Below are 114,213 nucleotides of genomic sequence, written 5' to 3'. Positions count from 1 at the left end.
AACTTCGACACGCTCACCAGCATCGCCTACACCATCACCCCGCAGCCCCCGCTCCCCACCGCCGCCACCGTCGCCGGGACCATCCAGCTCGCCGGGGGCGCCGGGCACACCGACCCGCTCGGCCTCGCGGACGGTCAGTACAAGATCAGCTGGATCGTGGGCACCCCCGCCGCCCTGAAGGAGAAGGTCTTCCGCGTCAACTGCAAGGACGGGCGCCACGAGGGCGAGCACGGCCCGGGCGGGCAGATCTCCGACGGTCAGCACAACGACTCCGACGGCCGGCACGACGGCGACGCCTCCTGGGGCAAGGACGACCAGAACGGCCCCAGGGGCGGGGTGCACGCGGGCGGCGGCGGTCTCATCGACAGGGCCGCCGCCTACTCCCCGGTGGCCGCCGCGGGTGCCGTGGGTCTGATCGCCGTCTGCGCTGTCGTGTACATCCGGCTGATCCGCCGGCGGCCCCATGGCGCCGCGTAGGTACCGGCGCAGGCCCTGGTACCGCACCCGCGCCTACCGCCTCGCCAGGACGGCCCTGCTGGTGTTCGTCCTGGTGACGGTGGGGTCGCGCTGCGGGTCGGGCGGCGGAGCGGCCGGAACCGGCCCGCACGCCGTGGCGGCCGGTACGGACTCCGCCCACGTCGAGCCGACCGCCCCTCCGGCGCCGCCGCCCCGCCCGCTGCCCCGGTCCCGGCCGACGACCTTCCGCGTCCCCTCGCTGGGCATCGACGCCCCGATCACCCCGCTCCGCCTCGACCGGAACCGGGAGCTGGAGACACCGCCCGTCGACAGACCGCGGCTGGTCGGCTGGTACCAGGGCGGCCCCACGCCCGGCGAGGCCGGCACCGCCGTCGCCGTCGGCCACCGCGACACCCGCACCGGACCCGCCGTCTTCGCCGGCCTCGCTCAGGTCCGGCCCGGCAAGCCGGTGGAGGTCCGGCGGGCGGACGGCCGCGTCGCCGTCTACTCCGTCGACAGGGTGAAGGTCTACGACAAGGCCGGCTTCCCCGACAAGGAGGTCTACGGCCCGACCGGGCGCCCGGAACTGCGCGTGCTCACCTGTGGCGGCCTGTTCAGCCGGCGGACCGGCTACACCAGCAACGTGGTGGTCTTCGCCCATCTGACCGCGACCAGGTGACCGGTGGACCGGCCGGTGCGGACATCGCGCCCGCACCGGCCGGTCCCTTCGCGATGATGTCCGGAAGCGTCCGCTGACCGGGAACGTCTGGCGCAGGAAAACTATCATCGCTAGTTTGTGTGCCGGACGACGCGGACCCGCCGGGAGGACACAGCAATGAAGGCACACGACGGCCTCTACATCGACGGCGCCTGGCGCCCCGCCGGGAGCGGGGACGAGATCGAGGTCGTGAACCCCGCCGACGAGCAGGTCATCGCCCGGGTCCCGGCCGGTTCGGCCCTGGACGTCGACACCGCCGTACGCGCCGCGCGGGCCGCGCTCCCCGCCTGGGCCGCCACGCCCCCGGCCGAACGCGCCGCGCGCCTGGCCGCTCTCCGGGACGCGCTCGTGACCCGCAAGGACGAGATCGCCGCGACGGTCACCGCGGAACTCGGCTCGCCCCTGCCGTTCTCCCAGGCCGTGCACGCGGCCGTGCCGATCGCGGTGGCGGGCTCCTACGCCGAACTGGCCGCCGGCCACTCCTTCGAGGAGAAGGTCGGCAACTCGACGGTCCTGCACGAGCCGATCGGCGTGGTCGGCGCCATCACCCCCTGGAACTACCCCCTCCACCAGATCGTCGCCAAGGTCGCCCCGGCCCTCGCCGCCGGCTGCACGATCGTCGTCAAGCCCGCCGAGGACACCCCGCTCACCGCCCAGCTGTTCGCCGAGGCGGTGCACGAGGCGGGCGTGCCCGCGGGCGTGTTCAACCTGGTCACCGGTCTCGGCCCGGTCGCCGGGCAGGCGCTCGCCGAGCACCCGGGCGTCGACCTGGTCTCCTTCACCGGCTCCACGGCGGTCGGCCGGCGGATCGGCGCGGTGGCCGGCGCGGCCGTGAAGAAGGTCGCCCTGGAACTCGGCGGCAAGTCCGCCAACGTCATCCTGCCGAGCGCCGACCTCGCCAGGGCGGTCAACGTCGGTGTCGCCAACGTGATGTCCAACTCCGGCCAGACGTGCAGCGCCTGGACCCGCATGCTGGTCCACCGCGACCGCTACGCCGAGGCCGTCGAACTCGCCGCGACCGCCGCCGCCAAGTACGGCGACCGCATCGGACCGCTGGTCAGCGCCAAGCAGCGGGACCGGGTGCGCGGTTACATCGAGAAGGGTGTCGCCGAGGGCGCCCGCCTCGTCGCGGGCGGCCCCGAATCCCCGCGCGAGCGCGGCTGGTTCGTCAGCCCTACGGTCTTCGCGGACGTCACCCCCGACATGACGATCGCCCAGGAGGAGATCTTCGGCCCGGTCCTGTCGATCCTGCGGTACGACGACGAGGACGACGCCCTGCGCATCGCCAACGGCACGGTGTACGGCCTCGCGGGCGCCGTCTGGGCCGCCGAGGAGGCCGAGGCGGTGGCCTTCGCGCGCCGCATGGACACCGGCCAGGTCGACATCAACGGCGGCCGGTTCAACCCGCTCGCGCCCTTCGGCGGTTACAAGCAGTCCGGCGTCGGCCGGGAACTCGGGGCGCACGGACTCGCCGAGTACCTCCAGACCAAGTCCCTCCAGTTCTGAGGAGTTCCGTCACCCATGGCCGTACGAGCCGCCGTCCTGCCCGCCATCGGCGCCCCGCTGGAGATCACCGGCATCGAGCTGCCCGACCCGGGCCCCGGACAGGTCCGGGTCCGCCTCGCCGCCGCCGGCGTCTGCCACTCCGACCTGTCCCTGTCCGACGGCACCATGCGGGTGCCGGTTCCGGCCGTCCTCGGCCACGAGGGCGCGGGCACGGTCGTCGCCGTCGGGGAGGGCGTCACCCATGTCTCACCCGGGTCCCCGGTCGTCCTCAACTGGGCACCGTCCTGCGGAAGGTGCCACGCCTGCGCGCTGGGCGAGGTCTGGCTGTGCGCCAACGCCCTGAACGGCGCGGCCGACGTGCACGCCCGCACCGCCGACGGCGCCGACCTGCACCCCGGACTGAACGTGGCCGCGTTCGCCGAGGAGACGGTGGTCGCCGCGTCCTGCGTGCTGCCGCTGCCGGACGGGGTGCCGCTGGTGGACGCCGCCCTGCTGGGCTGCGCCGTCCTCACCGGCTACGGCGCGGTGCACCACTCGGCGCGGGTCCGGGCCGGTGAGACGGTCGCCGTGTTCGGCGTCGGCGGAGTCGGCCTCGCCACGCTGCAAGCGGCCCGCATCGCGGGGGCGTCCCGGATCGTCGCCGTCGACGTCTCCCCCGGGAAGGAGGAGCTGGCCCGCGCCGCCGGCGCCACGGACTACGTCCTCGCCTCCGAGAACACCCCCCGCGAGATCCGCGGCCTCACCGGCAAGCAGGGCGTCGACGTCTCCGTGGAGTGCGTGGGCCGCGCGGTCTCCATCCGGGCGGCCTGGGAGTCCACGCGCCGGGGCGGCCGTACGACGGTCGTCGGCATCGGCGGCAAGGACCAGCAGGTCACCTTCAACGCCCTGGAGCTCTTCCACTGGGGCCGCACCCTCTCGGGCTGCGTCTACGGCAACAGCGACCCGTCCCGTGACGTACCGCTCCTCGCCGAGCACGTGAGGCAGGGCCGCCTGGACCTCTCCGCCCTGGTCACCGACCGGATCACCCTGGAGGACATCCCGGCGGCCTTCGCGAACATGCTGGCGGGGAAGGGGGGACGCGCGCTGGTGGTGTTCTGACGGCGGTCGCCCCGAAGGGGGCGGGGGGCCCCGCCCCCTCAGCCGGTCTCCAGCCAGGGCCGCCCGGAGATGCCGAGCAGGTCGGAGAACACCCGCTCCCCCGACGCGGTCACCGCGACCGCCCGCCCCGACCCCACGCGCACGCACCATCCCGCCTCCAGCGCCCGACGGCACAACGCCGCCCCCGCCGCCCCGGCCAGATGCGGTCGCCGTTCCGTCCAGTCGAGGCACGCGCGGGCCAGCGGGCGCCGGCCTCCGGGGTCCAGGGGCACACCCGCCGTACCGAACCACTCCATCCCCGCGTCCGTCAGCGCGAACCCGGTGTCCTGCCGCAGCAGCCCGCGCCGGGTCAGCGCGTCGGTGAGCACGACCCCGAGCCGCCCGGCGAGATGGTCGTAACAGGTCCGCCCCCGGGCCATGGCGGCACCGGCACTCGCCTCCCGCAGGGTGCGCGGAGGGCGCCGTACCACCGCCGCGGGCACCTGCGCGGCGAGGTCCTCGACCAGTTGCGCCACCCGCGCGTCGGCCAGCCGCACATACCGGTGCCGGCCCTGCCGTTCCTCCGTGAGCAGCCCGCCGGCCACCAGCTTGCCGAGGTGCTCGCTCAGGGTGGAGGCCGCGACCCCGGCGTGCCGGGCCAGCTCACCGGCCGTCCACGCCCGCCCGTCCAGCAGCGCCAGCAGACACGCGGCCCGGGTCCGGTCGGCGATCAGCCCGGCCAGCGCCGCCAGCGCCGCCGCCTGGTGGTTCTCGGTGCTCATGTCCCCAGCATGCGGGACCGTCGGTTCGGCGGTGGCCGAAGCGTCCTCACACCCGGACCTGCCGGTACTGCTGCGCCAGCCCGTCCAGCAGCGCGGCGAGCCCCGCCTCGAAGGCCCGCTCGTCGATCTTCTCCTGCTGTTCGGCGAGCAGATGGGCCTGCCCGAGGTGGGGGTAGTCGGCGGGGTCGTAGGCGCTCGCGTCGTCCACGAAGCCGCCGGCGAAGGAACCGAGCGCCGAGCCCATGATGAAGTACCGCATCAGCGCGCCGATGGAGGTGGCCTGCGCCGGCGGCCAGCCCGCGTCGACCATCGCGCCGTAGACCGCGTCGGCCAGCCGGAGCGCGGCCGGGCGTCGGCCGGGGCCCCGGGCGAGGACGGGGACGATGTTCGGGTGGTCGCGCAGGGCGGCCCGGTAGGAGACGGCCCAGTCGTGCAGCGCGGTCCGCCAGTCCCGGCCGTCCTCGAACATCGACAGGTCGACCTGGGCGCTCACCGAGTCCGCCACCGCCTCCAGGATCTCGTCCTTGGTGCGGAAGTGGTTGTAGAGCGAGGGCCCGCTCACTCCCAGCTCGGCGGCGAGCCGGCGCGTGGAGACGGCCGCCAGACCCTCCCGGTCCACGAGGTCCCGGGCCGTCTCGACGATCCGGTCGGTGCTGAGGAGGGGCTTGCGCGGTCGGGCCATGGCGCACATAGTAGGGCTGCGACTGGAAACTAGCAGTGCTAATTTAAATGTCCGGCTTTCAAGATCCATCGGTGACAGAGGTGATCTCATGGTGAGCCTGGGGCTCAGCGAGGAGCAGACGGCCGTACGACGGCTCGCCCGGGACTTCGTGGAGCGCGAGATCGCCCCGCACGTGGTCGCCTGGGACCGCGCGGAGGAGGTCGACCGGGGCATCGTGAAGAAGCTCGGCGAGGTCGGCTTCCTCGGCCTGACCGTGCCCGAGGAGTACGGCGGCTGCGGCGGCGACCACCTCTCCTACTGCCTGGTCACCGAGGAACTGGGGCGCGGCGACTCCTCGGTCCGCGGGATCGTCTCCGTCTCCCTGGGGCTCGTCGCCAAGACGATCGCCGCCTGGGGGAGCGAGGAGCAGAAGCGGCGCTGGCTGCCGGGCCTGACCGCGGGCGAGTACGTCGGCTGCTTCGGCCTCACCGAGCCCGGCACCGGCTCCGACGCCGGCAACCTCACCACCCGGGCCGTGCGCGACGGCGACGACTACGTCGTGAACGGCACCAAGATGTTCATCACCAACGGCACCTGGGCCGACGTCGTCCTGCTCTTCGCCCGCTCCACCGACGCCCCCGGCCACAAGGGCGTGTCCGCCTTCCTCGTGCCCGCCGACACACCCGGCCTGACCCGCCGTACCGTCCACGGCAAGCTCGGCCTGCGCGGCCAGGCCACCGCCGAACTCGTCCTCCAGGACGTGCGCGTGCCCGCCTCGGCGATGCTCGGCGCGGAGGGCAAGGGCTTCTCCGTCGCCATGTCCGCGCTCGCCAAGGGGCGGATGTCGGTGGCCGCCGGCTGTGTCGGGATAGCCCAGGCCGCGCTGGACGCGGCCGTGAAGTACGCCGGTGAGCGGGAGCAGTTCGGCAAGCCGATCGCCCGCCACCAACTGGTGCAGGAGCTGATCAGCGACATCGCCGTCGACGTGGACGCGGCCCGGCTGCTGACCTGGCGGGTCGCCGACCTCATCGACCGCGGCGAGCCCTTCGCCGTGGAGTCCTCCAAGGCCAAGCTGTTCGCCTCCGAGGCCGCGGTGCGCGCCGCCAACAACGCCCTGCAGGTCTTCGGCGGCTACGGCTACATCGACGAGTACCCCGCCGGCAAGCTCCTGCGCGACGCCCGCGTGATGACCCTCTACGAGGGCACCAGCCAGATCCAGAAGCTGCTCATCGGCCGCTCCCTGACCGGGGTCTCGGCCTTCTGAGTACCTGCCGCACCCGGTTCTGAGTATCCCGGCGGATGTGGCGCGGGCCACGTCCGCCGATGCTGGGGCCCATGAGTGACACACCGGTCAAGCAGCAGAGCACGGCCGCGTTCTACGGGCAGGCCGTCGCCTCCTTCGCGGTCGCCATGGCGGCCACCGCCATCGGCATCGCCCGGCTCGACGCCAGCGCCTGGGTCCGCGGCTTCCTGGCGATCGCCGTCCTGTACCTCGTCACCACCGCCTTCACCCTCGCCAAGGTGATCCGGGACCGGCAGGAGGCCGGGCGGATCGTCAGCCGGGTCGACCAGGCCCGGCTGGAGAAGCTGCTCGCCGAGCACGACCCCTTCGAAAAGCTCTGAGCGGCTCCGCTAAGCGCCCGCTCACCGTCGGCGGTATGGTGGTGCTCCTGTCACCGAGAGGGGCGAGCGAGCGATGAGTACGGCGCAGGAGACGACCGGCGGCGAAGTGGAGCCGTGGGAAGAGGTCACCCCTGACGCGGCCCGGCGGCTGCTCGTCGCGGCCGTGGAGGCCTTCGCCGAGCGTGGCTACCACGCGACGACGACCCGTGACATCGCGGGCCGCGCCGGCATGAGCCCGGCCGCGCTCTACATCCACTACAAGACCAAGGAAGAGCTGCTCCACCGGATCAGCCGCATCGGCCACGACAAGGCCCTCGACATCCTGCGCACCGCGGCCCGGCGGGAGGGCACCGCGGCCGAGCGGCTGGCCGACGCGGTCAGCTCCTTCGTCCGCTGGCACGCGGGCCGGCGCACCACCGCGCGGGTCGTGCAGTACGAACTCGACGCCCTCGGACCGGAGGCCCGCGCGGAGATCGTCGAGCTGCGCCGCCAGGTGGACGCGGAGGTGCGCGGGATCATCGAGGACGGCGTGGCCTCCGGCGAGTTCGACGTGCTGGACGTCCAGGGCACCACGCTCGCCGTGCTGTCGCTGTGCATCGACGTGGCCCGCTGGTTCAACGTGAACGGCCCGCGCACCCCCGAGGAGGTCGGCGCGCTCTACGCCGACCTCGTGCTGCGCATGGTCGGGGCCGGGTAGCCGCCTGGCCTACAGGTAGTACCGGGACACCGACTCGGCGACGCACACCGGCTTGTCGCCGCCCTCGCGCTCCACGGTGAACGCGACCGTCACCTGCACACCGCCGGTGACGTCCTCGACGCCGGTGATCCTTCCGGTGGCGCGCAGCCGGGAGCCGACGGGGACCGGGGCGGGGAAGCGCACCTTGTTCGTGCCGTAGTTGACGCCCATCTTCACGCCCTCGACCTGGATGAGCCGCGGCCCGAACAGCGGGAGCAGGGACAGGGTGAGGTAGCCGTGGGCGATGGTGGTCCCGAACGGTCCGGCGGCGGCCTTCTCCGGGTCCACGTGGATCCACTGGTGGTCCCCGGTCGCCTCGGCGAACAGGTCGATCCGCTTCTGGTCGATCTCCACCCAGTCGGTGGGTCCCAGCTCCTCGCCCACGGCCGCCCGCAGCTCGTCGGGGGAGGTGAAGGTCCTCGGTTCTGCCATGTTCCCGGCCTCTCGCTCGCGTCTCTAAGCAACTGCTTAGCATGGTCGGGTGGGGAGTCGATGTCAACGGACCACGGACCGGCGGGGTGGGTAATCTCTGGGGAGTGCCCCAGATTCCCGAGAAGATCCACGAGCTGACCGTCGGCCAGTTGTCCGCCCGCAGCGGAGCCGCGGTGTCCGCCCTGCACTTCTACGAGTCCAAGGGACTGATCACCAGCCGGCGGACCCCCGGCAACCAGCGCCGCTACAGCCGGGACACCCTGCGCCGGGTCGCCTTCGTCCGCGCGGCCCAGCGGGTGGGCATACCGCTCGCCACGATCCGGGAGGCCCTGGCCGAACTGCCGGAGGAACGGACACCGACCAGGGAGGACTGGGCGCGCCTGTCCGAGAAGTGGCGCTCGGAACTGGACGAGCGCATCCAGCAGCTGAACCGCCTGCGCGACCACCTCACCGACTGCATCGGATGCGGCTGCCTGTCGATGGAGACGTGCGTGCTGTCCAACCCGGACGACGTGTTCGGCGCACAGCTGACCGGATCACGGCTGATGGCGGAGCGGCGCTGAGGGGGCGAGGGCCCGCCGGTGGCCTGCTCGTGCCCGGCGGTGCGCCCGTCAGACCGCGTCGGCCGCCGCGGCCAGGATCCGGGCCAGCTCGGCGGGCCGGGAGACCATGGGCCAGTGGCCCGCGTCGATGTCGGCGAAGTCGACGTGCTTGGCCCGGGCGAGCTCCGGGACGTCACCGCCGGCGATCCACTCCCGCGCCTGCGCGGGCGTGAACTCCGGGCACACGACCACGACCGGGACGTCGAAACGCCGTTCGTCCGCCAGCCGCACCACGCCCTTGGTCACGGCAGCGGGCACGGGGAGCGCCGCGGCCGCCAGTTCGCGCCTGGCCTCGTCGTCGAGATCCGCGATCTCCGGCCCTTCGAAGGGGCCCCAGCCCGGGAAGGGCACGACGCCGTCGCGCACCTCGAAGAAGTCGGCGTACGTGTGGCCGTCGGAGAACGGGAAGCCGCCGATCAGGGCGACCCCGGCCAGCCGCTCCGGCCGCCGGTCGGCGGCCAGCCAGGCCAGTGTGCAGGCGGCGGAATGCCCCACCACCACGGGCTTGTCCGGCGCCGCGTCCACCGCGGCCAGCACCGCCGCCACCTGGTCCTCCAGTGTGGCCGACGCCGAGCCGTCCCCCTGGCCCGGCAGGGTGAGCGGCACCGGCCGATGGCCGAGCGACTCCAGCGTGGACGCCACGCGGCCCCACACCGATCCGTCCAGCCACAGGCCGCCGATGAGCAGGATGTCCATGGTCGGTTCCCCTTCTCCCAGGTCGTGGAGGCCACCGTAGGAGGGGTTCCGGACGATCCACTGCCGGTTCGTCGCGCGACCACCGTGACCCGGGCGGAGCGGACTAGCCTGCACGGGTGCCGAACGATCTCAGCCCCACCGCGCGAGCGCTGCGCGCCCTGGAGATCCTCCAGGCCCGCCCCGGTACGACGGCCGGCGAACTCGCCGTACGGCTGGGCGTCACGGAGCGGGCCGCGCGCCGGTACGTCGGCATCCTCCGCGAGGCCGGCATCCCCGTGGAGTCGGCCCGAGGGCCGTACGGCGGGTACCGGCTGGGGCGCGGGACACGGCTGCCGCCCGTGCACTTCACGCAGTCCGAGGCCCTCGGACTGGTGATGGCGGTCCTCGCCGGGCGGCCGGCCGCGGCCGGTGCCGACGACCTGGTCGGCACCGCCCTGGGGAAGGTCGTCAAGGCGCTGCCGGAGAGCGTCGGCCGGCAGGCGGCCCTGCTGCGGGAGTACGCGGCGGCCGCACCGGACCCCTACGCGGTGCGCCCTGACCCGGCCGTCACCAGCGAGCTCGTCGCCGCCGTCGCGGCCCGGCGCCGGGTGTCGGTCGCCTACCGCGCCGAGGCCGGTGACGAGTGGGAGGCGGAGGTGGATCCCTGGTCCGTCGTCGTCCGCCACGGACGCTGGTACCTGCTGTGCCACTCCCACCGCGCGGGGGCGATCCGCACCTACCGGGTCGACCGGGTCCGCGCGGTCCGGCCGACCGCGCAGCGGTTCGCACCGCCCGAGGACCTCGACCCGGTGGCGGTGCTGGAGGAGAACCTGGGCCTGGGATGGGTGTTCCCCACCCGCGTGGTGTTCGCCGCACCCCTCACCGAGGTGGCCCCCTGGATCCAGCCGCCCATGGGGCGGCTCGAACCCTCGGGGGACGGCTGTGTGCTGGTCGGCAGCACGCGCAACCCGGCCGCGTACGCGCAGGAGTGGCTGGCGCGTGTGCCGTTCGCCTTCCGTGTCGAGGGCGGGGAGGAACTGCGCGCCGCGGTCGCGGAGCTGGGGGCGCGCTTCACCGCGGCCGCCTCGGACCAGCCCTGACCGGGCCGGGGCGGTGCCCGGTGCCGTAGCTCACGACGGGGACGAACTCCCTTGCCGCGCCTCGCGGTTGCCGTCGTCCTCAGGCACACCCGCACCGTCTTCGACCGCCCCGTGCCGTGCCCGCGCCTCCGCCACCAACCGGGCGTTGGACACGGCCCGTCGCCCGTCCGGAAGGAGCAGGGTGTCCTCCAGGCCGATCCGGGTGGCGAGGCCCAGCCGGCCCGCCAGCCGGAGCACCGGCCAGGTCCCGCCCTCCTCGCCGTGCAGCAGCACCGGACGGCCGTGCGCCGTGCCCAGCTCGGCCAGCAGCGCCCGCGCCGACGCCTCGGCGGTCGCCGGGTCCGGGTCGGTCACCTCGGCCAGCACCCGCAGCACCCTCGGCCCGAGCGGCGAGGCCGCGAACCGGCGCACGCCCTCGGTGCCGGACCAGACGCCCGCCTCCACGGCCACGCCCATCGACAGGAGTGCGTCGGCGACCTCCTCGGCGCCCGGCTCGTGCCAGTTGACCGACGCGAAGTCGGGCAGCACCGACCAGGAGCGCACCCGGGCGAGCCGCGCGGACGGATCCGGCTCCGCCCAGGCGCCGGTGGTCACCCCGACCGGCACCCGCACCCGCGCCCGGATCGCCTCCAGGGCCGGGGCCAGGACGCGCGGGGAGAGACTGTCGTGGCCGCACGGCGTCTTCGGGTGGACGTGGACCGAGGTGGCCCCGGCCGCCACCGCCTCGGCGGCGGAACGCGCCAGATCCTGAGGGGACATCGGCACGGCGACACCGTCGGCGGCCGTACGACGCCCGTTGAGACACACCTGCACCATGCCTCGATGGTGCCGCACACCCGCGGCAGAGGGCGCGGCATCCCCTGCGCGCCCCCCGTCAGCACGCCCCTGGGAACGCCATCGGCTCAGGCCGACATCAGCACGCGTCCCCGACGGGCGTACTCAAGAGCCCGCGGGTCGAGGACCGGACGCGGCACCAGGATGCCGCAGTCCGTGCAGACCGGGCCGGACGACGGCTCGTGGTCCAGGCCGTACTTCCACACCAGGCGCTCGCCGCCGCACACCGGGCACGACGAGCCCGGTTCCCGCTCCAGCGCGGCGATCAGCCGGCGCAGCACCACCGCCAGCGGCTCGTCGGGGTGCACCCGCGGGTCGTCGCACCAGGCGACCCCGAAGCCGCCCCAGGTCAGCCGGTGCCAGTCGTCCACGCTGCCCGGCCGGCGCAGCCCGTCGTGCTTCTCCTTCCTGCGGCGTTCGGTGAAGTCGGTCTCGTAGGCCAGCCAGACGTCACGGGCCTCCTCCAGCTCCTCCAGCGCGGCCACGAGCCGCGCCGGATCGGGGGAGCGGTCCTCGGGGCCGAACCCCGCCCGGGAGCACAGATGGTCCCAGGTCGCCCGATGTCCGTAAGGGGCGAACTTCTCCAGGCACTTGCGCAGCGAGTACCGCCGCAGCGCCAGATCACAGCCCGGATCGCGTACCTGTCTCGCCAGACTCCGGAAACCTGCCATCGCCCTGCACCTCCGTCACACCTGCACCTGTACTCCGGTCACTTCGGCGTCGTCGCACGGACGTCGTCGAATAGACGTATCGACAGGCGATTCGGCTCCATCTCTTCTCGGGATCTGTCTCCAGACTCCAGAAAGTGACGCATGTTCATCTTTAAAGCTGGGGATACCGGCGGTAACGTTCGGCCACCTCTGTCGCTAGGAGCTGCCATGCCACGGCGAACCCCACGTACCGCCCTTGACAGACTGAGAACGTCCCGCCGACTCTCCGGGTTCCTGAAGACCGCGTCCGTATGCGTCCTCGTCGCCGGTCTTCTCACCCCCCTCACCCAGGCGGCGGTGGCGGCGGCCGACGCCACGGTCGCCAACGACTACTGCGGCGGCCGGTGTTCGGACATCCTGCCGCCCGGCGAGAACGGCAACGCGACGCTCGCCCAGATCCTGCTCAACCAGGCCTTCGGCACCCAGCCCGCGCACGCCGAGGACCAGCTCGGCCCGTACGCCGACCTCGCCACCGGCTACAAGGGCCTGACCGACACCACCATCAACAGCTTCTTCAACGACGCCTCGTTCGGTGTCCCCGCCGACCAGGTCGCCTCCACCGAGAAGCCGGCCGGCCGCGGTGACGTGACCATCGTCCGCGACAAGAAGACCGGTGTGCCGCACATCACGGGCACCACCCGCTACGGCACCGAGTTCGGCGCCGGATACGCGGCGGCCCAGGACCGGCTGTGGCTCATGGACGTCTTCCGGCACGTGGGCCGCGGCCAGCTGACCTCCTTCGCCGGCGGCGCACCCGCCAACCAGGGTCTTGAGCAGCAGTTCTACCGCAACGCGCCCTACACCGAGGCCGACCTCCAGGCGCAGATCGACAACGCGGTCGCGAAGAACGGCGCCCGCGGCCAGCAGGCCCTCGCCGACGTCAAGGCGTATCTCGACGGCGTCAACGCCTACATCGACGCCTCCGACAGCGGCCGTTACTTCCCCGGCGAGTACGTCCTGACCGGCCACAAGGACTCGATCACCAACGCCGGCACCATAGAGCACTTCAAGGTCACCGACCTCGTGGCGCTCGCCTCCGTCATCGGCTCACTGTTCGGCTCCGGCGGTGGCGGCGAGGTCGACAACGCCATTTCCCTGCTCGCCGCCCAGGCCAAGTACGGCGTCGAGGAGGGCACCAAGGTCTGGGAGTCCTTCCGCGAACGCAACGACCCCGAGGCCGTCCTCACCGTCCACGACGGCCAGAGCTTCCCCTACGGCGCCAAGCCCGCCGACGCCCAGGGCGAGGCCCTGCCGGACGCCGGCTCGGTGACCCAGGAACCGCTGGTCCACGACCGTACCGGCAGCGCGTCCACCGCCGGCGCCACCGGCGCCTCGGCCTCCGCCGCGAAGACCGTCCTCGGCTCCGCCCGGCGTGGCATGTCCAACGCGCTCGTGGTCAGCGGCAAGTACACCGCCAGCGGCCACCCCGTCGCCGTCTTCGGGCCGCAGACCGGCTACTTCGCCCCGCAGCTGCTCATGCTCCAGGAGATCCAGGGCCCGGGCATCAGCGCCCGCGGCGCCTCCTTCGCGGGCCTGAGCATGTACGTCGAACTCGGCCGTGGCCAGGACTACTCCTGGAGCGCCACCACCTCCGGCCAGGACATCATCGACACCTACGCGGTCGAGCTGTGCCAGGACGACTACCACTACCTGTACCACGGCACCTGCACGGCCATGGAGAAGATCGAGCAGAAGAACGCCTGGAAGCCGACCACCGCCGACGGCACGGCCGCGGGGTCGTACACCATGCGCGCGTGGCGGACCGAGTACGGTCCGGTGGAGTACCGGGCGACCATCGGCGGCAAGAAGGTCGCGTACACCACCCTGCGCTCCTCCTACCTGCACGAGGCCGACTCGATCATCGGCTTCCAGATGCTCAACGACCCCGACTACGTCAAGGGGCCGAAGGACTTCCAGAGCGCGGCGCAGCACATCAACTTCACCTTCAACTGGTTCTACGCCGACTCCCAGCACACCGCCTACTACAACAGCGGCGACAACCCCGTCCGGGCGAGCGGTGTCGACAGCGAGTTCCCGGTGTGGGCGCGGCCGGCGTACGAGTGGCGGAACTGGGACCCGGCCACCAACACCGCCGACTACACCCCGCCCTCCGCGCACCCCAACTCCGTCGACCAGGACTACTACATCTCCTGGAACAACAAGCAGGCCGAGGACTACGCGGCCGCGCCCTGGGGCGACGGCTCCGTGCACCGCGGCAACCTGCTGGACGACCGGGTGAGGAAACTGGTCGCGGCCGGCGGGGTCACCCGGACCAAGCTGGTGCAGGCCATGGCGGACGCGGGCCTCGCCGACCTGCGCGCCGAGGACGTGCTGCCCGAGCTGCTGAAGGTGGTCACCTCCTCACCGGTGACCGACTCCACGGCCGCCGCGGCGGTGAGCAAGCTCCAGGCGTGGGTGACCGCCGGCGCCAAGCGCACCGAGACGTCGGCCGGTTCCAGGAAGTACGCCGACGCCGACGCGATCCGCATCCTGGACGCCTGGTGGCCGCTGCTGGTCAAGGCCGAGTTCGAGCCCGGTCTCGGCAGCGACCTCTACACCGCGGTCACCGGCAACCTGCCGGTCGACGAGGCACCCTCCGCCGGTCACGGCCCGACCGGCTCGCACGCCGGCAGCTCCTTCCAGTACGGCTGGTGGTCCTACGTCGACAAGGACATCCGGGCGGTGCTCGGGGAGTCCGTGCGCGGCGGCCTGGCCCGGACGTACTGCGGCGGGGGCAGCCTCACCGCCTGCCGGGACACCCTGATCGGCACCCTGAAGCAGGCCGCCGGCCTGACCGCCGCCCAGGTCTACCCGGGCGACGACCAGTGCTCCGCGGGCGACCAGTGGTGTGCCGACTCGATCGTCCAGCGCACCCTGGGCGGCATCAAGCACGGCCGGATCAGCTGGCAGAACCGGCCGACCTTCCAGCAGGTCGTGGAGTACACCTCGCACCGCTGAGGTGCCACGGGCGGCGGGTCAGGCGATGCGGCCCGCCGCCAGTACCACCCGTGCCAGTTCGGGGTGCACGATGTCGCTGTGCGCCCCGGACGGCGGGCCCCCGCGCCGGACCACGGCCGCCGCGTCCACGTTCACGCACCCCGACGCGGGCAGCCGGCCGGCGAGAGCCGCCGCCAGGTCGAGCCGTGCGGTACCCGGGACCGCCTGCACCCCGTCGTGCCCCAGGGCGCCCCAGCGCGGTCCCAGCACCGCCGCGATCTCGTTGCCCACGCAGGCGCGGTCGTCCCCGGAGAGCCGGGAGGCCAGCGGGTAGAAGGTGCCGAGGGCCGCGTCGAAGTGCGAGTAGCAGCACACCAACGGGCCGTCGACGCGCCCGTGGAGGCCCTTGAGCGCACCCGACCGGTCCGGCGCGTGCGGCAGCCGGGCCGCGAACGCGTAGTGCGAGAAGGCACCCTGGAGCAGGGTCACCGACTTCACCGTGCGCACGCCGCCGGGCAGCCCGCGCAGCGCGAACGCCACCAGCCGGCCGCCGAAGCTGTGCCCGACCAGATGCACCCGCACCCCGGGCGCCGCCCCCGCCAACCGCCCCAGCAGCGGGCCGAGTCCCCGCTCACCGACCGTCCCGGCCCGCCGTTTCATCTGGTGGTACGTCGCCTGCCGCAGCAACTCCTTCGCGCCGTCCCACGGGTTCGGAAGGGTGAACCGGGCGGCGGCGCCGGACCCGTCGAGCGCCGCCAGGGCCTCGGCGAACTGCTCGCACGCGGTCACCGGGTCGCCACCGAACACCGCCGGTTCGCCGTCCTCGTCCGTGTCGGCCACCACCCCCTGCCCGTCGTCGTCCAGCAGCAGCCGCACCAGCCGCCCGAACTCGGTCAGCCCCTCGGTGCCGCCCGGCCGGTCGTCCAGCATCCGGGCCACCTCGTCCAGCACGGTCGTCCGGCCCGGAAACGCCGCCGGCAGGGCGCGCCGGGTGTCCTTGTCCAGCGCCGGGCGCGGTGCCGCCTCCGCCTCCACGGCCGCCACGGACCTCGGGAAGTCCGGGATCGGCTCGTCACTGAACCGCATCGACGGCCAGATCACGCCGACGTACCCCAGCCGGGCCTTCGCAGCCAGCCGCGGGACCGGCGCGAAGAAGCGGCGGTACAGCGCGGTCGCGCCCGAGCGGTCGTTGTTCCAGCCGTGTGAGAAGACGATCAGGTCGCGGACGCCGTGGTCCGTGACCTGCGTCAGCAGCCGGTCGCGTTCGGCGCCGTCGGCATCCCCGCCGGCGTCGAAGGTCAACTCCCAGTAGGGAGTCACACCCGTCCCAGGATCCGCCATGCCAGACCCCCACATCCCCGTGAGGAGGAGCGCTACTTGTACAGGAGATACCCCTTCCGGACCCGCCGGAACGCGGCCAGCTCCTCCTGCCACGCGCCCGTCACCTCGTCGGTGCCGGCGCCCGCGTCGATCAGCGTGCGGACCTGGGCGGAACCGGTGAGCTTGTCGATCCAGTTGTCGGACCGCCAGGCGAAACCGCCCCACGCCTTCCTGGCGGTCACCAGCAGCGCGATCCCGGTGCGTACGGGGTCGTAGGCGGCCCGGTCGGTCACATGGATCTGCAGCCCGCCGACGGTCTTGCCCTGGAACTTGGAGAACGTGGGCGTGAAGTACGCCTCCCGGAACCGCACGCCCGGCAGGCCCGCCTCGTTCGCCGCGGCGGCCCAGCGGCCGTCGAGGCCCTCGGCGCCGAGCAGTTCGAAGGGCCGGGTCGTCCCGCGCCCCTCGGAGAGGTTGGTGCCCTCGAACATGCAGGTCCCGGAGTACACCAACGCGGTGTCCGGCGTCGGCATGTTGGGGCTCGGCGGCACCCAGGGCAGACCGGAGGCGTCGTAGAACGCGGAGCGCTTCCAGCCCGACATGCGCACGGTCTCCAGCGGGACGGGCGTGGCCAGGAACTCCCCGTTGAACAGGCGGGCCAGCTCCGCCACCGTCATGCCGTGCGCCTGCGCGACCGGCTGGCGGCCGACGAAGGTGGCGAACTCCTTGTGCAGCACCGGGCCCTCGGCCTCACGTCCGGTCACCGGGTTCGGGCGGTCCAGCACGACGAACCGCTTGCCGGCGAGCTGGGCCGCCTCCATGCAGTCGTAGAGGGTCCAGATGTACGTGTAGAAGCGGGCGCCGACGTCCTGGATGTCGAAGACGACCGTGTCGACGCCGGAGGCGGTGAAGACGTCGGCGAGCGGGCGGCCGCTCTTCAGGTACGTGTCGTACACCGGGAGGCCGGTCGCGGGGTCGTCGTAGCGGCCCTCGGAGCCGCCCGCCTGCGCGGTGCCCCGGAAGCCGTGCTCGGGGCCGAAGACCGCCGTCAGCCTGACGCGGGGGTCCCGGTGCATGACGTCGACGATGTGCTGTGCGTCCCTGGTGACGCCGGTGGGGTTGGTGACGACGCCTACTTTCTGGCCGGACAGGAGTGAGTAACCGTCGGCCGCCAGTCTTTCGAAGCCGGTGCGGAGTTGTTCGTGGTGCGGGGGCGCCGGTGGAGTCGCCGACAGCGCGGCCGAGGCGAGCAGGTTTCTTCTGGAGAGGTGCATGGGGTCCTCCGGTGAGTGGGCACGTGCAGGCCGTCCTTGCTTGCTCGCGCAGTTCCCCGCGCCCCTAGAGGTTGGTGCAGTCACCCTTTCTTTTACACATACCGACCGGTTAGTCTGGCGACCGCTGAGCCGAGTCGCACCGTGTCGAAGGAGACCGATGGTGGAAGCCGTGCAGGATGCGGGAGTGATCGTCACCGGAGCCGGCGGGGGGATCGGGGCGGCGCTGGCCCGGCGGTTCGCCGCCGAGGGGGCGCGGGTCGTGGTGAACGACCTGGACGCCGGGAAGGCCAAGGCGGTGGCCGAGGAGATCGGCGGGACCGCCGTGCCCGGTGACGCCTCCGCGATCGTCGCCGAGGCCCGCGACGCGCTCGGCGGCACGGTGGACGTCTACTGCGCCAACGCGGGCGTCGCCTTCGAGGACGGCGACCTCGACGCCACCCTCGACGAGAAGACCTGGGCCACGTCGTGGGACGTGAACCTGATGGCCCACGTCCGGGCCGCGCACGCCCTGCTGCCCGACTGGCTGGAGCGGGGCGGCGGGCGGTTCGTCTCCACCGTCTCCGCCGCCGGGCTGCTCACCATGATCGGCGCGCCCTCCTACAGCGTGACCAAGCACGGCGCCTACGCCTTCGCCGAGTGGCTGTCGCTGACGTACCGGCACCGGGGGATCAAGGTCCACGCGATCTGCCCGCAGGGCGTCCGCACCGACATGCTGGCCGCCACCGGCAGCGCGGGCGACCTGGTGCTCCAGCCGACCGCGATCGCCCCCGAGGCCGTCGCCGACGCCCTGTTCCAGGGCATCGCGCAGGACCGCTTCCTGATCCTGCCGCACCCCGAGGTCGCCGGCTTCTACCAGGCGCGGGCCGGCGAGCCCGACCGCTGGCTCACGAACATGAACCACCTCCAGCAGAAGTGGGAGGCCGCCCGGTGACCGCCTCCCCGTACGCGGCCCGGCCCTGGCTCGCCCTGCTGACCGAGGCCCAGCGCGCCCCGGTCGACCCCGCCGACTCCCTCGTGCACGCCCTGCGCGATGCCGTCGCCCAGGCCCCCGACCGCACCTTCCTCGCCTACTTCGGCGCCCGGATCGGCTACCGGGAGGCCGACGAGCTGAGCGACGCCGTCGCCGCCCACCTCGTCGCGCGCGGCCTGGAGCGCGGCGACCGGGTGGCCGTCCTGCTGCAGAACTCCCCGCACTTCGTGCTCGCCGTGCTCGGCGCCTGGAAGGCGGGCGCGACCGTCGTCCCGGTCAACCCCATGTACAAGTCGGGGGAGGTGGCGCACGTCCTGCGGGACGGCGAGGTGGCCGCGCTGATCTGCTCCGACCGGGCCTGGGAGGCGTACCTGAGGGAGACGGCCGCCGGCTCGCCGGTGCGGATCGTGCTCACCGCCTGCGAACGGGACTTCCAGACCCGCGACGACCCGCGCGTGCTGGGCTTCGAGCGGCTGCCCCAGGCCCCGGACGCCGACGATCTGGTGGCCGTCGCCCGGCAGGGCGGCCGGGCCCCCGAGGGCCGCTCGCCGCGCCCGGACGACATCGCGCTGATCAGCTACACCTCGGGCACCAGCGGCACGCCCAAGGGCGCCACGAACACGCACGCGAACGTCATGCACAACGTCGAGCGGCAGGTCACCGGGCTCGGCCTGCCCGAGGCGCCCGTCTACTACGCGCTCGCGCCGCTGTTCCACATCACCGGCATGGTCTGCCAGTTCGGCGCCTGCCTGGCCGCCGCCGGCACCCTCGTGCTCACCTACCGCTTCGAGGCCGGCGTCGTCCTGGACGCCTTCGCCGAGCACCGCCCGCACTACACCGTCGGCCCCTCCACCGCCTACATGGCGCTCGCCGCCCGCCCCGAGGCCACCCGCGAGCACTTCGCCTCGTTCGTGAACCTGTCGTCGGGCGGCGCCCCCGTGCCGCCGGCCCTGGTGGAGGCGTTCCGGGAGCGCTTCGGGCCGTACATCCGCGTCGGCTACGGCCTCACCGAGTGCACCGCCCCCTGCGCCTCCGTCCCGCCCCACCTGGAAGCTCCCGTGGACCCGGTCTCGGGGACGCTCTCCGTGGGCCTGCCCGGCGCCGACACGGTCGTGCGCATCCTGGACGAGCACGGCGCGGAGGTGCCCCTCGGGCAGCCTGGCGAGATCGTCGTCCGGGGGCCGCAGGTGGTGCCCGGGTACTGGCGGCGGCCGGACGCCACCGCCGAGACCTTCCCGGACGGCGAGCTGCGCACCGGCGACATCGGGTTCATGGACGAGCAGGGGTGGCTGTACGTCGTGGACCGCAAGAAGGACATGATCAACGCGTCCGGATTCAAGGTGTGGCCGCGCGAGGTCGAGGACGTCCTCTACACCCACCCGGCGGTGCGCGAGGCGGCCGTCGTCGGGGTCCCCGACGGGTACCGTGGCGAGACCGTCAAGGCCTACGTCAGCCTCCGTCCGGGGGCCGAGGCGGACCCGGATGAACTCGCGGTGTACTGCAAGGAGAGACTGGCCGCCTACAAGTACCCGCGGCAGGTGGAGGTCCTGCCCGACTTGCCCAAGACGGCGAGTGGGAAGATCCTCCGGCGGGAACTGCGTTCCCGCTAGCAGCGAGTGACCTCACGGAAAGGCAGGTGGCGGCAGTGCCCAGGACGACGGACGGAGACGGGACGCCCGTCCCGCAGCGGCTGCTGGCCGCCGCCACCCGGCTCTTCGCCGAGCAGGGCTACGACCGCACCTCCGTGCAGGAGATCGTGGAGGCGGCCGGCGTCACCAAGGGGGCGCTGTACCACTACTTCGGCTCCAAGGACGACCTGCTGCACGAGGTGTACGCGCGCGTGCTGCGCCTCCAGCAGGAGCGGCTGGACACGTTCGCGAACGCCGACGAGCCGGTGGAGAAGCGGCTCAGGGACGCGGCGGCCGACGTCGTCGTCACCACGATCGAGAACCTCGACGACGCCATGATCTTCTTCCGGTCCATGCACCACCTGAGCCCGGAGAAGAACAAGCAGGTCCGCGCCGAGCGCCGGCGCTACCACGAGCGTTTCCGCGCCCTCGTGGAGGAGGGTCAGAAGGCGGGCGTCTTCTCCACGGCGACCCCGGCCGACCTGGTCGTGGACTACCACTTCGGCTCGGTCCACCACCTGTCGACGTGGTACCGGCCGGACGGCCCGATGGGCCCGCAGGAGGTGGCCGACCACCTGGCCGACCTGCTCCTGCGGGCCCTGCGGCCGTAGGGACCCCGGACGCACCCGAGGGGTGCGGGGACCTCAGAGGTACTTCTTCAGCTCCCGGCGGGCCAGCGACCGCTGGTGGACCTCGTCCGGGCCGTCGGCGAGCATCAGCGTGCGGGCGCTCGCGTACAGCTCGGCCAGCGGGAAGTCCTGGCTCACCCCGCCCGCGCCGTGCAGCTGGATCGCCCGGTCCAGGATGCCGACCACCGCGCGCGGGGTGGCGATCTTGATGGCCTGGATCTCCGTGTGGGCGCCCTTGTTGCCGACGGTGTCCATCAGCCAGGCCGTCTTCAGCACCAGCAGCCGCAGCTGCTCGACGGTGACCCGGGCGTCGGCGATCCAGTTCTGGACCACCCCCTGCTGGGCCAGCGCCTTGCCGAACGCGGTACGGGTCACGGCCCGCCGGCACATCAGCTCGATCGCCCGCTCGGCCATCCCGATCAGCCGCATGCAGTGGTGGATCCGGCCGGGGCCGAGCCGGGCCTGGGCGATGGCGAAGCCGCCGCCCTCCTCGCCGACGAGGTTCGACACGGGCACGCGCGCGTGGTCGAAGACGACTTCGGCGTGGCCGCCGTGCGAGTGGTCCTCGTAGCCGAAGACCTGCATCGCGCGCTTGACCGTGACACCGGGCGTGTCACGCGGGACCAGGACCATGGACTGCTGGCGGCGGATGTCCGCCCCGTCCGGGTCGGTCTTGCCCATCACGATGAAGATCTTGCAGTCCGGGTTCATCGCCCCGGAGATGTACCACTTGCGGCCCGTGATGACGTACTCGTCCGTGCCGTCGGAGGCTCGCTCGATGTGCGTGGTGATGTTGGTGGCGTCCGAGGACGCCACCTCCGGCTCGGTCATCGCGAACGCCGATCGGATCTCACCGGCCAGCAGCGGCTCCAGCCACTGCTTCTTCTGCTCCTCGGTGCCGAACTGCGCCAGCACCTCCATGTTCCCGGTGTCGGGCGCGGCGCAGTTGGTCGCGGTCGGCGCGAGGTGCGGGGAACGGCCGGTGATCTCGGCGAGCGGCGCGTACTGGAGATTGGTCAGCCCGGCGCCGTACTCGGCGTCCGGGAGGAAGAGGTTCCACAGACCCTGCCTGCGGGCCTCGGCCTTCAGTTCCTCGACCACGGCCGGCGTGTCCCAGGGGGAGGCGAGGGCGGCCCGCTGCTCCTCCGCGACCGTCTCGGCCGGGTAGACGTAGTCGTCCATGAAGGCGAGGAGCCTGGCGCGCAGCTCCTCGGTGCGCGCGTCGAACGCGAAGTCCATGCCGGTCAGCCTTCCTGAAGGGTCGTGAGTCCGTGGTCGATGAAGACGGGCACGAGGTCGCCGATGCGGTCGAAGCCACGGCCCACCGTCTGGCCGAGCGTGTACCGGTAGTGGATGCCCTCCAGGATCACGGCGAGCTTGAACCAGGCGAAAGCCGTGTACCAGGAGACGGCCGAGACGTCCCGGCCGGACCGGGCGGCGTACCGCTCGACCAGCTCCCGCGGATCGGGGTGCCCCGGCGCCTCGGCGGTGGTGGAGACGGGTGAGTCGGGCATCCCGAGCGGCAGGCTGTACATCACCAGCAGACCCAGGTCGGTGAGCGGGTCGCCCAGCGTGGACATCTCCCAGTCGAGGATCGCCCTGATCCTGTCGTCGTCCCCGATGAGGACGTTGTCCAGGCGGTAGTCGCCGTGGACGACCGCCGGGGCGGGGGAGGCGGGCAGCCGGCGGCCGAGGGCGGCGTGCAACTCGTCGATGCCCGCGAGCTCGCGGTTGCGGGAGGCGTCCAGCTGCTTGCCCCAGCGGCGCAGCTGCCGGTCCAGGAAGCCCTCCGGGCGGCCGAAGTCGGCGAGGCCCACCTCGGCGGGGTCCACGGCGTGCAGCTCGACCAGCGTGTCCACCAGGGACAGCACCGCGTTCCGGGTGCGCTCCGCGCCGAGCGGGGCGAGCTGGTCGGCGGTGCGGTACGGCGTGCCCTGAACGAACTCCATGACGTAGAAGGGCGCCCCGAGCACGTCCTCGTCCTCGCACAGCAGCAGCGGGCGCGGGACCGGCACCCGGGTCGGGTGCAGCGCGCTGATCACCCGGTGCTCGCGCCTCATGTCGTGCGCGGTGGCCAGCACATGGCCGAGCGGCGGCCGGCGGACGACCCACCGGGACGTGCCGTCCGAGAGCGCGTAGGTGAGGTTCGACCGTCCGCCCTCGATCAGCCGTCCGGTCAGGGGGCCGTTCACCAGGCCGGGGCGCTCGCGGTCGAGCAGGGCGCGCAGCCGGTCAAGGTCGAGACCGGGCGGGTGGTCGGCGCTCATTCATCACTCCTACGAACCGGCGAACAGGACTGGTCTCATGATGCCGACCGGTCGGTATGCCGTCCAGTGCGCGTGGTGAAGATCGGGCGGAACGTGACCGGAGCCACGATAGGCCGACGGCCCCCCGGCGCGCTGCCCGGGAGCCGTCGGCCCTCGTCCGTGGTGGGTCAGTGGTCGTCCCAGTGGTCCCCGTGCTCGGCGTGCCGGTGTCCGTCGTGCAGGTAGTCCACGTGGTCGCCGTGCCGCACCTGGGCGTGTCCGCACTCGTCGTGGTGCACGTGCTCATGGTCCTCGTGGACGGAGTGCCCGGCCGGCTCGCACTCGTCCCAGTGGCCCTCGTGCTCCCGGTGCAGATGGCCGTCGTGGACGTAGTCGACATGGTCGCCGTGCGGTACGGCGTGGTGTCCGCAGTCCGGCCCGTGGCGGTGCGCCGTGTGCTCGGTGTGTTCCTGGTGAAGGGTGGTCATGGTGCTCACCTTCGGGGGGTACGGGATGCCTGACGTCCGCAGACTGCCACGCGAACGCCGCGTATCGGGACATCCCGGTTGCGTGGCGCACGAGTACCCCGGAGAGCCGAGGGCACCGGCTGCCGCCGCGGCGTCCCCGAGGACGAAGGGCGCGCGGCGGGCAGGGGAGTCGGGCCGCCCCTAGACCACCACCAGTACGGCCGCGCACACCGCCATCGCCACCGCGCACAGCACCGCCGCCGTCGCGTGGCGCGGGGCGAGGACGGGTGGCGGGGTACCGGCCGCCAGGGCGTGGATGCGGAGGTGGGCGACCCGGAGGAAGGCCAGGCACAGCCCGCAGCACAGCGCGCACAGGACGATCCCGGCGGCCGAGGCGCCGCCGTGCAGCGCCGCCCGCACGGCCAGTACGGCGGCCACGGTGGCCGACAGGGTCGTACGCCGCCAGGCCAGCCGGGTGCGCTCCGGCTGGAGCCCGGGGTCCCGCCCGGCGCCCGCCTCCCCGGCGCTCACCCTTCCCACCCGACCAGGACCACCAGCACCATCGCGACGGCCACCACCGCCACGACCAGGCTCAGCAGCGCGGGGAAGCGGGACGTGGGCAGGTCGTCGCCGCGGCGCATCGCGCGCTCGCAGCGCACCCAGTGGTTCACGGCGCGCAGGGAGCACAGGGCGCCGGCCGCGAGCAGGGCCAGCGCGAGCCCGACCCGCCAGGCCCAGCGCAGGTCCGGGAGGAACTGGTCCACCGCGAATCCGCCGCCGATCAGCGCCAGCGCGGTGCGCAGCCAGGCGAGGAAGGTGCGCTCGTTGGCCAGCGAGAACCGGTAGTCGGGGGTCCCGCCCTCGTCCCGCACCCGCTCCGGCGCGAACCACAGCCGGATGTTCCGCACGAATTCGCTCACGCGGCCGACCCTACCGGGCGGTCACCGGCCCGCCCGGAACGCCCGCAGCCGCTCGTAGGCCGCCAGCCCGTCCGGTACCCACTCCCACTCGCCGAGCCGCCGCTCGACCTCCTCCTCGGGCAGGAAGGCGTGCCACTGGACCTCCTCCGCCTGGGGGCGCACGGGCAGTTCGCAGCGCACCTCGTACACCGCCGACCACCAGCTGTTCCCGGCGCCGTCGTCGTAGAGGAACTTGAAGAGGAACTCCGGCCGGGGCAGCCCCGTCACGCCCAGCTCCTCCTCGGCCTCCCGCAGCGCCGCCTCGTCGTAGGACTCGCCCGCGCCGACCACCCCGCCGACGAACACGTCGTACAGGGAGGGGAACACCAGTTTGGTCGCCGTGCGCCGGTGCACGAAGAGCCGGCCGGCCGCGTCCCGGGCCTCGATGAACACACAGCGGTGGCGCAGCCCGCGGGCATAGGCCTCGCCGCGCGGGTACTGGGCGACGACCCGGTCGTGCTCGTCGACGATGTCGAGGATCTCGTCAGCAGGATTCATGCCGGTCATCCAAGCAGGGCCGACTTGGCCGGGCGGGGGCGCCTCTACCGGTGTTTCGATCGGGCGGGGGTGCCTCGACCGGTGCCGTGCCCGGGCGGGGTGTCAGCATGGGCCACCCCGCCCCGCCCCGGCACGATCAGCGGCGTTGGAGGTCCCGGGGGTCCGGCTCCGTCTCCGTCGTGCCGCACGGCATCGCCGGATGCAGTCCGAGCAGCACGATGCCCGCCACCACCGCCGCGAGTCCGGCCGCCTCCCCGGCCAGCGCCCCGGTGTCGGTGCGCAGCCGGTCGCCCATGAAGCCCACGCCGCACAGGATCCCGGCGAGCGGCTCGGCCGCCGTGAGCGCGGGCAGCGACATGCGCAGCGGGGCCGTCTCGAACGCGCTCTGCACCAGGACGAGCCCGGTGACCCCGCAGGCCACCACGCCGTACGGCTGCCAGCCGGTGAACAGTTCGGTGAGGCCGCCGTCGGAGAAGCGGGTGCCGCTCACCCGGGTGAGCGCGTCCTGGACGCCGTAGAGCAGCCCGGCCGCCAGGGCCAGCAGCACCGGGCCCCAGCTCAGCCGGGAGCGCTTGGCGTACGTCGTCAGGACCAGGGCCGCGCCCACCACCGCTCCGATGATCAGCCAGTGCCGCAGCGGATCGGTGACCGCCGTGCCGCCGCGCGGCTCGCCCGCGACGATGAACGCGCTCACCCCGCCCGCGAGCAGCAGCAGCCCCGCCCAGCCCTGGCGGCCGAGCGGTTGCCCGGTCTGGTGCCGGGAGAGGGCGAGGGCGAACAGCAGGTTGGTCGCGAGCAGCGGCTCGACCAGGGAGATCTCACCCTTGCCGAGGGCGATCGCGCCGAGCACCATGCCGGCCACCATCAGCCCGAGACCGCCCAGCCAGCGTGGTATCCGCATGAGGTCGAGCAGCAGTCGGAAGGAGAGGAAGTCGCTGAGCGGGGCCTTCTGTGCCGCGTTCTGCTGGAGCACGAATCCGAAGCCCAGACAGCAGGCCGCGCTCACGGCGAGAAGGAGAACCAGAACCGACACGCTGTGTACCTCGATCATCCGGCCGTACCACGGGCGGTAGTGGCCGACTGTAGCGCTCCCGGGACGGCATTGCCCCGGAAGTACCCGGAACCGGGCGGTTGACTCGTCGTGGTCCGGGGCCTGACTCGCCATGGTCCGGGGCCGGGACCCGCCGCGCCATGGCGTACGCCACAGAAGCCGGGGCGTACGCCCGGAAACGGGATGGCGTACGCCACAGGAACTTTGCCGGCCGGGCCCCGAGCGACCCGGCCCACCTGCACCGGGACGATCAAATTCCGTTACCCGTAAGGAAGTTGAAGCTCGTACCATCACCGTTCCGCTTGACGCAAACCTTGGCTGAGGGTTTGCTGTGCGTGATCGGTCGATGGCAGCCCGAGAAACAGGAAGTCCCGCGGTGCCCCCTCTCCCGCCTCTGCTCGGCACTCGCCGGGCCCCCACGGAACCGTCCGGCAAGACCTCCGAGACCGCCGAGGACGCCTCCGGGGCCTTCGACGCCGCCCTCGACGACGCGGAACTGCGCACCGCCCGGGCCGCCCTGGGCCAGGGCCGGCGGCAGGCCGCCCGCTCCCTGCTGGTGCACACCGGCGACGACTGGGACCGCCGCGGCCACCGCCTCACCGTGCTCGCCCAGGATCCCTACGCCGCCGCCTGGGCGACCGACTGGCTGACCGCCGAGCCCGGCTCCGCCGACGCCACCACCCTGCTCGCCCTGGCCCTGGTGCACCGCGCCTTACGCGGCAAGGAGGAACCCGGCCCGGCCCGCGAGGCCTGCGACACCGCCGCAGCGCTCGCCCCCGACGACCCCACCCCCTGGCTCGGCCGGCTGCTGCTCGCCCGCGCCCTCGGCCCGGAGCGCGAGGTGCTCGCCGCCTTCGCCGGACTGCGCCGCCGCCACCCCGAGCACCACCACGCCCACCACCTGCTGATCGCCCGCCTCGCCGAACGGCCCGCCGGCGGCCGGGCCGAGACCCACGAGGTGTACGACCTCGCCGAACTGGCCGCGGCCGAGGCCCCCGCCGACTCCCCGCTGGCCGTCCTGCCGGTCGTCGCCTACGCCGAGCGCTACCGGGCCCTCGCCGCCACCGGCCTCGCCCCCGCCGACCCGGCCGCCTCCGGGCACTGGTCCGGCCCGCGCGCCCGACGCATCCTGCGCGCCTGCTTCGACTGGTGGCTGGAGTGGGAGCAGGACGAACACCCGCGCCGCCACGTCGACCTCAACCACCTCGCGTTCGCCCTGTCCTGCGCCGGCCGCCCGGCCGAGGCGGCGGCCCTCTTCCAGCGCATCGGCGCGCACGCCACCCCGGCGCCCTGGTCGTACGCGCACCCCGACCCCCGCGCGGCCTTCCACGCGGCCCGCGCCCGCGCGCTCGGGCACTGAGACACCGGGACCCGGACGCCGTACGCCGAGAAGTGACGCACGTAAGAAGTGATTACGGAAATCTGACCAGTGGCCCGATCGCCTGGCCCCGCGCGGCCCCGAGTGCTCGAATGAATACGTGAACTCTGAACAATCCGGCGAACAGGCACCCGAGCGGGACGGCCGGCCCATCGGCCGCCGGGTCTTCCTCGGCACCCTCGGCCTGGGCGCGCTCGGGGTGGTCGCGGCACCCGCGCTGCAACGAGGCGTCGAAGGGTTCCTCGGCGGGGTCGCCGGCAAGGACCCCACGGGCCTGACCGGTCTGCTGCCCAACGGCGGCGGCTTCCGCTACTACTCCGTCGCCGCGTCCGTGCCGCACAGGACCGCCGCCGACTACCGCCTCACCATCGACGGCCTGGTCGACCACCCGCGTGGCTACACCCTCGACGAGCTGCGCGCCCTGCCGCAGACCCGGCTGGTCAAGGACGTCCAGTGCGTCACCGGCTGGCGGGTCCCCGGCACCCCCTTCGAGGGCGTACGCCTGTCCCACCTGCTCGACGCCGCGGGCGTCCGCTCCTCCGCCAAGGCGCTCCGCTTCACCTGCTTCGACGGCACCTACACCGAGAGCCTCACCCTCGACCAGGCGCGCCGCCCGGACGTGCTGGTCGCCCTGCGCATGCAGGACAAGGACATCGGCCACGACCACGGCGGTCCGGTCCGCCTCTACGTCGCCCCCATGTACTTCTACAAGTCCGCCAAGTGGCTCTCCGGCATCACCGTCACCGACCGGGTGAAGCCGGGCTACTGGGAGGACCTCGGCTACGACGTCGACGCCTGGGTCGGCCGCTCGAACGGACGCGACGATGAGCCTACGAGCTGAGACCCCGGCCCCGCCGGGCGCCCGCGTCCACCGCTTCACCCGCGCCGAACGCTGGGTGCACCGCGCGACGGCCGCGCTGATGGGCGTCTGCGTGGTGACCGCGGCCGTCCTCTACATCCCGCAACTGGCGGTCCTGGTCGGCCGCCGGGAACTGGTCGTCCGGGTGCACGAGTGCGCGGGGCTCGCGCTGCCCGTGCCGGTCCTGCTGGGCCTGGCCTCCCGTGCCTTCCGCGCCGACCTGCGCTTCCTCAACCGCTTCGGCCCGCACGACCGGGTCTGGCTGCGCGCCGCGCTGCGCCGCGACCGGCGTCACGGCTCGCGCCCCGCGGGCAAGTTCAACGCGGGGCAGAAGGTCTACGCCGCGTGGATCGCCGGCGCGACCCTGGTCATGCTCGGTACCGGCCTGATGATGTGGTTCACCCGTCTCACCCCGCTGATGTGGCGCACCTCGGCGACCTTCGTCCACGACTGGCTGGCCCTGACGATCGGCGTGGTCCTGGCCGGCCACATCGGCATGGCCCTGGGCGACCCGGAGGCGAGGCGGGGGCTGCGGACGGGAACGGTGAGCGAGCAGTGGGCGGACCGGGAACACCCGCTCTGGCGCCCGTAGCCCCTGTCCCGCTCAGAACTCCAGCAGCACCTTGCAGGACCGCCCCCGGTCGGCGGCCAGCGCGAACGCGGACTCCGCTTCCGTCACGGGGACCACGGAACTGATCAGCCCGTCGAACTCGCCCCGGGCGGCGAGCAGTTCCAGCGCGTCGTCGAACTCGGCGTCGAACCGGAACGCGCCCCGCAGTTCGATCTCCCGGCTCACCACCAGGTTCCCCGCGAACGGCGTCCGCCCGGCCGGCAGCATCCCGAGCTGGACGACCACACCCCCGCGCCGCACCCGCCGCAGACAGGTGTCCAGGCCGGCGGCCACCCCCGACGCCTCCACGGCCACATCCACCTCCGCCGGCCACCCGGGATCGTCCGGATCATCTGCCCGCACCAGCGTGTCGGCACCGGCGACGGCCGCGTACCCCAGCGCCTCGGGCACCAGGTCGGTCACCGTCACCCGCGCCGCGCCCGCCGCCCTGGCCGCCGCGACGACCAGGCACCCGATCGGCCCGGCCCCGGTGACCAGCACATGACGTCCGGCCACCTCCCCGGCCCGCCGCACCGCGTGCAGCGCCACCGACAGGGGCTCGGCCAGCGCGGCCCGGCGCGGCCCGAGCCCGTCCGGCAGCGCCCTCAACTGGCCGGCGGGAACGGCCACTCGACCGGCGAAACCGCCCTGCACATGCGGAAACCGCGCCGCACTGCCCAGATACCGCGTGTCGCGGCACACGTTCGCCCGTCCGCCGGCGCACTCCGGGCACGCCCCGCACGGCGTGGCCGGGTGCACGGCGACCGCCGTACCCGGAGCGGGACCGGTGGCTCCGGGGCCGTAGGACACCACCGTGCCGACCACCTCGTGCCCGAGCACCATCGGCTCGCGGAGCCGGAAGTCCCCGACCCCGCCGTGCCGCCAGTAGTGCAGGTCGGACCCGCACACCCCGCCGTACCGGACCGCCACCAGCGCCTCGCCGGGCCCGGGCTGAGGAGGTGTCAGCTCCGCCACCCGCAGATCGCCGGCCCCGTGGATCACACACCCCAGCACGCCCGCCGCCCCTTTCACAGCACGCTCGTCATGCCGCCGTCGACGTACAGCACCTGCCCGCCGACGAAGTCCGCCGCGGGCGAGGCCAGGAAGAGCAGCCCGCCCACCAGGTCCTCGGTACGGCCCCAGCGCCCGGCGGGGGTGCGGCGGCGCACCCACGCGCTGAACTCCTCGTCCTCGACCAGGGGCCGGGTCAACTCGGTCTCGATGTAGCCGGGGCCGAGGCCGTTGACCTGGATGCCGTACGGCCCCCAGTCGGCGCACATGCCCTTGGTGAGCATCTTCAGCGCGCCCTTGGTCGCCGCGTACGGCGCGATCCCGGGGCGGACCACCTCGCTCTGCAACGAGCAGATGTTGATGATCTTGCCGTGACCGCGTGCCGTCATCCGCCGGGCGGCCTCCCGGCCGACGAGGAACGCGCTGGTGAGGTTGGTGTCCAGGATGCGGTGCCAGTCGGCGTCCGCGAACTGAAGCAGCGGGGCGCGCAGTTGCATGCCCGCGTTGTTGACCAGGATGTCGAGCGGGCCCACCCGCTCCTCGACGTCCGCGATCCCGGCGGCCACGGCCGGACCGTCGGTCACGTCGAACACCGCCGTACGCACCGCACCGGGAAGGCCCGCCGCGGCCTCGGCCAGCCGGCCGGGGTCGCGCCCGTTGAGGACCACCGTGCAGCCGGCCTCGGCCAGGCCCCGGGCCAGCGCGAGGCCGATGCCCCGGCTGGACCCGGTGACCAGCGCCGTACGGCCGCTGATGTCGAAGAGGGGGTGAGCCGTCACCGTCGTACCCCTAGATGATCAGGGAGAGGAGCAGGACCAGGCCGCCGGCGACCACCGAGATGATCGTCTCCATCACCGACCAGGTCTTCACGGTCTGCCCGACGCTCAGCCCGAAGTACTCCTTCACCAGCCAGAAACCGGCGTCGTTGACATGGCTGAAGAACAGCGAGCCCGCGCCGATGGCCAGGACGAGCAGGGCCGTGTGCGTGGTCGACATGTCGGCCGCGAGCGGCGCGACCAGACCGGCCGCCGAGACCGTCGCCACCGTCGCCGAGCCGGTCGCCAGCCGGATGGCCACCGCGATCAGCCAGGCCAGCAGCAGTGCCGGGATCGACCAGTCCTTGGAGACGTCCAGGATCATCTGGCCCACGCCCGAGTCGATCAGCGTCTGCTTGAAGCCGCCGCCCGCGCCCACGATCAGCAGGATGCCGGCGATGGGCATGAGGCCCTTCTCGACGGTCTGCTGGAGCCGGTCCTTGGTGAACCCGGCGGGCCGGCCCAGCGTGAAGAAGCCGACGATCACGGCGGCGAGCAGGGCGATCAGCGGCGAACCGACGACGTCGAAGACGCGCTGGGTCGTGTCCGTGGCGTCGTCGATGACGATGTCCACCAGCGCCTTGGCCAGCATCAGCACCACCGGCAGCAGCACGGTGGCCAGCGTCGCGCCGAAGCCCGGACGGCGCTCAAGCTGCTCCGAGGCGCGCTGCGGCAGCATCCGGTCGGGCGCCGGCACGTCCACCCAGCGGGCCGCGACCCTGGAGAACAGCGGACCGGCGATGATCACCGTCGGGATGGCGACCAGGATGCCGAGCGCCAGGGTCACGCCCAGGTTGGCCTTGACCGCGTCGATGGCGACCAGCGGGCCGGGGTGCGGCGGGATCAGGCCGTGCATCACGGACAGGCCGGCGAGCGCCGGGATGCCGATGCGCATCAGGGAGTAGTTGCCGCGCTTGGCGACCATCAGCACGACCGGGATCAGCAGCACGATGCCGACCTCGAAGAACAGCGGCAGTCCGATCACGGAGGCGATCAGCACCATCGCCCAGGGCATGGCGCGCCCGCCGGCCTTGGCGAGGATCGTGTCCACGATCTCGTCGGCACCACCGGAGTCGGCGAGCAGCTTGCCCAGGATCGCCCCGAGCGCGATCAGGACGCCGACGCCGGCCACGGTGGAGCCGAGCCCGGTGGTGAAGCTGGTGATGGCCTTGTCGAGCGGTGCCCCGGCGACCGCCCCGAGCGCCAGTGACCCGATGGTCAGCGCCAGGAAGGCATGGAGCTTGAACTTGGTGATGAGCAGGACGATCACCGCGATGCCCACCAGGACGGCTATGCCCAGCTGGGCGTGTCCGGCGGACGTGATCGGCGGAGGCGCGTCCGCTGCCAGCATCTCGACGCTGAGTCTGGTCACGGGGGTTCCCTTGCGGTTACGGGGGGTGTGCTGACGGGCGCTACTGAGCGGTGCCCGCGGTGTCGGGAAGCAGGTCGAGTGCCTGTACGGCGCGCTCGGTGATCTCCTGGGGGCTGCCGCTGACGTCCACGGCGACTCCCGTCTCGTCCGGCTCCAGGGGCTGGAGCGTCGCGAACTGGGAGTCCAGCAGCGCGGTGGGCATGAAGTGCCCCTGACGCTGCGACATCCGTTCCTCGATCAGCCGCCGGTCGCCCGTGAGGTGCAGGAACACGATCCCGGGGGCCACGGCCCGGAGCCGGTCGCGGTACGACCGCTTCAGCGCCGAGCTGCTGACCACCCCGCCCAGTCCGGCCCGGCCGTGCGCCCAGTGCCCGATGGCCTCCAGCCACGGCCACCGGTCGGCGTCGTCGAGCGGGATCCCGGCCGACATCTTGGCGATGTTGGCCTGGGGGTGGAAGTCGTCGCCCTCGGCGTACGGGACGCCCAGCCGCGCGGCGAGCAAGGGACCGATCGTGGTCTTGCCCGTCCCCGCGACGCCCATCACGACGACGACCTGGGGGGTTCGCATCACTGCCTCGCTGTCTTCCTCGACATCGACGCCACTGCGGCGTCGCCACACTGAAACCCATTAGGTACGACGAATTCAAGAGTCTGTGACATATAAGTCTGACTTTTTGTCGCAGTGATCCACGCCGTACGCTGAGTGCATGACCACACCGGGCCGGGGGCTGCACGGCCGCGTACTGGACGCCCTCGGCCCCGCGATCACCGCGGGCGAGTACCCGCCGGGCAGTGTTCTGCGCACCGACGAGCTGGCACAGCACTTCGAGGTGTCGCGCTCCGTGATGCGCGAGGCGGTCCGCGTGCTCGAATCCATGCACCTGGTGGAGTCCCGCCGCCGGGTGGGCGTCACGGTCCGTCCCAAGGCCGAGTGGAACGTCTACGACCCGCAGGTCATCCGCTGGCGCCTGGCGGGCGCCGACCGCCCGCACCAACTGCGCTCCCTCACCGTGCTGCGCTCCGCGATCGAGCCCGTCGCGGCCGGCCTCGCCGCGCAGCACGCCACCGCCGAGCAGTGCGCCGAGCTCACCGAGTGCGCGCTCGGCATGGTGGCCAACTCACGCGGCCACAAGCTGGAGAAGTACCTGGTCCACGACATCGCCTTCCACCGGGTCGTCCTCACCGCCTCGGGCAACGAGATGTTCGCCCGCCTCGGCGACGTCGTCGCGGAGGTGCTGGCCGGCCGCACCCATCACGAGGTCATGTTCGAGGACCCCGACCCGGCGGCCGTCACCCTGCACGTCCAGGTGGCCGAGGCGGTCCGCGCCGGCGACGCGCACCGCGCGGAGGAACTGACCCGGCAGATCACCGTGGGCGCCCTCCAGGAACTGGACATCCTGGCGCCGAACGAGAGGCCCTAGGTGTGCTGTCCCGGACCGGGTTCGGGGCCGATCGTGCCGGCGCCGCCCTCCCGGCGTCGCGTCGCGACCTGTCACCGTCGTGAGTCCGCCGACAACGCACAGGGTGTGTCTGTCAACGCACTCTGCGGGCGTACGGCGGCTCTCCGGGCCGCCGCACGGACATCATGGGGCCGTCAGTGACGCAGTCGGTCACTGCTGAACGCTGAGGCGTCGGCCGACCGTGAGGGGTCTCCCGGCCCGTCCCCGCCTCCCATCCTGACTGAGAGGTGAACGAGTCGATGTCGCCGCACCCTCCGATCACCGGCCCCTGCGACGGCGTGGCGGACGAAACGTTTCTCCTTTCCCTGTGCCAGGGACGCCGTCGCCCGGCCGGAACGCGGCCCCGTGCCGTTCACGGCCGGATCACCCACCTCGCCGAGTGCTGAGTTCCGGACCGGCACGTGCCTGTCCGCGCAGGGGGCGGCGGCCCGCCGTCGCCGCTCCGGCACCGTCTCTCCCAAGGATTCACATGGAGCGTTCCCAGCAAGCGTCCGGGCTCGACCGAGCCGACAGCCGGCAACCGCCGTTCAGAGGCCGGGAAGCGGAGATGCGCGTCCTGCGCACGCGCTTCAGGGAGCTGCTGCGGGGGCGCGGTGGAGTCGTCTGCGTCGAGGGCGCTTCCGGCAGCGGCAAGACCCGTTTCCTGGCGGAGGCCCGTGACGCGGCACTGCGGCAGGGGATCCAGGTGTTCCAGGCGGGCGCGGATCCGGACGGTCAGTTCGTCCCGCTGGGTTCCTTGCTGGGCGGAGCGCTGACCGATGGCAGGCGTCTGTTCGACGCGGAAGGGCTGCGTGCCCTCGCGGCGGCGCCCGAGCAGCGGTTCTGGCTGCTGCAGGGCTTGCAGGACGCGCTGGAGCGGGCGGCGCTCGACGCCCCGTCGGTCATCGCTGTGGACGACTGCCAGTGGCTGGACGACATGTCGCTCCTGGCGCTGCGCGTGCTCCCGGCCCGGCTGGCGGATCACGCGATCCTGTGGATCGTGGCCGTACGCGACGGGGCCTGCACGCCCACGGTGCGCTCGACCCTGGAAAGCCTTCTGGAGGCCGGTGCCTGCCGCCTCCCTCTCGCTGCCCTGACCGACGACGAGGTCGCGAGGATCACCGAGGACGTGCTCGGAGCGGCGCCCGACGCGAGGACGTTGCGTGCCGCCCGCCGCGCGGAAGGCGTTCCCCTGCTCCTCATCGAACTGGTGCGCGGTCTGCGGGACGAGCACGCAGTGATCGTCGAGGACGGCGTCGCACGGATGACCGCCGACCGGCTCCCCACCGGTTTCCACATGTCCGTGCGACAGCGTCTCGACAGACTCGGCGCACCGGCCCAGGACGTGGTGCAGACCGCCGCCGCGGTGGGCCGCAGCGTCGCCATCGGACTGCTCGCCGAACTGCTCGGCCGCCCGGTGGCGGCACTGATCGGGCCGGTGCGGGAGTTGCTCGACGCCGATCTGCTGTTCGAGCACGGTGGCCGCCTCCACTTCCGCCATGACCTGATCCGCGAGGCCGTCGAGAGCGGCGTGCCCGCAGCGGTGCGCACGGCGCTGCGCCGCAGTGCCGCCGACGCCCTGCTCCAGCGCGCCGCACCGCTGACGGAGGTCGCCGCCCTGCTCCTGGACAGCGCGGAGCCGGGCGACCGGACGGCCGTCCGGCTGTTGCGGGCGGCTGCCGGGGAACTCTCCGCGACCGCTCCCGCGTCGGCCGCGGAGCTGAGCCGCCGGGCCCTGGATCTCACGGCCGGGCAGGACCCCGAACGGCCCGCGATCCTCGCCGAGACCGTGCTTCTCCTCTGGCAGGCGGGGCAGACGGCCGAGGCCAGGCTCCTCGCCGCGACCGCGCTGCCGGGGGAGCGGGAACCGGAGGCCGAGGCACGGCTACGACTCGGTCTGGCCCGTGTGTCGAGCCAGTACAGCTTCACGGAGGCGGCCGAGCAGGCCCGCGCGGGGGCCGCACTCGCCGGCATCCCGGAGACATTGCGCGCCGAATTGCTGGCACTGCGGTGTCTGAACCTGTCCATGGTGGGCGACATGGAGGCGACGGCCGAAGCCGTGACCGAGGCGCTCGCGGTCGCCGAACGGGCACGGGCCAAGGCGGCCTGGGCCACGGCGATCGCCGTCGACTCGGTGGTGCGGTTCTACCGGCTGGACTGGACCTCAGCGTTCGAACTCGCCGACCGGGCCGCGGCCTTGGCGGCCGAGGTCGGGATAGGGCATTCGCTGTGGGTGCCGGAGGCCCTGTGGAAGACGTTCCTGCTCAACGCCGCGGGCCGGTCCCCGGAGGCGCTCGCCGAGTCCGAAGCCGGTATGCGCGAGACCCAGCGGCAAGGCCAGGCGGCGGCCACGTATCTGTGGCGCACGAACCGCTCCCGGGTCCTGCTCGACGCGGGACGGCTGGAAGAGGCGCAGGTCGAGGCCGAGGCCGCGGGCACCATGTTCGACGACCTGGGTCCGGGCGACTTCGCCGACGCCACCCTGCTGTACTCGCTGGGCCGTGCCGCCGTGTACCGGAACGACCTGGAAGCGGCCAGGCGGTACGCGGAGGAGGCCAAGCGGATGCTGGGCGCTCCGGCGGTCCTCGTGCGCAACGCCGGCTCGTGGCTGATCGCGCTGGTGGCCGACGCCGAAGGCCGTCCCGATGAGGCGATGGACGTCCTGGACGAGGCGGTGAGCACGTTCGACCAGGACGGCCCCTCCCTGGCCAGCCCTGATGATCCGGCCGACCTTCCCGTCTTCGTCCGCATGGCCCTGCGGGCGGGAGCGGTGGACCGCGCGGCATCCGCGGCGGAGATCGCGGTGCGCCGGGCGGCCCTCAACCCGCGGTTTGCGATCCTCACGGCAGCGGCTGCCCACGCCCGTGGCCTGTTCGACAACGATCTGGCCCTGCTGCTGCGGGCCGCCGATCTCTACCGGGACACTCCCCGCCTGCTTCCCCGTGCGTCGGCGCTGGAGGACGTAGGACGCAAGATGACCGCTGTCCGTGCCGTGGACGCCGTGCCCTTCCTCGACAGGGCGCTCGACCTGTACACCGAGGCGGGTGCCGAGCGGGAGGCGGCGCGGGTCCGTCGCCGGCTGCGGGCGGTGGGGGCGCCCCGGCGTCGTACGACGTCCAGGGGGTCCGTCAAGGGATGGCCGGAGCTGACCGCGTCCGAGGTCGAGGTGATCCGGCTGGTGGCCCAAGGGCTGACGAACCGGCAGGTCGCCCAGCGCCTGGAGAACTCGCCGCACACCGTGAGCACGCACCTGCGTCACGTCTTCACCAAATTCGGCATCACGTCACGTGCCGAACTCACCCGTCTGGTCCGGGCGCGCGAACACTCTGCGTGACACGTTGATATCGCAGGGGTGGACGGCGGAACCCTTGCCCGTTGTGCGATGTGCCGGACAAGCCCTGAATGCCAGGATCACTGCGGATTCCTTCTTGGATCCGTTCGTCTTGACGATCTCCTTCATCAGTTCCGAAGGCAAAGGCAGAGCGATGAACATGACGGAAGTCGAGATGGCCGGCACCCGGGGCGCCCCCGTGCAGATGTCCCTCTCCGGTCTGGACGACGAGCGGCGCAGCGCGTTCCTGCTGGCCCTCGGTCTGTGCCCCGGTCCCGTCCCGGACGACGGCGCGGTCACCGCCCGCGCCCGCCTGGTCGTGCTGCGCCACGAGGCCGAGGAGCACCCGCTCCTCCTCAGCGCCGACGAGCTGCCCCGGCTCTCCGGGCGGACCGCGACAGCGCTCGAACTCCTCACGCCTGAGCTTGCGGAGTACCCGACCGGCGCTACGGCCGCTCCCCCGGCAGGAGTGCTGGTACGGCCCGGTGACGAGGAATCCGCGGACCGCCTCCTGCGCGAGGCCTTCCCGGCCATGGCCCCCCGGACCAGACGGCAGGTGCTGGCCAGGACGGTGGGCAGCCCGCTGGCCCTCCTGGAACCAGGTGCCGGGGGCGATACCGTCCGGCCTTCGCCCGGCGGGACGCTCCCGAAGGTGGTGCCCCTGCTGGAGGGCATCGAGGCGCTGGTCACCGCGCGCCTCACGCGGCTGCCCGCCACGACGAGAGACGCCCTGCTGATGGCGGCTCTGGCGGGCGACGGTGACACGCACGTGCCGCGACGTCCGGGAGGCCTCGCGGCATGGACCGTGCTACGAGCCGCCGAGACCGCGAAACTGGTCGAGGTGGACCACGAGGCCCACCGAGTCATCTTCCGCCACCCACTGATCCGGTCGGCCGTCGTCGCATCCTCGACCCACGTCGAGCGGCGCCGGGCACACCGCGCCCTGGCAGACCTCGTGAGCGACCCCGAACGCAGGGCCTGGCACCTGGCCGAGGCATCCGTCGCCCCCGACGAAACAGTCGCGGGACTGCTGGAGCAGGCCGCCCGCCGCGCCACGCACCGGGGAGACGCCACGGACGCGGTCGCCGCTCTCGTCCGTGCCGCACACCTCAGCCCACGCCCCGCCGAGCGCAGCCGACGGCTCGCTGCGGCCGCCTACCTCGGCGCCGGCGCCAGTGGTGAGCTGGACAGCGCGGCGGACCTCCTGCGTCAGGCCCGCACGATCGCCCCCGAGAACGGCGGGGCCCTGCACGCCGCGGCGGCCGCCGCCCTCCTCCTCGTCGAAGGCGACGGCGTCATCGAGACGGCACACCGGCTGGTCGTGGACGCGATCGAGGAAGGCTCCCACGGCTACGACGCCACAGACGGCGAACTGATCGATGCCCTGTCCACGCTGCTGACCATCTGCTGGTGGGCCGGCCGGGAGGAGTTCTGGCCGCCGCTCCTCGAAGCGATCGACCGGCTGGTCCCCGAGCCGCCGCACGAGCTCCTCCTCCTGCGCCAGGCCTTCCCCGACCCCGCCCGTGCACCGGCGCGCACCCGACAGCGTGTGGCGGAACTGATCCGGCGCCAGGACGCCACATCGCACCCCGACAGCCTCCTCCGGGTCAACACCGCCGCCACGTACCTCGACCTGCTGGCCGACGGCAGGGCCGGTGCCCGGCGGCTGATCCACAGCGGCCGGACCGGTGGCGCTGCCGCCGGCGCCCTGGCCGGATTCATGCACCTCTGCCTCGACGACTTCGTCACCGGGCGCTGGGAGGAGGGCCGGCGCCTCGCCGCGGAGGGACTGGCCCTGGCCAAGGCCCACGGTTACGAATTCACCAGCTGGTACTTCCTCTTCCACACGGCTCTCCTCGGCGCCGTACGCGGCGACGCGACCGCCTGGACCGCCTGCGCCGACGAACTGACCCGGGTGACCGTCCAGCGTCGGGCCCACGGCGCTGCCCGCTACGCCCACCACGTCCGGGCCCTGGGCGCGATCGGCCGGGGCGACTTCGAGGCCGCCTACCACCACGCCTGCGACCTCAGCCCCGCGGGCACGCTCACCCCGTACAACCCGCACGCCCTGTGGGTCGCCCTGGACCTGGTCGAGTCGGCCGTGCGCACCAACCGCCGTGAGCAGGCCGAGGCCCACGTGCGTGCCATGCGCGCGGCCGGTCCGGAAGCCGTCTCACCCCGCCTCTCGATGCTCACCCGAGCCGCGCGCGCCCTCGTGGCCCCCGACACCGAAGCCCTGCTCCTGTTCCAGGAGGCCATCGACTCACCCGGCGCCCGGGACTGGCCCTTCGACCACGCCCGCGTGCGGCTCCTCTACGGCGAACGCCTGCGACGACTGCGCAGGGTCGCCGAAGGCCGCCACCACCTGCGCGCCGCATGGGAGACCTTCGAGCGCTTGGGTGCCGCCCCCTGGGCGGCGAGGTCCGCCGAGGAACTCCGGGCAGCCGGCCGGCCCTGGCCCGGTACGGCCGCCGACCCCACCCCGTCCGCCGGACTGACCGCGCAGGAGACGAAGATCGCTCTCCTGGCCGCCGAAGGGCTGTCCAACAAGCAGATCGGCGAACTGCTCTTCCTGTCCCCCCGCACGGTGGGCACCCACCTGTACCGGCTCTTCCCCAAACTCCGCGTCAGCTCACGAGCGGCCCTGCGCGACGCGCTCACCCGACGCCTCGCAGGCAGCGACGCGGACCCGGGGTCCTGAGCCGTAGCCCCCGGCAGAGCGCGAGGCGACCGGCCAGGCACCAGGAGTCTCCCGCGTGCGCCGCCGCGGAACGCGCCGGGCAGCGGGACTCCCCACGGGCCGCCCGGCCTGTCACCGGGACACGCCCCTTCCCGCTACTCGCCCGGGAACTCCCCGTCCACGTACACCCACGCCCCGTCCACCCGCTCGAACCGGCTCCGCTCGTACAGCGAGCCGCCCCGGTAGGAGGCGCGGAACGTCACCGTGCCCGTGCTGTGGAAGGCGGACCCGTCGGCGGTGTCCAGGATCTCCAGCCCCGTCCACCGCATCCGCGGGTCGAGGTCCAGCCGCGCGGGCCGGGTCCGCGGATGCCACGTGCGCAGCAGATACCCCGCGTCCCCCTTGACGAACGCGCTGTACCGCGAGCGCATCAGCAACTCGGCCGTCGGCGCGGTCGCCGGGCCCGCGTGGAAACGGCCGCAGCAGGCGTCGTAGGACCGGGGAAGCCCGCAGGGGCAGGTGCGCGAGGTCATGGCCCCCATTCTGCCCGCGGCAGGGGAGGCGTCCGCCGCGGGTCGGGTGCACAGTGGAAGTGCCGGACTGGAGCGCCCCTCCGAGGGCGCGGGGAACTGCGCGACCAGCCACGACGGACCGGCGGCCCGTCGGCGGCACGATCCGCGGAGCGAGGTGGCTTTCACGATGACCGGACCCCTGAACAGCCGTCCCGCCGTCAAGGAATGGCGGCTGAACCTGTACCTGTCGGAGCACGATCCCGACACCACGGCCCGGATCATCCTCGACACCGGTGACAACGTCATCGAGAGCCACGCGGAGGCCCGCCGCAACCCCTACGACCGGGCGATGCCGGAGATCGGCGACGAACTCGCTGCCGGGCGCGCGCTCATCGCCATGGGCCGCATGCTGCTGCGCGCCGCCGACGGCGACATGAAGGCGACCGGAGCCGCCGACACGGACGCCCTGGCGCCGCTGTGGCAGCCACGGGAGTGAAGGAGCCCGTCGTGCACTTCACGAACCGCCTCGAAGCGGGACGCAGACTGGGCGAACGCCTGGAGTACCTCAGGGGCCAGGACGTCGTCGTGCTCGGGCTCCCACGGGGCGGGGTGCCGGTCGCCGCCGAGGTCGCCGAGGCGCTCGACGCGCCCCTGGACGTCTGCCTGGTGCGGAAACTGGGCGTGCCGTACCAGCCCGAGCTGGGCATGGGCGCGATCGGCGAGGACGGCGTACGCGTGATCAACCAGGAGGTGCTGCGCGGCACCGGGGTCTCCACCGACGACCTCGCCCGGGTCGAGGAACGCGAGCGCCGGGTGCTGGAGCAACGGGCCGCGCGCTACCGGGGCGCCGCACCCCCCGTCTCCGTCGCCGGACGGACCGCCGTCGTCGTGGACGACGGCGTGGCCACCGGCTCCACCGCGCGGGCCGCCTGCCGGATCGCCCGCGCCCGGGACGCCGCACGCATCGTGCTGGCCGTCCCCGTGGCCCCCCGGGACTTCGCCCGGCGCCTCGGCGGGGACGCCGACGAACTCGTCTGCCTGGACACCCCGTGGCACTTCGCCGCGGTCGGCCAGTTCTACGCCGACTTCGCCCAGGTCGACGACGAGGAGGTCACCGCCTGTCTGCGCCGGGCCGCGAGCAGGCACCGGCACACCGCGGGCGCCGGCTCCACCGACCGGGAGGTGACGGTGACCGCCGGCGGCGCCCGGCTGGGCGGACGGCTCACCGTGCCCGAGGACGCCACCGGCGTCGTGGCCTTCGCGCACGGCAGTGGCAGCAGCCGGCACAGCCCGCGCAACCGGTTCGTCGCCGAGGGGCTGCACCGGGCCGGCCTCGGCACCCTGCTGTTCGACCTGCTCACCGACGCGGAGGAGGCCGACCGGGGCAACGTGTTCGACATCGCCCTGCTGGCCGGACGGCTGCTGGACGCCACCCGCTGGCTGCGCGAGGAACCCGGCACCGAAGGGCTCGCCATCGGCTTCTTCGGCGCCAGCACCGGCGCGGCCGCCGCCCTGTGGGCCGCCGCCGACCCCGGCGCCCGCCCCGCCGCCGTCGTCTCCCGCGGCGGCCGGCCCGATCTCGCCGGACCCCGGCTGGCCGCCGTGACGGCACCCACCCTGCTCGTCGTCGGCGGCGCCGACCGGCAGGTCCTCGCACTCAACCGGGACGCGCAGGCACGGCTGCGGTGCGAGAACCGCCTGGAGGTGGTCCCCGGCGCCACCCACCTCTTCGAGGAGCCCGGCACGCTGGAACGGGTGACCGAGCTGGCACGTGACTGGTTCACGGACCACATGGCACCCGCGCACGTATAGGCCCCGCCATGGGCGAGAACGACGTCACCCTGTTCCTCGCCGGTGACGTCATGCTCGGCCGGGGCGTCGACCAGATCCTCCCGCACCCCGGCGATCCGGCCCTGCGCGAGGAGTGCGTCCGCGACGCCCGCGACTACGTGGCCCTGGCGGAGACCGCGAACGGACCGGTACCCCGGCCCGTGGACCCCGCCTGGCCCTGGGGCGAGGCACTGCCCGTCCTGGAGCGTGCCGCCCCGGACGTACGGGTCGTCAACCTGGAGACCGCTGTCACCCGGGACGGTGACTTCGCACCCGGCAAGGGCGTCCACTACCGGATGCACCCGGGCAACCTGCCCTGCCTCGCCGCCGTCCGCCCCGACGTCTGCGTCCTCGCCAACAACCACGTGCTCGACTTCGGTCCGTCCGGCCTCGCGGAGACCCTCGGCTCCCTCGCCGCCGCCGGACTGCGCACCGCCGGGGCGGGCCGGGACGCGGACGCGGCCTGGCGCCCGGCGGCCGTCCCGCTGCGACAGGGCGGACGCGTCCTGGTCTTCGCCTTCGGCATGCCGTCCAGCGGCATCCCGCACAGCTGGGCCGCCACCGCCGAACGCCCCGGCGTGGCCCTCGTCACCGCGCCGACCACCGCCGCGGCGAAGGACTTCGCCGACCGCCTGCGGCGCACCGGGCGGCGGCCCGGCGACCTCGTCGTCGCGTCCGTCCACTGGGGCCCCAACTGGGGCTACACCGCCTCCCGCGACGAGATCCGCTTCGCCCACGCGCTGATCGACGCGGGCGTCGACATCGTTCACGGGCACTCCTCCCACCACCCGCGCCCACCGGAGGTCTACCGGGACCGGCTCGTCCTGTACGGCTGCGGCGACCTCGTCGACGACTACGAGGGCATCGGCGGCTACGAGCGCTACCGCGACGACCTGCGGCTGCTGTACCTGGCGTCGGCCGAGCCCGGCACCGGCCGGCTGACCGGTCTGCGCATGGTGCCCCTCCAGGCGCGCCGGCTGCGACTGGAGCCCGCCTCCGCCGAGGACACCGCCTGGCTGCGCACGGTCCTCGACGGCTACGCCCGCCCCCTCGGCACCCGCGTCGAGCACGGCGACGGCGGCACGCTCACGGTACGGGCGCTGCGGTGACCCCGGACGCTCAGGTACGCCCGCCCTTGCGCAGGAACCTCCGCAGCCGGGTCAGCGTCCAGGTGTTGATCACTTCCTCCCCGGTGAGCCAGCCGCGCTGCGCGGTGGCCACGCCGTAGCGCAGCTGCGCGAGGTGCGGGACGGAGTGCGCGTCGCTGTTCACGGCGAACTTCACCCCGTGCTCCCGGGCCCGCAGGATGTCCTCGTCCCGCAGGTCCAGCCGGTCCGGCTGGGCGTTGACCTCCAGCGCGGTGCCGGTGCGCGCGCAGGCCGCGAACACCTCGTCCCAGTCGGCGTCGACCCCCGGCCGTTTCCCGATCAGCCGGGTCGTGGGATGCCCGATGATGTTGACGTACGGATGCTCACAGGCCCGCACCAGCCGCCGCGTCATCGCCGCCCGGCCCAGGTCGAAGTGGGAGTGCAGCGAGGCCACGCACAGATCGAAACCGGCCAGGAACTCCTCCGGCCAGTCCACCTCCCCGTCCGGACCGATGTTCAGCTCGGTGCCGTGCAGCAGCCGCATCCGGTGCCGGGTGCCGTCCAGCTCCCGCAGCCGCTCCCGCTGGGCGAGGATCTTCTCGTCCGTCATGCGCTGCATGTACAGGTTCGGCGCGTGGTCGGTGACCGCGTAGTACGCGTGACCGCGCCCGGCGGCGGCCTCCACCATCACCTCCAGCGAGGCCAGGCCGTCCGTGAGATCGGTGTGCGTGTGCAGGTCGCCGCGGATGTCCCGCTCGGTCACCACCTCGGGCAGCCCGTCGCCCAGCGCCGCCTCGATCTCCCCGCGGTCCTCGCGCAGCGTCGGCGGGATCCACGGCAGGCCGAGCCGCGCGTACACCTCCTCCTCGGTGCGGGACGCCACCGACTCCCCGCTCCCGGTGTCGAACACGCCGTACTCGGAGAGCTTCAGCCCCTGGTGCACGGCGATGGTCCGGGTACGGATGTTGTGCGCCTTGGACCCGGTGAAGTACTGCAACGCGGCACCCCACGACTCCGGCGGCACCACCCGCAGATCCAGCTGGAGCCCCTTGCCGGTGCGCACCGACGTCTTCTTCGTGCCCCGCGCGATCACCTCCGCGGTGACCGGCAGCTCGCACAGCGCGTCCATGAACGGCGCCGACCGCCGCGCCGAGACCAGCACGTCCAGATCGCCGACGGTCTCCCGCATCCGGCGCAGCGAACCGGCGTACGCGCAGCGCTCGCAGCCCGGCACGGCGGACAGTTCGGCGACGATCTCCTCGGCGGTGTCCAGCGCCAGCGACAGCGGCACCCGCGCGCCCGCCCGCTGGAGCAGCTCGATCCCGTGCCGGATGTTCTCCTGCGTCTTCTCGCCGAAGCCCTTCAGATCGGCCAGCGCGTCCGCCTCGATGGCCGCTGCCAGCTCGCTCACCGAGGAGATGTGCAGGTCCTCGTAGAGCCGCAGCGCCTTCTTCGGCCCGAGGGTCGGGATCGTGATCAGCTCCCGCACCCCCGCCGGGATCTTCGCCCGGCGCTCCTCCACCACGGCCATCGTGCCCGTGCGCAGATACTCGGCCACCTTCTCGGCGATCGACCGGCCCACGTTCGGGATCTCCCGCAGCCCGTCCGCGTCCAGCGTCGAGACGTCCACCGGATACCCGCCGATCGCCCGCGCCGCCTTCTCGTAGGCGCGCGCCTTGAACGCGTCGCCTCCGGTGATCGCGATGAGATCGGCGTACTCCTGGAGGAGCGCCTCGACCTCGTCGTTGCGACGGGCCACCCCTCAAGTCTAGGAAGCGGCGCCGGGGCACGCGAAAGGCCCCTGCCGAGCAGGGGCCTCACTGGTGTCCGAGGGGGGACTTGAACCCCCACGCCCGATAAAGGGCACTAGCACCTCAAGCTAGCGCGTCTGCCATTCCGCCACCCGGACAAGGTGTCTGTCGTGCGAGGTTTCCCCGGCGGGGTCTCCCTCGCGGCGACGAAGGAAACATTACCAGGCTTTCGAGGGTGCCTGATCACCCCCGTTCCGGGGCCGCTCGCGCGTGAACGGCGTGTGACGGGCCGGGACCGGTCTTGGGCCCGGGGCGGCACCGGAGAGAGGATGACAGGGACCACCAGCAGTGACAGTGGGAGGAAGCAGCGTGAGCGAGACGGACACGGCCAGGACCGTCACCGGCGAGGACGAGGTCGTGGACCTCTGCCGCGAGCTGATCCGGTTCGACACCAGCAACTACGGCGACCACTCCGGCCCCGGCGAGCGCAAGGCCGCCGAGTGGGTCGCCGAGAAGCTCGCCGAGGTCGGGCTGGAGCCGAAGATCTACGAGTCCCACCCCGGCCGCGCCTCCACGGTGGCCCGCATCGAGGGCGAGGACCCGTCCCGGCCCGCGCTGCTCATCCACGGCCACCTGGACGTCGTACCGGCCAACGCGGTCGACTGGACCCACCACCCGTTCTCCGGTGAGATCGCCGACGGCTGTGTGTGGGGACGCGGGGCCGTCGACATGAAGGACATGGACGCCATGACGCTGGCGGTCGTCCGCGACCGGCTGCGCAGCGGGCGCCGGCCCCCGCGGGACGTCGTCGTCGCCTTCCTCGCCGACGAGGAGGCCGGCGGCACGTACGGCGCCCGCTACCTGGTCGACAACCACCCCGAGCTGTTCGAGGGCGTCACCGAGGCGATCAGCGAGGTCGGCGGCTTCTCCTTCACCGTGAACGAGCAGCGGCGGCTCTACCTGATCCAGACGGCCGAGAAGGGCATGCACTGGATGAAGCTGACCGTGGCCGGGACCGCCGGGCACGGCTCGATGATCCACCGGGACAACGCCATCACCGAGCTCTCCGAGGCCGTCGCCCGGGTCGGCCGGCACACGTTCCCGGTCCGGGTCACCAAGACCACCCGGGCCTTCCTCGACGAACTGGGCGACGCGCTCGGCACCGAGCTGGACCCGGAGGACATGGAGTCCACCCTCGCCAAGCTCGGCGGCATCGCCAAGCTCATCGGCGCGACCCTGCGCAACACCGCCAACCCCACCCAGCTGACCGCCGGCTACAAGGTCAACGTCATCCCGGGCGAGGCCACCGCGCACATCGACGGACGGTTCCTGCCCGGCCACGAGGAGGAGTTCCTCGCCGACCTCGACCGGCTGCTCGGCCCGAAGGTCCGCCGCGAGGACGTGCACGCGGACAAGGCAGTCGAGACCACCTTCGACGGCGCCTTGGTCGAGGCCATGCAGGCCGCCCTGCTCGCCGAGGACCCGACCGCCAAGGCGATCCCGTACATGCTCTCCGGCGGTACCGACGCCAAGTCCTTCGACGACCTCGGCATCCGCGGCTTCGGCTTCGCGCCGCTGAAGCTGCCGCCGGAGCTGGACTTCGCCGGCATGTTCCACGGCGTCGACGAGCGGGTGCCGGTGGACGGCCTGCAGTTCGGTGTGCGGGTGCTCGACCGCTTCATCGACGCGTCCTGAGTCCGGGCCCCGCCCGGGGCGCGCACCCGGGTAATCGGGCAGCCGTACGAGATCGACTGAGAAGGGTGAATGCGACGATAGGCTCGTAGCTTCATCAGTCCCTCCTCGTTACATCCGATGTGACCCCGCGCCTTGGGGTCGCATTGCCAACTAGGAGGAAGAATGATCAAGAAGGTCGTCGCTGCTGCGGCTGCCACCGGTGGGCTGGTTCTCGCGGGCGCGGGCCTGGCCGTCGCCGACTCCGGTGCCCAGGGTGCCGCCGTGCACTCCCCGGGCGTCGTCTCCGGCAACGTCATCCAGGTGCCCGTGCACGTCCCGGTGAACGTGTGCGGCAACACGATCAACGTGATCGGGCTCCTGAACCCCGCCTTCGGCAACGCCTGCGTCAACAAGTGACGCCGGCTCCCTGAGGGGCGTCTTTTACGAGCCGTCGGCCTCGGAGCGCGCGCCATGCGCTCCGGGGCCGACCGGTCTTCACGGATCGAAGACAGGGAAGGCAGGGGGGATCTCAGCATGCGACAGGGCACGCGCAAGGGCCTGATGACCATGGCCGCCGCGACCGGTGTCATCGCCGCCGCGGGCGGCTACGCACACGCCGACTCGGGCGCGGCCGGCTCCGCCGGGGGCTCACCCGGCGTACTGTCCGGCAACACGGTGCAGGTGCCCGTGCACGCGCCGGTGAACATCTGCGGCAACACCGTGAACGTCGTCGGGCTCCTGAACCCGTCGGTGGGCAACAAGTGCGCCGACCACGGCGGCGCCCCGGGGGGTCACCACGGCGGCTCGCACGCGGGCGGCCACACCGGCGGATCGCCGGGTGTCGGCTCCGGCAACACTGTGCAGGTGCCGATCGACGTCCCGGTGAACGTGTGCGGCAACAGCGTCGACGTCATCGGGGTGGGGAACGCCGCGGTGGGGAACGACTGCGCCAATGAAGGCGGGTACGGCAATCCGCCCGGGAAGCCGGGGCACCCTGGTCACCCGGGGCATCCCGGGCACCCGGGGGAGCCCGGCCATCCGGGGAAGCCGGGGGAGCCCGGTCATCCGGGGAAGCCGGGGGAGCCTGGCCAGCCGGGGAAGCCCGGTGAGCCTGGGCAGCCGGGTCATCCGGGGGAGTCCGGTAAGCCCGGCAATCCGGACCACCCCGGCACCGGCAGCGGCTCCCAGACCGGCAACGGCGGTTCCGGGACGCACGGTACGTCCCAGGTCGAGGCCCAGGTGGGCCGCTCCGGCCAGCCCGTGGGCACGGCCCAGCTCGCCCACACGGGCAGTGAGGTGCCGCTCGGCGTCGCCCTCCCGGCCGGCGCGGGCGCGCTGCTCGCGGGCGCGGTGCTCTACCGCAAGGCGCGCGCCAGGGTCTGACCCGGAACGGAGCGGGCCCCGCCATGCCGGCGGGGCCCGCTCCGTTCAGCTGTCCACACTCATTCTGTGATCACGGTCACCATGTCGCGCGCACTTGGCGGATGATCCGTCGGCGCAACCGCACCCTGCGGCTGCCGTCGCGCAACAGGCTCAGTCGGTCCAACTCCCAGTGTCCGTACTCGGCATGGTCCGTCAGCAGACGTGTGGCCTCCTTGCGGGAGACCCCGCGAGGTACGTACACGTCGACAAATTCGTATTCCGGCATCGCATCTATTGTGCGGGCTGGTGCCCGGTACGGATAGCGTCTGCACTATGTCTGATGCTGCGCAGCCCACCGCTGCCGAGGTACGCGCCGCCGCCGAGGCCGTCAAGACCGCGCTCGACCGCCATCTCGCCGCGGTCGAACGCAGGTCGGGGGAGGACGACCCGGCCGTGTCCGAGGCGTTCAACCAGCTGGCCGCTGCCGCCGAGGCGTACGACGAACTGCTCTACGACCGCTACGACGAGGTCACCCCCTTCGAGATCCCCAGCGCCGAGGAAGCGCTGCCGCCGTACGCGGGCCCGGAGGAGCCGAACGCGATCAGTGTGCTGATCCGCCGCGACTACACCGTGGCGGAACCCCAGCGGCTGCTGGCGCAGGCCCAGCGGGTCGAGGCGGCGGAGTACGACGACGTCGTGGACGAAGACGATGCCGCCGGGACGGTCCCGGGGGCGCTGGGCATCCTCTTCGGCGAGTTCGAACCGGACGAGATCGCCTCCCGGCACAAGGAGTTCGGCCTGGAGGAGGGCGACTCCACGCTCTGGGTCACCGCGGCCGAGGAGGCGCCCGAGGCCGGGGAGTGGCTGGAGGCGCCGTTCGAACACATCGATCCGCAGCAGGTGGTGTGCCGGTTCGATGTGAGCGCGGTGTTCGACGACGAGGTCTCCGACGACGAGGACGACATCGACTTCGTCGACGAGGACGAGGAAGAAGAGGACGGGGACGAGGACGGGGAGCTGGAGCCGATCAAGGCCGAGAAGTGACAGGACGGACCTGACCGTGGAGGCGGTGCCGTGGGCCTGGGGCCGGTACGGCACCGCCGGACTCCGCCGCCGCGACTGATCGCCGGTCGCGACTGATCGCCGGTCACGGCGGAGGAGGACGCGCGCGGAGGAAGGCCCGCTGCGGAAGGCGCGCGGGCGAAGACTCAGGTCGCCGGGAGCTGTGTGCGCAGGAGCGTCTGCAGGCGGGTCGTGCGTGGCTTGGCCGGGACCTCCGCCACCGCCTTCGGCAGGGCCTGTTCCACGCCGTGCACGACGGACAGGTGCCGTTCCGCCCGGCCGAACGCCGTGTACACCCAGGGGCGGCTGAGGGCCTGCGCGGCATCGCCGGGCAGGACGACGACGGCCGCCGGCCAGCGGGTGCCCACCGCCTGGTGCGCGGTCAGCGCCCAGCCGTGCCGGACGCTGCCCTCCACCCGCTCGCGCGGTACGACGACGGGGGCGCCGGCGCACGACAGGTGCAGTCCGTCGGCGTCGGCCTTCACCACCACACCCGGTACCGTGCGCCCCGGCGCGGGGGAGTAGGCGATCCGGTCGCCGGGGTCGAAGCCCCCGAACCGGCCGGGGCCGGGGTTGAGGCGCTCCTTCAGGGCGGAGTTGAGGGCGCGGGTGCCCGCGGCGCCGCCGTGGCCCGGGGTGATCACCACGGTCTGGTCGGCCGGGACGCCGATCGCCCGTGGCACCGAGTCCGCGACCAACTGCGCCGTCCGGTGCACGGCCTCGCCCGCGTCCCGCACCGGCACGATGACGATCTCCTTGCCCGGCGCGGCGACCTGGTTCAGCTCGCCGACGCCGATGCCGGAGACCAGCTCGCCGAGCGGGCCGGGGTCGGGGACGCGGGAGGCGATCTGCGGGCAGGCACGGGCCGCGAGCAGGTCGGCGAAGACGCGGCCCGGACCGGCCGACCACAGCACCCCGGGGTCGCCGGCGAGCAGCAGCCGGGCACCGTCCGGCAGCGACTCGACCAGCATGGCGGCGCTCTCCACGTCGAGCTGGGGCGCGTCCGGCACGATCAGCAGGTCGAGTTCCAGGGCACCCTCCGCGTCGCGGCCCGGACCCTCGGCACCGGACAGCAGCCCCGCGACCGTGCCCACGCCGTGCTCCGCCGGCTCCCCGCCCAGCCGCTCCGCCAGACGCCGGCGCCCGTCCGGGGTGTGGCAGGCGGCGAAGGCGCGCAGGCCCGCCGCACGGGCGGCACCGAGCAGCGCGGCCGGTTCGGCGCGGGCCGCCTCCCCGCCGGTGTGCAGCACCAGGCCGTGCCCGGCGACCGCGCGGGCCAGCTCGGCCGCACCGCCGGACAACCCGGCCGCGGTCGCCTCCCAGGCCTGCCCGGCCTCCTTGGCCACGGAGTTGACCAGCCGGGCCAGGCCGTCCGCGAGGCTCTCCTCGGCCAGCGCGTACCGCTCCAGGCCGACGAGGACCCGGACCGGCCGCTCCCGCTCCTCGTCGGTGTCCTCGTCGCCTGTCCGGGGCGCGGCGGCGCCGGGCTCCTCCAGGGCGTCCTGGAACACCAGCGCCTCGCCCTCGGCGAGCGCGCCCTGCACCGCCGCGTCCGGGTCAGGGACGCCCTGCTTGCCGAGCGCCGCGGTGAGCGTGGGCAGCTCCAGGGCGGTGTGCCCGGCCACGGCCGCCTGCTCCAGCAGCCAGACGGTCAGCGCGCGCCCCCGCCGCTCGTCGTCCGGGCCGCAGGCCGCGCCGAGCAGCGCCCGGGCGAAACCGTCGGCCTGGTCCGGCCGTACGCCGCCGACCCGGAGGAGCTGCCAGGGGTCCTCCCGGAGCGCGCTGTCGGCGCCCTCACCGAGGGCCGCGGCGACCTGGGGAGCCAGGGTGTCGGGTGCGCCGCCCTCGGCCAGTACGCGGCGCACGGCGTCGACGGTCTGCGGCGCGGGGCCGCTGGGCGTGACGGGGGCGGGGGCCGGCTGGGGCCTGCGCACCGGTTCCGGGGCGGGGCGGCGCGGTGCCGGTGCGGGCTCCGCGAACACCGTGGCCACCGGCTTCTCGCCGCTCTCCACGGCCCGCACCGCCGCGAGCAGGTCGGCCGCCTTGCCGCTGAGCTTGGTGCCGCTGTCGATCGGGCCCCTCTTCTCGGCCTTGCGCCGCTCGATCCGCTCCCGCTCGACCCGCTGCGCGGCCAACTCGGCCTCCGCCTCGGACAACTCGGCGGCACCACCGTCGGCAGCGGAGGCGCCGCCCTCGGCAGCGGAGGCGCCACCCTCCGCAGCCGCGCCACCCTCGGCAGCGGCGCCACCCTCGGCAGCGGCGCCACCCTCGGCAGCGCCTGAGCCGCCGACGGCGTCCGCCCCGGCCGAGTCCCCGCTTAGGGCCTCCACGCCCGAGTCACCGACGGCGCCCGCGTCGCCGGTGTCGGTCGTACCCTCGGCCGTGACGGACCCGTCGGTGCCCTGCTCCGTGGTCCCCGGTGTGTCCGGCGTCCCCGGCCCGGCTTCCTCCGTGGTCTCCGGCTCCGTGCTCACAGCGTGCTCCAGTCGTGATCGGGATAGCGGTGCACGGGCGCCGACACATCGTCCAGCGCCCGGCAGATCTCGTCAGGAAGACTAAGGGCCTCCACTGACAACGCCGCCGTGAGCTGCTGTGCGTTGCGCGCGCCGACGATCGGCGCGGCCACCCCGGGCCGGTCCCGCACCCAGGCGAGGGCCACCTGGAGCGGGGTGACCGCGAGCCCGTCGGCGGCCGTCGTCACCGCGTCCACGATGCGGGTCGCCGTGTCGTCCAGGTACGGCTCCACGAACGGCGCCAGATGCTCGGAGGCGCCGCGCGAGTCCGGGGGAGTGGTGTGCCGGTACTTTCCGGTCAGCACGCCCCGGCCGAGCGGCGAGGAGGGCAGCAGGCCCACTCCGAGGTCGAGCGCGGCGGGCAGCACCTCGCGCTCCACGCCCCGCTGGAGCAGCGAGTACTCCATCTGAGTGCTGGCCAGCCGGGTCCGGGCGCCCGGCGCGGCGAGTTGCCAGGTGGCCGCCTTGGCCAGTTGCCAGCCGCAGAAATTGGACACCCCCGCGTACCGGGCCCGGCCGCTGCCGACCGCCAGGTCGAGGGCGTGGAGCGTCTCCTCCAGCGGGGTGTCGGGGTCGTAGGCGTGGACGTGCCACAGGTCGACGTAGTCGGTGCCCAGGCGGGCCAGGGAGGCGTCGAGCGCGGCGAGCAGATGGCCTCGGGAGCCGTCGAAGCGGCGGTCGGGGTCGGGCACGCTGCCCGCCTTGGTGGAGATGACCAGGTCACGGCGCGGCACCAGGCCGTCCATGAGCTGGCCCAGCAGGTACTCCGCCTCCCCGTCGCCGTACACGTCCGCGGTGTCGACCAGGGTGCCGCCGGCCTCCCAGAACGCCTTCAGCATGTCCGCGGCGTCGTGCTCGTCGGTGTCCCGGCCCCAGGTGAGGGTGCCGAGTCCGATCCGGGACACGCGCAGGCCGGTCCGGCCGAGATGCCTCTGCTCCATGCCCGCGAGATTACTGGCCAGAACCGGTGCGGTGGGTTGCCTGTGGACAACCCGTCCGGGCTGCTCCGAAGGGCCCGGGGACCTGTGTGACCGGCCGCCACCGGTCCGCAGCCGAGGAACCGTCGACGAACCACCGGAGGGACCACCGAGGGAGCACCGGGGAACCACCGCAGGGACCGCCGAGGAACCACCGCAGGGACCGCCGACGAACCGCCGGGGCCGGGGACCCTGCCCCCGGCACCCACCCCCGCGCTAAGGTCTGCCGCACAGGGACGTTACTCATGGGTAAGGGGATTCGGCGATGCAGCTCGGGATCAACCTCGGCTACTGGGGTGCCGGAATGGACGGCGACAACCTGGCCGTGGCACAGGAGGCCGACCGGCTGGGCTACGCGGTGTGCTGGGCCGCCGAGGCCTACGGCTCCGACGCGGCCACCGTGCTCAGCTGGGTCGCCGCGCAGACCGAGCGCATCGACGTCGGCTCGGCCATCTTCCAGATTCCGGCCCGGCAGCCCGCGATGACCGCGATGACCGCGGCCACGCTCGACTCGCTCTCCGGCGGTCGGTTCCGGCTCGGCCTCGGCGTCTCGGGCCCGCAGGTCTCCGAGGGCTGGTACGGCGTCAAGTTCGACAAGCCGCTCGCCCGCACCCGCGAGTACGTGGAGATCGTCCGCAGGGCGATGACCCGGGAGCGGCTGACGTACGAGGGCGAGCACTGGACGCTGCCGCTGCCGGGCGGCCCGGGCAAGCCGATCAAGCTGACCGTGCACCCGCAGCGCGAGCACATCCCGCTCTACATCGCCGCGATCGGCCCGAAGAACCTGGAGCAGACCGGCGAGATCGCCGACGGGGCGCTGCTGATCTTCCCCTCCGCCGAGCACCTGGAGGAGACCACGATCACCCATCTGCGCGCCGGCCGCGAGAAGGCGGGCCTGACGCTCGACGGCTTCGACGTGTGCCCGACCCTGCCGCTCGCGGTCGGTGACGACAAGGACGTGCCCCGGCTCGCGGACACCTTCAGGCCGTACACCGCGCTCTACGTAGGCGGCATGGGCAGCGCCAAGCAGAACTTCTACAACAGGCTCGCGCAGCGCATGGGGTACGAGAAGGAGGCCGCCGAGATCCAGGGGAAGTACCTGTCCGGGGACAAGCAGGGCGCCGCGGCCGCGATCCCGCACGACCTCATCGACAAGACCACGCTGCTGGGTTCGGTCGACCGCATCGCCGACCGGATGAAGGCGTACGCCGCCGCCGGGGTCACCACCCTCAGCCTGGCCCCGGCCGGCTTCACGCTGGAGGAGCGGATCGCCTCCCTGCGGGCCGGCAGCGAGGCCCTGGAGCGCGCCGGGCTCGCGTAAGGGATGTCAGCGGCCGTGGTGGGGGCTCGGGGGTCTTCCCCGCCACGGCCGTCACGGAGAACAACGCGCTCGGCACCGCGCGGTTACGACCGCGCCCCCTACTTTCCCGCCTCCAACGACACACGCCTCGTACTTCCCGCCTCCAGCGACACACGCCCCGTCCGCACTCCAGCGGCACCAGCCCTGTCAGGACTCCGGCCGCCGCGCTCGCCCCGTCAGGACTCCGGCTGCACGACCCCCTCACGCCTGCACCGGCACAGGCCCCGCCGCGCCCCGCCGCCCGCGCCGACCCGCCGCCCCCGCCGCCCCACCGAGGGCCGATCCCGCCCCCGCCCCCGGCGTCTCGCCGTCCACGCCCCCGGCGCCCCGCCCGGCGGCCCCCGTCCTCCGTTCGGGTCAGTGCGCCCGCAGCCCTGTTGCGGCCCCCTCCACGCCGCATTTGACTCGTGCTTCGCGGGACTCGTTCTCGCGGAGTCCGGCGGAGCTGCGGAGAGGGGCCTGCCATGCTGTCGGCCAAGAGCCTGTTCCAGGAGATCCTCGACAACGACGAGTCCTTCCGGCTCTTCTGCTCCATCGCCGCCAGCGGGGAGGCCCAGGGCGGCTGGGAGAACGGGCGGATCGCCAGGCTGGTGCCGGAGGGCGAACGCGCGCTGGCCCCCAAGATCGCCCGGCACGGCGCCGACGAGGACAAGCACGGGCGCATCTTCGCCGCCCTGCTGAAGAGGCGCGGCCTCAGCCCCGTACCCGTACCGCCCGAGACCGACTACACGATGCTCCTGGAGCGGTACGGCATCGGCCTCGCCCACGACAAGCTCCGCCGGGACGAGCCGCTGACCGTGCGGGACGTCGTCGTCTACCTCGCGCACAGCCGGGTCACCGAACAGCGCGCCGCCGAGCAGCTGGGACTGCTCCGCAGGCACTTCGCCGACCACCCGGAGATCGGCAGGGCCGTCCGCATGATCTCCGACGACGAGGACAACCACCTCGCCTACACCCACGAGGAACTGCTGCGCCTCGCCGCCGCCGGGCACGGCCGGCTGATCCAGCGCACCCTGCGCGCGTGCGCGCTCACCGAGATCCACGTCCACCGGGACGTCAGCCTCGCCGTCATGGCCCGCATGGGCCGCATCCTGCGCTGGCCGAGGGCCAGGTCCGCGCTGCTCGCGGCCGGCATCCACGCCGTGTACGCGTACGAACGCCTCGTCGGCTGGCACCGCATGGTCACCCTCACCATGCCCGAGCGCCGCGACGCCCTCGGCGGACCGGCGGCACCCGCCCCCGAGTTCGCCTGAGCCGCGCTCACAGCCAGCCGCGCCGCTTGAACTGCCGGTACAGCAGCACCTCCAGCACGGCCATCACCACGATCACCGCCGGATACGACCACAGCCAGTGCAGCTCGGGCATGTGGTCGAAGTTCATGCCGTAGATGCCCGCGATCATCGTGGGGACCGCGGCCATCGCCGCCCACGCGGAGATCTTCCGCATGTCGTCGTTCTGCCGCACGCTCATCTGCGCCAGGTGGGCGGAGAGGATGTCCGACACCAGCCGGTCCAGGGCCTCCACGGACTCGTTCACGCGCGTGAGGTGGTCGCCCACGTCCCGGAAGAACGGCCGCGCCTTGTCGTGCACGAAGGGCACCGTGCCGCCCATCGGGCCGTTGCCGGCCAGCCGGGCCAGCGGCAGCGCCAGCGGCCCGGTGGCCCGGCGGAACTCCAGGACCTGCCGCTTGAAGGTGTAGATCCGGGACGCGGTGTTGCGGGAACCGCCGGTCTCCGGCCGGAACACCTCCGCCTCCAGCTCGTCCAGGTCGGTCTGCAGCTCCGTCGCCACCTCCAGGTAGTGGTCGACGGTGGCGTCCGCGATGGCGTACAGCACGGCGGTGGGGCCCTTGTCGAGCATCTCCGGCTCCGCCTCCAGCCGGTGCCGCACCGCCGCCAGCGGCGAACACTCGCCGTGCCGGACCGTCACCACGAAACAGTCACCGATGAAGACCATCACCTCGCCGGCGGAGACCGCGTCGCTCTCGGGCTCGTACACGACCGGCTTCAGCACCATGAACAGCGAGTCGTCGTACACCTCCAGCTTGGGCCGCTGATGTGCCTTGAGGGCGTCCTCCACGGCCAGCGGATGCAGTCCGAACTCCTGGGTGACCAGGTCGAACTCCCGCTCGGACGGCTCGTGCAGCCCGATCCACACGAAGCCGCCGGCCGCCCGCGCCTCGGCGAGCGCGTCGGACAGGTCCTCCGGCCCCTCGGTGCGGTGCCCGTGCCGATATATGGCGCAGTCAACGATCACGCTGCGCATTCTCCCTTCGCCCAGCCGCCGGCGCACGCCTCCGTGCGCCTACCCTGGTCCGCATGCCCACGCTGATCCTCGTCAGGCACGGACGTTCCACCGCCAACACCTCGGGTGTGCTCGCCGGGCGGACGCCCGGCATCGCCCTGGACGAGCGCGGCGCCGCGCAGGCCGCCGCGCTGCCCGCACGGCTCGCCGGCCTGCCGCTCTCCGAGGTCGTCACCAGCCCGCTCCAGCGCTGCCAGGAGACCGTACGACCCCTGTTGGAGGCCCGCCCCGGCCTGTCCGTCCACACCGAGGAGCGGATCGGGGAGTGCGACTACGGCGACTGGTCCGGCCGCAAGCTCGCCGAGCTGAAGGACGAGCCGCTGATGGAGGTCGTCCAGGCCCACCCGTCCGCCGCCGCCTTCCCCGGCGGGGAGTCCATGCGGGCCATGCAGACCCGGGCCGCGGAGGCCGTACGCGAGTGGAACGCGCGCGTGGAGCGCGAGCACGGCGCCGACGCCGTCTACCTGATGTGCTCCCACGGCGACATCATCAAGTCGCTCGTCGCCGACGCCCTCGGTCTTCACCTCGATCTCTTCCAGCGGATCTCCGTGGAACCCTGTTCCGTCACCGCCATCCGCTACACCCGCCTGCGGCCCTTCCTCGTCCGCCTCGGCGACACCGGGGACTTCGCCTCGCTCGCCCCGCGCGAGGAACCCGCTGAGGGCGACGCACCGGTCGGGGGTGGTGCGGGCGCACCGTGATCGTCGGCCGCAGTAGGGTGAAGCGACCCACCCCACCGCGTGTCCGCACGGCCCGCACCGCTGAACCGCTCGAAACCACGACATCAATGGAGACAGGACGTGTCCCGTCAGGTGTTCCTCTACGACCAGCCGGACCGCTTCGTGGCCGGCACGGTCGGACTGCCCGGGCGCCGTACGTTCTTCCTCCAGGCCACCGCAGGCCCCCGGGTGACCAGCGTGGTCCTGGAGAAGACCCAGGTCGCCGCGCTCGCCGAGCGCATGGACGAACTGCTCGACGAGGTCGTACGCCGTAGTGGCGGCAGTGCCGCGGTCCCCGCCGTGGCCCCCTCCGAGATCGCCGACACCGCCCCGCTGGAGACCCCCATCGAGGAGGAGTTCCGCGTCGGCACCATGGCCCTGGCCTGGGACGGCGAGGAACAGCGCATGATCGTCGAGGCGCAGGCCCTCGTGGAGCTGGAGGCCGACACCGAGGAGGATCTGGCCGAGGCCGAGGAGCGGTTGCTCCAGGACGAGGAGAACGGACCCCCGATGCTGCGGGTCCGGCTGACCGGCGCGCAGGCCAGGGCCTTCGCCAAGCGCGCCCTCGACATCGTCAACGCCGGGCGGCCACCGTGCCCGCTGTGCAGCCTCCCGCTCGATCCGGAAGGACATGTATGTCCGCGCCAGAACGGATACCGCCGCGGAGCGTGACGGCCGATCCCGACCCCGCCGAGCTGCTCGCGCGGGGTGAGCTGACCGTGCGCGGCCGGATCCGCGAGGCGTCCAACGCGGCGCTGTTCTGCACGGTCGCCCTGGACGGCCGCGAAGCCTCCTGTGTGTACAAGCCGGTGGCCGGGGAGCGCCCCCTGTGGGACTTCCCCGACGGCACCCTCGCGGGCCGCGAGGTGGCCGCCTACGAGGTCTCCGAGGCCACCGGCTGGGGGCTCGTGCCGCCCACCGTGCTGCGCGACGGGCCGTACGGCGAGGGCATGTGCCAGCTGTGGATCGACGTCCACCCGGAGGCGGAGCTGCTCGCCCTGGTCGACGGCGAGGAGCCGGAGCCGGGCTGGAAGGCGATCGGCTTCGCCGAGGTCGGCGAGGACCGCACCGCCCTGCTGGTGCACGCCGACGACGAGCGGCTGCGCCGGCTCGCCGTCCTGGACGCGGTGATCAACAACGCCGACCGCAAGGGCGGCCATCTGCTGCCCACCGCCGAGGGCCGGCTGTACGGTATCGACCACGGCGTCACCTTCAACGTCGAGAACAAGCTGCGCACCCTGCTGTGGGGCTGGGCCGGGGAACCCCTCACCCCGGAGGCCGTCGACGTCCTCAAGGGCCTGCGGGACGGCCTGGAGGGAGAGCTGGGCCGGCGGCTGGCCGCGCTGATCACGGCGGCCGAGATCGACGCCACACGCGCGCGTGTCGACGCGTTGCTCACGTCGGGTCTGCATCCGGAGCCGAGCGGGGAGTGGCCCGCCATCCCCTGGCCGCCCGTGTAAGCACATCCGGCGCCGAGGCACAAGAATGCGGAACCGGCCATCCAGCCCGATCCCGTTCGTATACGCAGCTCGGCGCCGGTTAGGCTCATGTACATGCATGCCTGGCCCGCTTCCGAGGTCCCCGCCCTGCCTGGTCAGGGCCGCGACCTGAGGATCCACGACACCGCGACCGGCGGCCTGGTCACCCTCGACCCCGGTCCCGTCGCCCGTATCTACGTCTGCGGCATCACGCCGTACGACGCGACCCACATGGGTCACGCGGCGACCTACAACGCGTTCGACCTGGTTCAGCGCGTGTGGCTCGACACCAAGCGGCAGGTCCACTACGTCCAGAACGTCACCGACGTCGACGATCCGCTGCTGGAGCGGGCGGACCGGGACGGCGTCGACTGGGTCGCCCTCGCCGAGAAGGAGACCGCCCTCTTCCGCGAGGACATGACCGCCCTGCGGATGCTCCCGCCGCGGCACTACATAGGCGCCGTCGAGGCGATACCCGGCATCGTCCCGCTCGTGGAGCGGCTGCGCGACCTCGGCGCGGCCTACGAGCTGGAGGGTGACGTCTACTTCTCTGTCGAGTCCGACCCGAACTTCGGCAAGGTCTCGAACCTGGACGCCGCCGCCATGCGGCTGCTGTCCGCCGAGCGCGGCGGTGACCCGGACCGCCCGGGCAAGAAGAACCCGGTCGACCCGATGCTGTGGATGGCGGCCCGGCCCGGCGAGCCCAGCTGGGACGGCGGCTCCCTCGGCCGGGGCCGGCCCGGCTGGCACATCGAGTGCGTGGCCATCGCCCTCGACCACCTCGGTATGGGCTTCGACGTCCAGGGCGGCGGCTCCGACCTCGCCTTCCCGCACCACGAGATGGGCGCCTCGCACGCCCAGGTGCTCACCGGCGAGTTCCCCATGGCCAAGGCGTACGTGCACGCCGGCATGGTCGCCCTGGACGGCGAGAAGATGTCGAAGTCCAAGGGCAACCTGGTCTTCGTCTCGGCGCTGCGCCGTGACGGCGTCGACCCCGCCGCCATCCGCCTCGCGCTGCTCGCCCACCACTACCGCGCCGACTGGGAGTGGACCGACCAGGTCCTCCAGGACGCCGTCGCCCGCCTCGCCCGCTGGCGCGCGGCCGTCTCGCGCCCCGACGGCCCCTCCGCCGACGCGCTGGTGGAGGAGATCCGCGAGGCCCTGGCGAACGACCTGGACGCCCCCACCGCCCTCGCCGCCGTCGACCGCTGGGCGGCCCGCCAGGAGCAGGAGGGCGGCACGGACACGGGTGCGCCGGGCGTGGTCACGCGTGCCGTGGACGCGCTGCTCGGAGTGGCTCTCTAGGCACCGCAAGGGGCGCGGGGAACCGCGCGACCAGCCGCGACGGGCTGCCAGTAGTTCGACGGCCTGCCGCGGCACCCCCGTAACGCGCCGGCACCACACGGAAAGGGGCGGTTCCCGACCACGGGAACCGCCCCTTTCCGTGCCCTCGGGCTTGCCCGGCCTCAGTCCTCGGGGCCGTCCTCGTCCTCGTCCTTGGGCACGCCCCCGGCCGCCGGAGGCCTCGGCTTCCCGCCCGGAGGGCCCACGTCCCGGCGCCGCAGGTACCGCTCGAACTCCCGGGCGATCGCCTCGCCGGACGCCTCCGGCAGCTCCGCGGTGTCCCGAGCCTCCTCCAGCGTCTGCACGTACTCGGCGACCTCGCTGTCCTCGGCGGCGAGCTGGTCCACGCCCACCTGCCAGGCCCGCGCGTCCTCGGGCAGCTCGCCCTGCGGGATGCGCAGGTCGAGCAGGTCCTCCAGGCGGTTGAGCAGCGCCAGCGTCGCTTTCGGGTTGGGCGGCTGGGAGACGTAGTGCGGTACGGCCGCCCACAGCGACACCGCCGGGACGCCCGCGTGCGTGCACGCTTCCTGAAGGACGCCGACGATGCCCGTCGGCCCCTCGTACTTGGTCTCCTCCAGGTCCATCCGGCGGGCCAGGTCAGGGTCGGACGTCACCCCGCTGACCGGCACCGGACGCGTGTGCGGGGTGTCCCCGAGCAGGGCGCCCAGGATGACCACCAGCTCCACGCCCAGCTCGTGCGCGAAGCCCAGCAGCTCGTTGCAGAACGAACGCCAGCGCATGGACGGTTCGATGCCCCGGACCAGCACCAGGTCGCGCGGCTTGTCACCGCCGACGCGGACCACCGACAACCTCGTCGTCGGCCACGTGATCTTGCGCACACCGCCGTCCATGAACACCGTGGGGCGGTTCACCTGGAAGTCGTAGTAGTCCTCGGCGTCCAGCGCCGCGAAAACCTCGCCCTTCCATTCGCGTTCCAGATGCGCGACCGCCGTGGAGGCGGCGTCGCCGGCATCGTTCCAGCCCTCGAACGCGGCCACCATGACTGGGTCGATCAGCTCGGGAACCCCCTCCAGCTCGATCACCCAGTGCCTCCTTCCGACGTGCCCTCGCTTGACTCACCAACCTTACGGCGTCCGGCGGGGGCGCCCGCAGCCCCCTTGCGTGGGGGAGTGAACGGATCACTGCCCCGTTCACCACCGCGGAACACGCGCGAGCAGCCAACTCGCAGAGCCGGCCGCACGAGGCTCACAGCGTGGACCGCAGCCACTGCTCCACGCTCGCGATGTGCACGGTCGCCCAGGAGCGCGCCGCCTCCGCGTCCCGGTCGCGCAGCGCGCCCAGGATCGCCCGGTGCTCGCGCAGGGTGCGGCCGACGGCGTCCTCCTGCGTGAGCCCCCGCCAGATCCGGGCCCGTGTGGTGGGCCCCGACAGCCCGTCCAGCAGCGAGCACAGCACCGAGTTCCCGGCGCTCTGCACGATGCTCCGGTGGAACTCCAGGTCGGCCGCGACGAGCTGCTCCACCGACGGTTCCGCGCCCAGCGCGTCCAACTGGGCCTCCAGCGCGTCCAGCTGCCCGGGGTCGATCCGGGGGGCCGCCAGTGCGGTCGCGGCCGGCTCCAGGATGCGGCGCACGGCCAGGAACTCCAGCACCGTGTCGTCGCGGTGGAAGTCCACGACGAAGCTCATCGCCTCCAGCAGGAGCTGAGGGTCGAGGCTGGTGACATAGGTGCCGTCGCCCTGCCGTACGTCGAGGATCCGGATCAGCGACAGGGCGCGTACGGCCTCCCGCAGGGAGTTGCGGGACAGACCCAGCTCGGCGGCCAGCTCGCTCTCCTTCGGCAGCCGGTCGCCCGGGCGCAGCGCACCGGAGACGATCATGCCCTTGATCTTCTCGATCGCCTCGTCGGTGACTGCCACGGCCGGCCTCCTGTCGCCCCAGACATCGGATGTCAGCACATTATGCGGCGGCGCCGCCGGGCCGTGGAGCGCGTTCCGGCGCACGGGAAGCGCGAGGGGCGGCCCCGTCGGCGTGGGGCCGCCCCTCAGCTGTCCTGCACGGTCTGTGCGCGCCCGCTCGCTACTTCTTGTCCAGCAGGTCCTGGACCTTGGCGCGGACCTCGTCCGTGGCCAGGCCCCGGATGGTCAGCGTGGTGCGGCGGCGCAGCACGTCGTCCGGCGTCTCGGCCCACTCGTGGTCACGGGCCCAGACGACCTGCGCCCAGATCTCCGGTGCGTCGGGGTGGACGCGCTCGGCCAGCTCCGGGTTCTCGTTCGCCAGGCGGGCGATGTCGAAGGCCAGGGAGCCGTAGTGGGTGGCCAGGTGCCTGGCGGTGTCGGCGGCCATGCGCGGACCCGGGGCCGGGCCGTCGACCAGCAGCCGGTGGGCGACGGCGCGCGGGTTGGCGACACCGGGCAGCGGCAGCTTCTTCGGCAGCGAGGAGATCGGCTCGAAGTCGTCGCCGAGCGGGTGCCCCGGCAGCGCCTCCAGCTTCTTCATGATCGTCCGGCCGATGTGGCGGAACGTCGTCCACTTGCCGCCCGCGACGGACAGCATGCCGCCCCTGCCCTCGGTCACCACGGTCTCGCGCTTGGCCTTGGCGGTGTCGCCGGGGCCGCCAGGCAGCACCCGCAGACCGGCGAACGCGTAGGTGATGAGGTCGCGCTGGAGCTGCTGGTCCCGGACGGAGAACGCGGCCTCGTCCAGGATCTGGGCTATGTCCTTCTCGTTGACCGAGACGTCCGCCGGGTCGCCCTCGTACTCCTCGTCGGTGGTGCCGAGCAGGAGCATGTCCTCCCAGGGGAGGGCAAAGGTGATGCGGTACTTGTCGATGGGGGTCGCGAGCGCGGCCTTCCACGGGGACGTCCGCTTCAGCACCAGGTGCGCGCCCTTGGACAGCCGGATGGACGGAGCCGCGTTCGGGTCCTCCATCCGGCGCAGGTGGTCGACCCAGGGGCCGGTCGCGTTCAGCACCAGGCGGGCGTTGACGCCGAACTCCTCGCCGGACAGCCGGTCCCTGAGGTCGGCGCCGGTGACCCGGCCCCTGGTGAAGCGCAGCCCGGTGACCTCGGCGTGGTTGAGGACCACCGCGCCCGCCTCGACGGCCGCGCGGACCGTCATCAGCGCCATGCGGGCGTCGTTCATCTGGTCGTCGCCGTAGACGGCCACGGCCTTGAGGTTCTCGGTGCGCAGCTCGGGCACGTCCTGCGCCGCCTTGGCGGGGGAGAGCAGGTGGCCGACGCCGTCACCGAACGCGGAGAGCGCGGAGTAGGCGAAGACACCCGCGCCGAGCTTCGCCGCGCCGTGCGGCCCGCCCTTGTACACGGGGAGGTAGAACGTGAGCGGGTTCGCCAGGTGGGGGGCCACCTGGCGGGAGACCGCACGGCGCTCGAAGTGGTTCTCCGCCACCAGTTTCACCGCGCCGGTCTGCAGGTAGCGCAAGCCCCCGTGGAGCAGCTTGGAGGAGGCGGAGGAGGTGGCGCCGGCGAAGTCGCCGGCGTCGACCAGCGCCACCCTGAGGCCGGACTGCGCGGCGTGCCAGGCGGTGGAGATGCCCAGGATGCCGCCGCCGATCACAAGAAGGTCGTACGACGCCTTGGCGAGCTGCTCCCTGGTCTCGGCCCGGCTCGGGTTGGAGCCGGAAGCCGGGTGCGTCCCCAGGGCGGGCACGGTCTGCAGGGTGGACTGACTGGTCATGTCGGGTACTTACTCCTCGTCAGAGATGGCTGAGCCGGGAAGGCCCGCTCAGCTCTCGTCTTCGAGCCAGCCCATGGTCCGGTCGACGGCCTTGAGCCAGTTCTTGTACTCACGGGCGCGGGTCTCCGCGTCCATGCGGGGGGTCCACTCGGCGGCCCGGCGCCAGTTGGCGCGCAGGTCGTCGGTGCTGTTCCAGAAGCCGACGGCGAGACCGGCGGCGTAGGCGGCGCCGAGGCAGGTGGTCTCGGCGACCATCGGGCGCACCACCGGTGCGTCGAGGACGTCGGCGAGGGTCTGCATCAGCAGGTTGTTGGCGGTCATGCCGCCGTCGACCTTCAGGGTCACCAGCTCGTCGCCGGAGTCCTTGACCATGGCGTCGGCGATCTCCCGGGTCTGCCAGGCGGTGGCCTCCAGGACGGCGCGCGCGAGGTGCGCCTTGGTGACGTACCGGGTCAGGCCGGCGATCACACCGCGGGCGTCGGAGCGCCAGTGCGGGGCGAACAGGCCGGAGAAGGCCGGCACGAAGTAGGCGCCGCCGTTGTCCTCGACCGACAGCGCGAGCGTCTCGATCTCGGCCGCGGTGGAGATCAGGCCCATCTGGTCGCGCATCCACTGCACCAGCGAGCCGGTGACGGCGATCGAGCCCTCCAGGGCGTAGACCGTCGGCTGGTCGCCGATCTTGTAGCCGACGGTGGTCAGCAGACCGGCGTAGGAGTTGATGATCTTGCTGCCGGTGTTCATCACCATGAAGGTGCCGGTGCCGTAGGTCGACTTGGTCTCGCCCTCGGAGAAGCAGGTCTGGCCGAACAGGGCCGCCTGCTGGTCGCCGAGCGCGGAGGCGACCGGGATGCCGCCGAGCAGCTCGCCGAGCTTGCCGCCCGTGATCTCGCCGTAGACCTCGGCGGAGGAGCGGATCTCGGGGAGGATCTGCTCCGGCACGCCGATGGACTCGCAGATCTTCTCGTCCCACTGCATCGTGTGCAGGTTCATGAGGAGGGTGCGGGAGGCGTTGGTGACGTCGGTGACGTGCTTGCCGCCGTTGACACCGCCGGTCAGGTTCCAGATGACCCAGGTGTCCATGGTGCCGAAGAGGATGTCACCGGCCTCGGCACGCTCCTTCAGGCCCTCGACGTTGTCGAGCAGCCAGCGGGCCTTGGGCCCGGCGAAGTAGGAGGCCAGCGGCAGGCCCGTCTCGCGGCGGAAGCGGTCCTGGCCGACGTTGCGGCCGAGCTCCTTGCAGAGCGCGTCGGTGCGGGTGTCCTGCCAGACGATGGCGTTGTGGACGGGCTCACCGGTGTTCTTGTCCCACAGCACGGTGGTCTCGCGCTGGTTGGTGATGCCGATGGCCTTGATGTCGTCCCGGGTGATGCCGGCCTTGGCGATGGCGCCGGCGACGACTTCCTGGACGTTGGTCCAGATCTCGTTGGCGTTGTGCTCGACCCAGCCCGGCTTCGGGAAGATCTGCTCGTGCTCCTTCTGGTCGACGGAGACGATGCGGCCGTCCCGGTCGAAGACGATGCAGCGCGAGGAGGTCGTGCCCTGGTCGATCGCCGCGATGAAGGGGCCTGCGGTGTGGGCGTCGGTCACTGTGTGCTCCTGAAAGATCCGTGGTGATGGGGCTGTACGTACGGCGCGTGCTCGAAGACTCGGTGCTTCGTCAGGCTTCTCAAGAGGCTTCTCAAGCAAAGGCGACGTTGTAGATGCCTGCAGCGATGGCGCCGCCGATCAGCGGACCGACCACCGGGATCCAGGCGTAGCTCCAGTCGGAACCGCCCTTGTTGGGCAGCGGCAGGAGGGCGTGCACGATGCGCGGGCCCAGGTCGCGGGCCGGGTTGATCGCGTAGCCCGTCGGGCCGCCGAGCGACAGACCGATCGACACCACCACGAGCGCGGTGATCAGACCGCCGAGGACGCCGAGGCCGTTGCCCTTGTCGTTCAGGCCCTGGGTGAGGACCGCGAGGATCAGCACGACCGTGCCGATGATCTCCGTGGCGAGGTTCTGCACCACGTTCCGGATCTCCGGACCGGTGGAGAAGATGCCGAGGACCGGGCCGGCGGCCTGCTCCTCGGCCTCGACCGCCTTGGCCGCCGTGGCCTGCGCGCCCGGACCGCCGACGATCTCCTTGTCGGTCAGGTGCGCGTAGAACTGGCCGTAGTAGGTGACCCACACCAGAGCCGCGCCGATCATCGCGCCGAGCAACTGGCCGGCGAAGTAGGTCGGAACGTTGCTCCAGTCGCCGTCCTTGATGGCGAGGGCGACGGTGACGGCCGGGTTGAGGTGGGCGCCGGACAGCGGTCCGGAGATGTACACGGCCGTCATGACGGCGAAGCCCCACCCGAAGGCGATGGCGAGCCAACCGGCGTTACGGGCCTTGGAGGCCTTCAGCGTCACGGCGGCGCAGACACCGCCGCCGAGCAGGATGAGTATGGCGGTACCGATGGTCTCGCCGATGAAGATGTCGGAGCTGGACACCCGCGACTCCTTTGTCCTTCGTCCAGGGGTAAGCCGAACCCCGGTCCCAGCGGGGGTTCTGGCGCCCTCGGGGGTGAGAGCGATGCCGGCCCTTGGCGTTGTCACACTCTAGCGCGTATTGCCGGAAGGTGTTCGACAATGCCGACCGATGGACGGGAGTCTTGCTTCGGCGTTACACGTGAGTCAAGGGTTCTGTTATCGAAAACAGGATCGTTATTGATCGCTGCGCGTTATCAACGTTCGTGCACGGACGTACGATCTAGCCGCTTTTGCCGATTTCAGGGTAGATCGACGACCGGAACGCCGCCTGGCGTCCCGGTCGTCCCTGTTCTTCCGTTCGTTCCCCGCTCGTCCCCGCGGTCAGAACCGCCCGGCGCCCAGATCGCGGGAGACCGCGCGGGCGCAGTCGCGCACCGCGGCGATCAGCTCCGGGCGCAGCTCGCCCTCCCGGCACAGCCGCTCCACGGCGCCGGTGATGCCGACCGCGCCCACGGGCATGCGGCGCCGGTCGTGGATGGGCGCGGCGATCGACGCCACGCCCTCCCAGGTCTCCTCCACGTCGGCCGCGTACCCACGCGCGCGCGTGACGTCGAGGAGGTGCTCGAAGTCGCCGGGATCGCACACCGTGCGGTCCGTGAACGCCTTGCGCTCGGCGTCCAGCGCCTCGCTGTGCGCGACCGGGTCGTAGGCGGAGAGCACCTTGCCCAGGGCCGTGGAGTGCAGCGGCTGCATGGCCCCGATCTCCAGCACCTGCCGGCTGTCGTCGGGCCGGAAGACGTGGTGCACGATCAGGACGCCCTGCTGGTGCAGGACGCCCAGATACACGCTCTCCCCGCTGGACCTGGCCAGGTCGTCGGTCCACACCAGCGCCCGCGCGCGCAGTTCGTGCACGTCGAGATAGGTCGTGCCGAGGCGCAGCAGCTCCGCGCCCAGCTGGTAGCGCCCGGAGATGTCGTCCTGCTCCACGAACCCCTCCTGCTGGAGGGTGCGCAGGATGCCGTGGGCGGTGCCCTTGGCGAGGCCCAATGACGAGGCGATGTCCGAGAGGCCGAGCCGCCGCTCGCCGCCCGCGAGCAGCCGCAGCATCGCCGCCGCCCGTTCGAGCGACTGGATGTTCCGTGCCATCGCCGTCCTGCCTCCGTCCCGTTCGACTGCCCGGCGCCGTTTGAAAATCAGCGTTCGGCAATGTCGAACACTACCGGTCCATGCCGACCTCCCGCTAATGGTCGGACGGCACCTGTTACATCACACGTGATCTGTGCGTGGCACGCGGGCCACCCGCGTCCGCCTCGTGGACGCCGCTGCCCATCCAAGCCGACTCCCGGTTACTCTGGCGCCGTGCGGCAACCCGGCCGGGCCGGGCAGCCGCATAGCCGACAGCCGTCGCACTCCAGGGAGCCCTTACATGGCCTCGTCGCCAACGTCCCCTTCCGCCGACAGCCGGACCCGTGCGTCCGCGCTCCGCGAGGCACTCGCCACCCGTGTGGTGGTCGCCGACGGAGCCATGGGCACGATGCTCCAGGCCCAGGAGCCCACCCTTGAGGACTTCCAGAACCTCGAAGGGTGCAACGAGATCCTCAACCTCACCCGCCCCGACATCGTCCGCTCCGTCCACGAGGCGTACTTCGCCGTGGGCGTCGACTGCGTCGAGACCAACACCTTCGGGGCCAACCACGCGGCCATGGCGGAGTACGACATCGCCGACCGTGTCCACGAACTCTCCGAGGCCGGCGCCCGTATCGCCCGGGAGACCGCGGACGAGTTCTCGGCTCGCGACGGCCGGCCCCGCTGGGTCCTCGGCTCCATCGGCCCCGGCACCAAGCTGCCCACCCTCGGCCACATCGGGTTCACCACCCTCCGGGACGGCTTCCAGGCGAACGCCGAGGGCCTGCTCACCGGCGGCGCCGACGCCCTGATCGTCGAGACCACCCAGGACCTGCTCCAGACCAAGGCGTCCGTCCTCGGCGCCCGGCGCGCCATGGAGCGCCTCGGCACCGAGGTCCCGCTGCTCTGCTCGATGGCCTTCGAGACCACCGGCACCATGCTGCTCGGCTCCGAGATCGGCGCCGCGCTCACCGCGCTGGAGCCGCTCGGCATCGACATGATCGGCCTGAACTGCTCGACCGGCCCGGCCGAGATGAGCGAGCACCTGCGCTACCTCACCCGGCACTCCCGCATCCCGCTGCTGTGCATGCCGAACGCGGGCCTGCCCATCCTCACCAAGGACGGCGCCCACTTCCCGCTCGACCCCGAGGGCCTGGCCGACGCCCAGGAGAACTTCGTACGCGACTACGGCCTCTCCCTCATCGGCGGCTGCTGCGGCACCACCCCCGAGCACCTGCGCCAGGTCGTGGAGCGGGTACGGGACCTCACCCCGCCCGACCGCGAGCCGCGCCCCGAGCCGGGCGCCGCCTCCCTCTACCAGTCGGTGCCGTTCCGCCAGGACACCTCCTACCTGGCCATCGGCGAGCGCACCAACGCCAATGGCTCCAAGAAGTTCCGCGAGGCCATGCTGGAGGGCCGCTGGGACGACTGTGTGGAGATGGCCCGGGAGCAGATCCGCGAGGGCGCGCACCTGCTCGACCTGTGCGTGGACTACGTCGGCCGGGACGGCGTCGCCGACATGGAGGAACTGGCCGGCCGCTTCGCCACCGCCTCCACCCTGCCGATCGTCCTGGACTCCACCGAGGTCGACGTCATCAGGGCCGGCCTGGAGAAGCTGGGCGGCCGCGCGGTGATCAACTCCGTGAACTACGAGGACGGCGACGGCCCCGACTCCCGGTTCGCGAAGGTCACCCGGCTGGCGCGGGAGCACGGCGCCGCGCTGATCGCGCTCACCATCGACGAGGAGGGCCAGGCCCGCACCCCGGAGAAGAAGGTCGAGATCGCCGAACGGCTGATCACCGACCTGACCGGGAACTGGGGCATCCGTGAGGAGGACATCCTCATCGACACCCTGACCTTCACCATCTGCACCGGTCAGGAGGAGTCCCGCAAGGACGGAGTCGCCACCATCGAGGCGATCCGCGAGCTGAAGCGGCGCCACCCGGCGGTGCAGACCACGCTGGGCCTGTCGAACATCTCCTTCGGCCTCAACCCGGCCGCCCGCATCCTGCTGAACTCCGTCTTCCTGGACGAGTGCGTCAAGGCCGGCCTGGACTCGGCGATCGTGCACGCTTCCAAGATCCTGCCGATCGCCCGGTTCAGCGAGGAAGAGGTCCGCACCGCCCTCGACCTCATCTACGACCGCCGTAGCGAGGGCTACGACCCCCTCCAGAAGCTCATGCAGCTCTTCGAGGGCGCCACGGCGAAGTCCCTGAAGGCCGGCAAGGCCGAGGAACTGGCCGCGCTGCCCCTGGAGGAGCGGCTCAAGCGGCGCATCATCGACGGCGAGCGCAACGGCCTGGAGGCCGACCTGGACCAGGCGCTCCAGGACCGTCCGGCGCTCGACATCGTCAACGAGACCCTGCTCGACGGCATGAAGGTCGTCGGCGAGCTGTTCGGCTCCGGTCAGATGCAGCTGCCCTTCGTCCTCCAGTCCGCCGAGGTCATGAAGGCGGCCGTCGCCTACCTCGAACCGCACATGGAGAAGTCGGACGCCGAGGGCAAGGGCACGATCGTGCTCGCCACCGTGCGCGGCGACGTGCACGACATCGGCAAGAACCTCGTCGACATCATCCTGTCCAACAACGGCTACAACGTCGTCAACCTGGGCATCAAGCAGCCGGTCTCCGCGATCCTGGAGGCGGCCGAGGAACACCGGGCCGACGTCATCGGCATGTCCGGGCTCCTGGTGAAGTCCACGGTGATCATGAAGGAGAACCTGGAGGAGCTGAACCAGCGCGGCCTCGCCGCCCGCTTCCCGGTCATCCTCGGCGGCGCCGCCCTCACCCGGGCCTATGTCGAACAGGACCTGCACGAGATCTACGAGGGCGAGGTCCGCTACGCCCGCGACGCCTTCGAGGGCCTGCGCCTCATGGACGCCCTCATCGGCGTCAAGCGGGGCGTGCCCGGCGCCAAGCTGCCCGAGCTGAGGCAGCGCCGGGTGCGGGCCGCCGCCGTGGAGATCGAGGAGCGCCCGGAGGAGGGCCACGTCCGCTCCGACGTCGCCACCGACAACCCGATCCCCACCCCGCCGTTCTGGGGCACCCGGGTCGTCAAGGGCATCCAGCTCAAGGAGTACGCGAGCTGGCTGGACGAGGGCGCCCTGTTCAAGGGCCAGTGGGGCCTGAAGCAGGCCCGCACCGGCGAGGGCCCGACGTACGAGGAACTGGTCGAGACCGAGGGCCGGCCCCGGCTGCGCGGCCTGCTCGACCGGCTCCAGACGGAGAACCTCCTGGAAGCGGCCGTCGTCCACGGCTACTTCCCCTGCGTGTCCAAGGACGACGACCTGATCATCCTGGACGAACAGGGCAACGAGCGCACCCGCTTCACCTTCCCGCGCCAGCGCCGCGGCCGGCGCCTGTGCCTCGCCGACTTCTTCCGCCCGGAGGAGTCTGGCGAGACGGACGTCGTCGGCCTCCAGGTCGTCACCGTCGGCTCGCGCATCGGCGCCGAGACGGCGAAGCTCTTCGAGGCCAACGCCTACCGTGACTACCTCGAACTGCACGGCCTGTCCGTCCAGTTGGCCGAGGCCCTCGCCGAGTACTGGCACGCCCGCGTGCGCGCCGAACTCGGCTTCGGCGGCGAGGACCCGGCCGCCATCGAGGACATGTTCGACCTGAAGTACCGGGGCGCCCGCTTCTCCCTCGGCTACGGCGCCTGCCCCGACCTGGAGGACCGAGCCAAGATCGCGGAACTGCTCAGGCCGGAGCGGATCGGCGTCCACCTCTCCGAGGAGTTCCAGCTCCACCCCGAGCAGTCCACGGACGCGATCGTGATCCACCACCCGGAGGCGAAGTACTTCAACGCACGGTGACGGGTGTCCCACCCCGCACGCCGGGACCCGTGTCCCAGCCACACGCCGGGATGTGTCCCACCCGCACCCGGTGAGGCGTGTCTCACCCAGCAGACTGATCGGACAAGTCGTACACTGGTCGGTCCACTGCAGGCCGGTTCCCCGCCCGGGAACCGGCCTGGTCGTCCCTCAAGGAGGTGCGCCCGGATGACCAGTACGGTCCCCGCGCTCGGAACCCGTACAGCCGAAGGCTCCGCCCTGCAGGCGGTGCTGCTCGACATGGACGGCACCCTGGTGGACACAGAGGGCTTCTGGTGGGACGTCGAGGTGGAGGTCTTCGCCGCCCTCGGCCACACGCTGGACGAGTCCTGGCGGCACGTCGTGGTCGGCGGCCCGATGACCCGCAGCGCCGGCTTCCTCATCGAGGCGACCGGCGCCGACATCACCCTCGCGGAGCTCAGCGTGCTGCTCAACGAGGGCTTCGAGGGCCGGATCGGCCGCACGCTGCCGCTGATGCCGGGCGCCTCCCGGCTGCTCGCCGAACTGCACCTGCACGGCGTCCCCACGGCCCTGGTCTCCGCCTCCCACCGGCGCATCATCGACCGTGTGCTCACCGTGCTCGGGCCGCACCACTTCGCCCTCTCCATCGCCGGCGACGAGGTCTCCCGCACCAAGCCCTTCCCGGACCCGTATCTGCTCGCAGCCGCCGGGCTCGGTGCGGATCCGGCCAGATGCGCGGTGGTCGAGGACACCGCCACCGGCGTCGCCGCCGCCGAGGCCGCGGGCTGCCGGGTGGTCGCCGTCCCCTCCGTGGCCCCCATCGGCCCGGCCGAGGGACGCACCGTGGTCTCCTCTCTGGAAGAGGTCGACCTGGCATTTCTGCGGGGTCTGATGACGGAAATGCGCTAGCCGTTCACCCAGCGTGCCAACTCCATTGGCGGCGCTGGACATATTTCCGGGGAAGTACACCCGCGGAGAATTCACCGGGAGCGGCGCGGCCGAATTCTGCTGACTGACCGCTCAGTTGGGTATGTGACGTTCCCCACATCCAACGGGCTCGACAGTGTTGGCCAAGTGTGCTGTCCGGGCCTGTTGGTGGTGATTCCTTGCGACCTTGTGTCCCGATTGATGGGAAGCTGCACTGATCGTGTCGCTGCCGGGGTTTTCGGTGTGTCCGCGACCGATTCCACTGTGTGATGGATAGTGACTTACGCCGCTGTGAACCCGGCCGCGGGCGCGGACTAATCTCATCGCGAGAACACCGCCGAGAACCCCGTGATCCGCCGCGTCACCCCTGCATACCGGATACACGGACCCGAACAGCTCTGGAGAAACTCCCGCATGAACCGCAAGACTTTGGTGCTGCCGGCGGTGGCCGGCCTGCTCACCCCGGTTCTCGCCGCGTGCGGCGGATCCGACAGCGGGAGCAAGAGCGGTGACGCCATCGTCGTCGGTACCACGGACCAGTTCACGGCCACCAAGGAAGCCCCCGCGCCCCTCGACCCGGCCTTCGCCTACGACGTCGGCACCTGGAACATCCTGCGCCAGTCCGTGCAGACCCTGATGGCCCAGCCCAAGGGCGAGGGCGACCCCGTCCCGGACGCCGCCGAGAGCTGCTCCTTCACCGACAGCGGCAGCGAGCGCTACGCCTGCAAGCTGCGGGAGGGCCTGAAGTTCGCGAACGGCGACCCGGTGACCGCCCAGGACGTCAAGTACTCCATCGAGCGTGCGCTGCGCATCAACGTCGCCGGCGGTCCGGCCGCCCTGCTGAACACCATCGACACCGTCGAGACGCAGGGCGACCGCGAGGTCATCTTCCACCTCAAGACGGCCGACGCCACCTTCCCGTTCAAGCTGTCCACCCCGGTCGCGGGCATCGTCAACCCGAAGGACTACCCGAAGGACAAGCTCCGGGACGGTTTCGAGGTCGACGGCTCCGGCCCGTACACCTTCAAGGCCGACGTCAAGGACAACGCGATCGTCGACGCGACCTTCACCAAGAACCCCAACTACAAGGGCAGCGTGACGGTCAACAACGACAAGGTCGAGCTGCGCTCCTTCGCCGACGCCGACGCCATGGGCGCCGCGGTCGACAAGGGCGACATCGACGTCATGACCCGCACCATGTCGCCCGCGCAGATCCAGAAGCTGGACGCCGGCACCGACGAGAACGTCGACCTGGTCGACATGCCCGGCCTGGAGATCCGCTACCTGGCCTTCAACACCGACGCCTCCAGCGTCAAGTCCAAGGCCGTGCGCCAGGCCATGGCCCAGCTCATCAACCGCGGCGAGCTGGTCTCCAAGGTCTACGGCACCCAGGCCGAGCCGCTGTACTCGCTGGTCCCGGCCACCGTCACCGGCCACTCCAACTCGTTCTTCAACAAGTACGGCAACCCCAGCGTCGACAAGGCCAAGTCGCTGCTCACCAAGGCCGGCATCACCACCCCGGTGAAGCTGACCCTGCACTACACCACCGACCACTACGGCTCGGCCACCAAGCAGGAGTTCGAGGTGCTGCAGAAGCAGCTCAACGACAGCGGCCTGTTCGACGCCTCCATCCAGGGCCACCCCTGGAAGACCTTCCGGCCCGCCGAGCAGAAGGGCAAGTACGACGTCTACGGCATGGGCTGGTTCCCCGACTTCCCGGACGCCGACAACTTCATCGCGCCCTTCCTCGACAAGGACAACACCCTCGGCTCGCCGTACAACAACACCACCATCCAGCGCACGCTGATCCCGCAGTCCCGCCGCGAGGCCGACCGGCTCAGCGCCTCCAAGAGCCTGACCGAGATTCAGGACATGGTCGCCGACGACGTCCCGATCATTCCGCTGTGGCAGGGCAAGCAGTACGTCGCCGCCCGGGACGACGTCACGGGCGTGGCCTACGCCCTCAACTCCTCCTCGACGCTCCAGCTGTGGGAGCTGAGCCGCGGTGTGAGCGGCTGACGGTTCTCCGCGCGACGTTCTCCGCGCGACGCGGCAAGGGCTGACGCCGGTACGACGGCGAAGGGCGCCCTCCCCCCGGTGGGGGAGGGCGCCCTTCGCCGTCGTACCGTCTTCCCCGTCCTACTGCGCGCCGGGGCGCACCAGACCGCTCTCGTACGCGTACACCGCGGCCTGCACGCGGTCCCTGAGCCCCAGCTTGGTGAGCACATGACCCACATGCGTCTTCACGGTCGTCTCGCTGACGAACAGATCGGCCGCGATCTCGGCGTTGGACAGCCCGCGCGCCACCAGCTTCAGGACCTCGACCTCGCGGTCGGTGAGCGTGTGCAGGGTGTCCGGCACGGGCTCCTCGCCGGACGGCAGATGCGTGGCGTACTTGTCGAGCAGCCGCCGGGTGATGCTCGGCGCGAGCATGGCCTCGCCGGCCGCGACCACCCGGATCGCCTGCACCAGTTCGTTGGCGGGCGCGTCCTTGAGCAGGAAGCCGCTGGCCCCGGCGCGCAGCGCCTCCACCACGTACTCGTCCAGGTCGAACGTGGTCAGCACCAGCACCTTGGCCGGGCCGTCCCGGCCGGGCCCGGTGATCTGCCGGGTGGCCTCCACGCCGTCCATCCGCGGCATCCGGATGTCCATCAGCACGACATCCGGCTGCAAGGCGCGCACCTGGTCGAGGGCCTGGAGACCGTCACCGGCCTCGCCGACGACCGCGATGTCCTGCTCGGCCTCCAGGATCATCCGGAAACCGGTGCGCAGCAGGGGCTGGTCGTCGACCAGTAGGACGCGGATGGCCACGTGACACTCCTTCGCTAGTCCGGCCCCATTCTGCCCTGCCGGCGATTTCCGGGCTCACACGGTCCCGGGCCCCGCCGTGACCGGCAGCGGGTAGGGCGGGGGAGTGCCGCCGAACTCCGGGCAGTGCGCCTGGTGGTCGCACCAGCCGCACAGCTTGGTGGGCCGCGGCCGCCAGTTCCCGGTCTCCGTGGCCTGCTTGATGGCCTCCCACAGCGCGTGCAGCTTGCGCTCCACCCGCTCCAGGTCGGCGAGGACGGGGTCGTACGTCAACACGTCCCCGCTGCCCAGGTACACGAGCTGCAGCCGGCGCGGGACGACCCGCTTCAGCCGCCACACCACCAGGGCGTAGAACTTCATCTGGAACAGCGCGCCCTCGGCGTACTCGGGGCGGGGGGCCTTGCCCGTCTTGTAGTCGACGATCCGCACCTCGCCGGTCGGCGCCACGTCCACCCGGTCGATGATCCCGCGCAGCCGCAGCCCCGACTCCAGCTCGGCCTCCACGAACAGCTCCCGCTCGGCCGGCTCCAGCCGCGTCGGGTCCTCCAGCGTGAACCAGCGCTCCACGAGCCGCTCGGCCTCGGCGAGCCAGCCGGCCAGCCGCTCCCCCTCGGGGTCGTCGGCGAACAGCTCGGTCACCTCCGGGCGGCTCTCGCGCAGCCTGTCCCACTGCCCCGGGATCAGCGCCTTGGCGCGGGGCGCGGTCCGCTCCCCGGCGGGCGCGTCGAACAGCCGCTCCAGCACGGCGTGCACCAGCGTGCCCCGCGTCGCCGCCTCGCTCGGCTTCTCCGGCAGCCGGTCGATCACCCGGAACCGGTACAGCAACGGGCACTGCATGAAGTCACTGGCCCGGGAGGGCGACAAGGAGGTCGGCGCGATGGCGCTCCGCTCCTCGCCCGCACCGGCCGCGGCCGGGGACGGGACCGGGGCCGTCTGCGGTGCCGCGGCCGGGACCGGGGCCGTCTGTGGCGCCGCTTCCCCCGCCGGTTCCGTGGCCGCGGGCATCGCGGGCTCCGGCGTCCGGGGTGGGGTGGCCGGGGGCGTCCGCACGGCGTCGCCCGGCTGCGCCGCCGCCTCGTCGATGCTGCTGTCCATGCCCACAGACCTTACGGCCCACCACTGACAGTGACCCAGTCGCCGCACGCGTCCACCGCGCGTCCCCGGGGCGAACACGGGGGGTGCCGGGGCGAAACGTGCCACCACGGCCGCATACCATCGACAGGAGACCCTTCCGTCCGGCAGGTGCGGAAGGACGCTTCGAACGAGGGGACACCGTGGACGTGAGCGGCGGGAGCGGGCAGCCGCGGTCCGGCAACGACGAGCCGGCCGAGCACTCCGCTGACCCTACGGCCCCGGCGACCGGACCCACCGACCCCCCGGGCCCGGAGCCCGGACCCCCGCGCCCCGCCGACCGAGCCGGCAACGGCACCGAGGAGCCGGCACCGGCGCCCACCGGACGCCCCGGCGCCACCGACCGGCCGGCGGAAGAGGCCACGGCGAGCAGCCCCGGTACGGACGGTGCCGATGGCACCGACAGCACCGGCGGTGACGGCGATTCGGGCGGCCGGGCCAGTGCGGACGACCGTACGAGCGGCAGCACCGCTGACACGGCCGCGGCCATCACGCCCGAGGCGACGGCCCCCGCGTCCGACGCGGACAGGGCGCGGGAAGCGGACAGTGCTCCCGGCCCGGACGGCACTCCCGGTGTCCACACCCCGGCCGAGCCGGACCACCGGACCCCGGACCACCGCACCCCGGAGCAGCGGACCCCGGACCACGGGACCCCGGACCACCAGACCCCAGACCACCAAGCCCCGGACGACACCCCCCGGCCCGACACCGCCCCGGCCCCCACGCACCACACTGCCGCCCCCGAGCACCGTTCCCTCGCCCACTCCGGCATCGCCAAGGGCGAGCCGCCCGAGCCGCGGCCCAAGGAGCCCGGTGGCGGCATTCTCATGGGCCGCCCCTTCGGCGTCCCCGTCTACGTCGCGCCGAGCTGGTTCCTCGTCGCCGCGCTGATCACCTGGGTCTTCGGCGGACAGCTCGACCGCGTGCTGCCCGAGCTGGGCGCCGCCCGCTACCTGGTCTCCCTCTTCTTCGCGGTCGCCTTCTACGCCTCCGTACTGGTCCACGAGCTGGCCCACACGGTCGCCGCGATCCGCTTCAAGCTCCCGGTCCGCCGCATCCAGCTCCAGTTCTTCGGCGGCGTCTCGGAGATCGAGAAGGAGGCCGAGACCCCGGGCCGGGAATTCGTGCTGGCCTTCGTCGGCCCGCTGCTCTCCCTCGTCCTGACCGGCCTGTTCTACCTCGCCATGAGGCCCGTGGAGCCCGGCACCGTACCCGGTGTCCTGCTGGCCGGGCTGATGGTCTCCAACCTCATCGTGGCGATCTTCAACCTCCTGCCCGGCCTCCCGCTCGACGGCGGCCGCATGCTCCGCGCCGTCGTGTGGAAGATCAGCGGCAAGCCGATGACCGGCACGGTCGCGGCCGCCTGGGTCGGCCGCGCGCTCGCCGTCTCCGTCCTGATCGGCCTGCCCCTGCTCAACCAGTCCGGCGCCCTCGGCGGCAGCGGCGAGGACGTGGGCGGCATGGACACCGTCACCGACGCCCTGCTCGCCGCCATCCTCGCCGCGATCATCTGGACCGGCGCCGGCAACAGCCTGCGCATGGCCCGGCTGCGCGAACACCTCCCCGAGCTGCGCGCCCGCACCCTCACCCGGCGGGCCGTGCCGGTGGAGAACGACACCCCGCTCTCCGAGGCACTGCGCCGCGCCAACGCCGCCGGGGCCCGCGCCCTGGTCGTGGTCGACGCCGACGGCACCCCGCTCTCGCTGGTCCGCGAGGCCGCCATCGTCGGCGTGCCCGAGCACCGCCGCCCCTGGGTCGCCGTCAGCGGCCTCGCCCAGGAGCTGACCGACGGCATGCGGGTCTCCGCCGAGCTGGCCGGCGAAGAACTGCTGGACGTGCTGCGCGCCACCCCGGCCACCGAGTACCTGGTGGTGGAGGAGACCGGCGAGATCTACGGCGTCCTGTCCGCCGCCGACGTGGAACGGGCCTTCGTCAGGGCCATGGCAAGACCGGCCTGACAGGGTCCGGGGCCGGGGCGCCCGGCACGGGCCACCGGGAACCGCGCGCCCGGCCCGCACCGTCGGTACGCACGCTCCCCCCGCCCCTGGGTCGCCGTCAGCGGCCTCGCCCAGGAGCTGACCGACGGCATGCGGGTCTCCGCCGAGCTGGCCGGCGAAGAACTGCTGGACGTGCTGCGCGCCACCCCGGCCACCGAGTACCTGGTGGTGGAGGAGACCGGCGAGATCTACGGCGTCCTGTCCGCCGCCGACGTGGAACGGGCCTTCGTCAGGGCCATGGCAAGACCGGCCTGACAGGGTCCGGGGCCGGGGCGCCCGGCACGGGCCACCGGGAACCGCGCGCCCGGCCGCGCCCGGCCGCGCCCGGCCCGCACCGTCGGTACGCACGCTCCCCCCGCCCCTCCGCCGGTCAAGCCCCCGGCAGGGAACCGGTAGGCTGGTCACATGTCCGAACCGACCGGTGCCGCCCGCAGGCGCGGGCCCTTCAAGGTCGGGGACCAGGTACAGCTGACCGACCCCAAGGGTCGCCACTACACGTTCACGCTCGAAGCCGGGAAGAACTTCCACACCCACAAGGGCTCCTTCCCGCACGACGAACTGATCGGCGCTCCCGAGGGCAGCGTTGTCCGGACCACCGGCAACGTCGCCTACCTCGCGCTGCGCCCCCTGCTCCCCGACTACGTCCTGTCCATGCCCCGCGGGGCAGCCGTCGTCTACCCGAAGGACGCGGGGCAGATCCTCGCCTTCGCCGACATCTTCCCCGGCGCCCGCGTCGTGGAGGCCGGCGTCGGCTCCGGCTCGCTCAGCAGCTTCCTGCTGCGGGCCATCGGCGACCAGGGCATGCTCCACTCCTACGAGCGCCGCGAGGACTTCGCCGACATCGCCCGGCAGAACGTGGAGCGCTACTTCGGCGGCCCGCACCCCGCCTGGCAGCTCACCGTCGGCGACCTCCAGGACAACCTGTCCGACACCGACGTCGACCGTGTCATCCTCGACATGCTCGCCCCCTGGGAGTGCCTGGAGGCCGTCTCCAAGGCGCTCGTCCCCGGCGGCATCCTGTGCTGCTACGTGGCCACCACCACCCAGCTCGCCCGGACCGTGGAGTCCATCCGGGAGATCGGCTGCTTCAACGAGCCGACCGCCTGGGAGACCATGATCCGCAACTGGCACATCGAGGGCCTGGCCGTCCGCCCGGACCACCGGATGATCGGCCACACCGGCTTCCTGCTCACCGCCCGCCGCCTCGCGGACGGCGTCGAGCCGCCCATGCGCCGCCGCCGCCCCGCGAAGGGCGCCTACGGCGAGGACTACGCCGGACCGAACGCCGACGGCGGCGCCGGCCGCTGACCGGGCGCACACCCGTACAACGCGAGGGCGCCGTGCCCGAGTTCCCGGCCGCATCCGGGAACTCGGCCACGGCGCACTTTCGTTGACACGGCACCAGCACCGATGCCTTCCCCCGCGCGCGTGCGCCCGCGCACGATCCGGCCGGGAATCCCGGACCCCGCCGTTCCCGCGCACTGTGACGTGTGGCACCATGCAGCCCATCCCACCGGCACAGCCCTCACAGGAGACGCTCCTCGTGCAGCAATCCGCCGTTCCGGAGCTCGCGCACACCCAGACCCGGCCCATCCACTGGGTCGCCACCGCCACGGCCGTCGCGGGTGTCGTGGCCCTCGCCTCCGTCGTCCAGCCCGGACCGGCCACGGCCGCCCAGTCGGCCCCCGCCGCCAAGGGCAGGTCCGCCGCCGCGGCCGCAGCGCCGCCGGACACGGCCGGTGTGCGGTTCCCGCTGGACTGCGGCCCCGTGAAGGCGGTGGTCGCCAAGAAGGCCACCGGAGACCTGGACGGCGACGGCAGGCCGGAGACCGTCGCGGTGGTGCACTGCGACGCCCCCATGGGCACCCCGCCCGACGGGGTCTACGTCCTCACCCGCTCCGCGGACGGCGGCAAGCCCCGCGTGGTCGCCACCCTCGTCGAACCGAAGGAACGGCTCACGGTCACCGACTTCGCCCTCCGCGCGCGTGCGGTATCCGCAACGCTGCTCGGCTACTCCTCGGACGCCGTGCCCAGTTGCTGCCCGGACGTGAAGACCCCGGCCTCGTGGCGGTGGAACGGCAGCGCCTTCCTGCGCTCCACCCCGGCCGGGACCCAGAGCGTCTGAACCGGGCTCACTCCGCGTCGGGCCCGTACACCTCGACCTTGTCCGAAACCCGGCGTACGTGGATGCACTCGCCGGGACACTCCTTCGCCGAGTCCACCACGTCGGTCAGCAGCGGCAGCGGCACCGGCGTGGTCGCCCCGGGGGCCTGGAGCAGCTCGTCGTCCGCGCCCTTCACATAGGCCAGCCCGTCGATGTCCAGCTCGAACACCTCCGGGGCGTACTGGGCGCAGATCCCGTCGCCGGTACACAGGTCCTGGTCGATCCAGACCTCCAGCGCCTCGCCGCCCGGGGCCTCCTGCTGCACGGTCATCTCTCCTGCCGTCGGTTCGCCGGGCGGCTCCGGCACCCCGAGGGCCAGCCGGGTCCGCTCCAGCGGCTGTTGAACACCCTCGACCCTACCTCCGCCCGGTTTGTTGCCGTGTGGGACCGGTGCGGGGTTTCCGGCCCGGCCCGCTCGGGTACCAGCGCCGGACCGGGAAAGGGGTTCCCCGGCGGCCGGGTCGATCACTTCAGGCCGCCACGGCGGTGACACCATCCGCCGCTGCCGTCGCTCTGCGTGATGATCGTACGAGCGCTCTGTGTGCTGCCCGGATACGGGCCGATCGGTCGGGTGCGGACAACTCCGGTCAGTGATGAAGGGATTCGACCACGCCATGCATGGAACAAGCTGCTTTCCCTTCACGTTGAGTGGGTATCCCCTCCGTGCGAGGGAGTGTGCACCGGGTGACCGACGACACACCTTGACAGTCTTTGTGATCTAGGGGTTTCAATCGACACCAGCCCAGGTAGGGTCTGGAAGCGTCCAGCTCCCCTTGGAGGAGGTGAGGACCGTGGCAGCCCACGACGACGACATGAACCGCGGCATCCGCCCGGGACGCGGGTCCGACGACCCGGCCGGGCAGATCGCCTACCTTGAGCAGGAGATCGCCGTCCTGCGCCGCAAGCTCGCCGACTCTCCGCGCCACACGAGGATTCTCGAAGAGCGGATCGTCGAGCTGCAGACCAACCTGGCCGGCGTGTCCGCCCAGAACGAGCGACTGGCCAACACCCTCCGCGAGGCCCGCGACCAGATCGTGGCCCTCAAGGAGGAGGTCGACCGGCTCGCCCAGCCACCGGCCGGCTTCGGTGTCTTCCTGCAGGCCAACGAGGACGGCACCGCCGATATCTTCACCGGCGGCCGCAAGCTCCGGGTGAACGTCAGCCCCAGCGTCGAGGTCGACGAGCTGCGGCGCGGCCAGGAGGTCATGCTCAACGAAGCGCTCAACGTGGTCGAGGCCATGGAGTTCGAGCGCGTCGGCGACATCGTCACCCTCAAGGAGATCCTGGAGGACGGCGAGCGCGCCCTGGTACTCGGGCACACCGACGAGGAGCGGGTGGTACGGCTCGCCGAGCCGCTGCTGGACGTCACCATCCGCGCCGGCGACGCGTTGCTGCTCGAACCCCGCTCCGGCTACGTCTACGAGGTCGTGCCCAAGAGCGAGGTCGAGGAACTGGTCCTCGAAGAGGTCCCCGACATCGGCTACGAGCAGATCGGCGGCCTCGGCAACCAGATCGAGGCCATCCGGGACGCGGTCGAGCTGCCGTACCTCTACCCGGACCTGTTCAAGGAGCACGAGCTGCGCCCGCCCAAGGGCGTCCTGCTCTACGGCCCGCCCGGCTGCGGCAAGACGCTCATCGCCAAGGCCGTGGCGAACTCGCTGGCCAAGAAGGTCGCCGAGGTCACCGGCCAGGCCGCGGGCAAGAGCTTCTTCCTGAACATCAAGGGCCCCGAGCTGCTCAACAAGTACGTCGGCGAGACCGAGCGGCAGATCCGCCTCGTCTTCCAGCGTGCCCGTGAGAAGGCCAGCGAGGGCACCCCCGTGATCGTCTTCTTCGACGAGATGGAATCCCTCTTCCGCACCCGCGGCTCCGGTGTCAGCTCGGACGTGGAGAACACCATCGTCCCCCAGCTGCTCGCCGAGATCGACGGCGTGGAGGGCCTGCAGAACGTGGTCGTGATCGGCGCCTCCAACCGCGAGGACATGATCGACCCCGCCATCCTGCGCCCCGGCCGGCTCGATGTGAAGATCAAGATCGAGCGCCCGGACGCGGAGGCGGCGAAGGACATCTTCGGCAAGTACCTCACCGAACGTCTGCCGCTGCACGCGGACGACCTCGCCGAACACGGCGGCGACAAGGGCTCCACGGTCCAGGGCATGATCCAGACCGCGGTCGAGCACATGTACGCCGAATCCGAGGAGAACCGCTTCCTGGAGGTCACCTACGCCAACGGTGACAAGGAAGTCCTGTACTTCAAGGACTTCAACTCCGGCGCCATGATCGAGAACATCGTGGGCCGCGCCAAGAAGATGGCGATCAAGGACTTCCTGGAGAAGAGCCAGAAGGGCCTCCGCGTCTCGCACCTGCTCCAGGCCTGCGTGGACGAGTTCAAGGAGAACGAGGACCTGCCCAACACCACCAACCCGGACGACTGGGCCCGGATCTCCGGAAAGAAGGGCGAGCGGATCGTGTACATCCGTACCCTCATCACCGGAAAGCAGGGCGCGGACACCGGACGCTCCATCGACACGGTGGCGAACACCGGTCAGTACCTGTAACGGCAGGGCGGCTGCGGGTGCCCTCACCGGGTACCCGCAGCCGACTGTTTTTCGGGCCACGACCGGAGCAGCCAATGACGCAAATGATCTCCCCACCAGCGCAAAGGCGTTCTAGGCTCGTTCCTGCCGCCGAGTCGCGCCGTGCGGGGACGGGCACCGCACACGCACCGGAGCGCCAGCGGTACGTGAGCGGCGCCCACGACCGAGGGTGCCGCCGGGCAAGGAGGGCCGCATGACCGTACGGCGAGTAATGGGCATCGAGACGGAGTACGGGATCTCCGTCCCCGGCCACCCGAACGCCAATGCCATGCTCACCTCGTCCCAGATCGTCAACGCCTACGCGGCGGCGATGCACCGGGCCCGCCGGGCCCGCTGGGACTTCGAGGAGGAGAACCCGCTGCGCGACGCGCGAGGCTTCGACCTCGCCCGGGAGACCGCCGACGCCAGCCAGCTCACCGACGAGGACATCGGGCTGGCCAACGTGATCCTCACCAACGGCGCGCGTCTCTACGTCGACCACGCCCACCCCGAGTACAGCGCGCCCGAGGTCACCAACCCCCGCGACGCCGTCCTCTGGGACAAGGCCGGCGAGCGCATCATGGCCGAGGCCGCCGAGCGCGCCGCGCAGCTGCCCGGTGCCCAGCCGATCCACCTCTACAAGAACAACACCGACAACAAGGGCGCCTCCTACGGCACGCACGAGAACTACCTGATGAAGCGGGAGACCCCCTTCTCGGACATCGTGCGCCACCTCACGCCCTTCTTCGTCTCCCGCCAGGTCTTCGCCGGAGCCGGCCGCGTCGGCATCGGCCAGGACGGGCACGAGCACGGCTTCCAGATCAGCCAGCGCGCGGACTACTTCGAGGTCGAGGTCGGCCTGGAGACCACCCTCAAGCGGCCGATCATCAACACCCGCGACGAGCCGCACGCGGACGCCGAGAAGTACCGGCGGCTGCACGTGATCATCGGCGACGCGAACCTCTCCGAGATCTCGACGTACCTCAAGCTGGGCACGACCGCCCTGGTCCTGTCCATGATCGAGGACGGCTTCATCGCCGTGGACCTCGCCGTCGACCAGCCCGTGCGCACCCTCCACCAGGTCTCGCACGACCCGTCGCTCAAGCGCCTGGTCACCCTGCGCAGCGGGCGCACCCTCACCGCGGTCCAGTTGCAGATGGAGTACTTCGAGCTGGCCCGCAAGTACGTCGAGGAGCGCTTCGGCGCCGACGCCGACGACCAGACCAAGGACGTCCTCAGCCGCTGGGAGGACACCCTCACCCGGCTGGAGAACGACCCGATGAGCCTGGCCGGCGAGCTGGACTGGGTCGCCAAGCGGGAGCTGATGGAGGGCTACCGCCGCCGCGACAACCTGGACTGGGACGCGGCCCGGCTGCACCTGGTCGACCTCCAGTACGCGGACGTACGCGCCGAGAAGGGCCTGTACAACCGCCTGGTGGCCCGCGGACGCATGAAGCGGCTGCTGGACGAGTCCGAGGTCGACAGGGCCCGTACGAAGCCGCCGGAGGACACACGCGCATACTTCCGCGGACGCTGCCTGGAGCAGTACGCGGACGACGTCGCGGCCGCCTCCTGGGACTCGGTCATCTTCGACCTCCCCGGCCGCGACTCGCTCCAGCGCGTTCCAACCCTGGAACCGCTACGCGGAACGCGAAATCACGTCAAGGAGCTCCTGGACCGCTGCCGTACCGCGGAAGACCTGGTCAGGGTCCTGTCCGGCGGGTGAGCGGAGCCAGGGGGGTACTCGGTGCGCCCGGGCGGCCGGGGTGGAAACCCCACCGCCCGGGAATCATCGGGGTGGCCCCCGTACGTTGCAGAAACTGCGGGGCCGATGTCGGACCCGGCTTGTAGGGTCTGATCATCACCGATCGGCAGGCGAACTGAGCGGGGTGAGGGTTATGGCAACCAAGGACACCGGCGGCGGCCAGCAGAAGGCCACGCGGTCCACCGAGGAGGTCGAGGAGCAGGCGCAGGACGCGCAGGCCTCGGAGGACCTCAAGGAACGACACGAGAAGCTGAGCGACGACGTGGACTCGGTTCTGGACGAGATCGACGACGTACTCGAAGAGAATGCTGAGGATTTCGTGAGGTCGTTCGTTCAGAAGGGTGGGCAGTAGAGCCCCTTTGCCTTCGGATCGAAGGTTCGGGGCGGGGGTTCGGGTAGTGGAAGAGACGGAGCTGCGGCGCTGCTCGCGGTGCAAGCGCAACCTGCCGCGGGCAGCTTTCGCTGCAAACCGGTCGATGCCCGACGGTCTTCAGGCGTACTGCCGTGAGTGCTCTGCCGAGTACTACCGGCAGCGCCGGCAGGCCAAGGGCAGGGTGGTTCGGCAGCGGGTGCCGGTCCCCCCGGGGCACAAGCGGTGTCCGCAGTGCGAAGCGATCAAACCCCACTCCGAGTGGGAGCCCAACAAGTCGTCCTCGGATGGCTGGTCCAGTTACTGCCGTACGTGCCGAGCAGAACGGAACCGCATCAGCTACTTCAAGCGGAAGTACGGCCTCACGCCGTCTGAGCTGGACGCCATGATCGCGGAGCAGCGAGGCATCTGTTGCATCTGTCTCGCGGCCTCCGCCGAGCATGTGGATCACTGCCATGAGACGGGTAGGGTCCGTGGCGTACTGTGCTTCAGCTGCAACGCAGCGCTGGGGCAGTTCAAGGATCGGCCCGATGTCATAAGGCGGGCTGCTGTATACGTGGAAGGAAACTCGTGGAAGCCAACTCTCGTGGCACCGGGCGTCTACCAGCTGCCTTCCTGACGCCAGGATCCTCTTCGTTCATGGACTTCCTCGCCGAGCACCAGCCCGAGCTGCTGCCCGGCAACCGGCAGCTGCCGCCCACCAAGGGCGTGATCGAGGCGCCGCACGGCACGACCATCGTGGCCGTGACCTTCCCCGGTGGCGTGGTGCTCGCCGGTGACCGCCGGGCCACGATGGGCAATGTGATCGCGCAGCGGGACATCGAGAAGGTGTTCCCGGCCGACGAGTACTCGGCCGTGGGTATCGCCGGCACCGCCGGCCTGGCCGTCGAGATGGTCAAGCTGTTCCAGCTGGAGCTGGAGCACTTCGAGAAGGTCGAGGGTGCCCAGCTGTCCCTGGAGGGCAAGGCGAACCGGCTGTCGACCATGATCCGTTCCAACCTCGGCATGGCCATGCAGGGCCTGGCCGTGGTGCCCCTATTCGCGGGGTACGACCTGGACCGCGAGAAGGGGCGCATCTTCTCCTACGACGTCACGGGCGGCCGTTCCGAGGAGCACAACTTCGCGGCGACGGGCTCCGGCTCGATCTTCGCGCGCGGTGCGATGAAGAAGCTGTTCCGTGACAACCTCACCGAGGAGCAGGCCACCACCCTCGTGGTGCAGGCTCTCTACGACGCGGCTGACGACGACTCGGCGACCGGTGGTCCCGATGTCGCCCGCCGGATCTACCCGATCATCACCGTGATCACCGAGGACGGCTTCCGCCGGCTCACCGAGGACGAGTCGTCCGAGATCGCCCGCGCGGTGCTCCAGAGGCGCCTGGAGGAGCCCGACGGCCCCAAGGCCGCCCTGCTCTGACCGCGGGCCCGGTTCTTATCAAGGTGATCCAGTGACCATGACAGAAAGGGACGGATAACCGGTGTCGACGCCGTTCTATGTCTCACCCCAGCAGGCCATGGCCGACCGGGCGGAGTACGCCCGCAAGGGCATCGCCCGCGGCCGCAGCCTGGTCGTGCTGCAGTACGCCGACGGCATCGTCTTCGTCGGCGAGAACCCGTCCCGCGCGCTGCACAAGTTCAGCGAGATCTACGACCGGATCGGCTTCGCGGCGGCCGGCAAGTACAACGAGTACGAGAACCTGCGCATCGGCGGTGTCCGCTACGCCGACCTGCGCGGCTACACCTACGACCGCGACGACGTCACCGCCCGGGGCCTGGCCAACGTCTACGCCCAGACGCTGGGCACGATCTTCTCCTCCGCGGCCGAGAAGCCGTACGAGGTGGAGCTGGTGGTGGCCGAGGTGGGGGAGACCCCCGAGGGCGACCAGATCTACCGGCTGCCGCACGACGGCTCCATCGTGGACGAGCACGGCTCGGTCGCGGTGGGCGGCAACGCGGAGCAGATCAGCAGCTTCCTGGATCAGCGCCACCGCGACGGCATGAGCCTCGCCGAGGCCCTCAAGCTGGCCGTGCAGGCCCTGTCCCGGGACACCAACGGCAGCGAGCGGGAGATCCCCGCCGAGCGCCTGGAGGTCGCCGTGCTGGATCGTACGCGGCCGCAGAAGCGCAAGTTCAAGCGCATCGTCGGCCGCCAGCTCGCGCGTCTGCTGGCTGCGGACGGCGCGAGCACGGAGGCGGAGAGCGCGGACGGCTCCGAGGACTCCGAGGAGGAGTAGCCGCCTGCGGCAGATATCGCCGGGTGCCCCGGCCGGATCTCCGGTCGGGGCACCCGGCTTTCACGCGGACGCGCGCGGTGGGGCCGTGGAGCCCCGGACGACCAGTTCGACGGAGATGTCCCCGCCCTCCGGCTCCCGGCCCTCCAGGACCGCCAGCAGGGCCCGCATGCCCCGTTCTCCGAACAGCTCGGCGTCCAGCCGTACCGTCGTGAGCTCGGGGTCGATGGCGGTGGCAAGGGCCAGGTCGTCCAGGCCGGTGACGGACATGTCGTCCGGGACGCGCAGCCCCAGGCGGCGCAGAGCCTTGTAGGCGCCGGCGGCGAGCTTGTCGTCGTCGCAGACCACCGCCGTCGGCCGGGGGCCCGGCGCGGTGAGCGCGGCCTCGGTGGCGGCGAGCGCGCCCTCGATGGAGATCGGGGCCCGGGCCGTACGGACCTCGGTGCCCGGCACGGCGGCCAGGCGCGCGGCCAGCTCCCTCGCGCGCACCTCGAAGGTCCAGGACGGCACGTCGGCGGCGAGGTGCAGCACCCGCCGGTGGCCGAGGCCCAGCAGATGGGCGGCGACCTGCCGGACGCCGTCGGCGATGTCCAGGTTCACGGTGGCGGCGCCCAGGTTGCCCGCCGGGTCGCTGTCGAGCATGACCAGGGGCAGCTGGTCGCCCCGGATCGCGGTGAGGGCGTCGGCGGCCATGGAGGAGGCGATGACGCCGTCCAGGGCGGCCTGCGCGGAGGCGAAGGGGTCGCGGGCGGGGCCGATGCCCTCGGGCGAGGGGTAGAGCACCACGCCGAAGCCGTGTTCGGCCGCGACGCGCGCGGCGCCGGTGTAGACGCCGGCGAAGAACTCCGTCGTCAGGGCGGGCACCACGAGCAGGACGGTACGGGTACGGCCCAGGCGGAGGTTGCGGGCGGCGAGGTTGGGGCGGTAGCCCAGCTCGCGCGCGGCCTCGCGGACGCGCTCGGCGGTGGTCTCGGACACCCGGCCGCGCCATTTGCCGCCCAGGACGAGGGAGACGGCGGCCTGGGAGACCCCGGCCGCCCGGGCGACGTCCCGGCTGGTCGGGCGCGTGCTGCTGCGGGCCACCACTGACTCCCCGTCGTCTGGACGTGCGAACAGCGCACATGGTACGTATGAAGAGGGACGTTATACGTAACACTTCGGGCCGTCACGGCGTCCCGGCGAGCACGGAGGGCAGGACATGGCCACGGGATACCTGGAGATCCTGAGGGCGAGGCACGCCCTGCGGCTGCTCACCGGCACCCTGGTGGGCCGGCTGCCCAACGCCACCGCCGCCATCGCCCTGGTGCTCTTCGTCCGCGCCGAGGGCGGCACCTACAGCCTCGCCGGCGCCCTGGCCGCCGTGTACGGGGTCGCCAACGCCGTCGGCCAGCCCGTGCTGGGCCGCCTCGTGGACCTGTACGGCCAGCCGCGCGTCCAGTTCCCCGCGGCCGTCCTCGCCGCCCTGGCCATGACCCTCTTCGCCTTCTCCGGCACCACACCGCTGCCGCTCGCCTACGCGGCCGTCGCGGCGGCCGGCCTGTTCACCCCGCCCCTGGAGGGCGGCCTGCGCGCCCTGTGGCCGTCCGTGCTGGGCCGCGAGGAGCAGGTGCACACCGCGTACGCCATGGACGCCATCGCGCAGGAGGTGATGTTCACCGTCGGCCCGCTGCTGGTGACCCTGTGCGTGGCCCTGTGGGACGAGCGCGCCGCCCTGCTCGTGCTCAACCTGCTGGGCGTGCTCGGCGCGCTGTCCGTCGTGCTGTCGCCGCCCTCGCGTGCGTGGCGCTCGGCCCCGCGCGAGGCCCACTGGCTGGGTGCCCTGCGCTCGCCCGGCCTGCTCGCGCTGCTCGCCGCCTTCCTGTTCGTCGGCATCGCGCTGGGCTCCATCACGGTCGCCTCGGTGTCGTACGCGGACGGTCACGGCGGCGACGCGGTGTACGGCTGGCTGATGGCCGGGCTGGGCCTCGGGGCGCTGGCCGGCGGCACCGTCTACGGTGCCCGCGCGTGGGGCGGCGCACCCGAACGGCGACTCAGAGTGCTGGTGGCCCTTCTGGCGGTGTGTTATCTGCCGCTGATGCTGGTGCCGGGCGCGGTGGCCATGGTGTTGCTCAGCGTGGTCGCCGGTGTGTTCCTGGCGCCCTGCATCGCCTGCGGGTTCATCATCGTCGACCGGCACGCGCCGAGCGGGACCGTCACCGAGGCGTTCTCCTGGCTCGTGACGACGTTCACCGTGGGTGCCTCGGCGGGAACGGGCCTGGCAGGGCCGGTGGTCCAGGCCGGTGGCACCCTGTGGGGCTTCGCGCTGCCGGGTGCCGCGGGGGCCGTGTCGCTGCTGGTCCTGCTCGCCACCGGACGGGTCCTCGCAGCTCCCGCGCGGGGCGGGATCGTTGCGGCTTCATCGGAAAATGATCCAAATCGTGCTGCCGAACCCCGTTTCAGCTCGGGGGATCGGGCGTAATGTTCCCTCATGGACCGCCGCATTTTCGGGCTGGAGAACGAGTACGGCGTCACGTGCACGTTCAGGGGACAGCGCCGCCTGTCTCCTGACGAGGTGGCGCGGTACCTCTTCCGCCGTGTCGTGTCATGGGGCCGCAGCAGCAATGTCTTTCTGCGAAACGGCGCCCGGCTCTATCTCGACGTGGGCTCACATCCGGAATACGCGACCCCCGAATGTGACAACGTGATCGAACTGGTCACCCACGACAAAGCCGGCGAGCGCATTCTCGAAGGACTCCTGGTGGACGCGGAACGACGCCTGCACGAGGAGGGAATCGCAGGCGACGTCTACCTCTTCAAGAACAACACCGACTCGGCGGGCAACTCCTACGGCTGCCACGAGAACTACCTGGTGGCCCGGCACGGGGAGTTCTCCCGGCTCGCGGACATCCTCATCCCCTTCCTCGTCACCCGGCAGCTGCTGTGCGGCGCCGGCAAGGTGCTCCAGACCCCGCGCGGCGCCGTCTACTGCGTCAGCCAGCGCGCGGAGCACATCTGGGAGGGCGTCTCCTCGGCGACGACCCGCTCCCGGCCCATCATCAACACCCGCGACGAACCCCACGCGGACGCCGAGCGCTACCGCCGGCTGCACGTCATCGTCGGCGACTCGAACATGTCCGAGACGACGATGCTGCTCAAGGTCGGCGCCACCGACCTGGTGCTGCGCATGATCGAGGCCGGCACCGTGATGCGCGACCTCACCCTGGAGAACCCGATCCGGGCGATCCGCGAGGTCAGCCACGACATCACCGGCCGGCGCAAGGTGCGCCTGGCCAGCGGCCGGGAGGCCTCGGCGCTGGAGGTGCAGCGCGAGTACTTCGACAAGGCCGTGGACTTCTGCGACCGCCGGGGCATCCGCACCGGCACGGTCGCGCAGGTCCTGGACCTGTGGGGCCGCACCCTCGAAGCGATCGAGAACGAGGAACTCGACCGCATCGAGACCGAGATCGACTGGGTCATGAAGTACAAGCTCATCGAGCGGTACCGGGCCAGGCACAACATGACGATGTCGCACCCGCGGGTCGCCCAGATAGACCTCGCCTACCACGACATCCACCGCCGTCGTGGCCTGTACTACCTGCTGGAGAAGAAGGGCCAAGCCGCCCGCGTCTGCAACGACTTGAAGATCTTCGAGGGCAAGTCGGTTCCCCCGCAGACCACTCGCGCCCGGCTGCGCGGCGACTTCATCCGGCGGGCACAGGAACAGCGCAGGGACTTCACGGTCGACTGGGTGCACCTCAAGCTCAACGACCAGGCACAGCGCACCGTGTTGTGCAAGGACCCGTTCCGTTCGGTGGACGACCGGGTGGAGAAGCTCATCGCAGGAATGTAGCCACCGGGAGGTGGGTCAGGCGTTCCGGCATATCCGTGCCGGAACGCCACACGGGCGCCGTACGTTTCCCGTACGGCGCCCTGCTCAAGTCGTAGAGTTGCGCGCACGCCATCCGCAAGATCGACCGATTACGAGGCTCTTCCGTGCGCCGACGCTCACTCCTCCTCGCCGCCGTTCCCGCAGGACTGGTCACGCTCGCCGGATGCGGTGACGGCAAGTCCGACTCCAGCAAGACCGGAGCCTCACCGTCGGCCACGGCGTCGTCCGCGCCCCCACCCAAGATCGTGGAGGGGCCGCTGCCGGCGGTCACGGCGGGGACGAAGTTCGGCGAGAAGCCGACCGTCGCCAAGGGACCGGGCGACCCGTCGAAGAACCTCGCGGTGAAGACGCTCATCACGGGCAGTGGCCGCACAGTCGCGGAGAACGACTTCATCCAGGCGAACTACCTCGGCCAGATCTGGAGCACGGCCAAGGTCTTCGACAACTCCTACGACCGCAAGCGCCCCCTGGTCATCCAGCTCGCGCAGGGCGGCATCATCGACGGCTGGCGGTACGGCCTCGCGGGCAAGAAGACCGGCAGCCGCGTCCAGATCGCCGTGCCGCCCACCTGGGGCTACGGCACGGAGGGCAACGCGCAGGCGGGCATCAAGGGCACCGACACCCTGGTTTTCGTCATCGACCTGATCGACTCCTTCAACTCCAAGAGCTCGGCCAAGGGCACCCCGGTCCCGCAGAACGACGCCGCCCTGCCGAAGGTGGCCACCAACACCGACGGCCAGGTGCCCAAGGTCACCGTTCCGAAGGCCGATCCGCCGAAGAAGCTCGTGTCGGAGTACGTCCTGGAGGGCGACGGTCCCGAGCTGAAGTCCGACCAGACGGTCCTGTGCCAGTTCCAGGGCCTGGTCTGGGACGGCGGCAAGACCTTCCAGCGGACGTACGGCTCCGGCCGGCTCAGCCAGTTCTCGCTGGAGCAGATGCAGCAGGCGGTCAAGGGCCTCGCCCAGGGTCTGACCGGCAAGAAGGTGGGCAGCCGGGTCCTGATCGTCGTCCCGCCGGACCTGGGGTACGGCGACAACCCGCCGAGCGGCGGAGTCATCAAGAAGGGCGCCACCCTCGTGTTCACCGTGGACATCCTCGCGGCGATGTGACGCCCGGGACACCTGCGGCGGGCGGGAGGCCCGCGATGATGAAAGACTGTCCACGTTTCGTGTCGTACACAAGCAGGAGCTTTTGACGTGAGCATCGACAAGCCCGAGATCGACTTCCCGGGCGGCGAGCCCCCGGCGGACCTGGAGATCAAGGACATCTGGGAGGGCGACGGGCCGGTCGCGCAGGCGGGCCAGAACGTCACCGTGCACTACGTGGGCGTCGCCTTCAGCACCGGCGAGGAGTTCGACGCCAGCTGGAACCGGGGCACCCCGTTCCGCTTCCCGCTGGGTGCCGGCCGGGTCATCAAGGGCTGGGACCAGGGCGTGCAGGGCATGAAGGTCGGTGGCCGCCGCCAGCTGACCATCCCCGCCCACCTCGCCTACGGCAACCAGAGCCCGACCCCGGCGATTAAGCCCGGCGAGACCCTCATCTTCGTGGTCGACCTGCTCGGCGTCTGATCCACGCCCGGTCGGCCGGCCGGGTCCGACCGGAACCGATCACCTGGGGCCCATGCCTGCTCGGGCATGGGCCCTCGGCTTTTGCCACCGCCCCGCGGAGCGGTACGGTCATCGGTCGGAAGCACCATAGGGAAGGCGAAGGGCGTCGATGGCCATTGCCAAGGCCGAGCGGCTGATGAACCTCGCGCTGTGTCTGCTCGGGACGCGGCGGCCGCTCAGCAAGCGGGAGCTGCGCGAGTCCATCGAGGCCTACCTGGAAGCGGGCAGCGACGACTCCTTCAACCGCATGTTCGAGCGGGACAAGGACGACCTGCGGGAATTGGGCCTGGTCATCGAGACCGTCGAGAACCTCGACGGCGAGGTCGGCTACCTCGCCCGCCGCGACAGCAACCGCCTGCCCCCCATCACCCTGGACGCCGAGGAGGCCGCCGCTCTCGGGCTCGCCGCCAAGGTCTGGCAGCAGGCCCGGCTGGCGGGGGCCGCCAGCGGCGCCCTGCAGAAGCTGCGCGCCGCCGGGCTCCCCGAGGACGTCGACCCCTATGAGGCGCACGGCGCCCTGGAGCCGCGCATCCCGGTGCACGAGGCCGCCTTCGAGCCGCTGATGCTGGCCTGCCGCGACCGCCGCCCGGTGGTCTTCGAGTACCGCAAGGCCTCCGCCGCCCGCCCCGAGCCCCGGCACGTCGAGCCGTGGGCGCTGGAGTGCTGGCGCGGCCACTGGTACCTGGCCGGCTTCGACCGCGACCGGGGTGCCGAACGCGTCTTCCGGCTCTCCCGGATCACCGGCAAGGTCCGCTCCCGGGGTACGGGCTTCACCGCGCCCGTGCCGGACGTCGTCACCGTGCGTGAGACCGTCGCGGGGTGGGCCGGTGAGACAGCAGACCGCTCGGCGCTGATCCGGCTGCGCTCCGGCGCCGGTTACCCCCTTCGGGCGAAGGCCACCAAGGTCCGGGAACTCGGCGACGGCTGGGACGAGTTGGAGATTCCGTACGGGCACGGCCTGGACGCCTGGCTGGTGGAGTTCGGCCCGGACGTGGTGGTCCTGGAACCGGCCGAGCTGCGGGCCGACGTGGTGGACCGGCTGCGCGCCGTGGCCAAGGGCTGAGGGGGAGGGGACTGTGGCAGTCAAACCGGCCAGGACGGTCAACGCCATCGACCAGACGCGGCGGATGCTCTCCCTGGTGACGTATCTCAGGGAGCGCCCCGGCGCCCGGATCGCCGACGTGGCGCGGGCCTTCGGCATCACCGAGGACGAGCTGGTCGCCGACCTCGATCTGCTGCCCATGTGCGGCACGAGCTTCCGCGGCGGCGACCTGCTGGACATCGACACCGACGGTGAGCGCATCTGGTGGCACAACCCGGCCGCGCTCGGCGAGGAGGCGGCCGAACCGCTCCGGCTCGCCGCCGACGAGGCCACCGCGCTGCTGGTCGCCGCCCGCGCGGTGTCGACCCTGCCCGGCCTCAGGGAGAGCGACCGCCAGGCCCTGCTGCGGGCCACCGCCAAGGTGGAGGCCGCGGCCGGTGAGGCCGCCGGTGCCAGCTCCCGGCTGTCGGTGACCTTCGAGTCCGAGGGCGGTGTCTTCGCCGACGTCGACCGGGCGATCTCCGAGCGCCGCCGGCTGTGGATCCGCTACTACTCCCCGGCCCGGGACGAGGTCACCGAGCGCGAGATCGACCCGATCCGCCTGGTCAGCGTCGGCCACACCTATGTGGAGGCCTGGTGCCGCCGCTCCGAGGCCCGGCGCACCTTCCGCCTCGACCGGGTCGCCGAGATCAGGATCCTCGACGCGCCCTCGGCCCCGCCCGAGATAGAACTGCGCGACCTCTCCGAGGGACTGGTGCAGCCGGCCGCCGAGGACCCCGAGGTCGTGGTCGAGGTCGGCCCCGGTGGCCGCTGGGTCGCCGAGTACTACCCGCACGACAGCGCCGATGAGCTTTCCGACGGCGGGCTGCGTATCACCCTGCGCGCCCCCGACCCGGCCTCCCTGCGCCGGCTCGCCCTGCGCCTCGGCCGTGACGGCCGGATCGTCTCCCCGCCGGAGCTCGCCGAGAGCGCCCGGAGAGCGGCGGCGGAGGCGCTGGCGGCGTACGACACGGAGCCCCCGGCGGCTCCGGACAGTGAGGCGCGCCCGTAGGGCGCGGGGGACCGCGCGACAAGCCCCCGGGGCGCCGCTGACGTGGAACGGCACTACGCGGCCACTCCCAGCGGCGCGCCTGGTGAACGACCGGAAGAAGGAGCGAGGCCTGTGAGCGAGCGTGCGGGTGAGATGACGGTGGCGACCGCCTTCGCCGGCATGAGAAGAGCGGTCCCGGTGATGTTCAGGGCCGGCTGCCCGGACTGCCGCGGCCGCTTCGAGCTCGCCGCCGGCGCGCTGCGCCTCGCCATCGGCGCCAGCAGCCGGACGACGTTCTACTCCTTCACCTGCCCCGACTGCGGTGCCGCGGTCCGCAAGCCCGCCGGGGAGCGGATCGTCGAACTGCTCACCGGCGGCGGGGTCAGGACCCTGCGGCTGCACTCCACGGTGTAGCCCCCCGCGCCCCGCGTCGGCGGAGCGTCTAGGCTCGGCGTCATGTTCTGGCCGATGTTCGCGGTAGCGATGGGTTTCCTGGGTGTCGCCGTCCTGGGGGTGCTGGCCGTGCGGGTGTTCCTGGAGGCGCGACGCCTCGGGGAACAGGTCGCGGACTCCGCACGCCGTATCAACAGGGCTGCCGAGGATCTGGAGCGGGCGTCCGTGCGCGCGGCCCGCGCCGTGGACGCCCTGTGAGCAGTGCCGGACGGTGCCTGTGAGACCGGCGACGCAAGCGCTTTGCGTCACTTCGCCCTGTCATGCTGCCCTGGGGGACAGGTACGCTGCTGGTCGCGGTGTGGAGAACGAGGCCCGCATCGTGGACCGGGAGTACGCACGGGGATTGCCTCACGTTTACCCCTGAGCGTTACGATCGCTGCCAGCATGACCATCGGACACATGTCCGACTGGTCGGACAGCACCCCACCCAGCCGCCTCGGTGAGAAGGTAAAGACTTATGTTCGGAAGGCTCGGAGCTCCCGAGATCATTCTCATCCTCGTCGTCATCATCCTGCTGTTCGGCGCGAAGAAGCTTCCGGACATGGCCCGCTCGCTCGGCAAGTCCGCGCGCATCCTCAAGAGCGAGGCCAAGGCGATGAAGGAAGAGGGCGGCAACGCGTCCGCCCAGGCGCCCACCACGGGCGAGCAGCCTCCGGCGCAGCGCACCATCCAGGCGGCCCCCGGTGACGTGACCAGCTCGCGGCCGGTCAACGAGCCGACGGACACCACCCAGCGCTGACGCACGGCCGGAAACCCCCGGCCTGCCGCACGAGATGAGGACGTGGGTTGCTCAAGCCTGCCCGCAACAAGGAGAAGGATCCCGAGGGGCGGATGCCCCTCGCGGATCACCTTCGTGAGCTCCGCAACCGGCTCGCGAAGGCCATGCTGGCCATCGTCGTCGTGACGGTCGTCGCCGCCTTCTTCTACAACGACATCATCAACTTCCTGACGAGGCCCATCCTCGACTCGATCGGTTGCCCGGAGACCTTCGAGGAGCTGGCGAAGGCCAGCGGCAAGCACCAGTGCGCGGAGATCACGATCAACGGTCTCCTCGCCCCGTTCACGCTGGCCCTCCAGGTCTCCCTGATGGCGGGCGTCGTGCTGGCCTCGCCGATCTGGCTGTACCAGCTGTGGGCCTTCGTCGCGCCGGGTCTGCACCGGCACGAGAAGAAGTACGCCTACGCCTTCGTCTTCACCGGCGCCCCGCTGTTCTTCGGTGGTGCCTTCTTCGCGTACAAGGTGCTGCCCACCACCGCGAAGGTGCTGATCGACTTCACGCCGAGCGGGTCCATCAGGAACTTCCTGCCGCTCGACGACCTGCTCCAGCTGGTCACCCGCATGGTGGTCGTCTTCGGCCTCTCCTTCGAGCTGCCGCTGCTGCTGATCATGCTCAACCTCACCGGGGTGCTGACCGGCCGGCGCATGCTCGGCTGGTGGCGCGCGATGATCCTCGGCATCACGGTCTTCGCGGCCGTGGCCACCCCGAGCACCGACCCGCTGTCCATGCTGGCCCTCGCCGGGCCGATCTGGGTGCTGTACTTCGGCGCGGTCGCCTTCTCACTGCTCAACGACAGGCGCCGGCGCCGTCGAGAGGCCGCGGGCCCCGCGGACGACGAGGCCTCCGAGCTGGACCTCACGCCCGAGGACATCGGCGACGTCGAGCCCGTCTCGGCCAACCGGGCCCTGCCCGAGCAGACGAGCACCGACCGGGTCAACGGATACGACGACGTGACGTGACCTGAGTCCTCACCGAGCCGCCACGCGATGCCCCCGCCCCCCGAGGACGGGGGCATCCGTGTCCCACCGGCCCTTCCGTCGCGATTCTTGCGGTCTTCTCACCCTCCGGCCGTCGTCCGCAGGGTGATCCGGATAATGATCGTCCTGTTGTCAGTGGGGCCCGGTACGCTCGAAAGTACGATGACAGAGGACCTCTCACCGGCCGAGCGGTACGCGGCAGCCCGCAGGCGGGCAGCCGAGCAGGCCACCGCGCTCGCCTCCTTCCGCGAGATGTACGACTTCGGCCTCGACCCCTTCCAGATCGAGGCCTGCCAGGCGCTCGAAGCCGGGAAGGGCGTTCTGGTGGCCGCCCCCACCGGCTCGGGCAAGACGATCGTGGGCGAGTTCGCCGTCCACCTCGCCCTGCGGCAGGGCAAGAAGTGCTTCTACACGACACCCATCAAGGCGCTGTCGAACCAGAAGTACGCCGACCTGTGCCGCCGCTACGGCACCGGCAAGGTGGGCCTGCTCACCGGCGACAACAGCGTGAACTCCGACGCCCCGGTGGTCGTGATGACCACCGAGGTGCTGCGGAACATGCTCTACGCCGGCTCGCAGACCCTCCTCGGCCTCGGCTACGTGGTCATGGACGAGGTGCACTACCTCTCCGACCGCTTCCGCGGCGCCGTCTGGGAGGAGGTGATCATCCACCTGCCCGAGTCGGTGACCCTGGTCTCGCTCTCCGCCACCGTGTCCAACGCGGAGGAGTTCGGTGACTGGCTGGACACCGTCCGCGGCGACACCGAGGTGATCGTCTCCGAGCACCGTCCCGTGCCGCTGTTCCAGCACGTGCTCGCCGGGCGCCGGATGTACGACCTGTTCGAGGAGGGGGAGGGCCACAAGAAGGCCGTCAACCCCGACCTGGTCCGGCTGGCCCGGATGGAGGCCACCCGGCCGTCGTTCCAGGACCGCAGGCGCGGCCGGGCGATGCGCGAGGCCGACCGGGAGCGCGAGCGCAGACAGCGCTCGCGCGTGTGGACCCCGGGCCGCCCCGAGGTCATCGAACGGCTCGACTCCGAGGGTCTGCTCCCGGCCATCACCTTCATCTTCAGCCGAGCCGCCTGCGAGGCCGCCGTCCAGCAGTGCCTGTACGCGGGACTGCGGCTCAACGACGAGGAGGCCCGCGAGCAGGTCCGCGCCCTGGTCGAGGAGCGCACCGCCTCCATTCCGACCGAGGACCTGCACGTCCTCGGCTACTACGAATGGCTGGAGGGCCTGGAGCGCGGCATCGCCGCCCATCACGCGGGCATGCTGCCGACCTTCAAGGAGGTCGTGGAGGAGCTGTTCGTACGCGGTCTGGTCAAGGCCGTGTTCGCCACCGAGACCCTCGCGCTCGGCATCAACATGCCCGCCCGCTCGGTGGTGCTGGAGAAGCTCGTCAAGTGGAACGGCGAGCAGCACGCCGACATCACACCCGGTGAGTACACCCAGCTGACGGGCCGGGCCGGCCGCCGCGGCATCGACGTCGAGGGCCACGCCGTGGTGCTGTGGCAGCGCGGCATGAGCCCCGAGCACCTCGCCGGTCTCGCGGGCACGCGCACGTACCCGCTGCGCTCCAGCTTCAAGCCGTCGTACAACATGGCGGTCAACCTGGTCGAGCAGTTCGGCCGGCACCGCTCGCGCGAGCTGCTGGAGACCTCCTTCGCCCAGTTCCAGGCCGACAAGTCGGTCGTGGGCATCTCGCGCCAGGTGCAGCGCAACGAGGAGGGGCTGGCCGGTTACAAGGCCTCGATGACCTGTCACCTCGGCGACTTCGAGGAGTACGCGCGGCTGCGCCGCGAGCTGAAGGACCGGGAGACCGAGCTGGCCCGACAGGGCGCCGCCGAGCGCCGGGCCGAGGCCGCCGTCGCCCTGGAGAAGCTGAAGCCGGGCGATGTCATCCACGTGCCCACCGGCAAGTACGCGGGCCTCGCCCTGGTCCTGGACCCCGGCCTGCCCGCGGGCCGGTCCAACGGCCACCGCGGCTTCGACCACCACGACGGGCCGCGGCCGCTGGTGCTGACCGCCGAACGGCAGGTCAAGCGGCTGGCGTCGATGGACTTCCCGGTGCCGGTCGAGCCGCTGGACCGGATGCGGATCCCGAAGACCTTCAACCCGCGCTCGCCGCAGTCGCGTCGGGACCTCGCCTCCGCGCTGCGGACCAAGGCCGGGCACATCCCCCCGGAGCGGGCGCGCAAGAAGCGGTCCCAGGCCGCCGACGACCGGGAGATCGCTCGGCTGCGCACGGCGATCCGCGCGCATCCCTGCCACGGATGCAACGACCGTGAGGACCACGCCCGCTGGGCCGAGCGCTACCACCGGCTGATGCGCGACACCTCGCAGCTGGAGCGGCGCATCGAGGGCCGTACGAACACCATCGCGCGGACCTTCGACCGGATCGTCGCCCTGCTGACCGAGCTGGACTACCTGCGCGGTGACGAGGTCACCGAGCACGGCAAGCGGCTCGCGCGGCTCTACGGCGAACTGGACCTGCTGGCCAGCGAGTGCCTGCGCGAGCGGGTCTGGGAGGGACTGGCCCCCGCCGAACTCGCCGCCTGTGTCTCGGCGTTGGTGTACGAGGCCCGCGTCGGCGACGACGCCATGGCGCCGAAGCTGCCCTCCGGCAAGGCCAAGGCCGCGCTCGGTGAGATGGTCCGCATCTGGGGCCGGCTCGACGGGCTGGAGGAGGAGTTCCGGATCAGCCAGACCGAGGGCGTCGGGCAGCGGGAGCCGGATCTCGGGTTTGCCTGGGCCGCGTACATGTGGGCGTCCGGCAAGGGGCTCGACGAGGTGCTGCGGGAGGCGGAGATGCCGGCCGGGGACTTCGTGCGGTGGTGCAAGCAGGTCATCGACGTGCTCGGGCAGATCTCCGCCGCGGCTCCCGGGGAGGGGTCGACCGTGGCCAAGGCCGCCCGCAAGGCGGTCGAGCAGTTGCTGCGTGGTGTGGTCGCCTACTCGTCCGTGGGGTGACCTGCCGGCAGGGGCTCGGGCCGTCCTCGCCGGGCGGTCCTGGCCCCGCGGCGTACCAGGGCCGCGTCGAGGGCGTCCGGCACCGCGCGCGCAGGGCTCCGCGTCCTGGACACACGCCGCGTCCGGCAGAGGGTGAGATCGCGGCCCGCCGGCTCCGCCTGCGCGTCGAGGAAGGCCGGGGAGCGGGGGAACGCCACCGGGGCCGCACGGCTGGGGGCCGGTCCCGGCGGCCCCCAGCGCTGCGCACCTGCGAGCGGTGGCAGCCTGCTCGGGCGCGGGGTGCCGGGCGTCTTCGCCCGGTGGTCGCCGGGGGTGGCGGTGCTCGATGTGACCGGGGGATGGCGGTCACGGCGAAGGGAACGGGGGTCGCACCCGTCAAGGTGCGGTCCCCGTCGTCATTTCACCCCGCATGGTGAGTGACTTTCGTACGCCCGTGTGCCGTTACTGGCCGTGTGCGAGCAAAAGCCCAGCGTGCAAAAGGAGTTGAGAGTACTCCCCTCGTGGGGCGATTTCAGGTGCTTGCCGAATATGACACGGCGATGATCCGGTCGGACTAAGCTCGCCCGCGGCGCACCGAGTTGAGGGAAATCGTGCGTCTGTTCCCAAATGCGGGATGCATCCCGTTCAGTCCCGTGTACCTTCCCCCCCCCCGCAAGCACCCCCGAACCCAGCCGATTCGTCTCAGAAGGCATCCATGGTGAGTGTTCAGAAGCCTCCCGGTCGCCGTGAACGTCCCTATGCGCGCGTGCTGTTGCCGCCGGCCATAGTGATGGCCGCGGCGGCCGGGGCCGCCGTCGCCCTGGTACCGCCCACGGCCCGGCTCGCCGTCGGCGTGTGCGGAGCACTGGCCGTCCTGCTGGTCCTCGGCACGGCCGGAGAGGCCGCCCGGCGTGGCCGTCTGCTCAGCGAGGCACGGGACGAACACGCCCGGCACGCCGCCTACCTGGAGCAGCGGATCGCCGCGCACAACGATCTGATGGAGCGCTTCGCCACCGACGTCCTGCCCGCCGGTTTCTACCGGCTGCGCCGCGGCCAGGTGCTCCGGGACGTCGTACGCGACGTGTTCGACGCGGACCCCGAACTGCGCGGCCTGCCCGAGGGCTACCGCGAGCTGGTGCGCATCGCGCTGCGCGGCGCCGACCAGGAGATCTCGATGCGCGACGCCACCGAGCGCTCCTTCGTGAGCGTCGCCCGCCGCGTCCAGGCCATCGTCCACCAGCAGGCCTACGAACTCCGCGAGATGGAGGAGGACCACGGCCGCAACCCCGAGGTCTTCGACGACCTGCTGCGCATCGACCACGGCACCTCGCTGATCGGCCGGCTCGCCGACACCATCTCCGTCCTCGGCGGCGGCCGGCCCGGCCGCCAGTGGCCCAAGCCGGTCTCCCTCTACAGCGTGCTGCGCGGCGCGATGTCCCGCATCCTGGAGTACCGCCGCATCAACCTCGCCTCGATCGTCAACATCAACATCAAGGGCACCTCGGTCGAGCCGGTCATCCACGCCGCCGCCGAGCTCCTCGACAACGCCACGCGCTACTCGCCGCCGTCGACCAAGGTGCACGTCACCGCCGTCGAGGTGCAGGCAGGCGTCGTCATCGAGATCGAGGACTGCGGCGTCAGCCTCAGCGAGGAGTCCCGCGCCCGCATCGAGCGGATGATCGAGGACGCCAAGAACGGCGAGGACGCGCACAACCTCGGCGAGAACCCGCGCCTCGGCCTCGCCGTCGTCGGCCGCCTCTGCAAGCGGTTCGACATGGACGTCTCGCTGCGCTCCTCCGCGTACGGCGGCGTCCGCGCGATCCTCGTGGTGCCGCGGGTCATGACGACCACCGAACCCGGCGTCGGCGCCGCGCACGGCATCGGGGCCGCCGCCGCCCAGATCCCCACGGCGGACGCCGTCGAGGGCCCCAAGCGCCCGCCCAAGAAGCGCCGTCCCACCAGCCCCAAGATCCCCGCCGGGATCTCGCTGGAGGACGACATCCCCGAGGTCACCGAGTGGACCGCGGGCGGCCTCCCGCAGCGCCGCAGCCGGGTCAAGACCCCGCTCAGCCAGCGGTACGCCGAACAGGCCGCCATCGAACGCGCCGAGCGCGAGGGCCGGCCGACCATCTGGTCGCAGAAGAAGGCGGAGCCGGAACCCGAGCCCGAGATCGACCCCGAGCGCAAGAAGCTCATGGAACGGCCGCCGGGCATGTGGATGGAGGCCTTCTGGGACGGCCTGCGCGAGGGCATGCCCCCGGACACCCCCACCCACCAACTGACCGACTTCACGCTCCACCCGACCAAGTACCTGCATCTGCTCAACGATCCGGCCGACCCCGCCGAGGGCGCCACCGTGGCCGACGACGAGGGGGACCTCAAGTGATCCAGCAGCGAGGCAACCTGGACTGGATGCTCAAGCAGCTGAACGACGGCGTGCCGGGCATCGAGATGATCGTGGTCCTCTCCGCCGACGGGCTGCGCATCGCCCGCTACGGCGGCGACCCCGACGCCGCGGACCGGGTGGCCGCCGCCTGCGCGGGCGTACAGAGCCTGGCCAGTGCCATCATCCAGGAGCTGCCCGGCGCCGGCGACATGAAGACCGTCGTCTTCGAGATCGACGGCGGTTACTTCTACCTCATGAACGCGGGGGACAACGCCTACCTCGCCGTGCTCTCCGACGTGACCTGCGAACCGGGGCGGATGAGCGGCATGATGCGCGACCTCGTCGTCCGGATCGGCGCCCATCTCAGCAGTCCGCCCCGGCGGAACGGGCAGACCGTATGACCCCTCCACGACGCACGCGGCGCCGGCCGCAGCCTCCGCCCGCTCCCCAGCCCCCGCGCCTGCCGCAGCCCTCGCGGCCTCCGTCGCCGGAGGCGGCGGAGGCCAAGGGGCCGGTCGACAACCCGGAACGGCTGTACTCCGTCACCGGGTCCGGCGACGGCGCCCGCGCCGAACTCGATCTGGTGACCCTGATCGTGGCGCGCTCCGCGCCCCCGGTCTCCGCCACCCCGGAACAGGCGGCGGTGCTCCGGCTCTGCAACACCCCCCTGTCCGTGGCGGAGCTGTCGGCCTACCTCCGACTGCCGTTCAGCACGATGACCGTCCTGCTCACCGAGCTGATCACGGCCGAACTGGTGCAGGCGCGCGCCCCCATCGTCCGACAGGCGCTCCCCGACCGTTCACTCCTCGAAGCGGTGATGCATGGACTTCAACGGCTCTGACACCCTCCCCGGCCCGCGCACCGAGGACCACCTGCCGCACACCGCGCAGGCCGCGGTGAAGATCGTGATCGTGGGGGGCTTCGGCGTCGGCAAGACCACCATGGTCGGTTCGGTCAGCGAGATCAGACCGCTGACCACCGAGGAGACCATGACCCAGGCCGGCATCGGCGTCGACGACGACTACGGCTCCGAGTCCAAGACGGCCACCACCGTGGCCATGGACTTCGGCCGGATCAGCATCACCGAGAAACTGGTGCTCTACCTCTTCGGCACCCCCGGCCAGGAGCGCTTCTGGTTCCTGTGGAACGGCCTGTTCGAAGGCGCGCTCGGCGCGGTCGTCCTGGTCGACACCCGGCGCCTGGAGGTCAGCTTCGACGTGATGGGCCGGCTGGAGGAGGGCGGCGTGCCCTTCGTCGTCGCCGTCAACTCCTTCCCGGACGCGCCCCGTTACCCGGTCGAGGAACTGCGCACCGCCCTGGACCTGAGCCCGGACATCCCGATCATCGACTGCGACGTGCGGCGCCGGGCCTCCAGCAGGGACGTGCTGATGACCCTGATGGGCTTCCTGCACTCCCTCGCCATGTCCGGCGCCCTCACCTGACCGGCAGCCCACCGACCCCGACCCCTTCCGCTCCGGAGCGACCACTGTGACGCCTGAATCCCCCTCACCGACCGCGACGCCCGACACCCTCTCCGGTCCGCCACCGGGCTGCCCCGCGCACGGCCTCGGCCCCGGCATGCCGCGCCGGCTGTACGGCCCCGACGCGGAGGACCTCGGCGACCTCTACGAGCGCCTGCGGGAGGAGCACGGCCCCGTGGCACCCGTGCTGCTCCACGACGACGTACCGATGTGGGTGGTCCTCGGCCACGCCGAGAACCTGCAACTCGTGCGGAACCCTTCGCAGTTCACCCGTGACAGCCGGATCTGGACCCCGCTGCGCGAGGGCATGGTCAAGCCCGACCACCCGCTCATGCCGCACATCGCCTGGCAGCCCATCTGCTCCCACGCCGAGGGCGAGGAGCACAAGCGGCTGCGCGGCGCGGTCACCGCGGCCATGGAGACCATCGACCACCGCGGGGTGCGCCGGCACATCGGCCGCTACACCCAGATCCTGGTCAACAGCTTCTGCGAGCGGGGCCGGGCCGAGCTGGTCTCCCAGTTCGCCGAGCACCTGCCGATGGCCGTGATGTGCGAGATCCTCGGCATGCCCGAGGAGTACAACGACCGGATGGTGCAGGCCGCGCGGGACGCCCTCAAGGGCACCGAGACCGCCATCCAGAGCCACGCCTACGTCATGGACGCGCTCAGCCGGCTCACCACCCGGCGGCGCGTCCGGCCCGAGGACGACTTCACCAGCCACCTCCTCACGCACCCGGCCGGGCTCAGCGACGACGAGGTCCGCGAACACCTGCGGGTCGTCCTCTTCGCCGCCTACGAGGCCACCGCGAACCTCCTCGCCAACGCGCTGCGCATGGTCCTCACCGAGCCGGGGTTCCGGGCCCAGCTCAACGGCGGCCAGATGACCGTGCCGGAGGCGATCGAGCAGTCGCTGTGGGACGAGCCGCCGTTCAGCACGGTCTTCGGCTACTACGCCAAGCAGGACACCGAGCTGGGTGGCCGGCGGATCCGCAAGGGCGACGGGCTGCTCTTCGCGCCGGCACCGGGCAACATCGACCCGCGGGTGCGGCCCGACCTGTCCGCGAGCATGCAGGGCAACCGCGCCCACCTCGCGTTCGGCGGCGGCCCGCACGAGTGTCCCGGCCAGGACATCGGCCGCGCCATCGCCGACGTCGGCGTCGACGCGCTGCTCACCCGGCTGTCCGACATCCAGCTCGACTGCGCCGAGGAGGACCTGCGCTGGCGGTCGTCCATCGCCTCCCGGCACCTGGTGGCCCTGCCGGTGCGCTTCGAACCGAAGCCGCAGCAGGACGTCGACATGCCGCCGCGTGCCATGCCGGTCCCGCCGCAGCGCTCCGACTGGCAGGTCGGCACCCTGAGCAGCGACCCGGTCCCGGCCGCCGTGCCGACCCCGCCACCCGCCCGTACGTCCTTCGCCCCGCCCCCCACCCCTCCGGCCCCGGAACCGCCCCGCCCGCGGGGCCTGTGGGGCCGGCTGCTGCGCTGGTGGCGCGGAGAGTGACAACGGGGCGGCACGGCTCCGCCGGACTGGGACGTTTCAACCCGCCGGCGCACGCCCGACGGACCGACGTCTCGTGCGGGGGGCGTGCCAGCGGGGTCGGCCAGTTCGGCGGGGTCGGCCGCCCCGGAGGGTCGGCCCCGGCGGGCCGCGTCCGGGGGTGTGGGTTCGTCGGTGGGACCGGTCCTGTCCGTGGGGTCCGGGCCGTCCCGCGGGGGGCGATTCCCCTGCGGGCCGCGTCCGGTGTGCTCGGCTCTCGTCGACGGGGCCGGTCGTGTCTCATGGGGCCGTGCCGCCAGGGGCCCCGCCGAGGCCAGGTCCCACGGGGTCCGTGCCGCCCGGTGGGGGGCGGTTCTCCCCGCCGGGCTACGCCCCGTCCGCCCAGGCCTCGTACGACGTCCACGCGCGGAGGGTGCGGGCGCTGGTGAACCGGTGGTCCGTGCCGGTGACCGGGTCGGTGAACTCCAGTCGGCGCGCGAGCAGTTGCAGGGGGCGGCGGAAGTCGTCGGCCGGTACCGGGGCGGTCACCTCGGGGTACAGCGGGTCGCCGAGGATGGGCACGCCCAGCGCGGTCAGGTGCACCCGGAGCTGGTGGGTCTGCCCGGTGGCCGGCACGAGCCGGTAGCGGCCGAGCCCGGCCCGGTGTCCGGCCGGTTCCACCCGGGTCTCCGCGTTCGGCTCGCCCGGCACCTCCCGCGCGGCCGGCACCCCGCGCTCCTTCACGATCCTGCTGCGCACGGTCCGGGGCAGGACGAGCGCGGGATCGTACGGCGCCACCGCCTCGTACTCCTTGCGCACCCGCCGGTCCCGGAACAGCGACTGGTACGCGCCCCGCTCGTCCGGCCGCACCGTGAACAGCACCAGCCCGGCGGTGAGCCGGTCCAGCCGGTGCGCCGCCGTCAGCGTCGGGATGCCCAGCTCACGCCGGAGCCGGGCCAGCGCGGTCTCGGCGACATGCGCACCGCGCGGGGTCGTGGCCAGGAAGTGCGGCTTGTCGGCGACCACGATGTGCTCGTCCCGGTACACCACCTCCACCGGGAACGGCACCGGCACCTCGGCGGGCAGCTCGCGGTGGAACCAGACGTACATCCCCGGCCGGTACGGCGCGTCCGGCGCCACGGCCCGCCCGTCGGCCCCGACCACCAGCCCGGCGGCGAACATCGACTCGACCACCCCGGCCGGAGCCCCCGTCAGCCGCTCCACCAGATGCTCCCGCACGGTGGCCGCCGCCCCGTCCACGGGCAGCCGGACGCGGACGGGGTCCACGCCCTCGCGCTGGGGGAGCGGGGCGGGCGGGGGCGGGGTACGGCGTCTCATCGGGGTCCAGGGTACGGGGGCGCGGTCACCCCGGTGGCCGTCGGAAAGAGGCGGTCCACGGTCCCGTACTCGGCAGGATAGGGATCATGCCGTTTCTCACCAGCCCCGTCCTGACCCCCGGCGCCCTCGCCCGCGCCCCGCAGCCCGCCCTCCCCGCCGGCGGCGGCACGCTGCTGCGCCCGTGGCGGGCCGAGGACGCGCCCGCCGTGCACGCCGCCTTCACGGACCCGGTGCTGCGCCACTGGCACGGCCGGTCCTGCGACTCCGCTGAAGAGGCCGCCGGCTGGATCGCGCAGTGGCGCAGGGGATGGGCGGACGAGCGCGAGGCGCAGTGGGCCGTCGTGGACGAGGGCACGGACGAGCTGCTGGGCCGGGTGGCGCTGCGCCAGATCGTGCTCGGCGACGGCGTCGCCGAGATCGCGTACTGGACGGTGGCGGGGGCGCGGGGCCGGGGCGTCGCCCTGCGCGCCGCGACGGCCCTGACCGGCTGGGCCTTCGAGGAGATCGGCTTCCACCGCCTGGAACTCATGCACGCGATCGCCAACCCCGCTTCCTGCCGGGTGGCAGGCAAGGCCGGCTTCGCCCTGGAGGGCACCAAGCGCAGTGCCTACCTGCACCAGGACGGCTGGCACGACATGCACCTGCACGCGCGTGTACGGGGTGACTGACCCCGGCGGCACTCCGCGGGAGCGGGGGCGGGGGCGGGGAACCGGGCGTACGAGAGCGGCGGCATCCTTCCCGGGTGCCGCCGCCCCTCCGCCCGCTCAGGCAGCCGCCGCCGGGCCGCCCTCCTGCTCCGCCTCGATCCGGGCGTTCCACTCCCGCTTGGAGGCCTGCCAGCCGTCCTCGTTGTGGCCGAGCCGCCAGTAACCGGAGATCGACAGGTCCTCGCGCGGGATCTGGCGCTCGACCCGCAGCAGCCGGCGCAGCTCCTTCACGAAGCCCGCCTCGCCGTGCACGAACGCGTGCGGCCTGCCCTCCGGGAACTCCAGTCCGCGCACGGCCTCCAGCAGGGCCTCGCCGACCGGCCGGTCGCCGCGGTGCAGCCAGACGACCGGCACCTCGGTGTCGATCTTCTGTTCCTCCTCGGGGCCGGAGACCTCGATGAACGCGTGCGCACGGGCACCGGCGGGCAGCGTCTCCAGGGCGCGGGCGATGGCGGGCAGCGCGCTCTCGTCCCCGGCGAGCAGGTGCCAGTCGGCATCGAGGTCGGGCGCGTACGCGCCGCCGGGGCCCATGAAGTGCACGGTGTCGCCGGGCCGCGCGCGCAGGGCCCAGGGGCCGGCCAGGCCCTCGTCGCCGTGGATCACGAAGTCCAGGGTCAGCTCCCGCTGCCCGGGGTCCCAGGCGCGGACGGTGTAGGTCCGGGTCACCGGCCACTGCTCGCGCGGGAACTCGGCGCGGATCCGCTCCAGGTCGAAGGGCTCCGGGTAGGTGACACCGGCGGCACCGAACAGCAGCTTCACATAGTGGTCGGTGCAGGTGTCCGCGGCGAAGTCGGCCAGGCCCTCACCACCGAGCACCACGCGCTGCATGTGCGGCGTCAGCCGCTCGGTGCGCACCACCTGGGCGGAACGGGGCTTGCGCGGCTTTCGTCCGGGACGCTCTGCCATCACGGCCTCCTGCGGAGTTGGTTAGGGTTACCTAAGTTAGCACCTCGGGCCGATGCGCCACCTCTTCGATGAGCGTTCGATGAGATCCCTTTGCCGGAACATGGGCCGACCTCACTCCGCGAGCGTGGTCAGCAGCCGCTGCAAGGAGCCGCCGAGGCCCCACCGGTGCGTCAGTGCCTCCAGTGCCGCCGGGTCGTGCGGGGTGTGCGGCAGGGCCGTGTCGACGTCCGGCAGCGGCACGTCGTCGGCGACCCGCACCACCTTCGGCGCGACCGCGAGGTACGGCCGGGCCTCGGTGAGCCGCTTGCGCTGCGACGGCGTGAGCTTCGCCCGCGGGTCGTCGACCGCCGCCATGATCCCGGCCAGGTCGCCGAACTCGGCGAGCAGCTTCGCGGCCGTCTTCTCGCCGATGCCGGCCACGCCCGGCAGCCCGTCGCTCGGATCGCCGCGCAGCAGCGCCAGATCCGCGTACCCGCGCCCGTCGACGCCATACTTCTCGCGCAGCGCCGCCTCGTCCGTCAGCTGGAGCGTGCCGACGCCCTTCACCGGGTACAGCACCCGGACCTCGCGCTTGTCGTCCACCAGCTGGTACAGGTCGCGGTCGCCGGTGACGATGTCGACCGGGCCCCCGGCCCGCGCGGTGAACGTGCCGATGACATCGTCCGCCTCGTACCCGGCGACCCCGACGCGGGCGATCCCGATCGCGTCCAGCACGTCCTCGATCACCGGCACCTGCGGGGCGAGGGTGTCCGGCACCTCCTCCTCGTCCGGCGCGCCCTCGTGCTCCTCGGCGACCCGGTGCGCCTTGTAGCTGGGGATGAGGTCCACCCGCCACTGCGGGCGCCAGTCGGCGTCCATGCAGGCCACCAGGTGCTCCGGGCGGTGGTCCTTGACCAGCCGGTCGATGAAGTCCAGCAGCCCGCGCACCGCGTTGACGGGCGTGCCGTCCGGCGCCTTCACGGAGTCCGGGACGCCGAAGTAGGCGCGGAAGTACAGCGAGGCGGTGTCGAGAAGCATGAGTCGTCCGGTCACGCACGCATCATGCCGCACGGCACCGACAGCGGCCCCCGCTGCCGGAACGCGTTGCGCCACGCGCATCGCCGTGAACCCGGCCACGTGCGCGTTTGACCCGGCCCGGCCTGGGGAGGCGCGGCCTCTGTCCTGTCCCCGCCAGACGAGAGGTTCGCGTGTCAGCCAGGCTTGAGGTGGAGCACCTGTACAAGGTGTTCGGCAGACGACCCGACGAAGCAGTGGAACGCCTGCGCGAGGGCGCCGACCGGACGGAACTGCGCGCCGACGGCACGACAGCCGCCGTGATCGACGCGTCCTTCCGCGTCCAGGCCGGCGAGATCTTCGTCGTCATGGGGCTGTCGGGATCCGGCAAGTCCACCCTGCTGCGCACGCTCAACGGGCTGCTGGAGCCGACCGCGGGCACCGTGCGCTTCGACGGCCAGGACCTGACCGCCCTCACCGACCGGGAGCTGCGCGAACTGCGCTCGAAGAAGATCAGCATGGTCTTCCAGCACTTCGCGCTGTTCCCGCACCGCAGCGTCCGCGACAACGCCGCCTACGGCCTGGAAGTGCAGGGCGTGCCCCGCGCCGAGCGCGAGCGCCGCGCCGACGAGGCGCTCGCCCTGTGCGGCCTGGCCGGCTGGGAGACCTCCTGGCCCGACGAGCTGTCCGGCGGCATGCAGCAGCGCGTCGGCCTCGCCCGCGCCCTCGCCACCGACGCCGACGTGCTGCTGATGGACGAGTCCTTCAGCGCCCTGGACCCGCTGATCCGCCGTGACATGCAGGACCAGTTGCTGGAACTCCAGAAGACCCTGAGGAAGACCATCGTCTTCATCACCCACGACCTCAACGAGGCCATGCGGCTCGGCGACCGCATCGCCGTCATGCGCGACGGCCGTATCGTCCAGACCGGCACCGCCGAGGACATCCTGCTGCGCCCCGCGAACGACTACGTGGCCTCCTTCGTCCAGGACGTCGACCGGTCCCGGGTGCTGACGGCGGGCGCCCTCATGGACACCTCGGTCACCGCCGACGCCCCGCTGTGCGGCTGCGAGACCGCGACCCGCGAGACCCCGTTCACCGAGCTGTGCGCGATCAGCGCCCGGCTGTCCCACCGTGTCTCCGTTGTGGACGAGGCGCGTCGCGTCGTCGGTGTCGTCCCCAGGCAGCGGCTGGTCGGCTTCCTCGGCGAGGAGACGGCCGGTCCCGCGCCCTGCGACAACCCCGGGGGAAAGGTGGCCGGCCGTGCCTAGGATCCACCTCGGCGACTGGGTCGACTCCGGTGTCAACTGGCTGGTCGACCACCTCTCCTGGCTCTTCGACGCCATCCGGGCGGTCATGGAGGGCATGTACGACGGCATCGACGCCGTGCTCACCGCCCCCGAGCCGCTGCTGATGGCCGGCATCCTCGCCGTGCTCGCCTGGTGGCTGCGCGGCCTGCTCTCCGGTGTCCTCGCCTTCGCCGGTTTCGCGCTGGTCGACTCGCTCGACCTGTGGGACCGGGCCATGTCCACCCTTGCCCTGGTCCTTGTGGCGACCGTGATCGCCCTGGTGATCTCGGTCCCGCTGGGCATCTGGGCCGCCCGGTCCAAGGCGGTCGGCGCCGCAGTACGGCCGGTCCTGGATCTGCTGCAGACCATGCCGTCGATGGTGCTGCTGATCCCGGCCATGCTCTTCTTCGGCCTGGGCACCGCCGCCGGCGTCGTCGCCACCCTGATCTTCGCGCTCGCCCCCGGCGTCCGCATGACCGAACTGGGCATCCGCCAGGTCGACGCCGAACTCGTGGAGGCCGCCGAGGCGTTCGGCACCACTCCGCGCTACATCCTGTGGCGCGTCCAGCTCCCGCTCGCGCTGCCGACCATCATGGCCGGCGTCAACCAGGTGATCATGCTGGGCCTGTCCATGGTCGTCATCGCGGGCATGGTCGGCACCGGCGGACTCGGCGGCGCCGTCAACGAGGCGATCGGCCAGCTCGACATCGGCTACGGCTTCGAGGCGGGCGTCGGCATCGTCGTCCTCGCCATCTACCTGGACCGTGTCACCGGCGCGCTCGGCACCCAGCTCTCCCCGCTGGGCCGCAGGGCCGCCGCGAAGGCCCGCACGCGCGCGCGGTCGTACCGTCCGCGCCCGGCCGTCGCCGTCGTCGGCGTGGTCGTCCTCGCCCTGGTCTCGGGCGGGCTCGGGATCTTCGGCTCCTCCGCCGGCACCTCCGAGGCCTCCGGCGCGGACATCGGCAAGGGCAAGGAGATCCGGATCGGCTACATCCCGTGGGACGAGGGCATCGCCTCCACCTTCCTCTGGAAGGAACTGCTGGAGGAGCGCGGCTTCAAGGTGACCACCACGCAGTACGCGGCCGGCCCGCTCTACACCGGCCTCGCCACCGGCCGGCTCGACTTCCAGACCGACGCCTGGCTGCCCACGACCCACGCCGAGTACTGGGCGAAGTACGGCAAGCGCCTGGACGACCTCGGCAAGTGGTACGGCCCCACGTCCCTGGAGCTGACCGTCCCGTCGTACGTGAAGGACGTGAACTCCCTGGCGGACCTGAAGGACCACGCGTCCGAGTTCCAGGGGAAGATCATCGGTATCGAGCCCAGCGCCGGCATGATGGGCCTGCTGAAGAGCAAGATGCTGAAGGAGTACGGCCTTCAGGGCACGTACGACGTGGTCGACGGTTCCACGCCCGCCATGCTCGCCGAGCTGAAGCGCGCCTACGCCAGGAAGCAGCCGGTCGTCGTCACCCTGTGGTCGCCGCACTGGGCGTACAGCGACTACGGCCTGAAGAAGCTCAAGGACCCCCGGGGCGCCTGGGGCGAGGGCGACGGCGTGCACACCCTCGCCCGCAAGGGCTTCGCCGCGGACAACCCGCAGGTCGGCCAGTGGCTGAAGGACTTCTCGATGACCGAGCGGGAGCTGACCGGTCTGGAGGCGCGGATCCAGAAGGCCGACAAGGGCAAGGAGCAGGACGCCGTCCGCGCCTGGCTGCGGCAGCACCCCGGCCTCGTCGACAAGTGGGCCCCGATCGCCAAGGAGGACGCCACGAGCCAGGCGGCCGGGTGACCTGACCGTCCCGGACCGCCTCCCGAGGGGCGGGCGCCGCCGGACGCCGACACGCGTCCGGTGCCGCCCGCCCCTCGCGCCCTTTCGCCTACGGAAGGTTCAGGCCAATCACTCGCCGTGAGGAGCCATGGCCCGTGCCCCGACGCCCGGCGCAGCTGGACGGCCCGTTCATCCTCCAGGGTGACCGGGTCCGGGAGCGCCTCCCGGCCCGCGAGCGCTGGCGCGAACCGTGGGGTCGGGGATCACGGGAGTGTCAGGGATGTGACAGGCACGTGAAACGGTTTGCCGAACATGCGTAGGGTGCAGAGAAGTCATCGGAAGAGGTGTGCCCCGGAAGGGGCACCCGGAGAGCGGCACGACGAGCGAGGGAGGGAGCCGGAGCGATGGGCGACCACAAAGAGCAGCAGCCCGTGCGGGTCGGCGCGGCCGTCCGGCGGCGCCGTCGTGCGCTGGAACTGACCCTCGCCGCCGTGGCCGAGCGCAGCGGCCTCTCGGTGCCCTTCCTCAGCCAGGTCGAGAACGACAAGGCCCGCCCGAGCAGTACCTCCCTGGAGAAGCTGGCCGACGCCCTGCGCACCACGGCGGTCGAACTCCTGGCCGCCGCCGACCCGGCCGCCAGCGTGGACGTCGTCCGCGCCGAGGCCGTCACCGAGGGCGACTTCGACCCGCGGACCCGCTCGCTGGTGCGCGGCCACCACCAGCTGCACGCCTCCGAGTTCACCGGCGACCACGACGCCGGCCGCGAGTTCCAGCACCGCAACGACGAGCTGATGTACGTCGCCGACGGCGCGGTGGAGATCGAGGCCGAGGGGCGCGCGTACCGGCTCGGGCGCGGCGACACGCTGTACCTGACGGGCGGGGTACGGCACCGGTGGCGGGCGACGGTGCCGGACACGAGGGTGATCGTGGTGGCGGTGGCGGAGCACATCGAGGCGGTGCATGACAGGTCTCGCTGAGGGTCCGGAGGGAGGGGGTCACGGGATGGTGCGGGTCGGTCCGCCGTCCGCGGCGCCGTCGGGGCCGGTCGCGCGGTTCCCCGGGCCTCTTCGGGGCGCTGCCCCTGCCGGAGCCGGGTAGTGCGCGTCGTCTCCCTGGTCCCCTCGCTCACCGAAGCAGTGGCCGTCACCCTCCCCGGAGCCCTCGTCGGCGCCACCGGCTGGTGCAGTCGTCCCGAGGAACTGGACGTCGTCCGGATCGGCGGTACGAAGAACCCGGACGTGGAGCGGATCATCGGGCTCGCCCCCGACCTGGTGGTCGCCAACGAGGAGGAGAACCGCGCGCCCGACCTCGACGCCCTCCGCGCGGCCGGACTGGCGGTGCTGGTCACCGAGGTGCGGAGCGTGCCGCAGGCCCTCGCCGAGCTGGACCGGGTGCTCACCGCGTGCGGCGCGGCCGGCCGCCCGGGCTGGCTGGCCGAGGCGGAGGACGTCTGGGCGGCCCTGCCCGAGCCGGCGGAGCGCAGGACCGCGGTCGTACCGGTCTGGCGGCGCCCCTGGATGGTCCTCGGCCGGGACACCTTCGCGGGTGACGTCCTCGCCCGTCTCGGCGTGGACCACGTGTACGCCCACCACCCCGAGCGCTATCCCCGGATCCCCCTGGACGAGCTGCGCGCACGAGAGCCGGACGTGGTGGTCCTGCCCGACGAGCCGTACCGGTTCACCGCCGACGACGGCCCGGAAGCGTTCCCGGGGCTGCCCTGCGCCCTGGTCAGCGGACGGCATCTGACCTGGTACGGCCCGTCCCTGACACAAGCGCCACGGGTGCTGGCCGGGGCACTTCGAGCAGCGCGCCGCTGAGCGGGCCGCGCCCGGTACCGCCACCAGGGACCACGGGGCCAGGGCATAAGCTGGTCTTATGAGTGAGACGGAGGGGCTCCACACGGAATCGCTGGCGCACCGGGTGCCGGACCTCGCCGCGCTGGAGCTGCTGCTCGCGGTGGCGCGGCTGGGCAGTCTCGGCGCGGCGGCGCGCGAGGTCGGCATCACCCAGCCGGCCGCCAGCAGCCGGATCCGCTCCATGGAACGGCAGCTGGGCGTGGCCCTGGTCGACCGCTCGCCGCGCGGCTCCCGGCTCACCGACGCCGGCGCGCTGGTCACGGACTGGGCCCGGCGGGTGGTGGAGGCGGCGGCGGCCTTCGACGCGGGAGCTCGGGCGCTGCGGGACCGGCGCGACTCACGGCTCCGCGTCGCCGCGAGCATGACCATCGCCGAGTACCTGCTGCCCGGCTGGCTCCTCGCCCTGCACGCCGAGCGGCCCGACACCGCGGTCTCGCTGCTCGCCGGGAACTCGGCGAAGGTCGCGGAGCTCCTGCTGGCCGGCGAGGCGGACCTGGGCTTCGTAGAGGGGCTGACCGTGCCCACGGGCCTGGACTCCACCGTCATCGCCCGCGACCGGCTGATCGTCGTCACCGCGCCCGCCCACCCGTGGGCCCGCCGCCGACGGCCCCTGACGGCGGCCGAACTCGCCGCGACCCCGCTGATCCTCCGCGAGCGGGGCTCCGGCACCCGTCAGGTCCTGGACGCGGCGCTCGGCGGCCTGGCCCGCCCGCTGATCGAGCTGTCCTCCACGACGGCGGTGAAGGCCTCCGCCGTCAGCGGCGCGGGCCCCTCCGTCCTCAGCGAACTCGCGGTCGGGGAGGAGCTGGGGATGCGGCGCCTGGTCAGCATCCCGGTCGAGGGCGTCTCCCTGCGCCGCGACCTGAGAGCGGTATGGCCGACAGGCCACCGCCCCACAGGCCCGGCCCGCGAACTCCTGTCCCTGACACGAGGCTGAAGCGCCCTGGAGGGGCGC

Annotated in this window: 105 protein-coding genes and 1 tRNA gene (1 of these 106 running past the window's edge); 67 read left to right on the top strand and 39 right to left on the bottom strand. The window is 72.2% G+C overall.

What is annotated here, in order from left to right:
• The 4 genes from ACH4LD_RS14015 to ACH4LD_RS14000 all read left to right on the top strand — a co-directional run.
• Positions 1-477 carry the 3' portion of a hypothetical protein gene (locus tag ACH4LD_RS14015; protein ID WP_132786399.1) on the top strand. 225 nt of this gene lie to the left of the window's left edge, so 477 of the gene's 702 nt are visible here — the last part of the coding sequence; its start codon lies beyond the left edge, outside the window; the stop codon is at positions 475-477.
• Positions 464-1,135 (top strand): class F sortase, encoded by a 672-nt coding sequence (locus tag ACH4LD_RS14010; protein WP_398055730.1) that lies wholly within the window; start codon positions 464-466, stop codon positions 1,133-1,135. Before ACH4LD_RS14015 ends, ACH4LD_RS14010 begins: the two co-directional genes overlap by 14 nt.
• Positions 1,136-1,291: 156 nt before the next feature.
• Entirely contained in the window at positions 1,292-2,680 is a 1,389-nt protein-coding gene (locus ACH4LD_RS14005) for an aldehyde dehydrogenase family protein (RefSeq protein WP_398055731.1), read from the top strand.
• Between the two features lie 15 nt (positions 2,681-2,695).
• A complete protein-coding gene (locus ACH4LD_RS14000) occupies positions 2,696-3,778 on the top strand; it encodes a Zn-dependent alcohol dehydrogenase (protein WP_398055732.1) in 1,083 nt (360 codons plus the stop codon).
• 38 nt (positions 3,779-3,816) lie between these two features.
• Here the strand turns inward: ACH4LD_RS14000 and ACH4LD_RS13995 are convergent, their stop codons facing one another.
• Both ACH4LD_RS13995 and ACH4LD_RS13990 read right to left on the bottom strand, forming a co-directional pair.
• Positions 3,817-4,539 carry a winged helix-turn-helix domain-containing protein gene (locus ACH4LD_RS13995; RefSeq protein WP_132786403.1) on the bottom strand — a complete coding sequence of 241 codons (723 nt, stop codon included), beginning with the start codon at positions 4,537-4,539 and terminating at the stop codon, positions 3,817-3,819.
• Positions 4,540-4,585: 46 nt separating this feature from the next.
• Positions 4,586-5,221: a TetR/AcrR family transcriptional regulator gene (locus ACH4LD_RS13990; protein ID WP_014671760.1), complete on the bottom strand. Its 636-nt coding sequence runs from the start codon at positions 5,219-5,221 to the stop codon at positions 4,586-4,588.
• A gap of 91 nt (positions 5,222-5,312) precedes the next feature.
• Between ACH4LD_RS13990 and ACH4LD_RS13985 the strand changes: the two genes are divergently transcribed.
• The 3 genes from ACH4LD_RS13985 (at position 5,313) to ACH4LD_RS13975 (ending at position 7,520) form a co-directional block, all read left to right on the top strand.
• Entirely contained in the window at positions 5,313-6,464 is a 1,152-nt protein-coding gene (locus ACH4LD_RS13985) for an acyl-CoA dehydrogenase family protein (protein ID WP_398055963.1), read from the top strand.
• Positions 6,465-6,535: 71 nt separating this feature from the next.
• Positions 6,536-6,823, top strand: a complete 288-nt coding sequence (locus ACH4LD_RS13980; RefSeq protein WP_398055733.1) for a YiaA/YiaB family inner membrane protein — start codon at positions 6,536-6,538, stop codon at positions 6,821-6,823.
• 73 nt (positions 6,824-6,896) lie between these two features.
• Positions 6,897-7,520: a TetR family transcriptional regulator gene (locus ACH4LD_RS13975; RefSeq protein WP_132786404.1), complete on the top strand. Its 624-nt coding sequence runs from the start codon at positions 6,897-6,899 to the stop codon at positions 7,518-7,520.
• 9 nt (positions 7,521-7,529) lie between these two features.
• Here the strand turns inward: ACH4LD_RS13975 and ACH4LD_RS13970 are convergent, their stop codons facing one another.
• Complete coding sequence (locus ACH4LD_RS13970; RefSeq protein ID WP_014671756.1) at positions 7,530-7,991, bottom strand: MaoC family dehydratase; 462 nt, start codon at positions 7,989-7,991, stop codon at positions 7,530-7,532.
• Positions 7,992-8,095: 104 nt separating this feature from the next.
• On the opposite strand from ACH4LD_RS13970, the gene soxR reads away from it, so the two are divergent.
• Positions 8,096-8,554 (top strand): redox-sensitive transcriptional activator SoxR, encoded by a 459-nt coding sequence (gene soxR / locus ACH4LD_RS13965; RefSeq protein ID WP_398055734.1) that lies wholly within the window; start codon positions 8,096-8,098, stop codon positions 8,552-8,554.
• Between the two features lie 48 nt (positions 8,555-8,602).
• Here soxR and ACH4LD_RS13960 read toward each other — a convergent pair whose 3' ends face one another.
• Positions 8,603-9,289 (bottom strand): alpha/beta fold hydrolase, encoded by a 687-nt coding sequence (locus ACH4LD_RS13960; protein WP_398055735.1) that lies wholly within the window; start codon positions 9,287-9,289, stop codon positions 8,603-8,605.
• Positions 9,290-9,405: 116 nt separating this feature from the next.
• On the opposite strand from ACH4LD_RS13960, the gene ACH4LD_RS13955 reads away from it, so the two are divergent.
• On the top strand, positions 9,406-10,368 hold the full coding sequence (locus ACH4LD_RS13955; RefSeq protein WP_132786407.1) for a WYL domain-containing protein: 963 nt from the start codon (positions 9,406-9,408) through the stop codon (positions 10,366-10,368).
• A gap of 30 nt (positions 10,369-10,398) precedes the next feature.
• Here ACH4LD_RS13955 and ACH4LD_RS13950 read toward each other — a convergent pair whose 3' ends face one another.
• Positions 10,399-11,184 (bottom strand): 3-keto-5-aminohexanoate cleavage protein, encoded by a 786-nt coding sequence (locus ACH4LD_RS13950; protein ID WP_398055736.1) that lies wholly within the window; start codon positions 11,182-11,184, stop codon positions 10,399-10,401.
• Positions 11,185-11,270: 86 nt separating this feature from the next.
• A complete protein-coding gene (locus tag ACH4LD_RS13945; RefSeq protein WP_398055737.1) occupies positions 11,271-11,873 on the bottom strand; it encodes a hypothetical protein in 603 nt (200 codons plus the stop codon).
• Positions 11,874-12,080: 207 nt separating this feature from the next.
• On the opposite strand from ACH4LD_RS13945, the gene ACH4LD_RS13940 reads away from it, so the two are divergent.
• The gene (locus ACH4LD_RS13940) at positions 12,081-14,870 is read left to right on the top strand and encodes a penicillin acylase family protein (RefSeq protein WP_398055738.1); all 2,790 of its coding nucleotides are present in this window, start codon (positions 12,081-12,083) and stop codon (positions 14,868-14,870) included.
• 18 nt (positions 14,871-14,888) lie between these two features.
• On the opposite strand, the gene ACH4LD_RS13935 is transcribed toward ACH4LD_RS13940, so the two are convergent.
• Together ACH4LD_RS13935 and ACH4LD_RS13930 are read right to left on the bottom strand one after the other, a co-directional pair.
• Entirely contained in the window at positions 14,889-16,190 is a 1,302-nt protein-coding gene (locus ACH4LD_RS13935; protein WP_398055739.1) for a serine-threonine protein kinase, read from the bottom strand.
• 32 nt (positions 16,191-16,222) lie between these two features.
• The gene (locus tag ACH4LD_RS13930) at positions 16,223-17,443 is read right to left on the bottom strand and encodes an exo-beta-N-acetylmuramidase NamZ domain-containing protein (RefSeq protein ID WP_398055740.1); all 1,221 of its coding nucleotides are present in this window, start codon (positions 17,441-17,443) and stop codon (positions 16,223-16,225) included.
• Between the two features lie 157 nt (positions 17,444-17,600).
• On the opposite strand from ACH4LD_RS13930, the gene ACH4LD_RS13925 reads away from it, so the two are divergent.
• From ACH4LD_RS13925 to ACH4LD_RS13915, 3 genes are read left to right on the top strand one after another with little or no spacing between them, the layout of a single operon-like run.
• Entirely contained in the window at positions 17,601-18,374 is a 774-nt protein-coding gene (locus ACH4LD_RS13925) for an SDR family oxidoreductase (RefSeq protein ID WP_398055741.1), read from the top strand.
• Complete coding sequence (locus tag ACH4LD_RS13920) at positions 18,371-20,023, top strand: class I adenylate-forming enzyme family protein (protein WP_398055742.1); 1,653 nt, start codon at positions 18,371-18,373, stop codon at positions 20,021-20,023. The genes ACH4LD_RS13925 and ACH4LD_RS13920 overlap by 4 nt, the downstream gene beginning before the upstream one ends.
• 35 nt (positions 20,024-20,058) lie before the next feature.
• Positions 20,059-20,652: a TetR/AcrR family transcriptional regulator gene (locus tag ACH4LD_RS13915; RefSeq protein WP_041665058.1), complete on the top strand. Its 594-nt coding sequence runs from the start codon at positions 20,059-20,061 to the stop codon at positions 20,650-20,652.
• A 33-nt stretch (positions 20,653-20,685) separates the two neighbouring features.
• Here ACH4LD_RS13915 and ACH4LD_RS13910 read toward each other — a convergent pair whose 3' ends face one another.
• From ACH4LD_RS13910 to ACH4LD_RS13880, 7 genes are all read right to left on the bottom strand, one after another.
• The gene (locus ACH4LD_RS13910) at positions 20,686-21,909 is read right to left on the bottom strand and encodes an acyl-CoA dehydrogenase family protein (protein WP_398055743.1); all 1,224 of its coding nucleotides are present in this window, start codon (positions 21,907-21,909) and stop codon (positions 20,686-20,688) included.
• A gap of 5 nt (positions 21,910-21,914) precedes the next feature.
• A complete protein-coding gene (locus ACH4LD_RS13905) occupies positions 21,915-22,937 on the bottom strand; it encodes a phosphotransferase family protein (protein ID WP_132786415.1) in 1,023 nt (340 codons plus the stop codon).
• A 167-nt stretch (positions 22,938-23,104) separates the two neighbouring features.
• Entirely contained in the window at positions 23,105-23,404 is a 300-nt protein-coding gene (locus ACH4LD_RS13900; protein ID WP_398055744.1) for a hypothetical protein, read from the bottom strand.
• 180 nt (positions 23,405-23,584) lie between these two features.
• Positions 23,585-23,914 (bottom strand): DUF202 domain-containing protein, encoded by a 330-nt coding sequence (locus ACH4LD_RS13895; protein WP_398055745.1) that lies wholly within the window; start codon positions 23,912-23,914, stop codon positions 23,585-23,587.
• Entirely contained in the window at positions 23,911-24,303 is a 393-nt protein-coding gene (locus tag ACH4LD_RS13890; RefSeq protein ID WP_398055746.1) for a YidH family protein, read from the bottom strand. Before ACH4LD_RS13890 ends, ACH4LD_RS13895 begins: the two co-directional genes overlap by 4 nt.
• A 21-nt stretch (positions 24,304-24,324) precedes the next feature.
• Positions 24,325-24,840, bottom strand: coding sequence for an NUDIX domain-containing protein (locus ACH4LD_RS13885; protein ID WP_398055747.1), 516 nt, complete (start codon positions 24,838-24,840; stop codon positions 24,325-24,327).
• 136 nt (positions 24,841-24,976) lie between these two features.
• On the bottom strand, positions 24,977-25,873 hold the full coding sequence (locus tag ACH4LD_RS13880; protein WP_132786418.1) for a DMT family transporter: 897 nt from the start codon (positions 25,871-25,873) through the stop codon (positions 24,977-24,979).
• Between the two features lie 394 nt (positions 25,874-26,267).
• On the opposite strand from ACH4LD_RS13880, the gene ACH4LD_RS13875 reads away from it, so the two are divergent.
• The 3 genes from ACH4LD_RS13875 to ACH4LD_RS13865 all read left to right on the top strand — a co-directional run bounded on the left by ACH4LD_RS13875 (position 26,268) and on the right by ACH4LD_RS13865 (position 28,720).
• Entirely contained in the window at positions 26,268-27,251 is a 984-nt protein-coding gene (locus tag ACH4LD_RS13875; protein WP_398055748.1) for a hypothetical protein, read from the top strand.
• A gap of 118 nt (positions 27,252-27,369) precedes the next feature.
• The gene (locus ACH4LD_RS13870; RefSeq protein ID WP_132786420.1) at positions 27,370-28,110 is read left to right on the top strand and encodes a molybdopterin-dependent oxidoreductase; all 741 of its coding nucleotides are present in this window, start codon (positions 27,370-27,372) and stop codon (positions 28,108-28,110) included.
• The gene (locus ACH4LD_RS13865; protein WP_132786421.1) at positions 28,094-28,720 is read left to right on the top strand and encodes a cytochrome b/b6 domain-containing protein; all 627 of its coding nucleotides are present in this window, start codon (positions 28,094-28,096) and stop codon (positions 28,718-28,720) included. The genes ACH4LD_RS13870 and ACH4LD_RS13865 overlap by 17 nt, the downstream gene beginning before the upstream one ends.
• Positions 28,721-28,732: 12 nt before the next feature.
• Here the strand turns inward: ACH4LD_RS13865 and ACH4LD_RS13860 are convergent, their stop codons facing one another.
• Genes ACH4LD_RS13860 through ACH4LD_RS13845 form a run of 4 tightly spaced genes read right to left on the bottom strand, consistent with a single transcriptional unit; the run spans position 28,733 to position 32,504 of the window.
• Positions 28,733-29,752: an L-idonate 5-dehydrogenase gene (locus ACH4LD_RS13860; RefSeq protein WP_398055749.1), complete on the bottom strand. Its 1,020-nt coding sequence runs from the start codon at positions 29,750-29,752 to the stop codon at positions 28,733-28,735.
• Positions 29,753-29,766: 14 nt separating this feature from the next.
• Positions 29,767-30,528 carry an SDR family oxidoreductase gene (locus ACH4LD_RS13855; protein WP_398055750.1) on the bottom strand — a complete coding sequence of 254 codons (762 nt, stop codon included), beginning with the start codon at positions 30,526-30,528 and terminating at the stop codon, positions 29,767-29,769.
• Between the two features lie 10 nt (positions 30,529-30,538).
• Entirely contained in the window at positions 30,539-31,936 is a 1,398-nt protein-coding gene (locus ACH4LD_RS13850) for a GntP family permease (protein ID WP_398055751.1), read from the bottom strand.
• 40 nt (positions 31,937-31,976) lie between these two features.
• Positions 31,977-32,504, bottom strand: coding sequence for a gluconokinase (locus ACH4LD_RS13845; protein ID WP_398055752.1), 528 nt, complete (start codon positions 32,502-32,504; stop codon positions 31,977-31,979).
• Between the two features lie 139 nt (positions 32,505-32,643).
• On the opposite strand from ACH4LD_RS13845, the gene ACH4LD_RS13840 reads away from it, so the two are divergent.
• From ACH4LD_RS13840 to ACH4LD_RS13830, 3 genes are all read left to right on the top strand, one after another.
• Positions 32,644-33,357 (top strand): FadR/GntR family transcriptional regulator, encoded by a 714-nt coding sequence (locus ACH4LD_RS13840; protein ID WP_132786426.1) that lies wholly within the window; start codon positions 32,644-32,646, stop codon positions 33,355-33,357.
• 508 nt (positions 33,358-33,865) lie between these two features.
• Positions 33,866-36,709, top strand: coding sequence for a helix-turn-helix transcriptional regulator (locus ACH4LD_RS13835; RefSeq protein ID WP_398055753.1), 2,844 nt, complete (start codon positions 33,866-33,868; stop codon positions 36,707-36,709).
• Positions 36,710-36,866: 157 nt separating this feature from the next.
• A complete protein-coding gene (locus ACH4LD_RS13830) occupies positions 36,867-39,407 on the top strand; it encodes a LuxR C-terminal-related transcriptional regulator (RefSeq protein WP_398055754.1) in 2,541 nt (846 codons plus the stop codon).
• 134 nt (positions 39,408-39,541) lie between these two features.
• Here ACH4LD_RS13830 and ACH4LD_RS13825 read toward each other — a convergent pair whose 3' ends face one another.
• The gene (locus ACH4LD_RS13825) at positions 39,542-39,919 is read right to left on the bottom strand and encodes a YchJ family metal-binding protein (protein WP_132786427.1); all 378 of its coding nucleotides are present in this window, start codon (positions 39,917-39,919) and stop codon (positions 39,542-39,544) included.
• A gap of 166 nt (positions 39,920-40,085) precedes the next feature.
• Between ACH4LD_RS13825 and ACH4LD_RS13820 the strand changes: the two genes are divergently transcribed.
• From ACH4LD_RS13820 to ACH4LD_RS13810, 3 genes are read left to right on the top strand one after another with little or no spacing between them, the layout of a single operon-like run.
• Positions 40,086-40,394: a dsRBD fold-containing protein gene (locus ACH4LD_RS13820; protein WP_398055755.1), complete on the top strand. Its 309-nt coding sequence runs from the start codon at positions 40,086-40,088 to the stop codon at positions 40,392-40,394.
• A gap of 11 nt (positions 40,395-40,405) precedes the next feature.
• Positions 40,406-41,710 (top strand): phosphoribosyltransferase family protein, encoded by a 1,305-nt coding sequence (locus tag ACH4LD_RS13815; protein ID WP_398055756.1) that lies wholly within the window; start codon positions 40,406-40,408, stop codon positions 41,708-41,710.
• 8 nt (positions 41,711-41,718) lie between these two features.
• The gene (locus ACH4LD_RS13810; RefSeq protein ID WP_398055757.1) at positions 41,719-42,837 is read left to right on the top strand and encodes a CapA family protein; all 1,119 of its coding nucleotides are present in this window, start codon (positions 41,719-41,721) and stop codon (positions 42,835-42,837) included.
• A 10-nt stretch (positions 42,838-42,847) separates the two neighbouring features.
• Here ACH4LD_RS13810 and polX read toward each other — a convergent pair whose 3' ends face one another.
• Complete coding sequence (gene polX, locus ACH4LD_RS13805) at positions 42,848-44,575, bottom strand: DNA polymerase/3'-5' exonuclease PolX (protein WP_398055758.1); 1,728 nt, start codon at positions 44,573-44,575, stop codon at positions 42,848-42,850.
• 62 nt (positions 44,576-44,637) lie between these two features.
• Positions 44,638-44,725: transfer RNA gene (locus ACH4LD_RS13800), tRNA-Leu, on the bottom strand.
• A 211-nt stretch (positions 44,726-44,936) separates the two neighbouring features.
• Here ACH4LD_RS13800 and ACH4LD_RS13795 point away from each other — a divergent pair.
• The 3 genes from ACH4LD_RS13795 to ACH4LD_RS13785 all read left to right on the top strand — a co-directional run bounded on the left by ACH4LD_RS13795 (position 44,937) and on the right by ACH4LD_RS13785 (position 47,624).
• Positions 44,937-46,262: a M20/M25/M40 family metallo-hydrolase gene (locus tag ACH4LD_RS13795; RefSeq protein WP_103812366.1), complete on the top strand. Its 1,326-nt coding sequence runs from the start codon at positions 44,937-44,939 to the stop codon at positions 46,260-46,262.
• A 162-nt stretch (positions 46,263-46,424) separates the two neighbouring features.
• Positions 46,425-46,658: a chaplin ChpH gene (gene chpH, locus ACH4LD_RS13790; RefSeq protein ID WP_014671723.1), complete on the top strand. Its 234-nt coding sequence runs from the start codon at positions 46,425-46,427 to the stop codon at positions 46,656-46,658.
• A 117-nt stretch (positions 46,659-46,775) separates the two neighbouring features.
• Entirely contained in the window at positions 46,776-47,624 is an 849-nt protein-coding gene (locus ACH4LD_RS13785) for a chaplin family protein (protein WP_398055759.1), read from the top strand.
• A 76-nt stretch (positions 47,625-47,700) separates the two neighbouring features.
• Here ACH4LD_RS13785 and ACH4LD_RS13780 read toward each other — a convergent pair whose 3' ends face one another.
• Positions 47,701-47,889 (bottom strand): DUF5703 family protein, encoded by a 189-nt coding sequence (locus tag ACH4LD_RS13780; RefSeq protein ID WP_014671721.1) that lies wholly within the window; start codon positions 47,887-47,889, stop codon positions 47,701-47,703.
• A gap of 47 nt (positions 47,890-47,936) precedes the next feature.
• Between ACH4LD_RS13780 and ACH4LD_RS13775 the strand changes: the two genes are divergently transcribed.
• Positions 47,937-48,647: a hypothetical protein gene (locus tag ACH4LD_RS13775; protein ID WP_398055760.1), complete on the top strand. Its 711-nt coding sequence runs from the start codon at positions 47,937-47,939 to the stop codon at positions 48,645-48,647.
• Positions 48,648-48,811: 164 nt separating this feature from the next.
• On the opposite strand, the gene ACH4LD_RS13770 is transcribed toward ACH4LD_RS13775, so the two are convergent.
• Together ACH4LD_RS13770 and ACH4LD_RS13765 are read right to left on the bottom strand one after the other, a co-directional pair.
• Positions 48,812-51,139, bottom strand: coding sequence for a helix-hairpin-helix domain-containing protein (locus ACH4LD_RS13770; RefSeq protein ID WP_398055761.1), 2,328 nt, complete (start codon positions 51,137-51,139; stop codon positions 48,812-48,814).
• Positions 51,136-52,119: an aldo/keto reductase gene (locus ACH4LD_RS13765; RefSeq protein WP_398055762.1), complete on the bottom strand. Its 984-nt coding sequence runs from the start codon at positions 52,117-52,119 to the stop codon at positions 51,136-51,138. The genes ACH4LD_RS13770 and ACH4LD_RS13765 overlap by 4 nt, the downstream gene beginning before the upstream one ends.
• Before the next feature lie 301 nt (positions 52,120-52,420).
• Here ACH4LD_RS13765 and ACH4LD_RS13760 point away from each other — a divergent pair, with 301 nt between their 5' ends.
• Both ACH4LD_RS13760 and ACH4LD_RS13755 read left to right on the top strand, forming a co-directional pair.
• A complete protein-coding gene (locus tag ACH4LD_RS13760) occupies positions 52,421-53,476 on the top strand; it encodes an LLM class F420-dependent oxidoreductase (protein ID WP_398055763.1) in 1,056 nt (351 codons plus the stop codon).
• A 503-nt stretch (positions 53,477-53,979) separates the two neighbouring features.
• Complete coding sequence (locus tag ACH4LD_RS13755; protein WP_398055764.1) at positions 53,980-54,768, top strand: ferritin-like domain-containing protein; 789 nt, start codon at positions 53,980-53,982, stop codon at positions 54,766-54,768.
• A 7-nt stretch (positions 54,769-54,775) separates the two neighbouring features.
• Here the strand turns inward: ACH4LD_RS13755 and corA are convergent, their stop codons facing one another.
• Positions 54,776-55,771 carry a magnesium/cobalt transporter CorA gene (gene corA, locus ACH4LD_RS13750; protein WP_398055765.1) on the bottom strand — a complete coding sequence of 332 codons (996 nt, stop codon included), beginning with the start codon at positions 55,769-55,771 and terminating at the stop codon, positions 54,776-54,778.
• Between the two features lie 62 nt (positions 55,772-55,833).
• Between corA and ACH4LD_RS13745 the strand changes: the two genes are divergently transcribed.
• The 4 genes from ACH4LD_RS13745 to mshC all read left to right on the top strand — a co-directional run bounded on the left by ACH4LD_RS13745 (position 55,834) and on the right by mshC (position 59,321).
• Entirely contained in the window at positions 55,834-56,520 is a 687-nt protein-coding gene (locus ACH4LD_RS13745) for a histidine phosphatase family protein (protein ID WP_398055766.1), read from the top strand.
• 99 nt (positions 56,521-56,619) lie between these two features.
• The gene (locus ACH4LD_RS13740; RefSeq protein ID WP_103812375.1) at positions 56,620-57,210 is read left to right on the top strand and encodes a DUF3090 domain-containing protein; all 591 of its coding nucleotides are present in this window, start codon (positions 56,620-56,622) and stop codon (positions 57,208-57,210) included.
• Positions 57,174-57,998, top strand: a complete 825-nt coding sequence (locus ACH4LD_RS13735) for an SCO1664 family protein (protein WP_398055767.1) — start codon at positions 57,174-57,176, stop codon at positions 57,996-57,998. Before ACH4LD_RS13740 ends, ACH4LD_RS13735 begins: the two co-directional genes overlap by 37 nt.
• 93 nt (positions 57,999-58,091) lie before the next feature.
• On the top strand, positions 58,092-59,321 hold the full coding sequence (gene mshC, locus ACH4LD_RS13730; RefSeq protein ID WP_132786441.1) for a cysteine--1-D-myo-inosityl 2-amino-2-deoxy-alpha-D-glucopyranoside ligase: 1,230 nt from the start codon (positions 58,092-58,094) through the stop codon (positions 59,319-59,321).
• Between the two features lie 161 nt (positions 59,322-59,482).
• Here mshC and ACH4LD_RS13725 read toward each other — a convergent pair whose 3' ends face one another.
• The 6 genes from ACH4LD_RS13725 to ACH4LD_RS13700 all read right to left on the bottom strand — a co-directional run bounded on the left by ACH4LD_RS13725 (position 59,483) and on the right by ACH4LD_RS13700 (position 66,613).
• A complete protein-coding gene (locus tag ACH4LD_RS13725) occupies positions 59,483-60,403 on the bottom strand; it encodes a PAC2 family protein (protein WP_103812377.1) in 921 nt (306 codons plus the stop codon).
• 163 nt (positions 60,404-60,566) lie between these two features.
• Complete coding sequence (locus ACH4LD_RS13720; protein WP_103812378.1) at positions 60,567-61,238, bottom strand: FadR/GntR family transcriptional regulator; 672 nt, start codon at positions 61,236-61,238, stop codon at positions 60,567-60,569.
• Between the two features lie 160 nt (positions 61,239-61,398).
• Positions 61,399-63,015 carry a glycerol-3-phosphate dehydrogenase/oxidase gene (locus tag ACH4LD_RS13715; RefSeq protein WP_132786442.1) on the bottom strand — a complete coding sequence of 539 codons (1,617 nt, stop codon included), beginning with the start codon at positions 63,013-63,015 and terminating at the stop codon, positions 61,399-61,401.
• A 48-nt stretch (positions 63,016-63,063) separates the two neighbouring features.
• Complete coding sequence (glpK, locus tag ACH4LD_RS13710; protein ID WP_398055768.1) at positions 63,064-64,602, bottom strand: glycerol kinase GlpK; 1,539 nt, start codon at positions 64,600-64,602, stop codon at positions 63,064-63,066.
• Positions 64,603-64,693: 91 nt separating this feature from the next.
• Positions 64,694-65,488 (bottom strand): MIP/aquaporin family protein, encoded by a 795-nt coding sequence (locus tag ACH4LD_RS13705; RefSeq protein WP_132786444.1) that lies wholly within the window; start codon positions 65,486-65,488, stop codon positions 64,694-64,696.
• A gap of 360 nt (positions 65,489-65,848) precedes the next feature.
• Complete coding sequence (locus ACH4LD_RS13700) at positions 65,849-66,613, bottom strand: IclR family transcriptional regulator (RefSeq protein ID WP_398055769.1); 765 nt, start codon at positions 66,611-66,613, stop codon at positions 65,849-65,851.
• 280 nt (positions 66,614-66,893) lie between these two features.
• On the opposite strand from ACH4LD_RS13700, the gene metH reads away from it, so the two are divergent.
• The 3 genes from metH to ACH4LD_RS13685 all read left to right on the top strand — a co-directional run bounded on the left by metH (position 66,894) and on the right by ACH4LD_RS13685 (position 73,331).
• On the top strand, positions 66,894-70,406 hold the full coding sequence (metH, locus tag ACH4LD_RS13695) for a methionine synthase (RefSeq protein ID WP_398055770.1): 3,513 nt from the start codon (positions 66,894-66,896) through the stop codon (positions 70,404-70,406).
• 186 nt (positions 70,407-70,592) lie between these two features.
• Positions 70,593-71,294 (top strand): HAD family hydrolase, encoded by a 702-nt coding sequence (locus ACH4LD_RS13690; protein ID WP_398055771.1) that lies wholly within the window; start codon positions 70,593-70,595, stop codon positions 71,292-71,294.
• A 432-nt stretch (positions 71,295-71,726) separates the two neighbouring features.
• Positions 71,727-73,331, top strand: coding sequence for an ABC transporter substrate-binding protein (locus tag ACH4LD_RS13685; RefSeq protein WP_398055772.1), 1,605 nt, complete (start codon positions 71,727-71,729; stop codon positions 73,329-73,331).
• 120 nt (positions 73,332-73,451) lie between these two features.
• On the opposite strand, the gene ACH4LD_RS13680 is transcribed toward ACH4LD_RS13685, so the two are convergent.
• Together ACH4LD_RS13680 and ACH4LD_RS13675 are read right to left on the bottom strand one after the other, a co-directional pair.
• Positions 73,452-74,123, bottom strand: coding sequence for a response regulator transcription factor (locus ACH4LD_RS13680; RefSeq protein ID WP_014671700.1), 672 nt, complete (start codon positions 74,121-74,123; stop codon positions 73,452-73,454).
• 54 nt (positions 74,124-74,177) lie between these two features.
• Positions 74,178-75,221 (bottom strand): PD-(D/E)XK nuclease family protein, encoded by a 1,044-nt coding sequence (locus ACH4LD_RS13675; RefSeq protein WP_398055773.1) that lies wholly within the window; start codon positions 75,219-75,221, stop codon positions 74,178-74,180.
• A gap of 173 nt (positions 75,222-75,394) precedes the next feature.
• Here ACH4LD_RS13675 and ACH4LD_RS13670 point away from each other — a divergent pair, with 173 nt between their 5' ends.
• The 4 genes from ACH4LD_RS13670 to ACH4LD_RS13655 all read left to right on the top strand — a co-directional run bounded on the left by ACH4LD_RS13670 (position 75,395) and on the right by ACH4LD_RS13655 (position 79,373).
• Entirely contained in the window at positions 75,395-77,209 is a 1,815-nt protein-coding gene (locus ACH4LD_RS13670) for a site-2 protease family protein (protein ID WP_398055774.1), read from the top strand.
• A 129-nt stretch (positions 77,210-77,338) separates the two neighbouring features.
• Positions 77,339-77,503, top strand: coding sequence for a hypothetical protein (locus ACH4LD_RS13665; protein WP_398055775.1), 165 nt, complete (start codon positions 77,339-77,341; stop codon positions 77,501-77,503).
• Positions 77,504-77,653: 150 nt separating this feature from the next.
• The gene (locus tag ACH4LD_RS13660) at positions 77,654-78,556 is read left to right on the top strand and encodes a tRNA (adenine-N1)-methyltransferase (protein WP_014671696.1); all 903 of its coding nucleotides are present in this window, start codon (positions 77,654-77,656) and stop codon (positions 78,554-78,556) included.
• A gap of 235 nt (positions 78,557-78,791) precedes the next feature.
• Entirely contained in the window at positions 78,792-79,373 is a 582-nt protein-coding gene (locus ACH4LD_RS13655; protein WP_398055776.1) for a hypothetical protein, read from the top strand.
• Positions 79,374-79,380: 7 nt separating this feature from the next.
• On the opposite strand, the gene ACH4LD_RS13650 is transcribed toward ACH4LD_RS13655, so the two are convergent.
• Positions 79,381-79,683, bottom strand: coding sequence for a ferredoxin (locus ACH4LD_RS13650; RefSeq protein ID WP_041665048.1), 303 nt, complete (start codon positions 79,681-79,683; stop codon positions 79,381-79,383).
• Between the two features lie 520 nt (positions 79,684-80,203).
• Between ACH4LD_RS13650 and arc the strand changes: the two genes are divergently transcribed.
• From arc to prcA, 6 genes are all read left to right on the top strand, one after another.
• On the top strand, positions 80,204-81,970 hold the full coding sequence (gene arc / locus ACH4LD_RS13645; RefSeq protein WP_014671692.1) for a proteasome ATPase: 1,767 nt from the start codon (positions 80,204-80,206) through the stop codon (positions 81,968-81,970).
• A 232-nt stretch (positions 81,971-82,202) separates the two neighbouring features.
• Positions 82,203-83,714, top strand: a complete 1,512-nt coding sequence (gene dop / locus ACH4LD_RS13640) for a depupylase/deamidase Dop (protein WP_398055777.1) — start codon at positions 82,203-82,205, stop codon at positions 83,712-83,714.
• 172 nt (positions 83,715-83,886) lie between these two features.
• Positions 83,887-84,105 carry a ubiquitin-like protein Pup gene (locus tag ACH4LD_RS13635; protein ID WP_030608326.1) on the top strand — a complete coding sequence of 73 codons (219 nt, stop codon included), beginning with the start codon at positions 83,887-83,889 and terminating at the stop codon, positions 84,103-84,105.
• Positions 84,106-84,229: 124 nt separating this feature from the next.
• Entirely contained in the window at positions 84,230-84,742 is a 513-nt protein-coding gene (locus tag ACH4LD_RS13630; protein ID WP_398055778.1) for an endonuclease VII domain-containing protein, read from the top strand.
• Positions 84,694-85,539, top strand: coding sequence for a proteasome subunit beta (gene prcB, locus ACH4LD_RS13625; protein WP_132786453.1), 846 nt, complete (start codon positions 84,694-84,696; stop codon positions 85,537-85,539). Before ACH4LD_RS13630 ends, prcB begins: the two co-directional genes overlap by 49 nt.
• Before the next feature lie 61 nt (positions 85,540-85,600).
• A complete protein-coding gene (gene prcA, locus ACH4LD_RS13620) occupies positions 85,601-86,356 on the top strand; it encodes a proteasome subunit alpha (RefSeq protein ID WP_103812393.1) in 756 nt (251 codons plus the stop codon).
• A gap of 60 nt (positions 86,357-86,416) precedes the next feature.
• Here the strand turns inward: prcA and ACH4LD_RS13615 are convergent, their stop codons facing one another.
• Positions 86,417-87,436: a LacI family DNA-binding transcriptional regulator gene (locus ACH4LD_RS13615; RefSeq protein ID WP_398055779.1), complete on the bottom strand. Its 1,020-nt coding sequence runs from the start codon at positions 87,434-87,436 to the stop codon at positions 86,417-86,419.
• A gap of 115 nt (positions 87,437-87,551) precedes the next feature.
• Between ACH4LD_RS13615 and ACH4LD_RS13610 the strand changes: the two genes are divergently transcribed.
• From ACH4LD_RS13610 to ACH4LD_RS13535, 16 genes are all read left to right on the top strand, one after another.
• Positions 87,552-88,811, top strand: coding sequence for an MFS transporter (locus ACH4LD_RS13610; protein WP_398055780.1), 1,260 nt, complete (start codon positions 87,552-87,554; stop codon positions 88,809-88,811).
• A 9-nt stretch (positions 88,812-88,820) separates the two neighbouring features.
• Positions 88,821-90,182, top strand: a complete 1,362-nt coding sequence (gene pafA, locus ACH4LD_RS13605; protein WP_398055781.1) for a Pup--protein ligase — start codon at positions 88,821-88,823, stop codon at positions 90,180-90,182.
• A gap of 143 nt (positions 90,183-90,325) precedes the next feature.
• On the top strand, positions 90,326-91,330 hold the full coding sequence (locus ACH4LD_RS13600; RefSeq protein WP_398055782.1) for an FKBP-type peptidyl-prolyl cis-trans isomerase: 1,005 nt from the start codon (positions 90,326-90,328) through the stop codon (positions 91,328-91,330).
• Between the two features lie 87 nt (positions 91,331-91,417).
• A complete protein-coding gene (locus tag ACH4LD_RS13595) occupies positions 91,418-91,789 on the top strand; it encodes an FKBP-type peptidyl-prolyl cis-trans isomerase (RefSeq protein ID WP_103812397.1) in 372 nt (123 codons plus the stop codon).
• A 148-nt stretch (positions 91,790-91,937) separates the two neighbouring features.
• On the top strand, positions 91,938-92,891 hold the full coding sequence (locus ACH4LD_RS13590; protein ID WP_132786459.1) for a WYL domain-containing protein: 954 nt from the start codon (positions 91,938-91,940) through the stop codon (positions 92,889-92,891).
• A 13-nt stretch (positions 92,892-92,904) separates the two neighbouring features.
• Entirely contained in the window at positions 92,905-93,921 is a 1,017-nt protein-coding gene (locus tag ACH4LD_RS13585) for a helix-turn-helix transcriptional regulator (RefSeq protein ID WP_398055783.1), read from the top strand.
• Between the two features lie 132 nt (positions 93,922-94,053).
• The gene (locus tag ACH4LD_RS13580) at positions 94,054-94,314 is read left to right on the top strand and encodes a hypothetical protein (protein WP_037630432.1); all 261 of its coding nucleotides are present in this window, start codon (positions 94,054-94,056) and stop codon (positions 94,312-94,314) included.
• A gap of 42 nt (positions 94,315-94,356) precedes the next feature.
• The gene (locus tag ACH4LD_RS13575) at positions 94,357-94,551 is read left to right on the top strand and encodes a hypothetical protein (RefSeq protein WP_103812400.1); all 195 of its coding nucleotides are present in this window, start codon (positions 94,357-94,359) and stop codon (positions 94,549-94,551) included.
• Positions 94,552-94,810: 259 nt separating this feature from the next.
• A complete protein-coding gene (gene tatA, locus ACH4LD_RS13570) occupies positions 94,811-95,092 on the top strand; it encodes a Sec-independent protein translocase subunit TatA (RefSeq protein ID WP_103812401.1) in 282 nt (93 codons plus the stop codon).
• A 47-nt stretch (positions 95,093-95,139) separates the two neighbouring features.
• On the top strand, positions 95,140-96,090 hold the full coding sequence (tatC, locus tag ACH4LD_RS13565; protein ID WP_398055784.1) for a twin-arginine translocase subunit TatC: 951 nt from the start codon (positions 95,140-95,142) through the stop codon (positions 96,088-96,090).
• A gap of 135 nt (positions 96,091-96,225) precedes the next feature.
• Positions 96,226-99,078, top strand: coding sequence for a DEAD/DEAH box helicase (locus ACH4LD_RS13560; RefSeq protein ID WP_398055785.1), 2,853 nt, complete (start codon positions 96,226-96,228; stop codon positions 99,076-99,078).
• Positions 99,079-99,772: 694 nt separating this feature from the next.
• Positions 99,773-101,443 carry a sensor histidine kinase gene (locus tag ACH4LD_RS13555; protein ID WP_398055786.1) on the top strand — a complete coding sequence of 557 codons (1,671 nt, stop codon included), beginning with the start codon at positions 99,773-99,775 and terminating at the stop codon, positions 101,441-101,443.
• Positions 101,440-101,844 (top strand): roadblock/LC7 domain-containing protein, encoded by a 405-nt coding sequence (locus ACH4LD_RS13550; RefSeq protein WP_103812405.1) that lies wholly within the window; start codon positions 101,440-101,442, stop codon positions 101,842-101,844. Before ACH4LD_RS13555 ends, ACH4LD_RS13550 begins: the two co-directional genes overlap by 4 nt.
• Entirely contained in the window at positions 101,841-102,284 is a 444-nt protein-coding gene (locus ACH4LD_RS13545; RefSeq protein WP_398055787.1) for a DUF742 domain-containing protein, read from the top strand. The genes ACH4LD_RS13550 and ACH4LD_RS13545 overlap by 4 nt, the downstream gene beginning before the upstream one ends.
• Entirely contained in the window at positions 102,265-102,885 is a 621-nt protein-coding gene (locus ACH4LD_RS13540) for a GTP-binding protein (protein WP_398055788.1), read from the top strand. The genes ACH4LD_RS13545 and ACH4LD_RS13540 overlap by 20 nt, the downstream gene beginning before the upstream one ends.
• A 46-nt stretch (positions 102,886-102,931) precedes the next feature.
• The gene (locus ACH4LD_RS13535) at positions 102,932-104,425 is read left to right on the top strand and encodes a cytochrome P450 (RefSeq protein WP_398055789.1); all 1,494 of its coding nucleotides are present in this window, start codon (positions 102,932-102,934) and stop codon (positions 104,423-104,425) included.
• Positions 104,426-104,788: 363 nt separating this feature from the next.
• Here the strand turns inward: ACH4LD_RS13535 and ACH4LD_RS13530 are convergent, their stop codons facing one another.
• A complete protein-coding gene (locus ACH4LD_RS13530; RefSeq protein WP_398055790.1) occupies positions 104,789-105,739 on the bottom strand; it encodes a pseudouridine synthase in 951 nt (316 codons plus the stop codon).
• Positions 105,740-105,825: 86 nt separating this feature from the next.
• On the opposite strand from ACH4LD_RS13530, the gene ACH4LD_RS13525 reads away from it, so the two are divergent.
• Positions 105,826-106,407, top strand: a complete 582-nt coding sequence (locus tag ACH4LD_RS13525; RefSeq protein ID WP_103812410.1) for a GNAT family N-acetyltransferase — start codon at positions 105,826-105,828, stop codon at positions 106,405-106,407.
• 96 nt (positions 106,408-106,503) lie between these two features.
• On the opposite strand, the gene ACH4LD_RS13520 is transcribed toward ACH4LD_RS13525, so the two are convergent.
• Together ACH4LD_RS13520 and ACH4LD_RS13515 are read right to left on the bottom strand one after the other, a co-directional pair.
• Positions 106,504-107,352 (bottom strand): siderophore-interacting protein, encoded by an 849-nt coding sequence (locus ACH4LD_RS13520; RefSeq protein WP_398055791.1) that lies wholly within the window; start codon positions 107,350-107,352, stop codon positions 106,504-106,506.
• A gap of 111 nt (positions 107,353-107,463) precedes the next feature.
• Positions 107,464-108,384 carry a 5'-3' exonuclease gene (locus tag ACH4LD_RS13515; protein ID WP_132786469.1) on the bottom strand — a complete coding sequence of 307 codons (921 nt, stop codon included), beginning with the start codon at positions 108,382-108,384 and terminating at the stop codon, positions 107,464-107,466.
• Between the two features lie 155 nt (positions 108,385-108,539).
• On the opposite strand from ACH4LD_RS13515, the gene ACH4LD_RS13510 reads away from it, so the two are divergent.
• From ACH4LD_RS13510 to ACH4LD_RS13490, 5 genes are all read left to right on the top strand, one after another.
• Positions 108,540-109,616, top strand: a complete 1,077-nt coding sequence (locus tag ACH4LD_RS13510) for a glycine betaine/L-proline ABC transporter ATP-binding protein (protein ID WP_398055792.1) — start codon at positions 108,540-108,542, stop codon at positions 109,614-109,616.
• Positions 109,609-111,423, top strand: coding sequence for an ABC transporter permease/substrate binding protein (locus ACH4LD_RS13505; protein ID WP_398055793.1), 1,815 nt, complete (start codon positions 109,609-109,611; stop codon positions 111,421-111,423). The genes ACH4LD_RS13510 and ACH4LD_RS13505 overlap by 8 nt, the downstream gene beginning before the upstream one ends.
• Positions 111,424-111,806: 383 nt before the next feature.
• Positions 111,807-112,379, top strand: a complete 573-nt coding sequence (locus ACH4LD_RS13500; protein WP_132786471.1) for a helix-turn-helix domain-containing protein — start codon at positions 111,807-111,809, stop codon at positions 112,377-112,379.
• 120 nt (positions 112,380-112,499) lie between these two features.
• On the top strand, positions 112,500-113,219 hold the full coding sequence (locus ACH4LD_RS13495; RefSeq protein WP_398055794.1) for a helical backbone metal receptor: 720 nt from the start codon (positions 112,500-112,502) through the stop codon (positions 113,217-113,219).
• A gap of 58 nt (positions 113,220-113,277) precedes the next feature.
• On the top strand, positions 113,278-114,195 hold the full coding sequence (locus ACH4LD_RS13490; protein WP_132786473.1) for a LysR family transcriptional regulator: 918 nt from the start codon (positions 113,278-113,280) through the stop codon (positions 114,193-114,195).
• Positions 114,196-114,213 lie beyond the last annotated feature (18 nt).

The sequence above is a fragment of the Streptomyces sp. NPDC017676 genome (assembly GCF_044329325.1).
Taxonomy (GTDB): domain Bacteria; phylum Actinomycetota; class Actinomycetes; order Streptomycetales; family Streptomycetaceae; genus Streptomyces.
This window is presented reverse-complemented; position numbering and strand designations above follow the sequence as displayed.

Excerpts from the sequence above, each read along its gene's own strand:
- ACH4LD_RS13905 (WP_132786415.1), bottom strand. The coding sequence starts at position 22,937 with ATGAGCGCCGACCACCCGCCCGGTCTCGACCTTGACCGGCTGCGCGCC.
- ACH4LD_RS13500 (WP_132786471.1), top strand. The coding sequence starts at position 111,807 with ATGGGCGACCACAAAGAGCAGCAGCCCGTGCGGGTCGGCGCGGCCGTC.
- ACH4LD_RS13660 (WP_014671696.1), top strand. The coding sequence starts at position 77,654 with ATGTCCGAACCGACCGGTGCCGCCCGCAGGCGCGGGCCCTTCAAGGTC.
- ACH4LD_RS14000 (WP_398055732.1), top strand. The coding sequence starts at position 2,696 with ATGGCCGTACGAGCCGCCGTCCTGCCCGCCATCGGCGCCCCGCTGGAG.
- ACH4LD_RS13540 (WP_398055788.1), top strand. The coding sequence starts at position 102,265 with ATGGACTTCAACGGCTCTGACACCCTCCCCGGCCCGCGCACCGAGGAC.
- mshC (WP_132786441.1), top strand. The coding sequence starts at position 58,092 with ATGCATGCCTGGCCCGCTTCCGAGGTCCCCGCCCTGCCTGGTCAGGGC.
- ACH4LD_RS13690 (WP_398055771.1), top strand. The coding sequence starts at position 70,593 with ATGACCAGTACGGTCCCCGCGCTCGGAACCCGTACAGCCGAAGGCTCC.
- ACH4LD_RS13975 (WP_132786404.1), top strand. The coding sequence starts at position 6,897 with ATGAGTACGGCGCAGGAGACGACCGGCGGCGAAGTGGAGCCGTGGGAA.
- ACH4LD_RS13490 (WP_132786473.1), top strand. The coding sequence starts at position 113,278 with ATGAGTGAGACGGAGGGGCTCCACACGGAATCGCTGGCGCACCGGGTG.
- metH (WP_398055770.1), top strand. The coding sequence starts at position 66,894 with ATGGCCTCGTCGCCAACGTCCCCTTCCGCCGACAGCCGGACCCGTGCG.
- ACH4LD_RS13715 (WP_132786442.1), bottom strand. The coding sequence starts at position 63,015 with ATGACCAGTCAGTCCACCCTGCAGACCGTGCCCGCCCTGGGGACGCAC.
- ACH4LD_RS13760 (WP_398055763.1), top strand. The coding sequence starts at position 52,421 with ATGCAGCTCGGGATCAACCTCGGCTACTGGGGTGCCGGAATGGACGGC.
- ACH4LD_RS13885 (WP_398055747.1), bottom strand. The coding sequence starts at position 24,840 with ATGAATCCTGCTGACGAGATCCTCGACATCGTCGACGAGCACGACCGG.
- ACH4LD_RS13610 (WP_398055780.1), top strand. The coding sequence starts at position 87,552 with ATGGCCACGGGATACCTGGAGATCCTGAGGGCGAGGCACGCCCTGCGG.
- ACH4LD_RS13825 (WP_132786427.1), bottom strand. The coding sequence starts at position 39,919 with ATGACCTCGCGCACCTGCCCCTGCGGGCTTCCCCGGTCCTACGACGCC.
- ACH4LD_RS13935 (WP_398055739.1), bottom strand. The coding sequence starts at position 16,190 with ATGGCGGATCCTGGGACGGGTGTGACTCCCTACTGGGAGTTGACCTTC.
- ACH4LD_RS13810 (WP_398055757.1), top strand. The coding sequence starts at position 41,719 with ATGGGCGAGAACGACGTCACCCTGTTCCTCGCCGGTGACGTCATGCTC.
- ACH4LD_RS13780 (WP_014671721.1), bottom strand. The coding sequence starts at position 47,889 with ATGCCGGAATACGAATTTGTCGACGTGTACGTACCTCGCGGGGTCTCC.
- ACH4LD_RS14010 (WP_398055730.1), top strand. The coding sequence starts at position 464 with ATGGCGCCGCGTAGGTACCGGCGCAGGCCCTGGTACCGCACCCGCGCC.
- ACH4LD_RS14005 (WP_398055731.1), top strand. The coding sequence starts at position 1,292 with ATGAAGGCACACGACGGCCTCTACATCGACGGCGCCTGGCGCCCCGCC.
- ACH4LD_RS13845 (WP_398055752.1), bottom strand. The coding sequence starts at position 32,504 with ATGCGAACCCCCCAGGTCGTCGTCGTGATGGGCGTCGCGGGGACGGGC.
- tatA (WP_103812401.1), top strand. The coding sequence starts at position 94,811 with ATGTTCGGAAGGCTCGGAGCTCCCGAGATCATTCTCATCCTCGTCGTC.
- ACH4LD_RS13650 (WP_041665048.1), bottom strand. The coding sequence starts at position 79,683 with ATGACCGTGCAGCAGGAGGCCCCGGGCGGCGAGGCGCTGGAGGTCTGG.
- ACH4LD_RS13960 (WP_398055735.1), bottom strand. The coding sequence starts at position 9,289 with ATGGACATCCTGCTCATCGGCGGCCTGTGGCTGGACGGATCGGTGTGG.
- chpH (WP_014671723.1), top strand. The coding sequence starts at position 46,425 with ATGATCAAGAAGGTCGTCGCTGCTGCGGCTGCCACCGGTGGGCTGGTT.
- ACH4LD_RS13840 (WP_132786426.1), top strand. The coding sequence starts at position 32,644 with ATGACCACACCGGGCCGGGGGCTGCACGGCCGCGTACTGGACGCCCTC.
- ACH4LD_RS13735 (WP_398055767.1), top strand. The coding sequence starts at position 57,174 with ATGTCCGCGCCAGAACGGATACCGCCGCGGAGCGTGACGGCCGATCCC.
- ACH4LD_RS13995 (WP_132786403.1), bottom strand. The coding sequence starts at position 4,539 with ATGAGCACCGAGAACCACCAGGCGGCGGCGCTGGCGGCGCTGGCCGGG.
- ACH4LD_RS13575 (WP_103812400.1), top strand. The coding sequence starts at position 94,357 with ATGTTCTGGCCGATGTTCGCGGTAGCGATGGGTTTCCTGGGTGTCGCC.
- ACH4LD_RS13930 (WP_398055740.1), bottom strand. The coding sequence starts at position 17,443 with ATGCACCTCTCCAGAAGAAACCTGCTCGCCTCGGCCGCGCTGTCGGCG.
- ACH4LD_RS13630 (WP_398055778.1), top strand. The coding sequence starts at position 84,230 with ATGCCCGACGGTCTTCAGGCGTACTGCCGTGAGTGCTCTGCCGAGTAC.
- ACH4LD_RS13970 (WP_014671756.1), bottom strand. The coding sequence starts at position 7,991 with ATGGCAGAACCGAGGACCTTCACCTCCCCCGACGAGCTGCGGGCGGCC.
- ACH4LD_RS13685 (WP_398055772.1), top strand. The coding sequence starts at position 71,727 with ATGAACCGCAAGACTTTGGTGCTGCCGGCGGTGGCCGGCCTGCTCACC.
- ACH4LD_RS13700 (WP_398055769.1), bottom strand. The coding sequence starts at position 66,613 with ATGGCACGGAACATCCAGTCGCTCGAACGGGCGGCGGCGATGCTGCGG.
- ACH4LD_RS13765 (WP_398055762.1), bottom strand. The coding sequence starts at position 52,119 with ATGGAGCAGAGGCATCTCGGCCGGACCGGCCTGCGCGTGTCCCGGATC.
- ACH4LD_RS13830 (WP_398055754.1), top strand. The coding sequence starts at position 36,867 with ATGACGGAAGTCGAGATGGCCGGCACCCGGGGCGCCCCCGTGCAGATG.
- ACH4LD_RS13940 (WP_398055738.1), top strand. The coding sequence starts at position 12,081 with ATGCCACGGCGAACCCCACGTACCGCCCTTGACAGACTGAGAACGTCC.
- ACH4LD_RS13560 (WP_398055785.1), top strand. The coding sequence starts at position 96,226 with ATGATCGTCCTGTTGTCAGTGGGGCCCGGTACGCTCGAAAGTACGATG.
- ACH4LD_RS13820 (WP_398055755.1), top strand. The coding sequence starts at position 40,086 with ATGACCGGACCCCTGAACAGCCGTCCCGCCGTCAAGGAATGGCGGCTG.
- ACH4LD_RS13545 (WP_398055787.1), top strand. The coding sequence starts at position 101,841 with ATGACCCCTCCACGACGCACGCGGCGCCGGCCGCAGCCTCCGCCCGCT.
- ACH4LD_RS13865 (WP_132786421.1), top strand. The coding sequence starts at position 28,094 with ATGAGCCTACGAGCTGAGACCCCGGCCCCGCCGGGCGCCCGCGTCCAC.
- ACH4LD_RS13835 (WP_398055753.1), top strand. The coding sequence starts at position 33,866 with ATGGAGCGTTCCCAGCAAGCGTCCGGGCTCGACCGAGCCGACAGCCGG.
- ACH4LD_RS13755 (WP_398055764.1), top strand. The coding sequence starts at position 53,980 with ATGCTGTCGGCCAAGAGCCTGTTCCAGGAGATCCTCGACAACGACGAG.
- ACH4LD_RS13665 (WP_398055775.1), top strand. The coding sequence starts at position 77,339 with ATGCGGGTCTCCGCCGAGCTGGCCGGCGAAGAACTGCTGGACGTGCTG.
- dop (WP_398055777.1), top strand. The coding sequence starts at position 82,203 with ATGACCGTACGGCGAGTAATGGGCATCGAGACGGAGTACGGGATCTCC.
- ACH4LD_RS13555 (WP_398055786.1), top strand. The coding sequence starts at position 99,773 with ATGGTGAGTGTTCAGAAGCCTCCCGGTCGCCGTGAACGTCCCTATGCG.
- pafA (WP_398055781.1), top strand. The coding sequence starts at position 88,821 with ATGGACCGCCGCATTTTCGGGCTGGAGAACGAGTACGGCGTCACGTGC.
- ACH4LD_RS13530 (WP_398055790.1), bottom strand. The coding sequence starts at position 105,739 with ATGAGACGCCGTACCCCGCCCCCGCCCGCCCCGCTCCCCCAGCGCGAG.
- ACH4LD_RS13980 (WP_398055733.1), top strand. The coding sequence starts at position 6,536 with ATGAGTGACACACCGGTCAAGCAGCAGAGCACGGCCGCGTTCTACGGG.
- ACH4LD_RS13910 (WP_398055743.1), bottom strand. The coding sequence starts at position 21,909 with ATGGACTTCGCGTTCGACGCGCGCACCGAGGAGCTGCGCGCCAGGCTC.
- ACH4LD_RS13945 (WP_398055737.1), bottom strand. The coding sequence starts at position 11,873 with ATGGCAGGTTTCCGGAGTCTGGCGAGACAGGTACGCGATCCGGGCTGT.
- ACH4LD_RS13525 (WP_103812410.1), top strand. The coding sequence starts at position 105,826 with ATGCCGTTTCTCACCAGCCCCGTCCTGACCCCCGGCGCCCTCGCCCGC.
- ACH4LD_RS13590 (WP_132786459.1), top strand. The coding sequence starts at position 91,938 with ATGGCCATTGCCAAGGCCGAGCGGCTGATGAACCTCGCGCTGTGTCTG.
- ACH4LD_RS13785 (WP_398055759.1), top strand. The coding sequence starts at position 46,776 with ATGCGACAGGGCACGCGCAAGGGCCTGATGACCATGGCCGCCGCGACC.
- ACH4LD_RS13580 (WP_037630432.1), top strand. The coding sequence starts at position 94,054 with ATGACGGTGGCGACCGCCTTCGCCGGCATGAGAAGAGCGGTCCCGGTG.
- ACH4LD_RS13950 (WP_398055736.1), bottom strand. The coding sequence starts at position 11,184 with ATGGTGCAGGTGTGTCTCAACGGGCGTCGTACGGCCGCCGACGGTGTC.
- ACH4LD_RS13775 (WP_398055760.1), top strand. The coding sequence starts at position 47,937 with ATGTCTGATGCTGCGCAGCCCACCGCTGCCGAGGTACGCGCCGCCGCC.
- ACH4LD_RS13635 (WP_030608326.1), top strand. The coding sequence starts at position 83,887 with ATGGCAACCAAGGACACCGGCGGCGGCCAGCAGAAGGCCACGCGGTCC.
- ACH4LD_RS13745 (WP_398055766.1), top strand. The coding sequence starts at position 55,834 with ATGCCCACGCTGATCCTCGTCAGGCACGGACGTTCCACCGCCAACACC.
- ACH4LD_RS13900 (WP_398055744.1), bottom strand. The coding sequence starts at position 23,404 with ATGACCACCCTTCACCAGGAACACACCGAGCACACGGCGCACCGCCAC.
- ACH4LD_RS13990 (WP_014671760.1), bottom strand. The coding sequence starts at position 5,221 with ATGGCCCGACCGCGCAAGCCCCTCCTCAGCACCGACCGGATCGTCGAG.
- ACH4LD_RS13925 (WP_398055741.1), top strand. The coding sequence starts at position 17,601 with ATGGTGGAAGCCGTGCAGGATGCGGGAGTGATCGTCACCGGAGCCGGC.
- ACH4LD_RS13520 (WP_398055791.1), bottom strand. The coding sequence starts at position 107,352 with ATGGCAGAGCGTCCCGGACGAAAGCCGCGCAAGCCCCGTTCCGCCCAG.